Origin of the sequence: Streptomyces sp. NPDC005931 (genome assembly GCF_042871235.1) — a bacterium.
Taxonomy (GTDB): domain Bacteria; phylum Actinomycetota; class Actinomycetes; order Streptomycetales; family Streptomycetaceae; genus Streptomyces.
Genome location: NZ_JBIAIG010000013.1, coordinates 113,930 through 210,416 on the forward strand (window position 1 = coordinate 113,930; position 96,487 = coordinate 210,416).

Annotated in this window: 91 protein-coding genes and 1 pseudogene; 36 read left to right on the plus strand and 56 right to left on the minus strand. The window is 73.3% G+C overall.

Annotated elements, in window-relative coordinates; all coding sequences use genetic code 11:
* Nucleotides 1-33: 33 nt before the first annotated feature.
* A complete protein-coding gene (locus tag ACFYOV_RS26510; protein ID WP_389091482.1) occupies nucleotides 34-1,170 on the minus strand; it encodes an aminoglycoside phosphotransferase family protein in 1,137 nt (378 codons plus the stop codon).
* 231 nt (nucleotides 1,171-1,401) lie between these two features.
* On the opposite strand from ACFYOV_RS26510, the gene ACFYOV_RS26515 reads away from it, so the two are divergent.
* Nucleotides 1,402-2,895 (plus strand): hypothetical protein, encoded by a 1,494-nt coding sequence (locus ACFYOV_RS26515; RefSeq protein ID WP_389091484.1) that lies wholly within the window; start codon nucleotides 1,402-1,404, stop codon nucleotides 2,893-2,895.
* Nucleotides 2,896-2,989: 94 nt separating this feature from the next.
* On the opposite strand, the gene ACFYOV_RS26520 is transcribed toward ACFYOV_RS26515, so the two are convergent.
* Both ACFYOV_RS26520 and ACFYOV_RS26525 read right to left on the minus strand, forming a co-directional pair.
* Complete coding sequence (locus tag ACFYOV_RS26520) at nucleotides 2,990-4,414, minus strand: PP2C family protein-serine/threonine phosphatase (RefSeq protein WP_389091485.1); 1,425 nt, start codon at nucleotides 4,412-4,414, stop codon at nucleotides 2,990-2,992.
* 274 nt (nucleotides 4,415-4,688) lie between these two features.
* Nucleotides 4,689-5,783 (minus strand): chemotaxis protein, encoded by a 1,095-nt coding sequence (locus ACFYOV_RS26525; protein WP_389091488.1) that lies wholly within the window; start codon nucleotides 5,781-5,783, stop codon nucleotides 4,689-4,691.
* A gap of 109 nt (nucleotides 5,784-5,892) precedes the next feature.
* Between ACFYOV_RS26525 and ACFYOV_RS26530 the strand changes: the two genes are divergently transcribed.
* Entirely contained in the window at nucleotides 5,893-6,327 is a 435-nt protein-coding gene (locus ACFYOV_RS26530; RefSeq protein WP_389091490.1) for a hypothetical protein, read from the plus strand.
* Nucleotides 6,328-6,779: 452 nt separating this feature from the next.
* On the opposite strand, the gene ACFYOV_RS26535 is transcribed toward ACFYOV_RS26530, so the two are convergent.
* Both ACFYOV_RS26535 and ACFYOV_RS26540 read right to left on the minus strand, forming a co-directional pair.
* The gene (locus ACFYOV_RS26535) at nucleotides 6,780-8,378 is read right to left on the minus strand and encodes an alpha/beta hydrolase (RefSeq protein WP_389091493.1); all 1,599 of its coding nucleotides are present in this window, start codon (nucleotides 8,376-8,378) and stop codon (nucleotides 6,780-6,782) included.
* Between the two features lie 437 nt (nucleotides 8,379-8,815).
* Nucleotides 8,816-9,226: a nucleoside deaminase gene (locus ACFYOV_RS26540; RefSeq protein ID WP_389091494.1), complete on the minus strand. Its 411-nt coding sequence runs from the start codon at nucleotides 9,224-9,226 to the stop codon at nucleotides 8,816-8,818.
* Nucleotides 9,227-9,405: 179 nt separating this feature from the next.
* Here ACFYOV_RS26540 and ACFYOV_RS26545 point away from each other — a divergent pair, with 179 nt between their 5' ends.
* The gene (locus ACFYOV_RS26545) at nucleotides 9,406-10,185 is read left to right on the plus strand and encodes a GNAT family N-acetyltransferase (protein ID WP_389091495.1); all 780 of its coding nucleotides are present in this window, start codon (nucleotides 9,406-9,408) and stop codon (nucleotides 10,183-10,185) included.
* 702 nt (nucleotides 10,186-10,887) lie between these two features.
* Here the strand turns inward: ACFYOV_RS26545 and ACFYOV_RS26550 are convergent.
* Nucleotides 10,888-11,151: a GlsB/YeaQ/YmgE family stress response membrane protein gene (locus ACFYOV_RS26550; RefSeq protein WP_389091498.1), complete on the minus strand. Its 264-nt coding sequence runs from the start codon at nucleotides 11,149-11,151 to the stop codon at nucleotides 10,888-10,890.
* A 131-nt stretch (nucleotides 11,152-11,282) separates the two neighbouring features.
* The gene (locus tag ACFYOV_RS26555; RefSeq protein ID WP_389091500.1) at nucleotides 11,283-11,723 is read right to left on the minus strand and encodes an SPW repeat protein; all 441 of its coding nucleotides are present in this window, start codon (nucleotides 11,721-11,723) and stop codon (nucleotides 11,283-11,285) included.
* Nucleotides 11,724-12,720: 997 nt separating this feature from the next.
* Between ACFYOV_RS26555 and ACFYOV_RS26560 the strand changes: the two genes are divergently transcribed.
* The 3 genes from ACFYOV_RS26560 to ACFYOV_RS26570 all read left to right on the plus strand — a co-directional run bounded on the left by ACFYOV_RS26560 (nucleotide 12,721) and on the right by ACFYOV_RS26570 (nucleotide 15,502).
* Nucleotides 12,721-12,900 carry a hypothetical protein gene (locus ACFYOV_RS26560; RefSeq protein WP_389091502.1) on the plus strand — a complete coding sequence of 60 codons (180 nt, stop codon included), beginning with the start codon at nucleotides 12,721-12,723 and terminating at the stop codon, nucleotides 12,898-12,900.
* A 224-nt stretch (nucleotides 12,901-13,124) separates the two neighbouring features.
* Nucleotides 13,125-14,015: a glycoside hydrolase family 19 protein gene (locus ACFYOV_RS26565; protein WP_389091504.1), complete on the plus strand. Its 891-nt coding sequence runs from the start codon at nucleotides 13,125-13,127 to the stop codon at nucleotides 14,013-14,015.
* A gap of 110 nt (nucleotides 14,016-14,125) precedes the next feature.
* The gene (locus tag ACFYOV_RS26570; protein ID WP_389091507.1) at nucleotides 14,126-15,502 is read left to right on the plus strand and encodes a phospholipase; all 1,377 of its coding nucleotides are present in this window, start codon (nucleotides 14,126-14,128) and stop codon (nucleotides 15,500-15,502) included.
* A gap of 54 nt (nucleotides 15,503-15,556) precedes the next feature.
* On the opposite strand, the gene sph is transcribed toward ACFYOV_RS26570, so the two are convergent.
* On the minus strand, nucleotides 15,557-16,546 hold the full coding sequence (sph, locus tag ACFYOV_RS26575; RefSeq protein WP_389091509.1) for a sphingomyelin phosphodiesterase: 990 nt from the start codon (nucleotides 16,544-16,546) through the stop codon (nucleotides 15,557-15,559).
* A 267-nt stretch (nucleotides 16,547-16,813) separates the two neighbouring features.
* Between sph and ACFYOV_RS26580 the strand changes: the two genes are divergently transcribed.
* Together ACFYOV_RS26580 and ACFYOV_RS26585 are read left to right on the plus strand one after the other, a co-directional pair.
* Nucleotides 16,814-17,206 carry a VOC family protein gene (locus ACFYOV_RS26580; protein WP_389091512.1) on the plus strand — a complete coding sequence of 131 codons (393 nt, stop codon included), beginning with the start codon at nucleotides 16,814-16,816 and terminating at the stop codon, nucleotides 17,204-17,206.
* Nucleotides 17,207-17,369: 163 nt separating this feature from the next.
* Nucleotides 17,370-18,449: an adenosine deaminase gene (locus ACFYOV_RS26585; protein WP_389091515.1), complete on the plus strand. Its 1,080-nt coding sequence runs from the start codon at nucleotides 17,370-17,372 to the stop codon at nucleotides 18,447-18,449.
* Here ACFYOV_RS26585 and ACFYOV_RS26590 read toward each other — a convergent pair.
* Together ACFYOV_RS26590 and ACFYOV_RS26595 are read right to left on the minus strand one after the other, a co-directional pair.
* A complete protein-coding gene (locus ACFYOV_RS26590) occupies nucleotides 18,431-18,946 on the minus strand; it encodes a DUF664 domain-containing protein (RefSeq protein WP_389091517.1) in 516 nt (171 codons plus the stop codon). The genes ACFYOV_RS26585 and ACFYOV_RS26590 overlap by 19 nt on opposite strands.
* A gap of 25 nt (nucleotides 18,947-18,971) precedes the next feature.
* Complete coding sequence (locus ACFYOV_RS26595) at nucleotides 18,972-19,856, minus strand: LysR family transcriptional regulator (RefSeq protein ID WP_389091520.1); 885 nt, start codon at nucleotides 19,854-19,856, stop codon at nucleotides 18,972-18,974.
* A gap of 133 nt (nucleotides 19,857-19,989) precedes the next feature.
* Between ACFYOV_RS26595 and mgrA the strand changes: the two genes are divergently transcribed.
* The gene (mgrA, locus tag ACFYOV_RS26600) at nucleotides 19,990-20,982 is read left to right on the plus strand and encodes an L-glyceraldehyde 3-phosphate reductase (protein WP_389091521.1); all 993 of its coding nucleotides are present in this window, start codon (nucleotides 19,990-19,992) and stop codon (nucleotides 20,980-20,982) included.
* 50 nt (nucleotides 20,983-21,032) lie between these two features.
* Here the strand turns inward: mgrA and ACFYOV_RS26605 are convergent, their stop codons facing one another.
* Nucleotides 21,033-21,320 carry a DUF1905 domain-containing protein gene (locus ACFYOV_RS26605; protein WP_389091523.1) on the minus strand — a complete coding sequence of 96 codons (288 nt, stop codon included), beginning with the start codon at nucleotides 21,318-21,320 and terminating at the stop codon, nucleotides 21,033-21,035.
* Nucleotides 21,321-21,615: 295 nt separating this feature from the next.
* Here ACFYOV_RS26605 and ACFYOV_RS26610 point away from each other — a divergent pair, with 295 nt between their 5' ends.
* The 4 genes from ACFYOV_RS26610 to ACFYOV_RS26625 all read left to right on the plus strand — a co-directional run bounded on the left by ACFYOV_RS26610 (nucleotide 21,616) and on the right by ACFYOV_RS26625 (nucleotide 26,009).
* Entirely contained in the window at nucleotides 21,616-22,026 is a 411-nt protein-coding gene (locus ACFYOV_RS26610) for a hypothetical protein (RefSeq protein WP_389091525.1), read from the plus strand.
* Nucleotides 22,027-22,093: 67 nt separating this feature from the next.
* The gene (locus ACFYOV_RS26615) at nucleotides 22,094-24,424 is read left to right on the plus strand and encodes an FHA domain-containing protein (protein WP_389091527.1); all 2,331 of its coding nucleotides are present in this window, start codon (nucleotides 22,094-22,096) and stop codon (nucleotides 24,422-24,424) included.
* 8 nt (nucleotides 24,425-24,432) lie between these two features.
* Nucleotides 24,433-25,014 (plus strand): hypothetical protein, encoded by a 582-nt coding sequence (locus ACFYOV_RS26620; protein ID WP_389091529.1) that lies wholly within the window; start codon nucleotides 24,433-24,435, stop codon nucleotides 25,012-25,014.
* Nucleotides 25,011-26,009 carry a serine/threonine-protein kinase gene (locus ACFYOV_RS26625; RefSeq protein ID WP_389091532.1) on the plus strand — a complete coding sequence of 333 codons (999 nt, stop codon included), beginning with the start codon at nucleotides 25,011-25,013 and terminating at the stop codon, nucleotides 26,007-26,009. Before ACFYOV_RS26620 ends, ACFYOV_RS26625 begins: the two co-directional genes overlap by 4 nt.
* Before the next feature lie 46 nt (nucleotides 26,010-26,055).
* Here the strand turns inward: ACFYOV_RS26625 and ACFYOV_RS26630 are convergent, their stop codons facing one another.
* Nucleotides 26,056-27,321 (minus strand): streptophobe family protein, encoded by a 1,266-nt coding sequence (locus ACFYOV_RS26630; protein ID WP_389091534.1) that lies wholly within the window; start codon nucleotides 27,319-27,321, stop codon nucleotides 26,056-26,058.
* A 185-nt stretch (nucleotides 27,322-27,506) separates the two neighbouring features.
* Between ACFYOV_RS26630 and ACFYOV_RS26635 the strand changes: the two genes are divergently transcribed.
* Complete coding sequence (locus ACFYOV_RS26635; protein WP_389091537.1) at nucleotides 27,507-28,739, plus strand: DUF6777 domain-containing protein; 1,233 nt, start codon at nucleotides 27,507-27,509, stop codon at nucleotides 28,737-28,739.
* Here ACFYOV_RS26635 and ACFYOV_RS26640 read toward each other — a convergent pair.
* Both ACFYOV_RS26640 and ACFYOV_RS26645 read right to left on the minus strand, forming a co-directional pair.
* Entirely contained in the window at nucleotides 28,736-29,224 is a 489-nt protein-coding gene (locus ACFYOV_RS26640; protein WP_389091699.1) for a PRC-barrel domain-containing protein, read from the minus strand. The two genes, ACFYOV_RS26635 and ACFYOV_RS26640, sit on opposite strands and share 4 nt — an antisense overlap.
* The gene (locus ACFYOV_RS26645; protein ID WP_389091539.1) at nucleotides 29,224-29,808 is read right to left on the minus strand and encodes a PRC-barrel domain-containing protein; all 585 of its coding nucleotides are present in this window, start codon (nucleotides 29,806-29,808) and stop codon (nucleotides 29,224-29,226) included. Before ACFYOV_RS26645 ends, ACFYOV_RS26640 begins: the two co-directional genes overlap by 1 nt.
* A 143-nt stretch (nucleotides 29,809-29,951) precedes the next feature.
* Here ACFYOV_RS26645 and ACFYOV_RS26650 point away from each other — a divergent pair, with 143 nt between their 5' ends.
* Nucleotides 29,952-30,407, plus strand: coding sequence for an ATP-binding protein (locus tag ACFYOV_RS26650; RefSeq protein ID WP_389091542.1), 456 nt, complete (start codon nucleotides 29,952-29,954; stop codon nucleotides 30,405-30,407).
* A gap of 176 nt (nucleotides 30,408-30,583) precedes the next feature.
* Here the strand turns inward: ACFYOV_RS26650 and ACFYOV_RS26655 are convergent, their stop codons facing one another.
* The gene (locus tag ACFYOV_RS26655) at nucleotides 30,584-31,471 is read right to left on the minus strand and encodes an RNA polymerase sigma factor SigF (RefSeq protein WP_389091544.1); all 888 of its coding nucleotides are present in this window, start codon (nucleotides 31,469-31,471) and stop codon (nucleotides 30,584-30,586) included.
* Between the two features lie 235 nt (nucleotides 31,472-31,706).
* On the opposite strand from ACFYOV_RS26655, the gene ACFYOV_RS26660 reads away from it, so the two are divergent.
* Nucleotides 31,707-32,144 carry a helix-turn-helix domain-containing protein gene (locus tag ACFYOV_RS26660; protein ID WP_389091546.1) on the plus strand — a complete coding sequence of 146 codons (438 nt, stop codon included), beginning with the start codon at nucleotides 31,707-31,709 and terminating at the stop codon, nucleotides 32,142-32,144.
* A gap of 45 nt (nucleotides 32,145-32,189) precedes the next feature.
* Here ACFYOV_RS26660 and ACFYOV_RS26665 read toward each other — a convergent pair whose 3' ends face one another.
* The 3 genes from ACFYOV_RS26665 to ACFYOV_RS26675 form a co-directional block, all read right to left on the minus strand.
* Nucleotides 32,190-32,792, minus strand: a complete 603-nt coding sequence (locus tag ACFYOV_RS26665) for a ClpP family protease (protein ID WP_389091548.1) — start codon at nucleotides 32,790-32,792, stop codon at nucleotides 32,190-32,192.
* A complete protein-coding gene (locus tag ACFYOV_RS26670; RefSeq protein WP_389091550.1) occupies nucleotides 32,792-33,448 on the minus strand; it encodes an ATP-dependent Clp protease proteolytic subunit in 657 nt (218 codons plus the stop codon). Before ACFYOV_RS26670 ends, ACFYOV_RS26665 begins: the two co-directional genes overlap by 1 nt.
* Nucleotides 33,449-33,572: 124 nt before the next feature.
* Entirely contained in the window at nucleotides 33,573-34,778 is a 1,206-nt protein-coding gene (locus ACFYOV_RS26675) for an epoxide hydrolase family protein (protein ID WP_389091553.1), read from the minus strand.
* Between the two features lie 125 nt (nucleotides 34,779-34,903).
* Between ACFYOV_RS26675 and ACFYOV_RS26680 the strand changes: the two genes are divergently transcribed.
* Nucleotides 34,904-35,389 (plus strand): VOC family protein, encoded by a 486-nt coding sequence (locus tag ACFYOV_RS26680; protein WP_389091556.1) that lies wholly within the window; start codon nucleotides 34,904-34,906, stop codon nucleotides 35,387-35,389.
* Between the two features lie 24 nt (nucleotides 35,390-35,413).
* Here ACFYOV_RS26680 and ACFYOV_RS26685 read toward each other — a convergent pair whose 3' ends face one another.
* On the minus strand, nucleotides 35,414-36,328 hold the full coding sequence (locus ACFYOV_RS26685; protein WP_389091558.1) for an SGNH/GDSL hydrolase family protein: 915 nt from the start codon (nucleotides 36,326-36,328) through the stop codon (nucleotides 35,414-35,416).
* Nucleotides 36,329-36,890: 562 nt separating this feature from the next.
* Here ACFYOV_RS26685 and ACFYOV_RS26690 point away from each other — a divergent pair.
* Together ACFYOV_RS26690 and ACFYOV_RS26695 are read left to right on the plus strand one after the other, a co-directional pair.
* On the plus strand, nucleotides 36,891-37,685 hold the full coding sequence (locus ACFYOV_RS26690; protein ID WP_389091560.1) for a VOC family protein: 795 nt from the start codon (nucleotides 36,891-36,893) through the stop codon (nucleotides 37,683-37,685).
* A gap of 37 nt (nucleotides 37,686-37,722) precedes the next feature.
* On the plus strand, nucleotides 37,723-38,430 hold the full coding sequence (locus tag ACFYOV_RS26695; protein WP_389091563.1) for a ribonuclease H: 708 nt from the start codon (nucleotides 37,723-37,725) through the stop codon (nucleotides 38,428-38,430).
* A gap of 15 nt (nucleotides 38,431-38,445) precedes the next feature.
* On the opposite strand, the gene ACFYOV_RS26700 is transcribed toward ACFYOV_RS26695, so the two are convergent.
* Together ACFYOV_RS26700 and ACFYOV_RS26705 are read right to left on the minus strand one after the other, a co-directional pair.
* The gene (locus ACFYOV_RS26700) at nucleotides 38,446-39,267 is read right to left on the minus strand and encodes a tyrosinase family protein (protein ID WP_389091566.1); all 822 of its coding nucleotides are present in this window, start codon (nucleotides 39,265-39,267) and stop codon (nucleotides 38,446-38,448) included.
* A 55-nt stretch (nucleotides 39,268-39,322) separates the two neighbouring features.
* Nucleotides 39,323-39,697: a tyrosinase cofactor gene (locus ACFYOV_RS26705; protein ID WP_389091569.1), complete on the minus strand. Its 375-nt coding sequence runs from the start codon at nucleotides 39,695-39,697 to the stop codon at nucleotides 39,323-39,325.
* Between the two features lie 297 nt (nucleotides 39,698-39,994).
* On the opposite strand from ACFYOV_RS26705, the gene ACFYOV_RS26710 reads away from it, so the two are divergent.
* Complete coding sequence (locus tag ACFYOV_RS26710) at nucleotides 39,995-40,978, plus strand: aldo/keto reductase (protein WP_389091572.1); 984 nt, start codon at nucleotides 39,995-39,997, stop codon at nucleotides 40,976-40,978.
* A gap of 60 nt (nucleotides 40,979-41,038) precedes the next feature.
* Here the strand turns inward: ACFYOV_RS26710 and ACFYOV_RS26715 are convergent, their stop codons facing one another.
* Entirely contained in the window at nucleotides 41,039-41,377 is a 339-nt protein-coding gene (locus ACFYOV_RS26715; RefSeq protein WP_389091574.1) for a hypothetical protein, read from the minus strand.
* 144 nt (nucleotides 41,378-41,521) lie between these two features.
* Between ACFYOV_RS26715 and ACFYOV_RS26720 the strand changes: the two genes are divergently transcribed.
* Nucleotides 41,522-42,019 carry a DUF6328 family protein gene (locus ACFYOV_RS26720; RefSeq protein ID WP_389091577.1) on the plus strand — a complete coding sequence of 166 codons (498 nt, stop codon included), beginning with the start codon at nucleotides 41,522-41,524 and terminating at the stop codon, nucleotides 42,017-42,019.
* Nucleotides 42,020-42,082: 63 nt separating this feature from the next.
* Here the strand turns inward: ACFYOV_RS26720 and ACFYOV_RS26725 are convergent, their stop codons facing one another.
* The 8 genes from ACFYOV_RS26725 to ACFYOV_RS26760 form a co-directional block, all read right to left on the minus strand.
* Nucleotides 42,083-42,508: an SsgA family sporulation/cell division regulator gene (locus tag ACFYOV_RS26725; protein ID WP_389091579.1), complete on the minus strand. Its 426-nt coding sequence runs from the start codon at nucleotides 42,506-42,508 to the stop codon at nucleotides 42,083-42,085.
* 85 nt (nucleotides 42,509-42,593) lie between these two features.
* On the minus strand, nucleotides 42,594-43,565 hold the full coding sequence (locus ACFYOV_RS26730; RefSeq protein WP_389091582.1) for an LLM class F420-dependent oxidoreductase: 972 nt from the start codon (nucleotides 43,563-43,565) through the stop codon (nucleotides 42,594-42,596).
* Nucleotides 43,566-43,682: 117 nt separating this feature from the next.
* Nucleotides 43,683-45,290 carry a serine/threonine-protein kinase gene (locus tag ACFYOV_RS26735; protein ID WP_389091584.1) on the minus strand — a complete coding sequence of 536 codons (1,608 nt, stop codon included), beginning with the start codon at nucleotides 45,288-45,290 and terminating at the stop codon, nucleotides 43,683-43,685.
* 366 nt (nucleotides 45,291-45,656) lie between these two features.
* Nucleotides 45,657-46,616, minus strand: coding sequence for a threonine/serine dehydratase (locus ACFYOV_RS26740; protein WP_389091587.1), 960 nt, complete (start codon nucleotides 46,614-46,616; stop codon nucleotides 45,657-45,659).
* A gap of 124 nt (nucleotides 46,617-46,740) precedes the next feature.
* Nucleotides 46,741-47,766, minus strand: coding sequence for a polyprenyl synthetase family protein (locus ACFYOV_RS26745; protein WP_389091589.1), 1,026 nt, complete (start codon nucleotides 47,764-47,766; stop codon nucleotides 46,741-46,743).
* Entirely contained in the window at nucleotides 47,763-48,815 is a 1,053-nt protein-coding gene (locus tag ACFYOV_RS26750) for a tetratricopeptide repeat protein (RefSeq protein WP_389091592.1), read from the minus strand. Before ACFYOV_RS26750 ends, ACFYOV_RS26745 begins: the two co-directional genes overlap by 4 nt.
* Before the next feature lie 331 nt (nucleotides 48,816-49,146).
* Nucleotides 49,147-50,541, minus strand: a complete 1,395-nt coding sequence (locus tag ACFYOV_RS26755) for a CAP domain-containing protein (RefSeq protein WP_389091595.1) — start codon at nucleotides 50,539-50,541, stop codon at nucleotides 49,147-49,149.
* Between the two features lie 97 nt (nucleotides 50,542-50,638).
* Complete coding sequence (locus ACFYOV_RS26760; RefSeq protein WP_389091597.1) at nucleotides 50,639-51,862, minus strand: serine hydrolase domain-containing protein; 1,224 nt, start codon at nucleotides 51,860-51,862, stop codon at nucleotides 50,639-50,641.
* 577 nt (nucleotides 51,863-52,439) lie between these two features.
* Here ACFYOV_RS26760 and ACFYOV_RS26765 point away from each other — a divergent pair.
* Entirely contained in the window at nucleotides 52,440-53,312 is an 873-nt protein-coding gene (locus ACFYOV_RS26765) for a universal stress protein (RefSeq protein ID WP_389091600.1), read from the plus strand.
* A 1-nt stretch (nucleotide 53,313) separates the two neighbouring features.
* Here the strand turns inward: ACFYOV_RS26765 and ACFYOV_RS26770 are convergent, their stop codons facing one another.
* The 3 genes from ACFYOV_RS26770 to ACFYOV_RS26780 all read right to left on the minus strand — a co-directional run bounded on the left by ACFYOV_RS26770 (nucleotide 53,314) and on the right by ACFYOV_RS26780 (nucleotide 56,064).
* Entirely contained in the window at nucleotides 53,314-54,558 is a 1,245-nt protein-coding gene (locus ACFYOV_RS26770; protein WP_389091602.1) for a DUF4032 domain-containing protein, read from the minus strand.
* 43 nt (nucleotides 54,559-54,601) lie between these two features.
* The gene (locus tag ACFYOV_RS26775) at nucleotides 54,602-55,357 is read right to left on the minus strand and encodes an MBL fold metallo-hydrolase (RefSeq protein WP_389091605.1); all 756 of its coding nucleotides are present in this window, start codon (nucleotides 55,355-55,357) and stop codon (nucleotides 54,602-54,604) included.
* A 68-nt stretch (nucleotides 55,358-55,425) separates the two neighbouring features.
* A complete protein-coding gene (locus tag ACFYOV_RS26780; protein WP_389091607.1) occupies nucleotides 55,426-56,064 on the minus strand; it encodes an alpha-ketoglutarate-dependent dioxygenase AlkB in 639 nt (212 codons plus the stop codon).
* 133 nt (nucleotides 56,065-56,197) lie between these two features.
* On the opposite strand from ACFYOV_RS26780, the gene ACFYOV_RS26785 reads away from it, so the two are divergent.
* Together ACFYOV_RS26785 and ACFYOV_RS26790 are read left to right on the plus strand one after the other, a co-directional pair.
* Nucleotides 56,198-56,839: a TetR/AcrR family transcriptional regulator gene (locus ACFYOV_RS26785; RefSeq protein ID WP_389091610.1), complete on the plus strand. Its 642-nt coding sequence runs from the start codon at nucleotides 56,198-56,200 to the stop codon at nucleotides 56,837-56,839.
* Between the two features lie 16 nt (nucleotides 56,840-56,855).
* The gene (locus ACFYOV_RS26790) at nucleotides 56,856-58,529 is read left to right on the plus strand and encodes an FAD-binding dehydrogenase (RefSeq protein ID WP_389091612.1); all 1,674 of its coding nucleotides are present in this window, start codon (nucleotides 56,856-56,858) and stop codon (nucleotides 58,527-58,529) included.
* Between the two features lie 55 nt (nucleotides 58,530-58,584).
* On the opposite strand, the gene ACFYOV_RS26795 is transcribed toward ACFYOV_RS26790, so the two are convergent.
* Complete coding sequence (locus ACFYOV_RS26795) at nucleotides 58,585-58,935, minus strand: DUF488 domain-containing protein (protein ID WP_389091615.1); 351 nt, start codon at nucleotides 58,933-58,935, stop codon at nucleotides 58,585-58,587.
* A 146-nt stretch (nucleotides 58,936-59,081) separates the two neighbouring features.
* On the opposite strand from ACFYOV_RS26795, the gene ACFYOV_RS26800 reads away from it, so the two are divergent.
* Nucleotides 59,082-59,531, plus strand: a complete 450-nt coding sequence (locus ACFYOV_RS26800; RefSeq protein ID WP_389091617.1) for a DUF6098 family protein — start codon at nucleotides 59,082-59,084, stop codon at nucleotides 59,529-59,531.
* A 36-nt stretch (nucleotides 59,532-59,567) separates the two neighbouring features.
* On the opposite strand, the gene ACFYOV_RS26805 is transcribed toward ACFYOV_RS26800, so the two are convergent.
* Nucleotides 59,568-59,819: a WhiB family transcriptional regulator gene (locus ACFYOV_RS26805; RefSeq protein ID WP_389091620.1), complete on the minus strand. Its 252-nt coding sequence runs from the start codon at nucleotides 59,817-59,819 to the stop codon at nucleotides 59,568-59,570.
* Between the two features lie 103 nt (nucleotides 59,820-59,922).
* Nucleotides 59,923-61,140, minus strand: a complete 1,218-nt coding sequence (locus ACFYOV_RS26810) for a saccharopine dehydrogenase family protein (protein ID WP_389091622.1) — start codon at nucleotides 61,138-61,140, stop codon at nucleotides 59,923-59,925.
* Nucleotides 61,141-61,258: 118 nt separating this feature from the next.
* Here ACFYOV_RS26810 and ACFYOV_RS26815 point away from each other — a divergent pair, with 118 nt between their 5' ends.
* Nucleotides 61,259-61,981, plus strand: a complete 723-nt coding sequence (locus ACFYOV_RS26815) for a TetR/AcrR family transcriptional regulator (protein ID WP_389091625.1) — start codon at nucleotides 61,259-61,261, stop codon at nucleotides 61,979-61,981.
* A 41-nt stretch (nucleotides 61,982-62,022) separates the two neighbouring features.
* Here the strand turns inward: ACFYOV_RS26815 and ACFYOV_RS26820 are convergent, their stop codons facing one another.
* Nucleotides 62,023-62,916 (minus strand): LysR family transcriptional regulator ArgP, encoded by an 894-nt coding sequence (locus ACFYOV_RS26820; protein WP_389091627.1) that lies wholly within the window; start codon nucleotides 62,914-62,916, stop codon nucleotides 62,023-62,025.
* 69 nt (nucleotides 62,917-62,985) lie between these two features.
* On the opposite strand from ACFYOV_RS26820, the gene ACFYOV_RS26825 reads away from it, so the two are divergent.
* A complete protein-coding gene (locus tag ACFYOV_RS26825) occupies nucleotides 62,986-63,603 on the plus strand; it encodes a LysE/ArgO family amino acid transporter (RefSeq protein WP_389091631.1) in 618 nt (205 codons plus the stop codon).
* Between the two features lie 25 nt (nucleotides 63,604-63,628).
* On the opposite strand, the gene ACFYOV_RS26830 is transcribed toward ACFYOV_RS26825, so the two are convergent.
* The 3 genes from ACFYOV_RS26830 to ACFYOV_RS26840 form a co-directional block, all read right to left on the minus strand.
* A complete protein-coding gene (locus ACFYOV_RS26830) occupies nucleotides 63,629-64,084 on the minus strand; it encodes a cyclic nucleotide-binding domain-containing protein (RefSeq protein ID WP_389091633.1) in 456 nt (151 codons plus the stop codon).
* Nucleotides 64,085-64,405: 321 nt separating this feature from the next.
* The gene (locus ACFYOV_RS26835) at nucleotides 64,406-65,884 is read right to left on the minus strand and encodes an aminotransferase class I/II-fold pyridoxal phosphate-dependent enzyme (RefSeq protein ID WP_389091636.1); all 1,479 of its coding nucleotides are present in this window, start codon (nucleotides 65,882-65,884) and stop codon (nucleotides 64,406-64,408) included.
* 104 nt (nucleotides 65,885-65,988) lie between these two features.
* A complete protein-coding gene (locus ACFYOV_RS26840; protein ID WP_389091638.1) occupies nucleotides 65,989-66,210 on the minus strand; it encodes a hypothetical protein in 222 nt (73 codons plus the stop codon).
* Nucleotides 66,211-66,395: 185 nt separating this feature from the next.
* Here ACFYOV_RS26840 and ACFYOV_RS26845 point away from each other — a divergent pair.
* From ACFYOV_RS26845 to ACFYOV_RS26860, 4 genes and pseudogenes are all read left to right on the plus strand, one after another.
* Nucleotides 66,396-66,837: pseudogene (locus tag ACFYOV_RS26845) on the plus strand (ATP-binding protein).
* Between the two features lie 196 nt (nucleotides 66,838-67,033).
* Complete coding sequence (locus tag ACFYOV_RS26850) at nucleotides 67,034-67,897, plus strand: SigB/SigF/SigG family RNA polymerase sigma factor (protein ID WP_389091640.1); 864 nt, start codon at nucleotides 67,034-67,036, stop codon at nucleotides 67,895-67,897.
* A gap of 449 nt (nucleotides 67,898-68,346) precedes the next feature.
* Nucleotides 68,347-69,183, plus strand: a complete 837-nt coding sequence (locus tag ACFYOV_RS26855) for a DUF1206 domain-containing protein (RefSeq protein WP_389091642.1) — start codon at nucleotides 68,347-68,349, stop codon at nucleotides 69,181-69,183.
* A gap of 86 nt (nucleotides 69,184-69,269) precedes the next feature.
* Complete coding sequence (locus ACFYOV_RS26860; protein ID WP_389091644.1) at nucleotides 69,270-69,698, plus strand: hypothetical protein; 429 nt, start codon at nucleotides 69,270-69,272, stop codon at nucleotides 69,696-69,698.
* Nucleotides 69,699-69,768: 70 nt separating this feature from the next.
* On the opposite strand, the gene ACFYOV_RS26865 is transcribed toward ACFYOV_RS26860, so the two are convergent.
* The 10 genes from ACFYOV_RS26865 to ACFYOV_RS26910 all read right to left on the minus strand — a co-directional run bounded on the left by ACFYOV_RS26865 (nucleotide 69,769) and on the right by ACFYOV_RS26910 (nucleotide 86,142).
* Nucleotides 69,769-71,997: an FUSC family protein gene (locus ACFYOV_RS26865; RefSeq protein WP_389091645.1), complete on the minus strand. Its 2,229-nt coding sequence runs from the start codon at nucleotides 71,995-71,997 to the stop codon at nucleotides 69,769-69,771.
* A 184-nt stretch (nucleotides 71,998-72,181) separates the two neighbouring features.
* Nucleotides 72,182-73,555, minus strand: a complete 1,374-nt coding sequence (locus ACFYOV_RS26870; RefSeq protein ID WP_389091647.1) for an NAD(P)/FAD-dependent oxidoreductase — start codon at nucleotides 73,553-73,555, stop codon at nucleotides 72,182-72,184.
* Between the two features lie 241 nt (nucleotides 73,556-73,796).
* Nucleotides 73,797-75,530: a PP2C family protein-serine/threonine phosphatase gene (locus ACFYOV_RS26875; RefSeq protein ID WP_389091649.1), complete on the minus strand. Its 1,734-nt coding sequence runs from the start codon at nucleotides 75,528-75,530 to the stop codon at nucleotides 73,797-73,799.
* On the minus strand, nucleotides 75,527-76,591 hold the full coding sequence (locus ACFYOV_RS26880; protein WP_389091651.1) for a SpoIIE family protein phosphatase: 1,065 nt from the start codon (nucleotides 76,589-76,591) through the stop codon (nucleotides 75,527-75,529). Before ACFYOV_RS26880 ends, ACFYOV_RS26875 begins: the two co-directional genes overlap by 4 nt.
* A complete protein-coding gene (locus ACFYOV_RS26885; RefSeq protein WP_389091702.1) occupies nucleotides 76,591-77,031 on the minus strand; it encodes an anti-sigma regulatory factor in 441 nt (146 codons plus the stop codon). The genes ACFYOV_RS26880 and ACFYOV_RS26885 overlap by 1 nt, the downstream gene beginning before the upstream one ends.
* Nucleotides 77,031-77,450: an STAS domain-containing protein gene (locus ACFYOV_RS26890; RefSeq protein WP_389091653.1), complete on the minus strand. Its 420-nt coding sequence runs from the start codon at nucleotides 77,448-77,450 to the stop codon at nucleotides 77,031-77,033. Before ACFYOV_RS26890 ends, ACFYOV_RS26885 begins: the two co-directional genes overlap by 1 nt.
* Entirely contained in the window at nucleotides 77,447-78,346 is a 900-nt protein-coding gene (locus tag ACFYOV_RS26895) for an STAS domain-containing protein (protein WP_389091655.1), read from the minus strand. Before ACFYOV_RS26895 ends, ACFYOV_RS26890 begins: the two co-directional genes overlap by 4 nt.
* Before the next feature lie 273 nt (nucleotides 78,347-78,619).
* Nucleotides 78,620-79,018: an STAS domain-containing protein gene (locus ACFYOV_RS26900; RefSeq protein ID WP_389091657.1), complete on the minus strand. Its 399-nt coding sequence runs from the start codon at nucleotides 79,016-79,018 to the stop codon at nucleotides 78,620-78,622.
* 274 nt (nucleotides 79,019-79,292) lie between these two features.
* Nucleotides 79,293-81,755: a SpoIIE family protein phosphatase gene (locus ACFYOV_RS26905; protein WP_389091660.1), complete on the minus strand. Its 2,463-nt coding sequence runs from the start codon at nucleotides 81,753-81,755 to the stop codon at nucleotides 79,293-79,295.
* Nucleotides 81,756-81,867: 112 nt separating this feature from the next.
* Nucleotides 81,868-86,142 carry a HAMP domain-containing protein gene (locus ACFYOV_RS26910; protein ID WP_389091663.1) on the minus strand — a complete coding sequence of 1,425 codons (4,275 nt, stop codon included), beginning with the start codon at nucleotides 86,140-86,142 and terminating at the stop codon, nucleotides 81,868-81,870.
* Between the two features lie 462 nt (nucleotides 86,143-86,604).
* Here ACFYOV_RS26910 and ACFYOV_RS26915 point away from each other — a divergent pair, with 462 nt between their 5' ends.
* Nucleotides 86,605-86,976 carry a PRC-barrel domain containing protein gene (locus ACFYOV_RS26915; protein WP_389091664.1) on the plus strand — a complete coding sequence of 124 codons (372 nt, stop codon included), beginning with the start codon at nucleotides 86,605-86,607 and terminating at the stop codon, nucleotides 86,974-86,976.
* 98 nt (nucleotides 86,977-87,074) lie between these two features.
* Nucleotides 87,075-87,566 carry an ATP-binding protein gene (locus ACFYOV_RS26920; protein WP_389091667.1) on the plus strand — a complete coding sequence of 164 codons (492 nt, stop codon included), beginning with the start codon at nucleotides 87,075-87,077 and terminating at the stop codon, nucleotides 87,564-87,566.
* A gap of 28 nt (nucleotides 87,567-87,594) precedes the next feature.
* Here the strand turns inward: ACFYOV_RS26920 and ACFYOV_RS26925 are convergent, their stop codons facing one another.
* On the minus strand, nucleotides 87,595-88,029 hold the full coding sequence (locus tag ACFYOV_RS26925; RefSeq protein WP_389091669.1) for an ATP-binding protein: 435 nt from the start codon (nucleotides 88,027-88,029) through the stop codon (nucleotides 87,595-87,597).
* Nucleotides 88,030-88,275: 246 nt separating this feature from the next.
* Here ACFYOV_RS26925 and ACFYOV_RS26930 point away from each other — a divergent pair, with 246 nt between their 5' ends.
* Both ACFYOV_RS26930 and ACFYOV_RS26935 read left to right on the plus strand, forming a co-directional pair.
* Nucleotides 88,276-88,452, plus strand: a complete 177-nt coding sequence (locus ACFYOV_RS26930) for a hypothetical protein (protein WP_389091672.1) — start codon at nucleotides 88,276-88,278, stop codon at nucleotides 88,450-88,452.
* A 140-nt stretch (nucleotides 88,453-88,592) separates the two neighbouring features.
* Nucleotides 88,593-88,880 (plus strand): DUF4190 domain-containing protein, encoded by a 288-nt coding sequence (locus ACFYOV_RS26935; RefSeq protein ID WP_389091673.1) that lies wholly within the window; start codon nucleotides 88,593-88,595, stop codon nucleotides 88,878-88,880.
* Nucleotides 88,881-89,033: 153 nt separating this feature from the next.
* On the opposite strand, the gene ACFYOV_RS26940 is transcribed toward ACFYOV_RS26935, so the two are convergent.
* Entirely contained in the window at nucleotides 89,034-90,938 is a 1,905-nt protein-coding gene (locus ACFYOV_RS26940) for an AMP-dependent synthetase/ligase (RefSeq protein WP_389091676.1), read from the minus strand.
* Nucleotides 90,939-91,090: 152 nt separating this feature from the next.
* Between ACFYOV_RS26940 and ACFYOV_RS26945 the strand changes: the two genes are divergently transcribed.
* The gene (locus ACFYOV_RS26945) at nucleotides 91,091-91,324 is read left to right on the plus strand and encodes a DUF6480 family protein (protein WP_389091678.1); all 234 of its coding nucleotides are present in this window, start codon (nucleotides 91,091-91,093) and stop codon (nucleotides 91,322-91,324) included.
* A 76-nt stretch (nucleotides 91,325-91,400) separates the two neighbouring features.
* Here the strand turns inward: ACFYOV_RS26945 and ACFYOV_RS26950 are convergent, their stop codons facing one another.
* From ACFYOV_RS26950 to ACFYOV_RS26965, 4 genes are all read right to left on the minus strand, one after another.
* Complete coding sequence (locus ACFYOV_RS26950; protein ID WP_389091681.1) at nucleotides 91,401-92,489, minus strand: glutamate--cysteine ligase; 1,089 nt, start codon at nucleotides 92,487-92,489, stop codon at nucleotides 91,401-91,403.
* A gap of 106 nt (nucleotides 92,490-92,595) precedes the next feature.
* The gene (glgB, locus tag ACFYOV_RS26955; RefSeq protein ID WP_389091684.1) at nucleotides 92,596-94,824 is read right to left on the minus strand and encodes a 1,4-alpha-glucan branching protein GlgB; all 2,229 of its coding nucleotides are present in this window, start codon (nucleotides 94,822-94,824) and stop codon (nucleotides 92,596-92,598) included.
* A gap of 4 nt (nucleotides 94,825-94,828) precedes the next feature.
* Nucleotides 94,829-96,187 (minus strand): maltokinase, encoded by a 1,359-nt coding sequence (locus ACFYOV_RS26960; RefSeq protein WP_389091686.1) that lies wholly within the window; start codon nucleotides 96,185-96,187, stop codon nucleotides 94,829-94,831.
* 28 nt (nucleotides 96,188-96,215) lie between these two features.
* Nucleotides 96,216-96,487: alpha-glucosidase C-terminal domain-containing protein (locus ACFYOV_RS26965; protein ID WP_352165888.1), on the minus strand; the 272-nt coding region annotated here is incomplete at its 5' end.

The window sequence follows — 96,487 nt, forward strand, 5'->3', positions numbered from 1 at the left end:
CCTGTCGAGCGCGCACCGCGGACCTTCGCCCCGTCAGCGCGTGCCGACCGCCGCGCGCACCGCCCGGCGCGCCATCTGGGCGTCGTCGTGCAGCCGCCGCAGCAGCAGCCGCTGCTCCTCGCAGGACGGCACAGCCGCCTGGCCGGCCCCCGGTGCAGCCGGCGGAGCCTCCCGCAGCGAACGCTGCACGGCCGTCTCGTAGGTACGGATCTCCCGGGTCAGCACCAGCATCAGATTGACCAGGAAGGCGTCGCGCGAGGCCGGGCCCGCCGACTGCGCGATCTGACTGATCTGCCGCCGCGCCACCGGGGCGTCCCCGAGCACCGACCACAGCGTCGCCAGGTCGTAGCCCGGCAGGTACCAGCCCGCGTGCTCCCAGTCCACCAGCACGGGACCGGCCGGTGAGATCAGGATGTTGGACAACAGCGCGTCGCCGTGGCAGAACTGGCCCATGCCCTGCCGTCCGGCCGCCTGCGCGATGCCGTGCAGCAACTTCTGCAGATCGCCCAGGTCGCGGTCGGTGAGCAGCCCCAGTTCGTGGTAGCGGGAGATCCGTGCCGCGTAGTCCAGGGGCGCGTCGAACGTGCCCGCGGGCGGGCGCCAGGCGTTCAGCCGGCAGATCGCGCCGAGCGCCGCCCGGATGTCCGCCCGCGCCGGCGCCTCGGCCGGGTGCCGCTGGAGCGCCGCCACCCTGCCCGGCAGCCGCTCGATCACCAGCGTGCAGTTGTCCGGATCCGCCGCGATCAGCCGGGGCGCCCGCACGGGCGGGCGGTGCCGGACGAACGAGCGGTAGGCCGCTATCTCGTGGCGGATCCGCTCGCTCCACGCGGGGGACCGGTCCAGTAAACACTTGGCGACCGCCGTGCTCCGGCCGGTGGTGCCGACCAGCAGAACGGACCGTCCGCTGCGCCGCAGTACCTGTACCGGGGCGAACTCCGGGCAGATGCGGTGCACCGAGGCGATCGCCGTGCGCAGCTGGGCCCCCTGGGGACCGGAGAGGTCGAGTCTCCCGCTGAGCTGCTGCGTGCCGGGTCCCGCGGCGCGCCGTACCTTGTCCGCCCCGAGGACGGGGGCCGCCGGCCGCACGGGGGCGAGGTAGGGGCCGCCGTCCGAGGAGCGCGGACGGAGCGGCCGGGGCGGGGCGGACACGGAGGACGATGCTGCGTACATGGGCGAACAGATCCCTTCGTGTGCCTGCGACGTCATCGCACCACCCGGCCCGGCCGCCCAGGCGCACCCTGGGGAATGTCCTGCGGCGACCGGGTCGAGGTGGCGCTTTCCTACCTGACACCCGCTGTCCCGTGGCACACCATCTGGCGCACCCTGGCGAACCCTGGCGAATAGTCGCCCGGCAACTGGCACCGGGCTACTGTCAACTCAGCCGAGAACCTGGGGGCTTACGTGAGTGGACGACCCAACACCCGGCTCGCGGACCTGTTCGGCCTGGCCGGCTGGTCCAAGGGCGAACTCGCGAGGCTGGTCAACCGGCAGGCGGCGGCCATGGGCCATCCGCAGCTGGCGACCGACACCTCCAGGGTGCGGCGGTGGATCGACATGGGAGAGATCCCGCGCGATCCCGTGCCGCGGGTGCTGGCGGCTCTGTTCACCGAGCGTCTCGGCCGTGTCGTGACCATCGAGGACCTCGGTCTGGTCCGGCACGGGCGTGCGGGGAAACGGCAGGGCGGCGGGAGTGCGGAACATCCCGACGGAGTGCCGTGGGCGCCCGAGCGGACCGCCGCGGTCCTCACCGAATTCACGGGAATGGACCTCATGCTCAACCGACGCGGCTTGGTGGGCGCGGGCGCCGCGCTCGCCGCGGGATCCGCACTCAGCAGCGCCATGCACGACTGGTTGCACACCGATCCGGCCCTGACCGCCGACGCTCCCCGTCTCGACCAACCCCTGCACGCCGACCCCGCCGGGTTCGACCGCTACGAGGCCGCCCCCATCGGGGCGCAGGAGATCGAGGAACTGGAGCGCTCCGTGGAGGTGTTCCGCGCCTGGGACGCCGCCCGGGGCGGCGGCCTCCAGCGCAAGGCGGTCGTGGGCCAGCTCAACGAGGTGGGCGGCATGCTCGCCTACCGCCACCCACCCCATCTCCAGCGGCGCCTGTGGGGGGTCGCCGCCAATCTCGCCGTCCTCGCCGGCTGGATGTCGCACGACGTCGGCCTGGAACCCACGGCGCAGAAGTACTTCGTGATCGCCGCCCACGCGGCCCGGGAGGGCGGTGACCGGCCGCGGGCCGGCGAGGCGCTGTCCCGGGCGGCCCGTCAGATGGTGCACCTCGGCCGGCCCGACGACGCCCTGGACCTGATGAAGCTCGCCCAGTCCGGCTCCGGGGACGAGGTGCTGCCGCGCACCCGGGCGATGTTCCACACCATCGAGGCCTGGGCGCAGGCGTCCATGGGCAAGGGCCAGGCGATGCGCCGCACCCTGGGGCGGGCTGAGGACCTCTTCGTCTCCGACAAGGGCGACGTGCCGCCGCCGAACTGGATGCAGTTGTTCAACGAGGCGGACCTGTACGGCATGCAGGCCCTGGCGTACCGCACGCTCGCGGAGTTCGAGCCGGACGCCGCCGTGCACGCCCAGCACTACGCGGACAAGGCGCTGGCACTGCGGGTCGAGGCACAGCAGAGGTCGAAGATCTTCGACTTCCTGTCCATGGCCTCCGCGTGCTTCATCGCCGACGATCCCGAGCAGGCGGACCGGTTCGCGCGACTTGCCCTGGTCTCCATGGGGCAGAACTCCTCCCGCCGTACCTGGGACCGGCTGCGCCAGATGTACCGGCTCACCGCCGAGTACTCCCAGTACCCGAAGATCCGGGAACTGCGCGAGGAGATCCGGCTGGCGCTGCCCAGGCCGAGGGCGAAGAGCGGCAACGCGGCACCGGCGTAGCCCGGAGGCCGTGTCGCGGCGGCCCGGTGGCGCCGGCCGCTTCGGTACCGGCGTCCTGGAGGTGCCGGCAGTGGTGGCCGCGGGAGGCGTCGGGCTACGGGACCACCCGGGCGACGAGCACGCACGCGTCGTCCGCGCGGTCGGTCGCGCCGAACTCCTCCGTCACCGTCCGTACGCACTCCTGGGCGGTGGCGGCCCCCGCCAGGCGCGGGGCCAGTCCGAGCAGGTCGTGCACGGCCGCGGTGGCGCCGGTCCCGGATACCAGGCCCTCGCTGTGCAGCAGCAGCAGATCGCCGGGCTCGAGGGTCTGCTCGGCCTGCCCGTAGGAGGCGCCCCGGGCGGCACCCAGCAGGACGCCGTCCGGTGGGTCCAGCGCCCATCCCGTCCCGCCGCGGAACAGCAGCGGGGCGGGGTGTCCGGCCTGCGCCCACACCAGCGAACGGGACTCGGGCCGGTAGTGCAGGCTGACCGCGCCGGCCAGGGCGGGCTGAGCGGTGGCGTCCAGCAACCGGTTCAGGGTGGCCAGCAGCGGGCCGGGGCTCGTGCCCGCCATCGCCATGCCACGCACGGCGCCCAGCAGCATGGCCATGCTCGAGGCGACGCCGATGCCCTGCCCGGTGAGGTCACCCATGCTCAGCAGTGTGGTGCCGTCGGACAGATCGAGGGCGTCGCACCAGGTGCCGCCGAGGCGTGTGCCCGCCGAGGAGGACAGGTGCCGGGCGGCGACGTCGAGGGCCGGCGGACCGGTGTGCGGGAGCCGCAGGGGGCCGCGCCACGCCGGCAGCACGGCCTCCTGCAACTCGACCGCGAGCCGGTGCTCGGTCCGCGCCTCGGCATGTCGGCGGCGGCTCAGCGAGTCACGGGTCTCGCTCACCTCCCGTCGGCAGCGGCGCAGTTCGCTGACGTCACGCAGCACGGCCCACATCGAGGTGGTGCTGCCGTCGGCGCCGAGCACCGGTTCGCCCATCATGTGCACGGTCCGCACGCCCCCGTCCGGGCGCACGACGCGGAACTCTCCGTCGATGGGCCGGGCGTCGACCAGGCACTGCGTGACCATCGCCGTCAGCTGCGGCCGGTCCTCGTCGAGCACCAGGGACGGCAGTTCGTCGAGCGTCAGCGGGGGAGCGGCCGGATCGCGGCCCAGGATGCGGTACAGCTCTCCGGACCACTCGGCCTCGTCGGTGAGCAGGTTCCACTCGGCGGTGCCGACCCGGCTGAGCAGGGAGCCGTCCCGTGTCGCGGCCGGCGCGGCGCGGGTCGGCCCGGACGCCGCGGGGGCGGGCAGCGGGCCGTCCCGCAACTGCGCGAAGTGGTCGCCGACGTCGCTCAGCTGGCGCAGCGCCAGGTCGTAGAGCGCACGCTGCCAGCGCCCGTTCGGGTCCGCCGTGTCCGGCGCCGTGCCTCGGCGGACGGCGTCCACCTCGCCCTTGAGCCGCCGGGTCTGCGAGATGAGCGCGTCGACCCGGCCGCATTCCGGCGGCTCGGCGGGTGAGCGGTCCGCGGAGAGGTGGGACGGCATGACGCACTCCGATGCGGGGGACGGTACGGCCTTCAGGCGGACGGAGGGACCGCTACGACTGTCGCACAGCCCGCGACAGCCTGTAAGGCATTTGGCATCACACGACAAGGCGGTGCCGGTGGCATATGTCACCGTCTCCGCGGAGTTACTCCGGGGTATGCCCCAGCCGGTCCTTCGCGAGTCCAACTCCCCCATTATGTATGGAGTTTGACGTACAGTCGGCACGTCGTCCGTCGCTCACTCGCGCGTTCGCCGGACGGGTGTTCGGCGTCTCTCAGTACCGGAGCACGCCCGCGATGCCGTCCGCGTCCGCGAGCATGCCGTCGGGGACGAAGCGGACCTCGGCGCCCGTCTCCAGGCACTGCTCGACGATCTCGTCCACGATGTCCTCGCGCGCCTCGACGTCGCCGCTCTCGGCGAGGACCAGGTGTTCGCCCGTGTCGCGCACCCGTACGCGGTAGTTCTCCTCGACGGCCAGCAGTCGCACCCGGCCCTCCCGGGCGCTCCGCCACAGCTCGTCGACACCGGCCGCGAACTCCTTGCGCCCGCGGGCGGCCACCAGGGCCCCGGCCACCTCGTCCGCGCTCCTGCGGGCCTCGGCCTCCCGTACCGGCTCCATGGCCTGCCGCACCGCTCCGGGCGTGCCGTGCGCCAGTCCGCCGTGCTGGACCTGCACCGCCCCCTTGGCCGTGCTGCCGACCTCGGACATCAGGGACAGGGCGGCGGGTTCGCCGGTGACGTACAGGGGGCGCGGATGGTCGCGCAGCACCGTGCTCATTGCGGTGTCGGCCTCGCGCAGGAACTGGCGGGTGGGCTCGTCCCGGAAGCCGCGCGGCTGATCGCCGCCGCGCTCCAGCCGCTCCGGGTCGAAATTGTGCACGCCCCGGGTCAGCGGGAAGCCGCCGATGTGCTCCTCGGCCACCCGGTCCGCCGTGCCGCTCCACAGGGTGACCCGGTCGGCCGCCACCGAGAGCACCCAGTACGGCCGTTCTGCGGTGTGGGCGGAGACCAGGTTGCGGGTGAGGAAGGTGTCCGAGACAGCCACACGCTCCGGCACGGGGCGGGCGAGCGACCACACCTGGTGCTCACCCGGAGCGGCGAAGATCACCAGGCCGTCCTCGGCGCGGCTCAGGTCGACCTCGGACAGGGCCCGGTCGAGTTGCCGGGCCACCTCGGTACGCCGGTCCCGGGTCACCGCCGGGTCGGCCTCCAGCTGCTTCTTGGCCTGGGCCACCGCGTGGCGCAGGCGGACCTGGTCCTGGGTGTGGAGGGGGTCGCGCCGGTGGGTCGGCGTCAGCACGGACACCGCCGGGTAGGGGCGCGGACGACGGAGTTCGGCAAGGGTCGCGGGGCTGAGGTCGTGCTCCATGACAGCACCATAGAACCGATTCCCGTGTAGGGCATTTGGGGCAATTCACTGCATCGTCGGAGTGGGGCGCGGGGGTCGCGGGTGCAGGCTGGTAGGGGAGGTGACCGCGATGGCACGCCTGGTCGTGGAGGGGCAGACGGGGGCTGCGGAGGACGGCGGGGCACTCGTCGTCCGGCTGTCCTGGCGGGAGGTGCCGGTGGCCCGCCGGCGTGCGGTGCGCGTGCCGCGGGCCGAGATCAAGGCGGTGGGTGTCGAGCCGGACTGGTGGCGCGCCGTGCGCGGCACGCCGGTGACCGGCCGCTGCCGGCCGGGGCGGTACTGCGTGGGGGAGCGGGTCCATCCGTCCGGCCGGGACTTCGTGGCCGTGCGGGCGGGCGTGCCCGTGGTCCTCGTGGACCTCTGGCGCCCGGTGCCGTTCACCCGTCTGGCGGTGTCCGTCCCGGACGCGGCGGAGATCGCCCGCATCCTGAGCCGCCACATCGCCCGCACCGACGGCCTCCGCGAGACGAGCGGCGGCGGGCCACCTCCGCACGGCTCGGCGTGAGGCGGGGGCGCGGCTCACGGTGGGCGTGCTGCAGCTGCCCGTGGCCGGGCCCGGAGCGCCGGCGCTTGGCACAGGTGCGGCCGGCCGAGTGGGGTGGGTGCTCCGGGCGAGCCGCCTGGTGCGCGGCTGCAACGAGCCCCGGCGTCCGGCGCGATCCGGTGCGCGGGCGGTGTGGGCCCCGGTGGAGCCCCGGCGCGTGAGCCGTGGTGGGCCGCCAAGCCCCGGTGCCACCCGGTCCTCCGTGCGTGTGGGCTGCCGGAACGGCGGGGCGGGCGTGCACTGCCTGTCGGTGGGCGCCGGGGCGGGTGAGGCGCCCGTGAGCGGCCGCCCGGGCACCCGTCGGCCGCGCGGCCGTGTGGTCCGCGTCGTCTGCCGGGCCCCGAGTCGAGCGGGCGTGCGGGGCTCCCTCGGGCGTCACGGGGCCCGATGTGGCCTCCGGCCCCCGGCCCGTCTCAGTCTCCCGCCGCCTCCTCGTCGGCGCCGCAGGAGCTGCCGTTGCGGGGCAGGGAGCCGTACAGCAGGAAGTCGTCGACCTTGCGGTGAACGCACTTGGAGGACGAGTAGCCGGTGTGGCCCTCGCCCCGGTTGTCCAGCACCACCGCCGAGGAACCGAGCCGCTCGGCCGTCTCCACCGTCCAGCGGTACGGCGTGGCGGGGTCGCCGCGCGTACCCACCAGCAGCATCTTCGGCGTGTCGACGTCCTTGACCTGCTCGCGGATGTACTCGGTGCCCTTGGGGCGGCCGTGGCACATGAGCACCTGCGCCAGCCGGTAACGGCCGAAGACCGGCGAGGCCTGCTCGTACGCGGTACGCAGCCGGTCCAGATCCCGGGTCACCTGCGCGGCGGCGGGACGGTCGGGATCGTCCGCGCAGTTCACCGCCATCAGCGCCGCCGGCAGGTTGTCCAGGGGCACCTCCTCCTCGTCGACGAGACCGTCGTCGGCGCCGACGCGGGCGCCGCCGGCCGTCCGCCACACCGGGAGGTTCACCCCGCCCGTCGCGAACGCCTCGACCCCGCGCGTGTCGCCGTCCTCGAGGAGCTGCGCGAGGGCGCGCTGGAGCGAGGGCCACAGCTCCCTGCTGTAGAGGCCCTGGCCGAGGGCGCCCGCGAGGTCCTGGCCGGTGAACTCGAAACCGAAGTCGGAGGGCACCGGGTTCTCGTCGAGCGACCGGACCAGGTCCACGACCTGGTCACGGGCGTCGCGCGGATCCTGACCGAAGGGGCAGGCGATGTCGTGCGTGCACCAGGTGAGGAAGTTTCCCAGTGCCTGCTGCTGCCCCCGCGCGGCGGCCAGCCCCTGCTCCGCCAGTGGCTCGGTCAGCGTGTCCACCCCGTCCAGCACCAGCCGGCCGACCTTCTCGGGGAACCGGGCGGCGTACACCGCGCCGAGCCGGGTTCCGTAGGAGAACCCCAGGTAGTTGAGCTTCCTGTCGCCGAGCACCTGGCGCATCACGTCCATGTCGTGGGCCACGTTCACCGTACCGATGTGCGCCAGTACGGGACCGGAGTGCTCGGCGCACTCGGCGGCCACCTCGCGCAGCTGCCCGAGCGTCTGCTGCGGGTCGGACATGTCCTCGCCGTCGGTCGCCTCCAGGGCCCGGCTCGCGGCCTCGGCGCCGCAGCTGACCGGGGCGGAGCGGCCGACGCCGCGCGGGTCGAAGGAGACCACGTCGTAGCCGTCGGTCAGGTCCATGAAGTCCTTGCCGCTACTGGCGAGGCCCATGACGCCGGAGCCGCCCGGGCCGCCGAAGTTCAGCACCACCGACCCCCGCGCGTCGCCCGAGGCCCGGTAGCGGGCCAGGGCCAGTTCCAGGGTGCCCTTGCCGGGGTGGGCGTAGTCCAGCGGGACGGTGATCTTCCCGCACTGGAGATCCTTCGGCATGTCCGTGCCCTCGCAGGCGGACCAGGTGACCTTCTGGCGGTAGAACCGGTCGAGGTCCGGATCCCCGCCGGAGGTGCCGGGCAGCACCGTGCCGAGCAGGGCCAGGCCGACCGCCCCGGTGGCCGCGCACCGCCGGATCGAGGGGCGCGTTGACAGCTTGGCCAGCATCGATGCCTCCAGGGGCGCCCCGCAGCGGACCGGGAATCGGCGCCCTCGCTCACGATATGCGCGCCCCGGCGGCCCCGCCTGTCGGCCGACCGGCCCCCTCGGCGACCGTCCCCACCCGCGTTCGGCACGGACGCGTCCGGGGGTTCCTGCCGGCGGGTACCGGGCGGAGGCACACCCCCACGAGATGAAGGGAGGTGACCTGCCGATGCAGCCATGACGCGGCTCATGCACCCGCGGTGCCGCCGGCTCGGCGAGTGCCCGCGACGATGCCGGGAGGCAGGGACGTCATGAGCCGATGACCCGGAACGAGGTGAGCGCCTCACCCGCCGTGACGTCGGGCGCGACGGCCGTGGCGGTGCCGTGTCCCGGTCATCGGCCCGGGAGCGCCCGTGCCGCCGGACCGGATTCCGCCACCGGCGCGACCCGCCGGTGGAACGTCAGCCGCCTGCGCCGTGGCACCGCCGGTACAACTCCCTCACAGCGTAGGTCAGTTGGGGGACCGGTCCCTCCACGGTGATGCCCGGTGCGATCTCGCCGACGGGCAGGGTCCGCACCGGCGGCGCGGGCACGCCGAGTTCGCCGAGCCAGGTCATCAGCTGCTCGGAGGAGGCGACGCAGACGATGCGGCCCAGGCCCACCCAGGCGTGTGCCGCCGCGCACATCGGGCAGTGCTCGCCGGAGGTGTACACCGTCGCCGCGGCCCGCTCCCCGGGCGTCATGTGTGCCGCCGCCCAGCGTGCCGGCTCGAACTCCGGGTGCCGGGTGCGGTCCCCGGAGGCCACCCGGTTGCGGTCCTCGGCGAGTACCGTGCCGTCCCGGACACGCAGTTCGGCATCCTTCACGACCATGGGGGCCGCCCCTCCTCGCAACGGGTCGATCGAGCGGCTCTGCGCAAGTGAGCCGATCGAGGGCATCGAGCTGATCGAAGTGCCACCCTATGGCGGCACCACCGCGGTCGCGACGACGTCGCGGCGGCGCCTTCCAATTCGGTTGTCCGTGCCGGCCGGCGCATGGTGGGCTGAGCCGTATGGATCACGCCGCGCTGTTCACCCTCTTCGATCGCGACCTGCGCGAGCGGGCCCGTCCCGACGGCCCCGGTGCCCGGGTCGAACGGGCCGGCGCCGTGGTGCGCCAGACCGCACCCGATCACGGCTGGAACGGGGTCCTGTGGTCCGCCCTGGACGACACGCATGCGGACGCGGCGATCCGTGAGCAGATCGCGTACTTCACCGGTCTCGGCCGCGAGTTCGAGTGGACGTTGTACGGACACGACCGGCCGGCCGACCTGGGACAGCGGCTCCTCGCGGCGGGGTTCGGTCCCGGGCCGGAGGAGACGCTGATGATCGGTGACGCCGCGGGACCGGCTGTCCTGGACACCACGCCGCCGGACGGTGTGCGCCTCGTCCCCGTCACCGACCGCGCGGGCGCCGGGCTGGTGGCCGACGTGCACGAGCAGGCGTTCGGCACCGACGCCTCACGGCTGCGCCGGCACCTGCTGGCCCGGCTCACGGCCGCCCCCGGCAGCGTCGTCGCCGTTCTCGCCCTGGCCGGAAAGGAGCCGGTGAGCGCGGCCCGGCTGGAGATCGTGCCCGGCACCCCGTTCGCCGGGCTGTGGGGCGGCGGGACCGTCCCGGCCTGGCGCGGCCGTGGCGTCTACCGCGCGCTGGTGGCCCACCGTGCCCGGGTCGCCGCCGCGCACGGCTGCCGGTACCTCCGGGTCGACGCCTCCGCCCAGAGCCGTCCCGTCCTGGAACGCCTCGGCTTCACCGCGCTCGGCACCACGACGCCGTACCTGTACGTGCCGTGACGACGGGCGCCGGGGTGGTCCCGCCGCGTGGAGCCGGACGCCACCGAGCCCCGGTACGACCAGCGGCTCGCCCGCCTGTGGCCGAGGCTGTTCCGGCTGCGGTGTCACGTTCCGCGGTTCCCGTCGTACGGTCCTGACGACGATCCGACGAGCCGGAGCATCTCGTCACCGGCGCGGACGAAGCCCTCGGCCGGCATGTCACCCGGCCCTGACGGCGTCCGGGCACAGCAGCGGCGCCGGGCCGGGCCGTGGGGCCGGCGCACCCACACCGAGGAGCGCCTCATCGTCGACCGTATGGGACCCGGAAGGCGTCGCGTGCGCCTTCGGCCTGTTCCGCGGTCCCCGCGGCACCGATGAGAGTGGCGCCGGAAACCGGCGCCCACGTCGTGCGCGTGCACCGCGACGTCGGCGTTCCCGCTGGTGGCCACGGTGAGGCGGCCCGGGGGAACCGGTCCGGACCCCGCACCCCCCTCGACCGGGGGCGGCCTGCCCGTCGTGCGGAGCACCAGCCCCGAGGTGCACGGACGGACCACGAGGCGGTGGCATCGAGGCCCGGAGCACGCGGATCCGGACGCACGCCGGTCCGCCTACGAGCCGATCCGCATACCGAGGTCCCGGACGCACGCGGGCCCGGTGGCCGCACCGCGTCGGTGCCTCCCACCGGACCCGTCGCCCGGACGCCGCGTGCTGCCGGGGACGCCGTCAGCCCCGTGCCTTCGCCCGGTCCAGAGCTCCCACTCCCACCGCGGCGAGCGCGATCTGAATCAGCCACTCGACCCAGTCGACGCCCTTGGTGTCGGCCACTCCGAGCGCCCCGGCGATGGCCGAGCCGATCAGTGCGGCGGCGATGCCGACGAGGATCGTCCACAGAATCCCGATACGCTGGCGCCCCGGGACCACCAGACGTCCCAGGATGCCGATGACAATGCCGATGACGATGGCACTGATGATGCCGTCGATCTCCATGGCGCCCCTTCCCTCATGACCTCCGCTCCCAGCGTCTGCCTCCGCCGACCGCGGAAGTCCCGGCCCCGGAGGCGGACGGGCCGGTCCGCGGCGGGCGCGGACCGGTCCTCGGCTCCCTTCTCGGGCCGGGCCTACGGCCTCGGCGCGCTCTTGGCTGCCGTACCGGCACACACCAGGCCCAGGAGCAGGGCGAGGGCACCGATGACGATGTTGTTCCAGATGACGCCGGCGTCCGGGCTGTCGCCGACGATCCACGGCGACACGATCATCCACACGCCCAGGGCGCACATGGCCCAGCTGAGGCCGTACATGCGCGCGGGGGCCGCGGTGAACCCGAGGGCGAGCAGGCCGATCGCTATGCCCACGATCAGGTTGTGGGGCACGAGCGAGGGCTGGCTCGTCGTGTAGTGGAGTATCCAGGGGGACACCGCGCAGTAGAGACCGAGCAGGAAGACCGGTCCGTCCACGAGGGCCACATCACGGCCGCCGAGCACACGGTCGTACCGTGCCCGCATCTCGGAGGCATCGGGGTGGCTGGTGATGTCACCGCGCGGGTGCGAGACGTTGGCCATGGGCGTCTCCTTCGGCTAGCAGGCCTGACCGCTTCTGGGCGGTATGCGGTAAGCGCCGCGTAAGCCTATTTTGCGCTTATACAGCCTTTATGTGTAGAGGTCGGAGGGCGAGTGCCGCACGGGTCGTGTCCGGACAACACGCCTGGAGCCGTCGTGTGGATCACGCCGCGGGCGCGGGGGCCGACCCCCGCCTCCCCGGTGCTGTCGTCGGTTGCCGACGCTCCGCGTCGGCGCCCTCCTCCGCCGTGCGCCGCGCGTACCGGACCCGGCTCATGGTGATGACAAGGCGCCGTCGCCTCCCTGCGTCCTGATGCGAACGAAACAGGCCCCGGCAGGCCGTACGGGTCGACCACCCACAGCGGACGGCGTCGCTGCCAGGGCCGAATCGCAGGCTGGTGGAGTGATCGCTGGCGGCGCGGCCGGTCCGTGCGCCCGGATCCACCGGGGGTTCTCCGGCCCCACGGCCCTGAGCGGGTTCTCGAACCACGAGGAGATGTCGTCGGTCGCCCCCCGGAGGCGAAGGTGGGTGCCGTCATCAGCCCGGCGAGTTTCCCCGGTGCCGGCCGGGTGAAGCCGGAGATCACCAGCTCCGGCGACGGCACGCTCCGGTCGTTGTCCCGGGCCGGTCACCCGCTTGGCGTCGGCGAGAGGGCCCACGGCGCGAACGTCCGCTCCAGAGGTGCGACGTCGGTGCGATCCCGGCCAGGCGGGCAGGACTGCCGGCCCGCCCCGATCCCCGATCGGCTTCCGTCGCCCCGAAGCGCGCGATCCCCCGGCGCCTGACTCCGGGGGCACCTTGTCCCGTTCAGCACCTCATCCCGGACCGCTCGTCGATCGCAACCGACCGCGCTCGTCGATCACAACCGACCGCGCGCCTCGGGCTGCCGGGCGCGGTCCACGCGGGCATCGAGGGCCGGACATGTCCGGTGGGATCCGGGGCAGGCGGAATCTACCGAAAGGAAACCCGAGACCTGGATCGACGGAGGTGTCTGTCCTCATGGCTGCCGTTGCGGGAGCGAAGGTGCTGGAGCGGTTCCCCGCGGGATCCCCGCGCGGATCGTGGCCGGCGGAAGAGTACGCGGCCCGGCGTCGGGCCGAGGGTGAGCCCGCCACGGTGGTCATGGACATGAACTCGGACGCGTTCCTCGTGGTGGTCCCGTCCGGTGAGGACGACTGACCGCCCCGAGCGAACGCCCGCACTCCCCTACGGACCCGGCCGGTGGCCGGACCAGGGTGACTGGTCTACACCCTTGACTGGTACAGACCAAAGCGGTTGAGTGGGATCCACGCCCCCCACCACGGCCGCCCCTGCCGTGACGGGCCTCGCCGGTGCGCGCGGCGAGGTCCGTTCCGGCATGCCCTCGTCCGGCAGCGGCCGTGTCCCGCAGAGGAGTTGATCCCTTGTCGAGACGCCGCGTCTCCGCCGTGATGACCGCCATCGTCCTCGCCGGCAGCGCACCCGTGCTGCTCCCCGCCGCGACCGCCTCCGCCGCCGCGTGCTCCAGCTACCCGAACTGGGTGGCCGGGAAGTCGTACAACGCCGGTGACATCGTCCGCTACACCGACGGCAGGGCGTACATCGCCGAGCACGCCAACCCGGGCTACGACCCGGTCGTCAGCACCTGGTACTGGGAGCCGTACGCCTGCGACAACGGCCCCGGCACGCCCGTCGGGACGTTCGTGGTGACCGAGGCGCAGTTCAACCAGATGTTCCCGAACCGGAATCCCTTCTACACCTACCGCGGGCTCACGGCCGCGCTGAGCGCCTACCCCGGCTTCGCCAACACCGGCAGTGACACGGTGAAGAAGCAGGAGGCCGCCGCCTTCCTGGCCAACGTCAACCACGAGACCGGTGGCCTGGTGCACGTGGTGGAGCAGAACACCGCCAACTACCCGCACTACTGCGACTGGAGCCGGCCCTACGGCTGCCCGGCCGGTCAGGCCGCCTACTACGGGCGCGGACCGATCCAGCTCAGCTGGAACTTCAACTACAAGGCCGCGGGCGACGCGCTGGGCATCGACCTGCTCAACAACCCCTGGCTGGTGCAGAACGACTCCGCCGTGGCCTGGAAGACGGCGCTGTGGTACTGGAACACCCAGACCGGACCCGGCACCATGACGCCGCACAACGCCATGGTCAACCAGGCCGGTTTCGGTCAGACGATCCGCAGCATCAACGGCTCGCTGGAGTGCGACGGCAGGAACCCGGCGCAGGTGCAGAGCCGGGTCGACGCCTACCAGCGGTTCACCCGGATCCTCGGCACCACGCCGGGCGGCAACCTGTACTGCTGAGGGCGTACCGCCGGGCGCGAGGTCGTGGTGTCATGCACCTGACCATCCGGTCGCCGGCCGTGGCGCGCCCCGCGTGCGCCCGGCCGTCCTTCGGACGAAGGGCAACCACCATGCGCACCCCCCACGCCCTGCTCGCCACGACCGCCACGGCCGCCGCACTGGCCGCGGCGGTCGTGGCACCCCCGGCCACCGGCGCCGACGCGGTGCCATCGCCCGGCGCCTACTACGTCCAGAGCGCCGCCACGGGGCTGAACGCCGCCGACAGCGCCGGAGCGATCGAGCAGCACCGGCCGCGCGGCGACGAGGACCACCAGCGGTGGAACCTGCGGGCCTCCGGCGGCTCCCACCTTCTGGAGAGCGCCGAGCGCCCGGGCGTCTGCCTCGGCCGCGAGGGTGCCCGGGCAGCGGCCGTCAGCTGCGCGAGCGGCGACGCCGCCTGGCACATCACGCCCGTCGGCACCGATCGCCACACCCTCACAGCCCCCGGCACCGGGCGGCACCTCACGGTCGCTCCCAAGCCCCCCGGCGCCAACCACCCCGCACGGCTCGACGTCGGCTCCGGCACCGGAGAGCTCGCCACCTGGTACCTCACCCCGGTCGTCCCCGTCACCGCCCCCATGCCGCCGCCGGACCGGCGGACCCTGGACCAGATCACCTTCCTGACCGCGCACAACGCCTACGCCAACGGGGTGGACGGCGGCTTCGCCCCGCCCTTCGTCAACCTCTTCCCCAACCAGAACCGGGGCATCGAACGCCAACTGGCGGACGGTGTACGCGGTTTCATGCTGGACATCCACCGGACCCGGGACGGCGCGATCCTCTGCCACAACAGCTGCACCCTGGTCAGCAGGCCGGTCGCCCTGTGGGTGGACCTCCAGCGGATCGTCGACTTCCTGAAGGCACACCCCGACCAGTTCGTGACCGTCTTCCTCGAGGACTACGTCGACCCGGGCGTCCTGAGGGCCGAACTGGCCCGGGTGAAAGGCCTGTCCGACGTGCTCTACCGGCCCGACCGCACCGGCGTCCGTGAGAACGGCTGGCCGGCCCTGGCCGACCTGACCGCCGCCGGCCACCGGCTGCTGCTGTTCACCGACCGCGGCCGGGCCGCCGACGAGGCCGCGGGGCTGACCCGGGACAGCTTCGGCGTGATGTACCAGCGGGAGTGGACCGTGGAGAACCACTGGTCCATGGGGCCCGGTGTCGGCACCTCCGACTGGTCCTGCTACAGCCGTTGGTACGACGCCGGCACCAACATCCCCCTGACCCGGACCGAGCCGGGTTTCCGCCCGCTGTTCGTCATGAACCACTTCCGGGACGCCGCGGTCGCCTCCACGGTCGCCACGGACAACGGCAAACTCGCCGACCGGGCCACCCGGTTCTGCGGGCCCGCGGCCCGCAAGAAGCCCAACTACCTCGCCGTGGACCGCTACGACCTCGGTGATCCGGCCTCCGCGGTCGCCGCGCTCAACACCTACACATATCCGTAGGGTACGCCGGGGCGGGCGCGCGGCCCGCCTTCCCGCCCCCGGCGTGACGGTACGTCAGCCGGCCTGGCCGGTCACCGGATAGTGGTCCGACAGGTTGGTGTACGTGTACTCGGTCCCCCAGCTCGACACCGTCCAGGGCGGGCTGCTCTCCTTCACGACGTCGTTCCGCCACACCGCCGGCCGGGCGTGGCCCGCTCGGTGCAGCACGTGATCCAGGTCCTCGCGCGGGTCGTCCGGGTAGCGGTCACGCGCGAGTGAGTTCTCCTGCGTGTCGAAGGAGTACGGGTGCCCGGTCCGCGCCCCGGCGTCGGCCAGTCCGGCGTCGGCGAGCATCGAGGCGTACTCGGAGCCGCGCGAGTCCACGTTCAGGTCACCGGCGACCAGGACCTGCTCACCCGCCGGGATGCGCTTGGCGTCCAGGAACGTGTCGATCGCCCGGAACTGGCGGCTGCGCACGGCGGCCGCCTCGCCCGGATCGCACCCCGGGTCCGTGGACTGGACGTGTGTGCCCACCACGTGGACCCTGCTGCCGTCGACGTCCAGCACCACATGGACGAAGCCCTTGTTCGACCACCAGTCGGCCCCACAGGCGTCACGGAAGACGTACTGCTCCTTGCGCAGGATCGGCCACTTGCTGAGCACCACCACGCCGCCGTCCTCCGGTGTCGTCGCCGAGTAGGCCCCGCCGGTCACGTCCCAGCCCTCCCGTCCGCGGCCCATCACCGGGGTCCGGTGCGGATACTCGGCGGCGGCCGACCTCAGCAGTGCCTCCGAGGAGGAGTTGTCGAACGCCTCCTGCAGCACCACGACGTCGTGGCCGCGGAAGAACGGGGCCTCGGCGATCTCCGCGGCGCGATGGTCCTGGCCCCAGTTCGGGTACAGGGACCTGCTCATGAGGAAGGCGTTGTACGTCAGCACGTCGAGCGGCCGCGGCGCCCCCTCGGCGGCGTTCGCCGCGGGGGCCGTGCCGAGCCCACCGGTGGCGGCGAGGGCGAGCGCCACGGCGGCCGCGCCCCGGGTGCGGCGCGGTACGGAGTGCGTCACTGGATCTCCCTGTGCGTGAGGGGTGAGAGGGGTGCCGCACATCGAACCACCCAAAATTACCCTCAGGTAACTCCCGTACGGGAAAAGGTTGTCCGGCTGGGGTACATGACCGGAAATCCGCCGCCACCGGCCGCCGTGCGGCGGTCGGCGGCGGACGGTCGCGGGGCGGATGGGCGGCGTGGGGGACGCCGGCCCCGTCAGGACTGGCGCTTCGGAGAGTTTTACGTATAACCTCTCCGGTCAATCCCCCCGTCCGGAAAGGACACGATGAGACGCGTCGCCCTGGTCACCCTCGTCGTCGACGACTACGACGAGGCGATCCGCTTCTACACCGGTGCCCTCGGATTCCGGCTCGCCGAGGACACCCCGCGGCCCGACGGCTCCCGCTGGGTCGTCGTCGAACCGGACGCCGGGCACACCGGCGCCGCGCTGCTGCTCGCCCGTGCCCGGGGAGAGCAGCAGCGGGCCCGGGTCGGCGACCAGACCGGCGGGCGCGTGGGCTTCTTCCTGCACACCGACGACTTCGCCCGCGACCACGCCCGCATGACGGCCGCGGGCGTGACCTTCCTGGAGGAGCCGCGCCACGAGCCCTACGGCTCGGTCGCCGTGTTCCGGGACCTGTACGGCAACCGCTGGGACCTGCTCCAGTCCGCCGACTGACACCGCAGCACACCGACCGCGAGCCGCCGACGGGCGCCCCCAGCGGCACCGCGCCCTGTCGGCACCGCGCCGCCCTGTCGGCACCGGCCCGCCCCCCCGAACGACCGACACAGAACACCGACACAGAACGACCGACACGGAACCGCCGAGGAACGCACCGCCCATGACCACGCCCCGCATCGACACCGACACCCTCCGCCGCCTGCCCAAGGCCGTGCTGCACGACCACCTCGACGGCGGTCTGCGTCCCGCCACCGTGGTGGAACTGGCGGCCACGGTCGGCCACACCCTGCCGACCACCGACCCCGGCGAGCTGGCCGGCTGGTACTTCGAGGCCGCGAACTCCGGTGATCTGGTGCGCTACATAGCCACCTTCGAGCACACCCTCGCGGTGATGCAGAACCGCGAGGGCCTGCTGCGCACCGCCGAGGAGTACGTGCTCGACCTCGCCGCCGACGGCGTGGTCTACGGCGAGGTCCGCTACGCCCCCGAGCTGATGACCCGGGGTGGGCTGACCCTGCCCGAGGTCGTCGAGACCGTGCAGGAGGGGCTCGCGGCCGGCATGGCCAGGGCGGCCGCGGCGGGCACCCCGGTACGGGTCGGCACGCTGCTGTGCGGGATGCGGATGTTCGACCGGACCCGGGAGATCGCCGACCTGGTCGTGGCGTTCCGGGACGCCGGTGTCGTCGGCTTCGACATCGCGGGCGCCGAGGACGGCTTCCCGGCCGCCGACCACCTGGACGCCTTCGAGTACCTGCGCCGCGAGAGCGTGCCCTTCACCATCCACGCCGGCGAGGCCCACGGCCTGCCCAGCATCCACCAGGCGCTCCAGGTGTGCGGCGCGCAGCGCATCGGGCACGGGGTGCGGATCACCGACGACATCCCCGACCTGGCCTCCGGCAAGCTCGGCCGCCTCGCCGGCTGGGTGCGCGACCGCCGGATCGCGCTGGAGATGTGCCCCACCTCCAACCTCCAGACCGGCGCCGCGACCTCCATCGCCGAGCACCCGATCACCGCGTTGAAGGACCTCGGCTTCCGGGTCACCCTCAACACCGACAATCGGCTGGTGTCCGGCACCACGATGACCCGCGAGATGTCCCTGCTGGTGGAGCAGGCCGGATGGACCGTCGAGGACCTGCGCACGGTCACGGTCAACGCGGTGAAGAGCGCCTTCCTGCCGTTCGACGAGCGCAACGCCCTCCTGCGCGACGTCGTCCTGCCGGGCTACGCCTCCGCGCTCTGAAGCAACCCCCGCACATAGGCGGCCTGTCCGGCGTGCTGGAGATCGTCGGACAGGACGCTGACCAGCCGGACCCCCAGGCTCACCGGGGGGTCCCAGCGTTCGTCCACGACGCGCTCCAGGTCCTTGGTGGCCAGTGGGCGCAGCACGCCCAGGGTCTGCTCGTGCACGGCGTCGTAGTACCCGGTCAGCAGGTCACCGCTGTCCACCCGCACCTTGGCGACCTTGGCCGAGGTGTGGCCGTAGCCGGTGTCGCGGCGCGGCAGGCCGAGGGCGAAGCGCTTGTCCCAGCCCTGGGCGAGCCATACCTGGTCGAGGCCGAAGGCGTCGGCGACGTGGTCGTCCTGCACCCGGGTGAGGTGCCAGACCAGCCAGGCGACGGAGTTGGCGTCGGGGCCCGGCCGGGCGTTCAGCTCGTCGGGGCCGAGGCCCTCGACGGCCGCGTGGACCTCTTCCCGGATGCGCCCGTAGCCCTCGATGAGGATGTCCTTGGCATGCATGGGTCCAGCCTCGCGCATGCCGCCCTCACCCGCCCCCCGTCTCCAGGAGCGCCATCAGCGCCCGGGCTGCTGGGCTGGTCGCCTGCGGCGGCGGAACCAGGGTGACGGTCTCGTACACCGCGTCGCCGGCGTCCTTCAGGGGCAGGGCGGTCAGGGCCTCCCGCTTGTGCCGGAAGTGGCGCGGTACGACCGCGATGCCGAGGTTCTGGTCCACCAGGTCGAGCAGGCTGTGCACGTCGTTCACCTCCAGCGCCACCGTGCGCCGCACGCCCGCGGCGGCGAAGGCGGCGTCCGTGGCGCGGCGCGGCCCCCAGTCAGGGTGGAAGTCCACGAAGACCTCCTCGCCCAGGTCCTGCGGGGTCAGCGGCGCCCCCGCCCGGGCGAGCCGGTGGTCGGGATGGCACAGCACGGTCGGCGGCTCGCCGGCCAGCGGGACCGAGCGCAGGTGCTCGGTGTCGTCCTGCGTCCGGTAGGCGAAGGCCAGGTCCAACCGGCCGGCGGCGACCTCCTCCGCGAGCGTCCCCGAGCCCCACTGCCGCAGTCTGATCTCCACGTCCGGATGCCGGCGCCGGAATGCGGCCAGCAGCCGCGCCACGTGCACCCCGGCGATGCACTGCTCGGTGCCGAGCGCGAGCGTGCCGCGCAGCACCCCCTGGACCGCGGCGACCGCCTCGTGCGCCGCCCGCACCTGTGCCAGGATCCGCTCCGCCTCCGCGAGCAGGGCCCGCCCTGCCTCCGTCAGCGTCACCCGGCGGGTGGTGCGGACGAACAGCGGTGACTGGAGCTCGCGCTCCAGTGCGCGGATCGAGGCCGACAGCCCCGACTGGGAGACCATCAGCCGTTCCGCCGCCCGGGTGAAGTGCTGGTCCTCGGCGACGGCGACGAAGTGCTGAAGGTGGCGCAGTTCCATGATTGAGAAGCGTATCCGCTGAATCCCATCGGATTCTCCTGTTGGACCACTGTCCGCAGGTCGCGACAGAGTGGACGGCGGTTCGGCACCACCCGAGCCGGCCACCGTGTGCCCAACCCCCTCTGGAGTCGCGTTGTACACCGCACACCCCGACCGCTATGCGGACCTGCCCTACCGGCGCACCGGACGCAGCGGCCTGAAACTCCCCGCGCTCTCGCTCGGTCTGTGGCACAACTTCGGTCCCGACCGCCCGGCCGAGACCCAGCGCGCCATCCTGCGCCGCGCCTTCGACCTGGGCGTCACCCACTTCGACCTCGCCAACAACTACGGTCCGCCGCCCGGTGCCGCCGAGTCGGCCCTCGGCGAGGCGCTGAGGGCCGACTTCGCGCCGTACCGCGACGAGCTGGTGATCTCCACCAAGGCCGGCTATCTGATGTGGCCCGGCCCGTACGGCGAGTGGGGCTCGCGCAAGTACCTGCTGTCCTCGCTCGACCAGAGCCTGAAGCGGATGGGCCTGGACCACGTCGACATCTTCTACTCGCACCGCTACGACCCCGGGACTCCGCTGGAGGAGACGATGGGTGCCCTGCACTCGGCGGTGCAGCAGGGCAAGGCGCTGTACGTGGGCGTCTCGAACTACTCCGCGGAGCAGACCCGCGAGGCGGCCCGCATCCTCGGCGAGCTGGGCACCCCACTGCTGATCCACCAGCCGCGCTACTCGATGCTCGACCGCCGCCCGGAGACCGAGGGGCTGCTGGATGCCCTCGACGAGCTCCGGGTCGGCTCCATCGCCTACTCCCCGCTGGAGCAGGGCCTGCTCACCGCCCGCTACCTCGACGGCATCCCCGAGGACTCCCGGGCGGCGAGCGACAGCCCCTTCCTGAACACCGACGCCCTCACCGAGGACCTGGTGGGCCGGCTCCGCACCCTCCACGACATCGCCCGGTCCCGCGGGCAGAGCCTGGCGCAGATGGCGCTGGCCTGGGTGCTGCGCGACGGGCGCGTGACCTCCGCGCTGGTCGGCGCGAGCAGCCCGCGGCAGCTGGAGGACAGCGTCGCGGCCACCCGCAACCTGGGCTTCGACCGGGAGGAGCTGGCCCGCATCGACGCGGTCGTCCAGGGCTAGGCCGACCCGCACCGGAGCGTCCGCCCGCCCCTTCCCGTGGGGCGGACGCCTCACCGCCCCAGCCGTTCCAGCAGCCGGACGGTGACGGTGTCGCCCTCCTCCTTGCCGATCGCCCGGCGGATCTCCGCCTTCACGGGCAGCATGTGGGTGCCGTCCCCCAGAGCCATGAAGGAGCTGCGGAACGGGTGCCCGTCGATCGTCCCGCGCACCTTGACCAGCCCCCGCGTCCCGAAGTACTCGACGGACCCCGGCCACACGAGGTACGTCCAGCCGCCGACGGCGGGGCTCCTGCGCAGTACGGCGGTGAATTCCTCGTCCAGTTCTCCCGTACGGGTCATGACGTCCTCCGCTCTCGACGGTGCCGGCCCTCGTCCTTCAGACGCATGGGCCACCGGGAACTCATCGCCCGCACGCCGACCCGCAGGTCCGGGCCCCCCGACCGGCTTTCGGCCAAACCCCGCCGTGAATATGCCAGGAGACTGGCCGGAAACACATGGTGACAGTGTTTCAGCGGTGAACATACTCGACAGCGGGAGCGCTTCACACCACGCGACAGCACCCTCACGGACAGCACGCGAGCCGCGCGGATCCAGGCCGGTCCGGCCCCACGGGACCGCAACGGGGGAGGGGAACGTGCACGACGAATTCCTGTGCCACGTCACGGCGTACGGGGTCTGCGACGGTCGGCGCATCGGCGTACCCCTGGGCACCTACCGGGCGCCCACCCTCGCCCTCGCCCTGTGGTGGCTGCGCGACCGTGCCTCCTGGATCGCCGAGCGGCTCGACCCCCGGCCCGAGGCCGAGCACTTACCGCAGGGCGCGCTCGTCCCCGTCCCCGACGGCGTGCCCGACGTCCCGGCCGTGCTGCGCGCCTGGTGCGCGGATCCCGGCCGGCAGGAGCAGGTGGCCGAGGCGCTGGCCGCCGGACGGCTGGTGCGCGTCGCCACCGGCGACGACACCACCGAGTACGAACTGCTCGCGGAGTCCGTGGACGCCCTGCGCATGCAGCGTGCCGCCCCGGTGCTCGGCGTCCCGGTCGCCTGAGCGGCGCCACCCGCGTCACCCTCCGTGACACCAGGCACTCGAATGGGGCAATCGGTAGAATCCAGACATGGCGGAGCGGCCGGTCGCGCCGGAGCTCGTCCTGGAGACCGAGACGGGCTCCACGCTGATGCTTCCGGTCCGCGACTACCACGTGGGACGCGACCCGTTGAGCGACATCGTCATCGACGACGCCCGGGTCTCCTGGCACCACGCGGTGCTCCATCCCGTCGACGGCCACTGGACCGTCGAGGACGAGCACAGCACCAACGGCACCTACGCGGACGGCCACCGCGTCCGCGCATGGAACATCGGACCCGGCAGCGTCATCCGCTTCGGCCACCCGCAGGACGGCCCGCGCGCCGTCCTGCTGGACCGGGCCCCGCCCGCCCCGCAGCGCCTGTCCGCCGTGGCCGACCCCGCCCTGACCGGTACCTACCGACAGCCCACCACCGTACGGCCGCTGCCCACCCGCACCGTCCGCATCGGCCGTGCCGCCGACAACGACCTGGTCATCGACGACCTGGTGGTCTCCCGCCGGCACGCCGAACTGCGGGCGCTGCCCGACGGGACGTACGAGATCGTCGACCTCGGCAGCCACAACGGCACCTATCTCAACGGCCGCCCCGTCACCAGTGCCCCGGTCGCCCCCGGCGACGTCGTCGGCATCGGCCACTCCGCGTTCAGCCTGGTCGGCGACCAACTGCAGGAGTACGTCGACACGGGCGAGGTCTCCCTGGACGTGCAGGACCTCACCGTCGCCGTCGACCGCGGCCGCAGGACACTGCTCGACGGAGTGTCCTTCCCGGTGGGGGAGAAGTGCCTGCTCGCGGTGGTCGGTCCGAGCGGCGCCGGCAAGTCCACGCTCCTCAACGCCCTCACCGGGCAGCGCCCCGCCGACCACGGCACGGTCCTCTACGACGGCCGCGACCTCTACCGCGACTACGCCGAGCTGCGCCAGCGCATCGGCCTCGTCCCCCAGGACGACATCCTGCACGCGCAGCTCACCGTCCGCGCCGCCCTGTCCTACGCCGCCGAACTCCGCTTCCCGCAGGACACCGCCAAGGCCGAGCGCCGGGCCCGGGTCGACGAGGTCATCCGCGAACTCGGCCTGGAGCAGCGGGCGGGCCAGCGCGTGGACAGCCTCTCCGGCGGCCAGCGCAAGCGGGTCAGCGTCGCGCTGGAACTGCTCACCAAACCGTCCCTGCTGTTCCTCGACGAGCCGACCTCCGGCCTCGACCCCGGCATGGACCGCTCGGTGATGCTCATGCTGCGCACCCTCGCCGACGACGGCCGGACCGTCATCGTCGTGACCCACAGCGTGCTCAGCCTGGAGGTGTGCGACCGCCTGCTGGTCCTTGCCCCGGGCGGCCGGATCGCCTACTACGGGCCGCCCGAGGAGGCCCTCGCCTACTTCGGGTTCACCCAGTGGCCCGAGGCCTTCGAGGCGTTCGAACACGACCGGGACCGCGACTGGGCGGGGGACTACCGCGCCTCGCCGTTCCACGGGCGGTACGTCGCCGACGCCACCGCCCAGCCCCGCCTGCCGCGCTCCGGCCCCGTCGTCATCACCCCGCCGCCCCGCCCGCGCAGCCGGACCGCCCAGCTCGGCACCCTGATACGCCGGTACGCCGCCGCACTGGGCGCCGACCGCACCTTCCTCATCATCATGATCGCCCTGCCGTTCGTCATGGGGGCCATGGCCCGCGCCCTGGCCGGCGGCACCCTCACCCGGTCCAGCGCGATGAACGCACTGCTCATCCTGTGTGTCGGCGCGGTGCTCACCGGCGCCGCCAACGCCGTGCGCGAACTGGTCAAGGAACGGGTGATCTACCGGCGGGAACGGGCCGTCGGCCTGTCCAGATCGGCGTACCTGATGTCGAAGATCGTCGTGCTGGGCACGATCACCGTGCTCCAGGCCGTGGTGCTCACCCTGGTGGCGCTGCTCGGTGTCGACCTCAACGCGCCGGACGGCGAGGGCGTGCTGCTGCCGCCCCTGGTGGAGATCACGATCGCCGTGGCGCTGCTCGCCTTCACCGCGATGATGCTCGGCCTGCTCGTCTCCGCGCTGGTGCGCAAGGAGGAGGTGACGATGCCGCTGCTGGTGCTGCTCGCCATCGTCCAGGTCGTCTTCTGCGGCGCCCTGCTCAAGCTCGACGGTGTCCCCGGCCTCGAGCAGCTCTCCTGGCTGGTGCCGTCGCGCTGGGCGCTCGGCGCGATGGCCGGCACCATCGCGCTGTCCCGGATCGTGCCCGACGAACTGGCCCGGGACCCGATCATGCGGCACCTGACCGGAGTGTGGCTGCTGAACGTGACCATGCTGGTCGCGCTGTCGCTGCTGTTCGGGTTCCTGGTCTCCCGGCTGCTGCGCCGGCAGGAACCGGCCGTGATGCGGAAGTAGACGAGACCATGACGACCACCCCGGCCGCGGGCTTCCGCCCCACCCACGTCGTACCGCCGGACGGCATGCCCGCCTGGGAGGAACCCGACCCCGGCCGGCCCACGGCCGACCTCGATCCGCTGCTTCCCGTGCTGCTCGCCGAGCGACTCGGCGACTGGGGCCGGGTGGTGTGCTCCAACGGCTGGACGGCCTGGGTCGACGGCCGCCTCCTGGTCGCCGTGCCCGCGGATCCGCCCGCCCCGGACGCCCCGATGGCCCGCACCGCGGACCCGCGCCCCCTCCTGCACCGCACCGAGGAGGCACTGGCACGCTACCGCGCCGCCGTGGACGACCTCGCCCGCGGCGGCCTCGACGGGGAGGCCTTCCGGGCGCGCACCCGCGGCCTGCGCGTCGGCCTCGTCGTCGACGGCGAGGCCCTGTGGCTCTACGACGCCGACCACGGGCGCTGGGTGTACACCGACGGCACCCGGCTGCACACCTACGCCGCCGACGAGGGCCCTCGCGCCGCCCCGGCGGCCGATCACGCCCCCACACGCGTGGTGACCGGCGGCGCGACCCGGTTCACCGCCTCCGGCGGGGACGCCGGATGACCCGGGACACGAGCCTGTTCGCAGGCCGGCCCTCGGAGCTGGTCGGCCGGCAGGTCGCGGGCTACCGCATCGAGCAGGAGATCGGCCGCGGCGGCATGGCCGTCGTCTACCGCGCCCGGGACCTGCGCCTGGACCGCACCGTCGCCCTGAAGCTGCTCGCCCCGGAACTCGCCCGCAACGACACCTTCCGCCGCCGCTTCACCCACGAATCCCGTACCGCGGCCGCGATCGACCACCCGCACATCGTGCCCGTCTTCGAGGCCGGCGAGACGGACGGCATCCTCTACATCGCCATGCGCTACGTCGCCGGCAGCGACCTGCGCCACCTCCTGGACCGGGAGGGCCCGCTGCCGCCGCCCACCGCCGTGCGCATCGCCGCCCAGGTGGCCTCCGCGCTCGACGCCGCCCACGATCACGGCCTGGTCCACCGGGACGTGAAACCCGGCAACGTCCTGGTCTCCCGCGGCACCGACAGCGACCACCCCGAGCACGTCTACCTCACCGATTTCGGCCTCACCAAGAAGTCGCTGTCGCTCACCGGCTTCACCACGGTCGGCCAGTTCGTCGGCACCCTCGACTACGTGGCCCCCGAGCAGATCTCCGGTCGCCCCGTCGACGCCCGCTGCGACGTCTACGGCTTCGCCTGCGTCGTCTACGAGACGCTCGCCGGTCACCCGCCCTTCCGTCGGGACGACGACATGGCCCTGCTGTGGGCCCACCAGTACGACGACCCGCCACCGCTGACCGCCGCCCGCCCCGAGCTCCCCCCGCAGACCGACGCCGTCCTCGCCAAGGCCCTTGCCAAGAGCCCCGACGACCGCTACGCGTCCTGTCTGGACTTCGTCGCGGCCCTGCGCACCGCGATGACCGGCGGGCCCGGGGGCAGCCCGCAGCACACCCCCACCCGCGTGGACCTGCGCGTGCCCCCGCCGGGGGAGGAGCCCCCGAGGCCGCCGCCGCGCTGGGCCCGGCCGGCGTTCGGGCCGCCGGCGTAGGCCCGCAGGGGCGGCGCACCGCCGGCCCGTCGGAGGCCGCCGGGCGTCAGCCGTCCGTCTCCCCCCGGCGTCGGATCCCCCGGGCCGGCAGCGCGCCCGCGAAGCCCATGACCAGTCCCCACAGCAGGGCCGGCCCCAGTGCGCTCCAGAGGCGGGGTTCGAGCAGCACCAGTCCGCCCAGGCCCCCGCCGAGGTCGCCGATGCCGAGGACGGACAGGCCGACGCGGGCGGAGACGCGGCCGAGCAGGCAGACCGCCGCCACGGTCAGCGCGAGGGCCACCGCCATGTGCACGGCGTGCTGCCAGGCACGGATGCGGGCCGGGGACAGGGCCGCCATCACGAACGCGGCGGCGAGCAGCAGCATCGCGGCGGCCACCGGCAGCCACCACACCCTGCCGTCCCGCTCGGCGAGGGTGGCGAGGTTCAGCGCGGAGACCTCCGGAGTGCGCAGCACCTCGTCGAGCACATGCGGCATGGGCAGCCCGAACGGGCCGTCCACCCTGCCGTCCCAGGTGGCGCCCAGTCCGATGGTCAGCGCCAGCCACATGACGTTCGGCAGGCCGAGCAGGATCACGGCGAACGTCTCAGCCGCATGCCCGCGCGTGGCGGCGACCACCAGCGCGACGAGGAGACCGACCGCGACGCAGGAGAGCAGCAGCAGGAGCATCGCGTACGCCGCCGGACGCACCGACGCATGGAAACGCAGCAGCCGGGCGGGCAGCGGGGCACCCCGCGACACGAGCAGGGCCACCACCAGCACGCCTGCCAGCCACACCAGGCCGACGAGAACGGTGAGCGGCACATCGGTGGAGAAGCCGACCTCCGGCGTGATGCCGAACAGGTCACCGAGGTCGCCCAGCGGCCCCTCGCCGAGGGAGATCTCGAAGGTGTGCCGGGCCGCGAGCGCCAGGCCGACCAGCACCGGCACCCACACGGCGGCGATCCTCGCGGCCCATCCCGCCAGCTCCGGGGCCCCGGCGACGGCACGGTGCCGCAGCGGGCGCAGGAAGCCCCAGCCGAGGACGAGCGCACCGGTCAGGGTCACGGTCAGCGGCATGACGGTCAGTCCGCCCTCCGTGCCGGCCAGTTCACCCGCGTCCCCGGAGAGCTCCACGGTGCCGCCCACGGCCGTCACCACCGTCGCCGCGAGCACCTTGGGGAAGGCGCCGTCCGGCAGGTCCGCGGCGCCGGCCGCCCACAGCCCGAGCGCGGCCGGCACGCCCATGGCGAGCAGTGCGCAGAGCACCGTGCCGAGCGCCTGCGCCCAGCCGTGACGGGCGACGGCCTGGCCGGAGGAGGTGCGTGAGCTCACGTTTCCCACGCTAGGCAGGGCCGGCGGAGCCCGCCCGCCGGGAGGTCCGTCCGCGTCGGCTTGCGGACGGCACGGGACCGGCGCACACAATGAGGTAACGGGAACTAGCGCACAAGCGGTGCATGTCGGCCGCCATCGGCGCGATGGGTGACTGCCGTGGACCATCCGCGCGGGAAGAAGGGCTCGTGAGCGTCCAACCGCCGTCCTCCGGCCGCCCCACAGGACCACCCGCCGGGCCGCTCTCGGGCCCCACTCGGCCTCCGACCGGGCCGCCCTCGCAGCCCCCGGGGGGACCGCCGTCCCGGCCGGGAGGCGGTGACGGCGGGCCGCAGGAGCCGGGGCGCCGTCCGTGGTGGAGGTCCCTCTCCGGTCTCGCGATGGTCGCCGTGGCCGTGGCGGCCACCGTGATCCTCGCCGTGGTGTTCACACGGGGCGGCGGCGGTGCCCAGGCGGGCGGCGGCGAGGTCTTCCTCCAGGCCGCGAACGCGACCGGCCCCGACCCGTTCACCGAATCCACGGCGAAGGACAGCTCCGCTCCGGCGGTCACCCCCTCCCCGGCCACCGGGGCGGCCTCCGAGTCGCCCACGGCGAACGCGCTGCGCGGCGTGAACGGCGCGGCGCCGGGCCTCTACGGCGGCACCCGCGACCGCGCCAGCTGCGACGTGGAGAAACAGATCGACTTCCTGGGAAAGGATCCCGCCAAGAACCAGGCGTTCGCGTCGGTGGCCGACGTGGAGGCGTCCGAGGTCCCCTCCCACCTGCGCTCCCTGACACCCCTTCAGCTGCGCATGGACACCCGCGTCACCAATCACGGGTACCGGGACGGTGCCGCCGTCCCGTACCAGGCCGTCCTGCAGGCGGGCACGGCCGTCCTCGTCGACGACCGCGGAGTGCCCCGCGTGCGCTGCGCCTGCGGCAACCCGCTCACCGATCCGGTCGAACAGCCCGAACTCCGGCTCACCGGCAAGCCCTGGCCGGGCTTCAGCCCCGCGAACGTCGTCGTGGTCGACCCGGCGCCGCGGCCGGTCGAGGAGTTCGTCGTGCACGATCCCGACAAGGGCGGCTGGTTCGAGCGGGACCGGGGTGACACGGGGGAGAAGGACCGCACGACGCGGCCGCCGGAGAAGAAGACACCGTCGGCGGGCGTCACGACCACGTCGCCCTCCGAGTCCCTGTCGCCGTGCGCGCCCACGCCCACCGACGCCTCTACGTCGCCGTGCCCCTCCACCTCGACGGCCCCGTCCTCGCCCCACTCCGATCCGGAGACCGGACAGTCGCCCAGGAACGAGTCCCCGAGCAGCGAGCCGCCCAGCAGTGAGCCGCCGGCCTCCGACCCCCCGCCGGACTCCGGCACCGACACCGGCACGGACACCACGACGGAGTCGGCCGACACCCTCGGCCCACCGGAGTCCTCCTAGGACGCGGGGCCCGGAGCCTCTCCTGTCGTGCGCGGCCCGGAGTCCTCATGCGGCGGAGGGCCGCGGCGGACCCCGATCACCAAGGCGTGGTCGCCGAGCCCCAGCAGCCGCCCGGCCGGAAGCTCGCCGAACGTCGTGAGCACCGCCTCGAGCCGGCCGCTGACCGGATCGAACGCCGCGTCCAGCACGGTCCCGCGCTCCTCACCGCACTCGGTGAGGACCCTGCTGCCCACCAGATCGTGACCCGCCGCCCCGGCCGCCGCGCCCGTCGAACGCGCGACCAGAAGGTCCGGGCCGACAGCGTCCAGCGCGTCCCAGGGGAGCACGACGTCCCGCCGCCACCCCGGCCCGCCGCCCCGGACCCGGACGTGGCTGACCGCGCCGCGGGCGGCGTCGACGGCCAGGGACTTCACCACGCCGAGCCGCCGGGCACCGTCGTGGGTCACCACCGGCAGCCCCCGCACCCGGGAGAACAGCAGCGGCATCACGGCAGCGCGCCCCTCCTGCGGTCGTGCAGCGCGCCGACGCGCGACACGAAGGCGGGCAGGTCGTCGGTGACGTAGGCGGTGGCGTGCGAGGGGATGGTCAGCGTGCGGCCGGAGACGGCGAGCGCCTCGCCCCGGGGCACGTAGACCCGGTGCCGCCGGTGCCGGGAGCCGCGGACGAACTCCCGGTCCGCGGCGAGCCGGAACGCGGCCACCCGCCCGCTGGTGCCGCCCTCGACCAGGACGTCGAGCACCGTGCCGACCGGGTCGCCCGTGTCGGTCACGACCTGCGCCCCCAGCATCCGCCCCCGCAGGGCGTCGCGGCGGGCCACGGACAGGGGCAGATCGACCAGCGCCCGCTCGTCGCGGACCATGACCGCGTGATGGCCCAGACAGTGCACCGCGGGCCAGGGCAGCCCCCGGCGCAGCGGACCCGAGAGCAGGGCGGGGCCCGTGAGGGTGAAGCTCTCGATGCGGGTGCCGGTGGCGTCGAAGACGGTGTCCTTCACATGGGCGACGGCGTCACCGCCCAGCGTGACCACGGGCAGCGTGATCATGCTCCGCACCGCCATCAGCTCGTTCATGGCAACACCCCTCCGACCGGCGGAAACCGGGTTCCCCGCCGCGGGCGAAGGCGAACACGAGCGAGGGGGACTGCACCGCCGGACTCGGGGTACGAGGACTGGTGCAGAGCGTCCGGCGAACCCGGCTTCCCAGAGAGAAACGCATGATCCAACACCTGGACGGGGCAGTGATACCCACTGGTTTCGACGTGCCCGTGGAACCGCTTCGGCGGGCGGCACACTTCACCGGCGAGCCGGGCAGCATCGCGGAGGCGCGCGCCTTCGCCGCGCTCTTCCTGGAACAGCTCAGGACCGAGTGGTGCGCCACGATAGGCGAGCGGACCGACGGGGCGGCGCTGCTCGTCGTCAGCGAACTGGTGACCAACGCCGACCGGCACAGCACCGGGCCGTACATCCTGGAGCTCGAGGGCACGGACGCCTCGCTGAGCGTCGCGGTCTACGACAGCAACTCCACATTGCCCCGCGTCTTCCCGAAGGACCCCGAGCGCATCGGCCGGCACGGACTGGAGATCGTCCAGGCGCTGGCGCGGGAGGTCAGCGTGGAGCGGGTGCCGGTCGGCAAGCGGGTGCGGGCCGTACTGAGCCTGGACGAGGACTGAGCCGGAGGACCTAGCCGGAGGACCGAGCCGGCACCAGGACGGAGGGCGGCGATCCCCGTCACCGCAACAGGTCCACACGCGGGTACGGCGCCCGCAGGACCCGAGCACGAGCGCGGGTGCCGTCCCTCCTGACCGGTGGGGGACGGCACCCGCGCTCGTGTGTACGGGGTGTGCGGTCAGGCGCAGCCCAGCTCGCCCAGCATGCCCTCGCGCAGCCGCGTGATGATCCGCTTGATCAGCCGCGACACGTGCATCTGCGAGCAGCCGAGCCGCTCGCCGATCTCCGCCTGGGTGGCCTCCTCGACGAACCGCATGTGCAGGATCTGCCGGTCGCGCTCGCTCAGCTCGGCCATCAGCGGGGCCAGGGCGTGGAAGTCCTCGACGAGCCGCAGGCCCTCCTCCTCCACACCGATGAAGTCGGCGAGGACGGCCTCCCCGTGCTCCGGCCCGTCACCGGTGAGGGCGGCGTCCAGCGACGAGGAGTTGTACCCGTTCGCGGCGATCTGCCCCTCGATCACCTGGTCCTCGCTGATGTTCATCAGCGTGGCCAGCTCCGCGACCGTGGGCTCGCGGTCCAGGCGGCTGGCGAGCTCCTCGCGCGCCTTGGCCAGCTCCACGCGCAGTTCCTGGAGCCGGCGCGGCACGTGCACGGCCCAGGTGGTGTCGCGGAAGAAGCGCTTGATCTCGCCGACAATGTACGGCAGCGCGAAGGAGGTGAACTCGACCTCACGGGACAGCTCGAACCGGTCGATGGCCTTGATCAGGCCGATCATGCCGGTCTGGACGATGTCCTCCATGTCGTCGCCGCGCCCGCGGAACCGGCCGGCCGCGAACCGCACCAGCGACATGTTCATCTCGATGAGCGTGTTGCGGGCGTACTGGTATTCGTGGGTGCCCTCTTCGAGTTCCGCCAGACGGCGGAAGAACTGACGGGAGAGTTCCCTGGCGTCCCGGGGGGCGACCGCTCGCGGGTCCACGACTCCGGCCAGGTCCTGCTCGCCCGTCCCGGTCTGCGTGCTCTCCTCGACGACCTGCGCCTGCGACCGGATCACGGCGGTCTTCATTACCTCTCCCCACGAAAGTCACGGCTGAATGTGGCTGGGTGCCTCCGACTGGCGTGTACCCAGGACTCGCGCACACATTCCCACCCGGTTCTTCACAGTGGAAAACGTCGTGCACCGATGGTACGGCAGCACGGCCGACACGGCCGTCCGCGCGGCCGGGCCGCGGACGTCCCGCTTCACTGAGGGCGGAACGCCGCTCACTTCCCCCGCCGATGCCAGTTCCTAGGCTGAAGGGGTGACCGAACATGCGCCGAACCACGCCCGTGTCCTGCCCCTGCGGCCGACTGCCGCGCCTTCCGCACCCGCGTCCGCGCCCGCACCCGGTCCGAGGGAGCCTCTCTGGCGCGACCTGGTCGGCGACGTGCTGCGGCGGGAGCGGCTCGCCCAGGAGCGGACGCTGAAGGACGTCGCCGAGGCGGCCCGGATCTCGATGCCCTATCTGTCGGAGGTGGAGCGCGGCCGCAAGGAGGCCTCCTCGGAGGTGCTCGCGGCCGCCGCCCGGGCCCTCGGGCTCAGTCTGGGCGACCTGCTGTCGCTGGCCCAGGGCGAGCTGGTCCGGCTCACCGGCCGGCGGTTCGGCGCCCCCCGCCGCCCGGCCGGCTCCGCCTCGCGCTCCGGGACCTCGGTGTCCTCCGCGTCCTCCGCCCACACCGGGCTGTGCCTGGCGGCCTGACCCGACCGCGCACGCCGGCGCCCCGGACCGGATCCAGAACCGGGTTCAGACCCGTACGAGGCGCCGGCTCAGCACCTCGTCGGCCAGTCCGTAGGACACCGCCTCCTCGGCGGTGAACACCTTGTCGCGGTCCATGTCCGCGCGCAGGGTGGCCACGTCGTGGTGCGTGTGCCGGGCCAGGACCTCCTCCACCTGGGAGCGGATCCGCACCATCTCCTTGGCCTGGAGCGACAGGTCCGAGACCGTGCCCCGCTGCCCGCCCGTGGCCGGCTGGCCCAGCAGCACCCGCGCGTGCTCCAGCACGAACCGCCGCCCCGGATCCCCGCCGGCCAGGAGGACGGCCGCCGTGGACGCCGCCTGCCCGACGCAGAAGGTGGAGATCGGCGCCTGCACGAACGTCATGGTGTCGTAGATCGCCATGAGCGAGGTGAACGAGCCGCCGGGGGAGTTCAGGTAGATCGCGATCTCGCTCTCCGGCGCCGCCGACTCGAGGTGCAGGAGCTGCGCGATGACGACGTTGGCGACCCCGTCGTCGATCTCGGTGCCGAGGAAGATGATCCGCTCGGACAGCAGCCTGCTGAAGACGTCGTAGGACCGCTCGCCCTGCGGGGTGCGCTCGACGACGTTCGGAATCGTGTACGTCCCCATCACTGAAGCCCCGTCCTGCGTCGCGTGGCGGTGGGACGGACGTCGGCGAGTGACTCCACCACCCGGTCGACCATCCCGTACTCCCGGGCCTCCTCGGCCGTGAACCAGCGGTCGCGGTCGCCGTCCCGGGAGATGGTCTCCGGGCTCTGGCCCGTGTGCTCGGCGGTGATCCGCTCGACGGTCCGCTTGGTGAACTCCAGGTTCTCCGCCTGGATCTCGATGTCGGCGGTGGTGCCGCCGATCCCGGCCGACGGCTGGTGCATCATGATCCGCGCGTTCGGCAGGGCGTACCGCTTGCCGGCCGCGCCGACGCTCAGCAGGAACTGCCCCATGCTGGCCGCGAACCCCATGGCGAGCGTCGAGACGTCGTTCGGGATCAGGCGCATGGTGTCGTAGATCGCCAGGCCCGCGTGCACCGAGCCGCCGGGGCTGTTGATGTACAGGCTGATGTCGGTGCGGGGGTCCTCCGCGGACAGGAGGAGCAGCTGGGCGCACACCCGGTTGACGGAGACCTCGTCCACCTGGGTGCCGAGCAGCACGATCCGCTGGGCGAGCAGCTGGGCGGCCAGGTGGTCGTCGAACCGGGTCGGCGGGGTGTCGCCCTCCTCGGCCCGGGGCAGCCGGGCCGGCGGCAGGCCGGTGGTGAGTGGAGGCATCGGAGCTCCTCGTCGTCGCATGGAGACACGCGGCCGGGTCCGGCCGCGTGTCTCCACTCTCGACCGGCTACGGGGCCCCACGGGCCGTTCTCTGCCCGCGGCAGATTCGCCACGGGCAGAGGGCTCATCCGGCCCGCCGCTGCCTCAGCTCCCGGAAGAACGCCCGCACATCACCCACAAGGAGGTCGGGCTCCTCCATCGCCGCGAAGTGGCCGCCGCGGTCGAACTCGGTCCAGCGAACGATGTGGTCCGTACGCTCGGCCCGGTGCCGCAGCGGCAGCTGCAACTCGGCCGGGAACAGGGCGAGGGCGGTCGGAGCGGTCGACGGCTCGGTGGGCCGGGCGGCACGGCCGGTGGCGTGGGCGCGCTCGTAGTAGATCCGCGCGGACGAACCCGCCGTGCCGGTCAGCCAGTACAGCATCACGCCGGTCAGCAGCAGGTCCCGGTCGACGGCCTCCTCCGGCCGTTCCGTCGAATCGGTCCACTCGTGGAACTTCTCGACCATCCACGCCAGCTGGCCGACCGGCGAGTCGGTGAGCGCGTACGCCAGGGTCTGCGGCCGGGTCGACTGGAGCACGGCGTACCCCGTGCCCTCCCGCGTCCACTCGCTCCACCGGCGCCAGGACGTGAGGGTGCGCTCGCGCTCCTCGGGGTCGAGCGCCGCCAGTTCCTCGGCGGTCGGCTCGGTGGTCGCCTGAGCACCCGGCAGCAGGTTGAGGTGGACCCCGAGGACGCGGTCGGGATGGGCGCGCCCGAGCTCACGGGAGATCGCGGCGCCCCAGTCGCCTCCTTGCGCTCCGAACCGCTCGTAGCCGAGCCGCCGCATCAGCTCGGCCCAGGCATCCGCGACCCGCCCGGCCTCCCAGCCGGTGTCCGGCGCCGGACCGGACAGGGCAAAGCCCGGGATGCTCGGCAGCACGACGTGGAACGCGTCGGCCGGATCGCCGCCGTGGGCCGCCGGGTCGGTCAGCGGTCCGACCACCTCCAGGAACTCGGCGACGGACCCCGGCCAGCCGTGCGTGACGACGAGCGGCACGGCGTCCGGCTCGGGGGAGCGGACGTGGGCGAAGTGCACGGTGGCGCCGTCGACGGTGGTGGTGAACTGGGGCCACTCGTTCAGCCGCGCCTCGGCGGCCCGCCAGTCGTAGTCGTGCCTCCAGTACCGGACCAGCTCGCGCAGATAGTCCTGCGGAACCCCGTACGCCCACCCCGTGCCGGACAGTCGGTCGGGCCAGCGCGTTCGGTCCAGGCGCTCGCGCAGATCGTCGAGCTCGCTCTGCGGGACGTCGAGCCGGAAGGGCCGGATGCTCTCGGGAGCCGGAGTGGTCATGGCCGAACGATGCCAGGCGCACCACCGGGCACGGCCGGCCGGGTTCCGATCCGGTGCCCGCCGATGAGTTCCGGGGCGTGGGCCGGTCGACACTGATGACCGCGTTCCCCACCCGGGAGGTACTCATGACCACCGACAGATTCACCACGTATCTCTGGTTCGACGGCCGGGCCGAGGAGGCCGCGAACTTCTACGTCTCCGTCTTCGAGAAGAACTCGGGCGTCGGCCGGATCACCCGCTACACCGAGGCCGGTCCCGGCCCCGCTGGCACCGTCGTGACCGTCGAGTTCACCGCCAACGGCCAGCGGTTCGTCGCGCTCAACGGCGGTCCCGAGTTCTCGTTCAGCGAGGCGATCTCGTTCCAGATCGACTGCGCCGACCAGGAGGAGGTGGACCGGTACTGGGAGCGGCTCACCGCGGACGGCGGCAGCCCCGGCCCCTGTGGCTGGTGCAAGGACAAGTTCGGCGTGTCCTGGCAGGTCGTGCCGACCCGGCTGATCGACATGGTGAACGACGCGGATGCGGAGAAGGCCGCCCGTGCCACCAAGGCCATGCTGTCCATGAGCAAGCTCGACCTCGCCGCCCTGGAGAAGGCGTACGCGGGCGAGTGACCCTCGCGGGCCGACCGCGGGCGGTCACCGGGAGCGGGCGTCCTCACCGATCGCCCGCGTGACCGCCCGTGCGATCCGCAGGATCCCCGGCGAGCGGACCGGGCAGGGCTTCGGCGTGGACGTCGTGGGCGCCAGGCAGAAGTGCAGGTAGTCGTCGTCCCGGTGCAGGGCCGTGCGCCCACGGGCCGGCTGGGTGCAGTAGTCGGGGTGGGCGCGCTCGTAGGCGTCGCACGGAAGGTACTGGACCCAGGTGTGGCGCGCCCCGGCCGGGCTCACGGCGCTGCCCGCGTCGGCCACCAGGTCACCGGAGGCGGCGGCCCGCTCCTCGTAGAGCGCGTTGACCCGGCGCACCCGGTCGGGGGTGATCGGGTCGGGGCCCTGGAGCACCCACACGATCCGCGGCCGGTGCGTCCCGCCCGCCGCCGTGATCTGGGCGGTGAGCCGCCGCGCGTCGGCCGCGTACCGCTCGAGGTACCGCTCCCGCGCGGCGTCGTACGTGATTCCGTCCATGCAGGGCGTGTAGCCCCAGGCGTTGCCCCAGAACTGGAGCACCACGTAGTCCGGCCGCAGCGAGCGGACCAGCGCCGCGGCCTTGTCCGAGGCCGGGACCAGGGACCGCTCGCCGGATCCCTCCAGGTAGTCGCACAGGGTGGTGCCCGAATAGGGGGCGCTCCGGAACCGGGCATCCAGGTCTCGGCGCAGCTCCTGCCCGAGGACCTTCTGGTTCTCCATCGCGAGCGAGTCACCCAGGTACAGCACGGTGGGGGGCTCCTCGGGGGCCTCGGCGCGCGGGGAGGCGACCGGCCGCCGGTGGGTGGTGGCCGACGCCTTCGGCTCGGCCGGAGGGGGCGGACCGACCTCCGGCGCGGAGGCCGGATCCCCGCACGCGCCGAGCAGCACGGCGGCCAGCACCACTCCCACGACCCACGGTGTGCGCATACGGCGACTCCCGCCCCGGTCGGCGAAAACGGCTCCCCAGGCAAGCACAGCCGCGGGTACGGGGGAAGACCTGCTTCAGGACAGATCGTCCACCGGCGGGGCCCGTCGATACCGGGCCGCCGCGAGGCCGCGCCGTGCCCGGTCGGCCCCGGGCGAACGGATGCGCGGGCGTGAGGGCCCGTACTCCGCGCCGGACCGTGGGGGCGAGGAACTCCCGGTTGGTGCACGCGCGTTGCGGGACGCTGCGCGCCTCCCCGGCGCGGAACGGATCGCTCCCGTGGCCGGGCGGGATGTCGCCCGGTCCTCCCGCCCGGCGGCGGGATGCAGCCCCGTCCTCTCGGCCGGCGGCGCGATGTCGCCCGGGACCTCCTGCCCGGTGCGTTCCTCACCCGCCCGCCGTTTGCGGCTCCCCCCGGAGGGAACCGCACCGCCGTGCCACGGCCCCGCGGCCCGTGCGCGTGCGCCGCGGGCCGCGCTCCGGTCCGCTCGGCGAGCGGCCCGCGGGGAGGGTGACTAGCGTGAGGAAGTGCACCGAGCACCCGTTCCGGAGAGGGCCGCAGCCATGGCCGCACAACCCGAGGGAGCCCCCTGCTGGGCCGACGCGATGTTCACCGACCTGGAGGGCGCCAAGACCTTCTACGGAGACGTCCTCGGCTGGACCTTCGGCGAGTCGTCGTCGGAGTTCGGCGGTTACACGGAGGCGTACGCGAACGGCAAGGCCGTGGCGGCCGTCGTCCCGCCGATGCCCGGCCAGGAGGGTCCGTCCCAGTGGTGCCTCTACCTCGCGACCGAGAACGCCGCCGCCACCGCCGCCCGGATCCGGGACAACGGCGGCGAGCTGCTGATGGATCCGATGGCGGTCGGTGACCTCGGCACCATGTGCCTGGCCCGTGACCCCGGAGGGGTGGTCTTCGGCCTGTGGCAGGCCGGCACCCACGAGGGCTTCGCGGCGATGGCCGAACCGGGCGCCTACTGCTGGGCGGAGATCTTCACCCGCGAGCCGGAGAAGTCCGACGCGTTCTTCCCCGCCGTGTTTCCGTACACGGCCAAGAACATGGAGGGCGAGCCGGAGTTCCGGCTCTTCGACGTGGGGGAGCGCAGCGTGCTGGGCCGGATGCGGATGACGGAGGAGTTCCCGCCCGAGGTGCCGCCGTACGTCAATGTGTACTTCACCGTCGAGGACTGCGACGAGGCGGTGGCCCGGGCCACGAAGCTGGGCGGCGTGCTGCGGTTCGGACCCATGGACACTCCCTTCGGCCGGCTCGCGACTCTCAGCGACCCGCAGGGCGCCCACTTCTCGGTGATCGACATCACCACGACGGTGGGCGAGCCGCCGAGGACGACCGACGTCACCTGACGGACCGGCCCGGACGGGCACCCCGCCCGGCCGTGGCATGATCGAGCGCATGGGTGAACGTGTGGTGGCCGCGTGCGACGGGGCCTGCAAGGGAAACCCCGGGCCCGCGGGCTGGGCCTGGGTGATCGCCGACGCCGAGGAGACGCCGGTCCGCTGGGCCGCGGGGGCCCTCGGCCGGGCCACCAACAACGTCGCCGAGCTCACCGCGCTCGAGCGCCTGCTGGCGGCGACCGACCCGGACGTGCCGCTCGAGGTGCGGATGGACTCGCAGTACGCCATGAAGGCCGTCACCACCTGGCTGCCCGGCTGGAAGCGCAACGGGTGGCGCACGGCGGCCGACAAACCGGTCGCCAACCAGGAACTCGTCGTCCGCATCGACGCGCTCCTGAAGGACCGTTCGGTGGAGTTCCGTTACGTTCCCGCCCACCAGGTCGACGGCGACCGGCTCAACGACTTCGCCGACCGCGCTGCGAGCCAGGCGGCGACCGCCCAGCAGGACGCCGGCAGCGAGCTGGGCTCGCCCGAGCCGCCGCCCGCCCCCGACACGCCGCCGGCCGGAGCGGCCCGGCGCAGGTCCGGCACGGCGAAGGCGGCCCGCCCGCGCGGCGGGTCGTCGTCCCGCACGATCAAGGCGAAGTTCCCGGGCCGCTGCCCGTGCGGGCGCCCCTACGCCGCGGGCGAGCCCATCGCCAAGAACGGGCAGGGCTGGGGCCACCCGGAGTGCCGGGCGGCCGAGAGCGCCTGACCGGCCCGCCCTCCGTCACGCGTCGAACGTGTAGTGCGGGGTGTGGTCCAGCAGACCGGCGGGCGTCGTGTCGTGCCACGGCCGCATGGTCTCGTTCAGATCGACGACGTCCGGCGTCCCGGCGGCCGGCAGATAGCCCGAGCCGGGATGCCGGCGCTGCCACTCGGCCCACAGTTTGTCGATGTAGGCGTGGTGCAGCCAGAACACCGGGTCGTTCGGGGACACGCCGGTGGCCATCTGCCCGCCGACCCAGACATGGACCCGGTTGTGCAGGTTCACCCCCCGCCAGCCCTCCAGATGGTTGCGGAAACCGTCCGAGCCGCTGTTCCACGGCGGCCTGTCGTACGTGGACATCGCCAGCACGGACTCCACCTCGGCCGGGGTGGGCAGCCGCCGCCCGCCGGCCCCCAGCGAGCGTCTGAGGAACGTGCGGCCGTCCACCCGCACGGTGATCGGCCAGTTGCCGGCCGACGCGGCGAACGGCCCGTCCATCACCCGCCCGTCCCGGGCGCGGCCGCTGCCGCCGAGGAAGTCCGGCGCCCAGAGGGAGGAGCGCACCGAGTCGTCGGTGGTCCAGTCCCAGTACGGCAGTGCCACCGACGCGTCCACCGACTGCAGCGCCCGCTCGAACTCGAGCAGGAATCTGCGGTGCCAGGGCAGGAAGGACGGTGAGCGGTGGCCCGTGCGCTCGCCGTGGTCGGTGTCGGACACGATGAAGGCGTTGTGCGTGGTGACGAACTCGTCGTAGCGGCCGGCGCGCTTGAGTTCGATCAGTGCGGCGACGAAGCGGCGCTTTTCCTCGGCGGTCAGCAGGGCCTGGTTCTTGCGGACGGTCATGTGCGGGGGTGCTCCCAACGTGCGGGCCAGGGCGTGCGGGCGGAGGAAGAGGAGGTCAGCCGGCGGGGAAGGGCAGGAGCGGGGCGCCCTGGAGCTCGTCGACCGCGGCGCGGGCGGCGGCGCGCGGGGTGGGCACCGGGTCGTAGTGGCTGACCACGCTGATCCAGCTGCCGTCGGCGTTGCGCATCACGTGCAGTTCCACGCCGTCGACGAACACGGCGTAACCGGGCCCATGGTGGTGATGACCGCCCCGGGTGACCGGCCGGCCCTGGATCCGGCGGCCCCTGTAGACCTCGTCGAAGCTCCCCGGGGCGTCGTGCGAGTGCTCCGCTGCGGCGGTCGCCGACGGCGCGAGGGCCGACTGCGCTCCGGTCGCCGCGGCGAGGGCGGCAGCGGCGGTGAGCGCACGGCGACGGCTGAGTTCCGGCATGCGGACCTCCTGGGCTGGGATCGGCTGATGACCCCGCATGCCTATCCGCCCCGCCGGTAACGGGAGAAATCTCCGCAGGGCGGTTGGCCGAGATCCGGGCAATTCCTCATATGCCGTGCAAGATTGAACAAAGATGATCTTGCTGTGCGGGGAGGGCGCACGGCTGCGGAAGGGGAAATTCCGTGCCGTGGGGGCGTCGTGCCGAGTGATCTTTCACCCGGCGGCGCGCCGCGGGTGGCGCAGGTCACGCGCGGAGGCTGACGCGATCCGGAGGCCGCCGGATGACAGACTGGCGCCATGGAAGAGCGCACATTCGAACGGTCGGGTCAGCACGCCTCGGTGGTCGGGCTCGGCACCTGGCAACTGGGGGCCGACTGGGGCGACGTCGACGAAAAGCAGGCACTGGCCGTGCTGGAGACCGCGGCCGAGTCGGGGGTGACCTTCTTCGACACCGCCGACGTGTACGGCGACGGGCGCAGCGAGCAGACCATCGCCGCCTTCCTCAGCGGCCGGCCGGATCTGCACGTCATGGTCGCCACCAAGATGGGCCGGCGGGTCGACCAGATCCCCGAGAACTACGTCCTGGACAACTTCCGCACCTGGAACGACCGTTCCCGGCGCAACCTCGGGATCGACCGTATCGACCTGGTGCAGCTGCACTGCCCGCCGACACCGGTGTACTCCTCCGACGAGGTCTTCGACGCCCTCGACACCCTGGTCCAGGAGGAGCGCGTCGCCGCGTACGGGGTCAGCGTGGAGACCTGCGCCGAGGCGCTGACCGCGATCGCCCGGCCCCACGTGGCGAGTGTGCAGATCATCCTCAACCCGTTCCGGATGAAGCCGCTGCTCGAGGTGCTCCCCGCGGCCCGTGCGGCGGGCGTCGGCGTGATCGCCCGGGTGCCCCTGGCCTCCGGGCTGCTGTCGGGCAAGTACACCAAGGACACGGTCTTCCCCGCGAACGACCACCGCACCTTCAACCGGCACGGCGAGTCCTTCGACCAGGGGGAGACCTTCTCCGGGGTCGACTACGCGACCGGTGTGGAGGCCGCCGCCGAGTTCGCCGCCCTCGCCCCGGAGGGATACACACCGGCCCAGCTCGCGCTGCGCTGGATCGTCCAGCAGCCCGGCGTCACCACCGTGATCCCCGGAGCCCGCTCACCCCAACAGGCCCGCGCCAACGCCGACGCCGCGCGGCTGCCCGAACTGTCCTCCGAGACGCTGGAGGCGATCACCGACCTGTACCGGCGGCGGATCAAGGACCAGGTGGAGACGCGCTGGTAAGAGGGGCGGGGCGGCGCTGGTCCGGGCAGCACGGGGATCCAGGACGCCGATGCGGCGTCGTCACGGTTCCAGGAGCAGCTGCCTCTCCTGCTCCTGGTCGCCGGACGCGGTGCCCTGGTCCCGGGCCGTGAACGCCCGCGTGAGTGTGTCGCTCGCCCGCCGCACGGCCTCGGGGGTGCCCTGGACGCCGACCGTCACCGGCGCGGACAGCCGCCCGGCCTCCTGCTGCCCGGCGTCGCCGCGCGCCTCTCCGGTGAAGGTCGCCGTGCGGATCGTCGCGCCCTCGCCGGAAGGAAGCTCGTCCGGGGCGCCGAACGCCCCCTCGAGGACCCGGACGACCCTCCGGGCGTCGTCCAGGCCCCCGCCGCTGAGCGTCACGGTGAGCTGGGTGTCGGACATGCGGCGACCTCCTGCATCGGTGTCAACGCGGTCCGTGTAACCGGCCGCCGCACCCCCAAACCGGGACGCGGCCCCGGAGAGGACGGCTCGAAACGGGGAACCCGCGACAGCAGAGGGCGGATTCGCTGATCGCGGGAGGCACGCGTGTCGGACACGGAGCAGGGGACGATCAGGCGCAGGGGGCGCAACGAGACGGAGGAGGAGAGAGCGGACCGGATGTGGCAGGAGCTCATCCAGGAGGTCCGCGTCGCCCAAATGGGCGTGCAGATCCTCTTCGGCTTCCTGCTGACCGTCGTGTTCACACCGAAGTACGGGGACCTGTCCGACACCGACCAGACGATCTACATCGTCACGGTGGTGCTCGGCGCGTGCGCCACCGGGGCGCTCATCGGGCCGGTGTCGCTGCACCGGCTGGTGTCCGGCCGGCGCGTCAAACCGCAGGCGGTGCAGTGGGCGTCCCGGCTGACACTGCTCGGCCTGGTGCTCCTGCTGGCCACCACCTGCGCCTCGCTGCTGCTGATCCTGCGCGTGGCGACCCACGACGACTCCGTGCCGTGGCTGGTCGCCGGAGTGGTCCTCTGGTACCTGCTGTGCTGGTTCGCGCTCCCGATGTGGACCCGTCATCGCCACACCACGCGGTGAGGGGCGGCGGCCCCGGAGCCGCCCCGGGGACCGGAGCGCGGCGGGCTCCCGGTGGCCCGCCGCTCAGCTCCCGGCGAGCACGTTCGCGAGGAAGTCGTCGATGCGAACCTCCTCCTGCCCCGGGGCGACCAGCTCGTGCGTCTCGCGCAGGAACGCCCCGATGGTGTCGGTCCAGGCGAACACCACCGCGTGGTGGCGTCCGCCGTCGGCGCGGGCCTCGCCGAGGAACTCCATCCGCAGCTCCTCCCACATCCCCCGGGACTCCGGCCGCAGCCGTACGTCCCCGATGCCGACCGGGCGGGTGAGGCCGTCGGCGACCATTTCCCGGTCGAGCTGCCAGCGGGCGAGGACGCGTCCGTCGTGGCTGAAGACGAAGGTGACGGCGAACGGGTCGGCGGGGTCGTAGCTGAGGTGGGCGAGCACCGGAAAGCGCTCCGCGACGCCCGCCTGGAGTTCCACCACCAGGGTCTTGTGCACGAAAGAGTTCACGAGAGGGCCTCCGGGAAGTACCGACGTAGAGCCCTCTAGTACCCCGCATCCGCGCAAGATGCTCAGCTCTTCGGGTGAATCGTGGTCAGTCCAGGGCCTCGCGCAGGGCGGGCAGCAGGGTCTTCTCCGACCAGTCCAGGTACTCCGCCTGCGACTCCCCGCCGATCTGGACCAGGGCGATCTCGGTGAACCCGGCCTCCGCGTAGGTCCGGACGGCCTCGACGAAGGCGTCCGGGTCGTCGCCGCACGGGATGGACGCGGCGACGTCGTCGGGGGTGACGAACTGCGTCGCCGACTCGAAGGAATCGGGGTGCGGCAGCTCCGAGTTGACCTTCCAGCCGTTCCCGAACCAGCGGAACTGCGCGTGGGCGCGCTTGACGGCCGTGTCGCGGTCCGGGTCGTAGCAGACCGGCAGCTGGCCGACGCGCGGCTTGCCCGCACCGCCGTGCCGGTCGAACGCGTCCAGCAGCCCGGCCTCGGGTTCGGTGGCGATCACCAGGTCGGCGAGCCGTCCCGCGAGCGCGCAGGACCGCTCCCCGGAGACCGCGATGCCGATCGGCGGCGGCTCGTCCGGCAGGTCCCACAGGCGGGCCGACTCCACGTCGAAGTGCGTGCCCCGGTGGGTGACGTGGCCGCCCTCGAAGAGGGCGCGGATGATTCCCACCGCCTCCTCGAGCATCTCGTGCCGCACGTCCACCGAGGGCCAGCCGCCGCCCACCACGTGCTCGTTGAGGTTCTCGCCGGAGCCGAGCCCCAGTCGGAACCGGCCCTGCGACAGCAGTTGCATCGTGGCGGCCTTCTGCGCGACCACCGCCGGGTGGTAGCGGAACGTCGGGCACGTCACGTAGGTCATCAGCGGTATGCGGGAGGTGGCCTGGGCGGCGGCGCCCAGCACGCTCCACGCGTACGGCGAGTGGCCCTGCGAGCGCAGCCACGGGAAGTAGTGGTCGGAGGTCACCGAGAAGTCGAAGCCCGCCTGCTCGGCCCGCACCGCATGGGCGACGAGCTCACGGGGCCCGGCCTGCTCGGTCATCATCGTGTATCCGATGTGCACCATGGCGACCGGGTCCCCGCCCCGCCGGCCGCGAAAACGGGGATCGCCGCGGGGCGGCCGGGTGGGATCCCGCAGCACGGCCGGCAGCACGGCACGCGATCCCGCACGCGCCGCGCGCGGTCAGCCCGCCGGGCCGGGCCGGAAGGTCCGCAGGAGCGTGCGCAGTGCCTCGGCGTTGCGCGGGTCGTCCCAGTCGGCGGCCGGGGTCGTCCAGCGCAGCGAGAAGCCGCGCCCGCCGCCCAGCAGGAATCCGCGGCCCAAGGTGCGCACGCGGGTTCCGCGGTCCTTGGCGTACCACTCCATGTCGGCGGCCGGGCGGCCCTGATACGTCGTCGCGCGGATCCCGCCGATCCGGTCGTACCCGCCGGACCGCTTCAGGCCCGGCTCCACGGTGTCCCGCCACACGGCCACGGGGTCCGGGCCGACCCGTTCGCTGTAGGTGACCGCGAGCGTGCGCGGATCCCCCTGCGTGCCGAAGGTGACCCGGTAGGCCAGGTCGGACACGCGGTCGGTGTCCAACGGCTCCCAGTCCCCGGGCAGCGCCACCGAGAAGCCCTCCGGCGCCCGGTACAGACGGAAGCCGGCCGGGAGGTCTCCCGTGCCGGAGGGGGACGGCGTGGGCGTCGCGGCGGGGGGCCGGCCGGTGCCGGTGTCCTCCGGCTCGCCGGGCCGTTCCACCGGCCCGGTCCCGTCCGGCGCGGGCGTGGAGGTTGACGGGGTCGGCGCCGCATCGGCGGCGGAGCGGGCGCCGCCGGGCAGCCCCTGCGTCGCGGCGAGCACGGCGACGGCCACGGTGACGACGGCCAGTGTGGTCCCGAGGACCATGCTCCGCCTGCTCCACTCCCGGCCCGCGTACCGGACGGCCGAGTACGCCCCGCGCAGTCGGGGACGCCGCGCCGGGTCCGGGGGTGTCCCGGGATCCTCGTTCACGACCCGGGTGAGCGCCTCGCGGACCACCGGCCGGGTCAGGCGCTCCCGCGCGTCCTTGCGCAGCAGCCCCTGGACGACCTGGGTGAGCGGCCCGGCCCGCACCGGCGTGCGCAGGGGAAGCCGGTCCACCCCGCGCAGCGTGCACTCGCGCCGGCCCCGGTCCCGGAAGGGCGGGCGGCCCTCCACCATCGTGTACAGGACGGCGCCCAGCGCCCACAGGTCGGCCGCGGGCCCGACATGCTCGTCGCGGGCCTGCTCCGGGGAGGCGTACGACGGCGCCGTGAGCCGGGGCGCCAGGGTCGCGCCCGCCAGACCGAATCCGGTGACGACGGCCGGGCCCGCCTGGCGCACGAACACCTGGCCGGGGCTGAGTTCGCCGTGCGTGATGCCGTCGGCGTGCGCCGCGTCCAGCACGTCGAGCAGTTCCAGGCCGAGCCGCGCGGCCCGCACGTGGTTGACCGTGCCCTGTTCGGCGAGGAGCTGCCCGAGCGGCATACCGTCGATCCAGGGCGTCGCGGTCCACAGCGAGCCGCCCTCGTCGACGGCGTCCACCACCGTGGCGATCCGGCCGGGGCACAGGCGCGCCACCCGCTCGGTCGTCCGCAGGACGCGGGAGGCGGCCCGGCGTTCGGCGTCGCGCGTGCCCTCCGGCAGCCCGATCTGCGTCACCAGGCACGGGCGGCCGGTGCGCAGGTCGTCGGCGTACCAGCAGACGCGGTTGGTCTCGCGGTGGATGATCTCGACCAGCCGGTACCGGTCGGCGACCGACCGGTCTGTGGAGACGTGCGCCCTGCCCATGGCCATCCCTCGTCGAAACGCTGCTGCCCGCCTTTCTCACAGGTACGGCGGATCGGGCGGGGTGCGTTCAACGGGATCCCGCTTCGATCCCGGCTTCCGGGCATTTTCCGTCCGTCATCGCCAACGGGTGCGCACGTGTCCGGGGCAAAGCGGTCCTGAGGACTGGTACCGCTCTTCACCTCGGGTGGTTCGCCACGGTCGGCGACCGGTAGGCGGACGGCGATTCCCTGCCGGGCCCGTCACGGAAAGAAATGTCCGGGGCGCCACCTGTGGGTAACCGGCGGTAAAAGGATGTGCGGCGGTGAAGGGCCGAACACCTCCCTCGCGGCCGGAATTCGGCGGTGGGTTCCCGGACGGTCCGGACGCTCAGCGCAGACCGAAGCGGGCCGCCCAGGCGATCACGTCGCCCGTCGTCGCGTTGCCCCCGCACACCACCAGCCCCAGACGGGCGTTCGCACCGACCCGCTCCACCACCCGCCGCGCCGCGGGCAGCAGACAGCCGGCGGCCGGTTCGGCCCACACCTTCGCGTGGTCGGCGAGGTCCAGAGAGCCCCGCACCGCCTCCCGGTCCGCAACCACCAGCACCTCGGTGACCAGCGCCGAGACATGCTCGTACGTCAGCCGCGACACCGCCGGAGCGCTGAGCGTGGAGACGATCGACGACAGCTCGACCGGCACCGGGCCGCCCGCCGCCAGCGCCCTCGACATCGCCTCGGCGCCCTCCGTCTCCACGCCCCAGACCCGCACCCCGGGGCGCCGCGCCCGCAGGGCCGCCGCCACCCCGGAGATCAGCGCGCCGCCCCCGATGCTCACGAGCACGTCGGTCAGCTCGCCGGCGTCGTCGGCGAACTCCAGCCCCACCGTGCCCTGACCGGCGATCACCACCGGATCGTCGAAGGGGTGGACCAGGGTCAGCCCCTCCTGCTGGAGCCGCGTCGTCAGCGCGAACGCCTCGTCCATGGTGCCGGTCAGCCGCACCGACGCGCCGGCCGACTCGGCGATCTCCACGGCCCGCCGCGGCGCCGACCGCGGCATCACCACCGTCGCCTTGACGTCGAGGGCGGCGGCCATGACCGCGAGGGCGATTCCGTGATTGCCGCCGCTCACCGCCACCACCCCGGCGGCCCGCTCGGCGTCGCCGAGCGACAGCAGCTTCGCCGCCGCCCCGCGCGCCTTGAACGAACCGGTGCGCTGGAGCAGCTCCAGCTTCGCCGTCACCGGGACACCGAGCAGCTCCGACAGGCCCGGACTCGGCACGGTCGGGGTGCGCACCACGTGCCCGGCGATCCGCCCGGCCACGGCCTCGATCTGCGAGATCCCGATCACGACAGCCACCTTTCCGGCACGGGAGGTGTGAACCGTGCCGTGACGACCCTGGCCCGCCGGGACGGCCAAGGTCAACACCGGCCGCCCCGGATCCGCGGCGCCCGCCCGTTCGCGCGCCGCGCGCTCACAGGTCCCGCCGGACCAGGAAGTCCAGCAGCGACCGCAGTTCGCCCGCGGCCGTGGTCTCCAGCGGTGCGCCGGAGAGGGCGTCCTCGACGGCGGTGAGGTGACGGTGCGCCTCCGCCAGGGCCGCCCGTCGGCCGCCCGCCTCCTCGATCAGCGCCGCAGCCCGCCCCGGCTCCGCGCCCGTCTCGAGCAGCGCCGTGAGACGGCCGGCCGCCGGGGAGTCCAGGGCGGCCAGGACCGGGAAGGTCCGCTTGCGCTCCCGCAGATCACCGTGCACCGGCTTGCCGGTGACCGACGGGTCGCCCCAGATGCCGAGCACGTCGTCCACGATCTGGAAGGCGACCCCGAGGTGGCGCCCCGCCCGGTCGAGCACGGCGGCGGTCCCGGGCGCCGCACCGCCGAGCACGGCACCCAGCGCGGCCGCGCAGCCCAGCAGCGCGCCCGTCTTGTGCTCGGCCATGACCCGGTACTCCTCCGGCCGTACCCGACGCGGCCCGGTCCAGGGCCGGGCGGCGAACAGCAGGTCGTCCGCCTGCCCGCGCACCAGGTCGTCCAGCGCCGCCGACAGCGCGCGCACCCCGGCCGGGCCGCCCGGCTCGCCCGCGAGCGTCCGCACCGCCAGCGCGAACAGCGCGTCACCGGCGAGCACCGCGGGCCCGGTGCCGTACGCCTTCCACACGGCCGGGCGGCGGCGCCGGGACGCGTCACCGTCCATGATGTCGTCGTGCAGCAGGGAGAAGGTGTGCACCAGTTCCACTGCGACGGCCGCGGCCACCCCGGCCCGCTCGGGAGCGCCGGCTGCCCGCGCGCCGAGCACCGCCAGCGCCTGCCGCACGCCCTTCCCACCGGGCGCCGCGGCCGGGGCGCCGCCCACCTCGCACCAGCCGAGCGCGTACGCCGCCATCTCGCCGACCCAGGGATGCAGCCGCCCGACGGCCTCGGCCAGCGCGGGCCGCACCAGCGCCCGGCAGCGATCGAGCACCTGGGGAACGAGCACCGGGGCCGTGGAGCCGGGGGCGGTCACGGGGTGGCCTCCGCCGTACCGCCGGACGTCAGCCCGAACTCCTCCTGTGCCCGGGCGACCATCTTTCGCGCGTGCCGCAGTCCGATCCGCTCCAGCGTCCGCGCCAGCTCGGCCAGTTCGGCCGCCGTCTCGGTGCGATCGCGCCCCAGCCGGGCCAGCGACTTGGCCAGCCCCAGCCGGGACAGCGCCTCCCCGCGTGGTTCGCCCATGGCCCGGAACTCCCCGAGGGCCTGCTCGTACATCGCGCGGGCCTCCTCATACCGCCCGGCGCGGTACAGGACGTTGCCCCGCATCTTGTGGTTGTAGGCCAGGGCGCTGGACAGCCGCATCGCGCGACACATGGCCTCCGCCTCGGACAGCAGCTCCAGTGCCCGCCCGGTGTTCCCGTCGCGCACGGACACCACGTCGGCGAGTCCGCGCAGCGCCCAGGCGTGCCCGCGCCGGTCGTCGGCCCGCGCGGCGATCTCGGCGGCCTCCTGGAACAGGGCGTACGCGGTGTCGTAGGAACCGGTGTTGCGGTGCATCTGCGCGATGCCCTCCAACGCCCACACCGTGTGCCGTGCCTCCCCGCGCCGCCGGGCCTCGTCCAGCAGTTGCTCGTGCAGTCGGCCGACGGCCTCGTAGTCGCCCTGGATGCGCCCCGTCTCGGCCAGCCCGGCCAAGGAGTAGCCCCGGACGACGACGTCCCCGCCGCGCTCGCCGAGGTCCGCCGCGAGTCCGAGCAGCCGCCGGGCGAGGGGGAACGCGCCGCGCTGCCGGGCGAGGGTGCCGCCGCTCCACAGCGCCCAGGCCATCGCCGCGAGGTCCCCGGCCTCACGGGCCGCGCGGTAACTCGCCTTCCACGCCCGGTCCGCGTCCTCGACCCGGCCCAGCCGGCGCTGTGCCTCGGCCACCGCGAGACCGGAGCGCGCCACCTCCGCGGGCCTGCCGGCCCGTTCGGCGGCTCTCAACTGCTCGGTGCCGGCCGCCAGTACGTCGGTCAGTGAGGAGTTCACCGACAGGGTGGTGAGGGCGCCCTGGTACTCCGGGGCGAATGCCTTGCCGTACATCGATGCCTTTCGGTCCGCGGAGGGACGGTCTCTACGCGCGATGTCCGCATTGCATGTATACGCTGCGTGTATACACGTAACGTATACATGGCGTGTATAGAACGTCCGGGATGCGCCCCGGGCCCGACGGGGGCCGGGGCACCGTCTGTTGCCGATCAAGACGTGGCAGAGGCCGAGGGGGTTGCCCGTGAGGCGCACGTCACGTCACGCCGGATCGGTGCCACTGCGCCCGTCGGGGGGCCTGACCTCGCCGCGGCCGCACGACGCCGTACCCCTCGCCCTGGCGCATCGACCGCACGGCCTCACCGGAACCGTTGTGCCGACGCCGCTTTCAACCGCCGAACAACTGCGTCCAGTACGTGCCTGCCCGGCCCCCTCCGGCGAACCCGACCCCGATGTGGGTGAACTCGGGTCTGAGGATGTTGGCGCGGTGCCCGGGGCTGTTCATCCACCCCTGCACCACCTCGGCGGCCGAGCGCTGACCGCAGGCGATGTTCTCGCCGACCGTGCGTCGCGTGGAACCCGCGGCGGTGGCCCGGTCCCGGGGCCTGCTGCCGTCCGGTGCGGTGTGCGCGTAGAAGTCGCGGGCCACCATGTCGGCGCTGTGCGCCTGGGCGGCGGCGGTGAGCAGCGGATCGGCCCCCAGCGCGGGCAGCCCCGCCCGAGCCCGCTCCCGGTTGGTGAGGCCGATGACGTCGTCGGCCGTACGGGCCAGTCCGTCCGGGCTGAGCGGGCGCGCCCATATCGCCGCCCAGTGGACGTCGCCGTGGGGGCCGCCGGCCGCTCGCGCCAGACCGGCGTGGAGGAAGGCCGGGTCGTGCAGGGTGCGCCGGGACGGCTCGTTGCGCAGGCAGTGGGCGACCAACTCGGCCGGCGTGCGCGGACCGGAGACCAGGTGCTCACCGATCGTCAGATACGCGTATCCGGCGGCGACGACGCGCTGGTAGACGGACACCCCGTCCCGGGTCTCCACCCCGAGGCGTCCCGCCGCCGCCATGGTCGCCGCGTGGGCCCGTGCGGCGGACACCAGCCGGGAATCGAGGACGACCGGCGGTGAACCCCCCTCGGCGCGGGACGAGTTGACCGCCCCGAGGACTCCCTCTGCGTCGGGGGCGCCGTGCCTGCGGGGAGCACCGCCCGCGGGGGGAGCGGGCGATGCCGCGGCAGCACGGGGACGGGCCGTGGTGGGGCGCGTGATCAGCGGAGCGTGGGACGCGGTGCCCGCCGGGCCGGTGTCGGCGGGCTCCCCGTCCACCACGTCCACCCCGAAGTCCCGCGCCAGACCGGCCAGTCCGTCGGCATACCCATGGCCGAGGGCGCGCACCTTCCATCCCTCCCCGCGCCGGTAGATCTCCGCGAGCAGCAGTACGGCCTCCTCCCCCGGGCGCGGCGGACGGAAGCGGGCGAGCGGACGCCCGCCGACGCCGGTCACCTCGAGCACGGGGGAGGGCAGGCCGCTCAGCGGGGTGCCGGGATCGGCGGGGCTGACCGCCACCGTGACCCGGGTGGCCCCGGGGCGCAGCGCCCCGGCATCGACGACGAGGGTGGCGCCGTCCAGGCGGGTGCCGGGGGCCGACGGCTGGTTGTAGAACACGAAGTCGCCGTCGTCGCGGACCGTGCCGCTGTCGTCCGTGATCAGGGCCGACACGTCGAACGGGCCGGGCACCCGCACGGTCACGGTGCCGCCGGGGAGGGGCAGATTGCCGCCGGGGACCAACTCGCTCATCACACCGCCCTGATGTCGTCGTGCCGGACCATGGGGTGATTCGTCCGGACAACGGCCACCGGCCCGCACAGGTTCCCGTGCGCCCGCCCGGCGGTACTCAGCCCCGGGTCGTCCCGCCGGAGACGTCCTCGGACGGCTCCCCGCCGACCGTGGCGCCCCGCCGCGGCGCCGCCCGCCCGCCGCAGAACGCGGCGTCCAGGGTGCCGAGCATCGTGTTCATCACCGCGGCGTTGTTGGAGGTGTTGGCGAGCGCGGTGAGGCTGCGGCGCCCGTCCTTCGAGGCGAACGCGTACGTGTAGTAGCCCTGCACGGCCCCCGTGTGCCCGTACACCGACACCCCGCAGGACAGATCGCGGCGCCGCAGCCCCAGCCCGTACGCCTGGCCGCTGCCGGCCGGCACCCATCGCCGCATCTCCGCCAGGCTCGCGGCGGAGATCAGCCGGCCGCCGAGCAGCGCCGAGAGGAAGGTGTTGAGGTCCCGCGCGCTGGAGATGACGGCGCCCGCGCTCTGCGCCCAGGACGCCGTCTGCTCGGTGGCGTCGACCTGCGCCGCCCCAGGGGGGTCCGGAGTGAGGTAACCCCGCGCGTGGCGGCCGGGGAGCGCGGTGCGGGGATGCACGTAGAAGGTGTCGCGCAGGCCCAGGGGCGTGATGATCCGGGCCCGGTACTCGGTGGCGAGGGAGCGTCCGGTCAACTTCCTGATGAGCATCCCGGCGACGACGAAGTTGGTGTTGGAGTAGCGGTGGGCACCACCGGGTGCGCCGGTCCGGGGATGCCGCAGCGACATCCTCACCAGCTCCCGCAGGGTGAAGACCCGCGTGCGGACCGCCTCGAAGCCGGGTACGGTCCGGGCGAACAGGTCGTCGGTGTAGTCGTACAGCCCACTACGGTGGCTCAGCAGGTGGCGCACGGTGACGCGGTCGTCGGACAGCAGCCCCGGCAGATGGCGCTCGACCGGGGTGTCCGGCGTCAGCTTCCCCTCGTCGACGAGCTGAAGCAGCACCACGGCGGTCATGATCTTGGTGACGCTGCCGATGCGGAAGCGGTCCGTGGTGGCGATGGCCCGTCCGGTGCGCCGGTCGGCGACACCGGTGGCCGCCGTCCCGGAGACGGCGCCGCCGTCGTCGATCCGAGCCAGGGCACCGGGCGCACCCTGCGTCCTGGCCGTGCGCAGCACACGCTCCAGGCTGGCCCGGTCGGGCGCGGGCAGCGCCGTGTCGTCCCGCGCCGCCAGGGGCGCGGCCTCGGCCGGGACCGTCAGGAGGGACAGGGCGGCCACCGCCGCCACGGCTCCCTTGCGCCAGGCAACCGCTGACATCATCGCGCTGTTCTCCCGCCTTCGCCGGCATACCGTCCCATGCGCCCGGGCGGCGCCCGACACCCGTCGATCACCGGGCGCCGCCGATCGGTTCGCCAGCGTATTGCCGCGACACGAGGCCGAATCGGCTCATCGGTGGGAGTGGCGTGGGTGTCCCCGATTCGGAGCACACGGGACTGACGGCACGTCAGGGGAATGGCGTCAAGGGGCGGGATCGGCCCGAGGCCGCCGACTCCGTGGCCAGGCCCCCGTGACAGGTGATCACCACCGCCCTCGTGCGGTCGCCCGCACCACGCCGCAGGCAGCGCCCGGCCATCACGGTGCCTCCCCGGCGGACCGCGAACGCAACCTCGTCCGGCAGCCACGTCCTGCTCACCCGGGCGTGCCCGCCGCGGCGGCGGACACGGCCCGGGCGCCTCAGCGCCTCGGCGTTCGAGTGCCCGAACGTCCCCGCGGAGCGCGCCGACGGGTGGGCACGGTGGGGCGTCGGCCGCCCGGGGCCCGGCACCGGCGCCGGGCCCCGGGCGGCGGTAGGGAAGACTGGATCTCCCAGAGTGGGCACGACACAGGGAGGAACCGCATGACGCGCCCGATCACGGCAGGGATCGACGGAACCGAGGAGAGCCTCGCCGCGCTGTCCTGGGCGGCGAGGGAGGCGGTCCGCCGGGGGCTGCCGTTGCGGGTGGTGCACGCCTGGCGGTTCCAGGCGCACGACGCCGTGGACACGGGGGACGCCGCCGTCCAGGAGCGGTGGGTGCGCGAGTCGGTGGCCGAGGCGGTCCGCGGCATCGGCGAACGCCACCCGGACCTCGACGTCACCACCGACGTCCTGTCGGGAGACGCCGTCGAGACGCTGGTCGGCGCCGCGGCGGACGCGGAGATGCTGGTGCTGGGCTCACGCGGGCACGGGCGGATCGTGGGCTTCCTGGTCGGCTCGGTGGGCCAGCAGGTGATCGTCGAGGCCACCTCGCCCGTCGTGTTCGTCCGGGCCGGGGACAAGCCGGCCGACGAGGTCGCCGGCCACGAGATCGTCGTCGGCCAGCAGGGCGACCCGCGGGACAGCGCCGCCGCGCTCGGCTTCGCCTTCGCGACCGCCGCCGCCCGCGGGGCCACCGTCCGCGCGGTGCGCGCCTGGACCCTGCCGCCCGTGTTCGCCTACAGCCCCGGCTCACTGAGGCTCATGGACGAGGCCGGTGGCCTGGAGCCGTACGAGCAGAAGGCCCTCGCGGCCGCGCTCGCGCCGTGGCGGGAGCGCTACCCGGACGTGCACGTGATCGAGCACGTCGAGATGGGCAGCGCGGGCCAGGTGCTGCTGTCGGTGTCCGGCACGGCCCAGCTGATGGTCGTCGGCCGGCGCGCCCACCGCACCGCCGTGGGGGCCCGGATCGGCTCGGTGGCGCACGGTGTCCTGCACCACGCGGACTGCCCGGTGGCCGTGGTGCCGCACGCCTGAGTCAGTCCACCGGCCCGGCCGTCGTGGGCTGGAGCGTCTCCCGGGCCCTGGGGAGGATGTTCCTGATGTAGTCCTCGACGGCCGTGTCGAGACCGATGTCGTGCTGCGCCCGCTCGGACAGGTACCAGCGGTGTTCCAGGAGTTCGTGGTAGATCTCCGCCGGGTCCATCGCGCCGCGCAGCTCCGGCGGGACGGCCCGCACGGTGGGGCGGAACACCTCGCGCACCCACCGGTGGGCGAGCACCTCGGGGCGGGCGCCGAGGGGGTCGCCGGGGGCGTAGTCGTCCTGGGTGGCCATCCAGCTCTCCAGGTCGTTGAGCAGCCGCCTGGCCTGGTTCTCCTCCGCGTCGAGGCCGGTCAGGCGCAGCAGCTGGCGCTGGTGGTGACCGGCGTCGACGACCTTGGGCACGAAGGTGACCGTGTCGCCGTTGGAGGCGTGCTCGATCTGCATCTCGGCCACGTCGAAGCCCAGGTTGTTCAGCCGCCGGATCCGGCGCTCGATGTGGTGGTACTGGCCCGCCGGGTACACGGAGGTGCGGGTCAGCTCGTCCCACAGTCCGCCATAGCGGGCGCAGATCTCGGTGCCGAAGTCGATCGGGTCGACGGACGGGTGCAGGGCCCCGGACGCCTCCAGGTCCAGCAGCTCGCCGCTGATGTTGACGCGGGCGAGGTCGAGGTCGTACTCGCGCTGGCCCCGGCTCAGCTCCGGGTGCAGGTCGCCGGTCTCGGCGTCCACCAGATAGGCCGCGTAGGCGCCCGCGTCCCGCCGGAACAGCGTGTTGGACAGAGAGCAGTCGCCCCAGGCGAAGCCCGCGAGATGCAACCGCACCAGGAGCACGGCGAGCGCGTCCATCAGCCGGTGCATGGTCGCCGGGCGCAGCGTCGTCTCGAACATCGACCGGTACGGCATCGAGCCGCCGAGGTGCCGGGTGATCAGGACGCTCTCCAGCGGCTCGCCGGAGGTGTCGGTGCGGCCGGTGACCACGGCCAGTGGGTCCACCGCCGGGATGCCGATCCGGTCCAGGCCGCGCAGCAGTTCGTACTCGCGCAGCGCGGGCCGCTCGGCGAGCTCCTTGACGGCGACGATCTCGTCACCGGCGCGCGCGTAGCGCACCACGTGCCGGGAGATGCCGCGCGGCAGCGGCACCAGGTACTTGTCCGGCCACTCCTCCAGCGGCAGGTGCCACGGCAGTTCCAACAGGAGCGCGGGGTGCTCCGGGTTGGTCGCGTTGATCTGCAGTGCCATGGCTCCGAGTGTCCTCGTCTCGCGCGGTGATCGTCACTTCACCCTAGTGCGCCCGCTCGCGCGCCAGAAGGGCCGCCTCCCGCACGGAGCCCCGGTGCAGCGGGCCGTGCCCGGGCAGGAGGAGGTCGCCGTCCAGGCCGGCCAGGACGTCCAGCGAGGCGACCGCGTCCGGGCGGTCGTGGTGGAACATGCCGGGCAGCAGCTGGGGTCCCCGGGTGCGCGAGGTGGGGTGACCGCTCACCAGGGCGTCGCCGGCGACCAGCACGCCGAGGTGGGGGAGGTGGAAGGCACAGTGCCCGTCGGTGTGGCCGGGGGTGGGCACAGGGACCGGGCGGCCCGGCAGATCGAGGGGGGCCGCCGCCCGGTGCTCCGGGAACGGCTCGGGCACCGTGACGGCGACGTCGGCCGTGCCGCCGGAGCGCAGGGCGTGCAGCCCCCAGGGCAGGACGCCCGGGCGCCAGCTGTTGCGCAGCACCTGCCCCACCCCCACCTGGTGCAGGAAGTCCCGTCTGGCGTGGGGGACCTCCGCCTCGTGGGCGTACACCGGGACGCCGTGGGCCGACCGCAGGTGCTCGGCGGATCCCAGGTGGTCGCTGTGGGCGTGGGTGATCAGCACGGCCGTGACCGCCTCCGGTGAACTCCCGACCGCGTCGAGTGAGGCGAGGAGCAGCCCGCGGTCGCCGGGGTAGCCGGTGTCGATCAGCGTGACGGCGTCGCCCTCCGAGAGGATCACCCAGTTGGTGTTCGAGCCGTGCACCAGGTGGGTGCCGTCCGCCACGTGCCGCACATCTGGCCGCATGACCGTCCCGTGTTCCGTCGTCGCCGAGCCCAGGGCATCAGGAAAGCAGAAGATCGGCCGGGGGGTGGTCAGTTCACGCCGCGCGGGCGGAACTGGATGCTGATGCGCGGACCGGTGGCCCGGGTGCTCTTGGGAACGGCGTGCTCCCAGGTGCGCTGGCACGATCCGCCCATCACGATCAGGTCTCCGTGCCCCAGGGCGTGGCGCACGGTGTCACCGCCGCCCGCGGGACGCAGCAGGAGGTCGCGGGGCGCGCCGACGGACAGGATCGCCACCATGGTGTCCTCGCGTGCGCCCCGTCCGATCCGGTCGCCGTGCCAGGCCACGCTGTCCCGGCCGTCGCGGTAGTAGCACAGCCCGGCCGTGGCGAAGGGCTCGCCCAGTTCGTCGGCGTAGTGGGCGCCCAGCGCGTCGCGGGCCTCGGTCAGCACCGGGTGGGGCAGCGGGTCGCCGGCGCGGTAGTACGACAACAGCCGGGGGACGTCCACGACGTGGTCGTACATCTGGCGCCGCTCCGCCCGCCAGGGCACCTCGGCGACGAGGTGCTCGAAGAGCGCGTCGGACCCGGTGAGCCAGCCCGGCAGCACGTCGATCCAGGCGCCCCGGCCCAGCTCGGTGCGGCGCAGCCCGTCGAGCGGGCCGAGCCGCAGCTCGTCGGCCTGGTCGAAGAGCGACCCCTGGAGTGCCGGGGGACGGTGCGTGGTCATGGCTCCAGCGTACCCCTGCTCGAAAATGTGTTCTAGTTCGCTCCCGGCGGTTCCGGACGCCGGGAATTCCGCTCGGGCCCTTTGGATACATCGCCGTATCGGATACATTCGCGTATCGGCCCGGAGGTGGAGCATGGCGGTGGGCGGCACGACCGGGAGGGTCACCAGGCGCCGCGCGCGGACGCGCGCGAACCTTCTCCGGGCTGCGTTCTCCGTGTTCGCGGCCAAGGGCTTCGGGCGGGTCTCGATCGAGGAGGTCTGCGCGGCCGCCGGGTACAGCAGGGGCGCCTTCTACTCCAACTTCACCGGCCTCGACGAGCTGTTCTTCGCCCTCTACACCGAGCGCGCCGAACTGATCGCCGACCAGGTCGCCGGGGCCCTCGCCACGGACGGGTCCGGCCTCGACGTGCCCGCCGCCGTGGACCGGGTCACCGAGGCGCTGCTGCTCGACCGGGACTGGCTGCTGGTGAAGACCGACTTCCTGGTGCACGCCGCCCGCGACCCGGCCGTGGCGGCGAGCCTGCTGGAGCACCGGGCGCGGCTGCGGCGTGCCGTCGCCGACCGGCTGGCCCGGGCCGGCGGACACACCGCGCTGCCCGCCGTCCTGGGCGGCGCCGAGGGTGCCGCGCACGCCGTAATCGCCGCGTACGACGGGGTCACCACCCAACTGCTGCTGGACCGGGACGTCGGACATGCCCGTGCCTGGCTGAAACAACTGCTGACCGCGCTGCTGACGGACGGCAGCGCCGAGCCGCCCCCGCGCGGGCGCGGATGAGGAAGGGACGGTCGCCATGGACGCCGACGTCATCGTCGTCGGAGCGGGTCTCGCGGGCCTGGTCGCGGCCCACGAACTGACCAGCAGGGGCCGCAGGGTCGCCCTGGTCGACCAGGAGAACGCCGCGAACCTCGGCGGGCAGGCCTTCTGGTCCTTCGGCGGGCTGTTCCTCGTCGACTCGCCGGAACAGCGCCGCCTCGGCGTCAAGGACTCCTTCGACCTCGCCTGGAGCGACTGGCAGGGCAGCGCCGGGTTCGACCGGCTCGACGACGAGGACACCTGGTCGGTGCGCTGGGCGCGGGCGTACGTGGAGTGGGCGGCGGGGGAGAAGCGGTCCTGGCTCGCCGGGCACGGCATCAGCTTCCTGCCCACCGTCGGCTGGGCCGAGCGCGGCGACCTGCGTGCCGGCGGGCACGGCAACAGCGTTCCCCGCTTCCACGTCGCCTGGGGCACCGGGACCGGGGTCGTCGAGCCCTTCGTCCGCTACGCGCGGCAGGCCGCCCGCGACGGGCTGCTCACCTTCCACCACCGCCACCGCGTCGACGAGCTGGTCGTCGGCGACGGCGCCGCGCGCGGGGTGCGCGGCACGGTGCTGGCCGAGGACGACGCACCGCGCGGTGTCGCCTCCCACCGCGAGGCGATCGGCTCCTTCGAACTCACCGCGCCGGCCGTGATCCTCACCACCGGGGGCATCGGCGCCGACCACGACACGGTCCGCCGGTACTGGCCCGAGCGGCTGGGCACCCCGCCGCGCGAGATGGTCACCGGGGTGCCCGCGTACGTCGACGGGCGGATGCTCGACATCAGCGCCCGCGCGGGAGTGCGGCTGGTCAACCGGGACCGCATGTGGCACTACACCGAGGGCCTGCACAACTGGGACCCGATCTGGCCCGGGCACGGCATCCGCATCCTGCCCGGACCGTCCTCCATGTGGTTCGACGCCCTCGGCCGCCGCCTGCCCGAGCCCTGCCTGCCCGGCTACGACACCCTCGGCACGCTGAGGCACCTGCGCACCACCGAGGACATCGCCGAGTACGACCACTCCTGGTTCGTCCTCACGCAGCGCATCGTCGAGAAGGAGTTCGCGCTGTCCGGCTCCGAGCAGAACCCCGACATCACCGCCAAGGACCGGGCCGGGTTCCTGCGTGAACGCCTGCTGGGCAAGGGTGCGCCGGGGCCGGTGGACGCGTTCCTGCGCAAGGGTGCGGACTTCGTCACCGCGCCCACCCTCGAGCAGCTCGTCGAGAAGATGAACGCCCTCACCGACAAACCGCTGCTCGACGCCGCGGTGGTCCGCCGCCAGATCGAGGCCCGCGACCGGCAGCTGGCCAACGCGTACAGCAAGGACGCCCAGGTACAGGGCATCCGCAACGCCCGCCGCTACATCGGCGACCGTCTCGGCCGGGTCGCCACGCCGCACCGCCTCCTCGACCCGGCCGCCGGCCCCCTGATCGGCGTCAAACTGCACGTCCTCACCCGCAAGACGCTGGGCGGCATCCAGACCGACCTGGACTCCCGAGCGCTCGGCGCGGACGGCAAGCCCGTCGAGGGCCTGTACGCGGCGGGCGAGGTGGCCGGCTTCGGCGGCGGCGGCGTCCACGGCTACAACGCCCTGGAGGGCACGTTCCTCGGCGGCTGCCTCTTCTCCGGCCGGGCGGCAGGACGAGCGGCGGCACGGCAGACGGGCTGAGCCGGGCGGGGCGCCCGTGCCGCGTGCGCGGTGCGCCCCGCCGCCGTCCCCGCCCCTACCCGTCCAGGAGCCGGGCCAGCACCGCGGCGTGGCTGCGCTCCGGAGTCCTGGAGGCCGTCAGCAGGGTCACGGGGCCCCGGGCCGCCCGTTCCCGCACACGGTCGAGGAGCCCGGCGGGACCGGGCGCGGCCAGCTCCGCCTCGTAACGCCGGCGGAACTCCTCGTAGGACCCCTCGTCCGAGTGGTACCAACGGCGCAGCCCGGTCGACGGGGTGAGCTCCTTCGGCCACTCGTCCACCCGGGCGGCATCCTTCGCCAAACCGCGTGGCCACAGCCGGTCCACCAGGACGCGGACCCCGTCGTCCGGTTCGGGTGGTTCGTACACGCGGCGCACGCGCACGCTCATGTTCGGCCCCTTCCGGTGGTGCACCGCGAGCGTACTTCGGTGGGCCGGGACGGGCACCGTGGGGCGATCCCACTGGAAGGGCCGATTCCGTTCGCTCGGGGCGGGTACTTCGTCCTCCGCCTGACGTCGTGGAGGGAGGCCGCCCCATGAGCCCAGCGGACGAGCTGCCGGTCGTACGCACCCTCGCCGAGCTCACCGACCTGGTCCGGCGCCGACGCGGCCTCTACGTCCGATGGTCGCGGGGTCCGGAGACCGATCTGCGGCACGTGTCCAGCACGGACGACCTCACGGGCGTCCAGATGCCGGGACTGTCCGCCAACCCCCTCGACGTGGAGGACTGGTGGCAGGGCCGGTCGCTGGAGCTGTGGGTGGCCCGCAGACTGCACGACTACGCGCACCTGCCGCACGAGAAGGGCCCCGGCGTACGGCCCTGGGTGCTGGGGGGCAGCGAGGCCGGGCGCGGCCCGGACAACGAGCCGCTGGTCCGTGACGTCCACCCGCTGTGCTGGATCGACACCCGCGTGATCGACGAGGCACAGACGGAAGTGGCCCGCCAGGAGAACCCCTGGGGGCCACTGCGTCGCTCCGGCCGCTGACCTCACGGCCGGCCCGGCCGTGAGGTCAGCGGCCGCCTAACCGGAGGCGCGCCGGGCGCCGACGCGCCTCTTGAGCGCCCGCCGTTCCGTCTCGCTCGTGCCGCCCCACACACCGATGGACTGCCCGGTGTCCAGCGCCCACTTCAGGCACGGCTCCCGGACGGGGCAGCGTCGGCACACCGCCTTGGCCTGCTCCGTCTGGAGCAGGGCCGGGCCGGAGGTACCGATCGGGAAGAACAGGTCGGGGTCCTCGTTCCGGCAGGCCGCGTGGTTGCGCCAGTTGTCCATCGAAGTCACCTGCGATCGGAGTAGATGCGCACCCTTTGGATGCCTTACTCCATTTCGGGTCACCTGTCGATTCCGGGTGAAACAGCGAACCGGGTGGATCGGGTCACTGCTCGCGCATCCCCCAGGGCGAGCCGTAGGCGGTCAGCAGGTCCAGGAAGGGCCGGGCGGGGAAGGCCTCGGGACCGAGGACACCCGCGCCCGACCAGGCGCCGGAGGCGAGCAGTTCCAGGGCGAGGACCGGGTTGACCGCGGTCTGCCACACCACGGCCTGGCAGCCGTACTCCGCCATGGACCACTCGTTGTCGACCACGTGGTACAGGTACACCTCGCGCGGTGCCCCGTCCCGGTCGCCCCGCACCCAGGTGCCCGCGCAGGTCCTGCCGCGCATCCGCCCGCCGAGGGTGGCCGGATCGGGCAGGCAGGCGGCGACGACGTCGCGCGGGGAGACCGCGACCGGCCCGTGCGGACCGGGCACGGTCACCGGGTCGGTGCGGTCCAGGCCCAGCCGGTGCAGCGTCTTCAGCGTCTCGACGAACTCCGTGCCCAGGCCGTACTTGAAGGTGACCCGGCGGGCGTCGATCCAGCGGGGCACCAGTAGCACCTCCTCGTGCTCGACGTTCACGCACTCGACCGGGCCGATGCCCTCCGGGAAGTCGAACACCTCCGGTTCGCTGAAGGGTTCGGTGGTGAACCAGCCGCGACCGGCCTCGTAGACCACGGGCGGGTTGAGGCACTCCTCGATGGTGGTCCAGATGCTGAAGGACGGCGCGAAATCGTGCCCGTCCACCGTGAGGTTCGCGCCGTCGCGGACGCCGATCTCCTCGATCCGGTCGAAGAGCTCGTCGGCGGCGTGGCGGGCGAAGACGTCCGACAGGCCGGGCTCCACGCCCATGCCGACCAGCGCGAGCCGTCCCGCCCCCGCCCAGTCGGCAGCATGCGCGAACTGCTCGTCGCCGAGCTTGACGCCGCACTCCTGGTACGGACGCCCCGGGTGCGGCCGGGACAGCGACATCGCCATGTCGACGTAGTCGGCACCGGCGGCGAACGCGGCCCGGAACAGCGGCATCACGAACCGCGGGTCGGTGGCGTTGAGCAGCACGTCGCAGCCGTGCCGTGCCAGCAGCGACGCCACCCGGGCCTCGTCCGAGGCGTCCACGCGCTCGGCCCGGAACCGGGCGTCGCCGCCGAGCGCCGCGACCGCCGCCTCGGCCCGCACCGGGTCGTGGTCGGCCACCACCATCAGGTCGAGGAACTCCCGCCGGGCCGCGATCCGGGTGACGGCGGTGCCCACCCCACCCGCTCCCACCAGCAGTACACGCATGACCAGCACTCCCTTTTTCTCGCTCGGGAATCGAAAGATGTGCGGGGCCCCGGACGGATACAACGCCGCCAGCCGACATAAGGTCAATGGCGTTGGCATAAGGAGCAGAGGTGAGTGGATGGCGAAGCGTGTGGTGCCCGAGGACGAGCGGCGGCGACGCCGGCCCACCAGGGGCGGGCGGGTGCTGTCCGAGACGCTGATCGTCGAGACCGCGCTGCGCCTGCTGCGCGAACACGGCGGCGCGGGCCTGACCGCCCGCCGGCTCGGCCTTGCCCTGGACTGCGACCCGAGCACGCTCTACCGCTACTTCCGCGGCATGGACGACCTGACTCTGGCCATCGGCGACGCGCTCATCGGCACGGCCCTGCGCGGCTGGGAGCCGTCCGGCCGGTGGCGCGCGGACCTGCGGGACATCGGTCTGCGCATCCACGCGGCCTACCTGGCGCACCCGCAGGCGGCGGTGCTGACCGCGAGCCGCGTCTCGGGGCGGACGAACGAACTGGCCGCCGACGAGGCGGTCCTGGACGTCCTGCGCACGGCCGGTTTCCCCCTGCCCGACACCGTCCGCCTGTACCACGCGTTCATCGACACCACCCTGGCCTTCGCCGCCCTCGACGCCGCGTCCCTGGCGCTGCCCGACGCGGCGCGCCGTGCCGACGAGGACATGTGGCGCTCGACCTACGCCCGGCTGCCCGCCGCCACCCATCCCCGCATCGCCGAAGCGGCCCCCCTCCTGGCCCGCCGCATGGTGACCAGCGCCTACCCGACCGCCCTTGACATGCTCCTGGACAGCGCCGCCGCCCGTCTGGAGCCGAGCGACCGACGGGGGCGGGCCGTGTGACCGGCCCCGCCCCGGACGACCGTCCTCGGGGCGACGCGGCCTCAGGCCCGCAGGGTCTGTGCCGCCGCCGTCACCGCCTCTGCCAGCGCCGCCAGCGCCGGGGAGTCCAGCTTCCACTGCTGCCAGTACAGCGGTGCGTCGACCGCGCGGTCCGGAGCGAAGACGGTGAGGCGGCCCGTACGCAGCAAGGGGTCCGCCTGGGCCTCGGGGACCATCCCCCACCCCAGACCGGCGGCCACGGCCTCGACGAACCCCTCCGACGTCGGCACGTAGTGCCGCCGCGCGCTCGCCTCGGCGCGCCCGCCCGTGAGACGCCGCACGAACCCGTCCTGGAAGTCGTCGCGCCGGTCGAACACCACCACGGGCGCCTGCGGCAGCACCTCCTCCAGCGGCCCGGTCAGATACCGTGCGGCGAACTCCGGCCGGGCCGCGGGCAGATAGCGCATCCGGCCCAGCAGCCGCACCGAGCAGCCCGGCACGGCGTCCGGCGACGAGGTCACCGCCGCCATGACCGTGCCCTCCCGCAGCAGGGCCGCCGTGTGGTACTCGTCCTCGCGGCGCAGCTCGAAGCAGAGCCGTGCCTCGGGCGGAACCCGGGTGAGGCCGGGGAGGAACCACGTCGCCAGCGAGTCCGCGTTCACCGCCACCGACACCCGGGTCGGCTCACCGGCCCCGCTCAGTCCCAGGTCGGCGTACGCGTCCCGTTCCAGCCGGGCCACCTGGCGGGCTAGCCGCACCAGCACCTCGCCCGACTCGGTCGGCCGCACCGGCTTGGTCCGCAGCAGCAGCACCCGTCCCGTGCGCTGCTCCAGCGCCTTGATCCGCTGGCTCACCGCGGACGGCGTCACGTGCAGGGCGGCCGCCGCCGCGTCGAACGTGCCCTCGTCGACCACCGCGAGCAGGGTCCGCACCTGCTCCAGTGGAAGGTCTGCCATCACATCGGCTAATGCTACGTAAGAATCCTTAGCTGTACTGCACAAGGGCCGCTGATTAGCGTCGGGGCCATGACCAGCGCACTCACGACGGCCGCCGCCGGATTCGGCACCGGCCTCTCCCTCATCGTCGCCATCGGCACCCAGAACGCCTTCGTCCTGCGACAGGGCGTCCGCCGCGACGCCGTGCTCGCCGTCGTCGGCATCTGCGCCCTGTCGGACGCGGCGCTCATCACGCTGGGTGTCGCCGGGGTGGGTGCGGTGGTGGTGGCGTGGCCGGGGGCGCTGACGGTGGTCGGCTGGATCGGCGGCGCCTTCCTGCTGGGGTACGGGGCGCTGGCCGCCCGCCGGGTGTTCCGGCCGGGCACGGCGGGGCTGCGGACGGAGGGGGACGCGGCGGGCTCACGGCGCCGGGCCGTACTCACCTGTCTGGCGATGACCTGGCTCAACCCGCACGTGTACCTCGACACCGTGTTCCTGCTCGGCTCGGTCGCCGCCGACCACGGCCCGCTGCGCTGGACCTTCGGCCTCGGTGCCGCGCTGGCCAGCGTCTGCTGGTTCGCCGCGCTCGGCTTCGGCGCCCGGCTGCTGAGCCGCCACCTCGCGCGCCCGGCCGCCTGGCGGGTGCTGGACGCCCTGGTGGCAGCCACCATGATCGTCCTCGGTCTCTCGCTCGTCGCCGGCGCCTGAGGCGGGGCCGCCCCACCGGGGCCGTCTACAGCGCGCTGCGCCGGTGCATCGCGTACTGCTCCATCAGCTTGCCCCGGGTCATCTCGAGCCGGTGCGCGAGGATCTCGGCGACGCAGCGCACCAGGGTCAGGCCGAGCCCGGGATCCTCCTCGCAGAGCCGGAGCACGGCCGCGGCGTCGAACTCGTAGGCGCGCACCGGGCTGAAGGCCACGGCGCCGAAGTCCCACTGGTGCGGCGGGAACAGCCACGACCAGCCCAGCAGGTCGCCGGAGCCGAGACTGGCGACGGTCACCCGGTGCAGGGTGTTGACCTGCTGGTCCAGGGAGACGGCACCGGAACGGATGACCCAGAAGCGGTCGGCCGTGCCCCCCGCCTCGAAGATCCGGGCGTCCTCGGGGAAGGACACCTCCCGGGCGAGCGTCATCAGGCGCTGCCGCTGGGGTGGGGGGAGTGCGGTCAGGAGTTTGATCGCTTTGGTCATGACGCGGGGCTCCTCGCCGGGCATGCGGGTCGGTGTTCCGGTGCTGTCCCTACGCCCATTTCAGCCGTTTCCGGGGCCCGGGGCACCTCGGCGTCCGGCACTTCCTCCGGGCGGCGCCCCGCCGGGCGCCGGGTGACTCGCGTGCAGGCATGAAAAAGCCCTGGCTGGACGGGGGAAACCAGCCAGGGCGGCAAGCGGTGGTGTACGGAGGACCGTGTGTCGACCCCGTCACCACGTATGCATGAACGATAAACCATCTCCGCGGGTTCCACGCAATCGGAGGCCCGGCACGTGGCACGTCTCACGTCACCTGGCCGGATGTCACTGCGCGTGCCTCGCGACCACCCGGACGGTCTCCAGGTCGGGGTCCGTCGGATCCGGCAGGTTCATCCCCCCGGCCAGGCCCGTCCGCAGGTAGCGCAGCACGGGTTCGGTCAGCCGCTCGCCCGGCAGGACGGCGGGGATGCCGGGCGGATACGGCGTGATCATCTCCGCCGCCACCCGTCCGGCGGCCTCGCCCACCGGCACGTCCTCGGCCGGGCCGAAGAACGCGTCCCGCGGCAGCAGGGCCTGCTCCAGCCGCAGCTCGCCCGGCGACGGCACCTCCACGCGCGGTGCCTCGGGCAGGTTGGGCGCCACCCGCGCCAGTTCCCGCAGCGCCGAGAGCAGTTCGCCGGTCGTCTCCCGGTCGTCGCCGTGGGTGATCTGGGCGCCGATGCGGCGGTGGTCGACCAGATGGGCGTCGATGCTGCGGTGCTCGCGCAGCCAGTCCGCCGCCTGGTAACCCGTGATCCCGAGTGCCGAGAGGTCGATGATGCCGGGCAGCGGGTCGAAGTCGTCCGCCAGTTCCGGGCCGCAGAAGTCCTCGTGGCCGTGGACGTGCAGGCCGTCGATCTCCTCGACGGCGGACCGGACCTCGGCCGCGAGGTCGAGCGTGGCGCCGAGAAGATCCTTGCCGTGCAGCGCCATCTGCCGCCGCCAGCCGTCCAGCCCCGCGAGGATCAGCACCGACGGGCTGGTGGTGCCCAGCAGGTCCGCGCGCATCCCCAGCACGGCCGGCGGCACCAGGTCGCCCTGCAGATGGAAGACGCTGCCCTGCTCGAGACCGCTGCCCATCTTGTGGATGCTCGTCACGCAGATGTCGGCGCCCGCGTCCATGGCCCAGGACGGTAGGTCGGGGTGGAAGGGCAGGTGCGCGCCCCACGCCTCGTCCACGATCAGCGGCAGCGAACGCCGGTGGCACACGTCGGCGATCGCCCGCAGGTCCGCGCACGCGCCGTAGGGCGTCGGACTGGTGACCAGCGCACCCCGCGCCTCGGGGTGCGCCTCGAAGGCCGCGTCGAACTCGGCGGCCGACGGGGGATGGGCGAGGTGCAGTCCGGCGTCCCAGCGGGGCTCCACCCAGACCGGCTCGATCCCGGACAGGATCAGCCCGGCCACCACCGACTTGTGGGCGTCCCGCCCGATCAGCAGCTTCTCGTGCGGGCCCGCGACCGACAGCATCGCCGCCTTGACGGACAGGGAGCTGCCGCACGTGCTGAAGAAGGTGTGGTCGGCGTGCACCGCGTCGGCCATGAGCTCCTGGGCCCGCTCCAGCACCCGCCCCCGGGTGAGCCGGTCGTCCAGCCCGCCCGAGGCCAGCACGTCGCCCAGGAACACCGCGTCCCCGAGCACCTCCCGCACCGCGGGATCGGCGCCGCGGGCCTGCTTGTGCCCGGGAGGAGTGAAGCCCAGTCGCTGCGCGCGGTGATGCTCCACCAGCGCTTCCAGAATCGGTGCCCGGCTGTGATCGGCTGTCATGCACCTCGGGTGCCCGGCACCCGCGTACGCCAATCCGGCCGCGTCCGAATGCCGCGCTCGCGGGGCGATGGTGCCGCGTCCACGGGCGCGGCACCATCGCCCGTTCAGCTCCGGGTGATGTGCTTGCCCGGGGTGAGGATCTCGTCCAGCACCCGCAGGACGACCTCGTAGGCCACCCGCCGCGTCTCGGCGTCGCGCGTCGCCTCGGAATCCGCCCGGCCGAGCTCGTCGCGCTTGGCCCGCCAGACCCGTTCCTCCTGAGCCGCGCAGGCCCGTGCCCGCTGCATGCGGCGCAGCAGTTCGTCGGAATCCACCACATCTGCCATGCACTGCGCGTACCCCCCTGCGCCGTTCGGATGACACGTCGGGCGCCATGCGGCCGGAAAGGTGCCGGGAGGTTTGCCGGTACTCGGAGAGGTGAGCCGGAAAGAGGGTTCGGGGCGCAAATCGGAGCAAAAGGCCCCACCGTCGTCCGTCGCCCACCCTCTCTCATCGACCAGGGAGCAAAAGCATGTGCGAGGAGCACACCACCCGACTTGTCTTCGAGCCGCCGGGCGCGTCCCGGCCCCGGACGTCGACACCGCGCCGGCCCGCCGAAGTGCGCGAGGCCGTGCAGCGGGCGGTGTCCGAACGCTGCCGCGCCGGCCACACCCCGTGTGACGCCGACGCCCTCGCGGACGTCCTGCTCGTCGCCTCGGAGCTGACCACCAACGCGATCCTGCACGGCGGTGGGGTCACGGACTTCCAGGTCGACGTCACCGGCCCCGGCGTGCGCGTCTCCGTGAGCGACCGCAGCGACGAACTGCCCGTCGCCACCCCCCGGACCGACCGGCAGACGCCGCGGCCCGGGCGGCCACGGCTGGCCGATCGTGTGCCGGCTCGCCCGCGATGTAAGGGTGTCGGGACTGCCCACGGGCGGCAAGCGCATCACCGCCGTCGTGCCCCTGTCCTGAGGCCGCGGCGCACTTCCGGCGAATCGGGCGACGAAGCGGAGTTTGTTCCACCGGCGCCAGGGCAGTCGGAGTTTCGTGCTTCGGACCGGAGGCGCGCCAGCGGGAGCGGTAATGCTGCTCCGGGCCCTCCGTGCGGTCCCGGCGGCGACCGTCCCGCGGTAGATCCCCTGAAACCACCGTTCGGGAGCGAAACCGCATGCTCACAGACTCGTCCACCCACCGTCCCGGCACGCCCGACACGACGACCGCCGCCATCCGGCGGCGGCACGACGACGCCCCCGACACCGCGGCCCTGTTCGCCCGCCTCGCGTCCCTGGAGGACGGGCCCGAGCGGGACGCCGTCCGCGACGAACTCGTCACCGCCTGGCTGCCCATGGCCCACCGCATCGCCGGCCGGTTCCGCGACCGCGGTGAGTCCATCGAGGACCTGCGCCAGGTCGCCGCCCTGGGCCTGGTCAAGGCCATCGACCGGTTCGACCCGAGCCGCGGGGCCTTCGAGAGCTACGCGGTGCCCACCATCACCGGCGAGGTCAAGCGGCACTTCCGTGACCGGATGTGGGCCCTGCGGGTGCCCCGCCGGGTGCAGGAACTGCGCAACAAGGTGCGGGTGGCGCGGCGCGAACTCACCCAGAACCCAGGCAGCCCCGAGCCGTCCATGGCGGACATCGCCGCGCACACCGGGCTGACCGAGGAGGAGGTCTCCGCCGGGATGGAAGCGCTGGAGAGCTTCAGCACCCTGTCCCTGGACGCCGAACTCTCCACCGACGACGACGGCTACAGCCTCGCCGACACCCTCGGCGCCTCGGACACGTCCTACGACGTGGTGGTGGACCGCGAGTCCGCCAAGGAGGGCCTGCGGCGGCTGCCGGAACGCGAGCGCGCCATCCTCTACATGCGTTTCTTCGAGGACATGACCCAGAGCCGTATCGCCGACCGGCTGGGCATCTCCCAGATGCACGTCTCCCGCCTCATCAGCCGCAGCTGCGCACGCGTGCGCGCCGAGGTGATGGGGCAGCGGCCGGGCCGGCGCGGCACCGGCGGCCACTCGGCGACGGCGTAGCCGCCCGCCCGGACCGGAGAGCGGGAAGCCCGGGGACGCCGAAGTCCGGGGATGCCGAAGCCCTACCCACCGTGCTGCCGCCGGCTCGTCGACGAGTACGAGACCCTGGGGCCGACGGCGCCGGCCGGCACCGCCTCCGGTCCCCGGGGCCCCGCACCATCGGCTGCGCGGCCCGGCCCGCACCCAATGCGCCGCGACCGGCATGCGCGACGGGGGCCGGGCCCTGGGGAGCGCCCGCCGGTGGCCGGCGACGGCGCCCGCGGCCGTGTGCCGCCCGGCGTCCCTGATCGACTGAGCCCCGCCGTCCCGTCGAGGGCCCCGCCCGTGGAGGGCGGGGCCCTCGACGTGCCCGTACGCCCCCCAGGTGCCGTGTCGCGCTCCTCCCCCCGCTCCGTGCGCCGGGTGTGCCGGGGGGAAGCCGGGGCATGCGGAGTCCGGGAGGTTGACATATGAACACACGTGCGATGGCGTTGCGGGGCCGGGCAGGTGCCCGGAGAGCGGCCAACGGGTCGGTGACCGAGGGGGCCGCCAGGGCGGGACTGGCCGCCCGGGGTGTGATCTACCTACTGGTCGGCGTGCTCGCGCTGCAGATCGCCTTCGGCGACGGCGAGCGCCAGGCGGACCGCGGCGGAGCCCTGGCGGAACTGGCGGACAAGCCGTTCGGCGCGATCCTGCTGTGGGCACTGGGCATCGGGCTCGCCGGGATGGCCCTGTGGCGGCTGTCCCAGGCGCTGTTCGGGGCCGACGGCAAGGACGGCCGCTCCGCGCGCAAACGGCTTCTGTCGCTCGCGCGGTGCGTCTTCTACACCTTCGTCGCCTACTCCGTGCTGGCCTTCGCCGTGGGCCGTGACAACAGCGGCGGTTCCAGCGATCAGCAGTCCCGGGACGTCACGGCCAGGGCCATGGAGGTGCCCGCGGGGCAGTGGCTGGTGGGCCTGGCCGGAGCCGTCGTGATCGTCGTCGGTGTCTGGATCGCGGTCCAATCGATCCGCCGCTCCTACCACGACAAGCTCAAACTCGGTGAGCTGAGCCGCCGGACCCGCCGGCTGGTCGACGTGACCGGTGTCGGCGGCGGTACGGCCCGCGGTCTGGTGTTCGTCGCGGCGGGAGCCTTCGCGGTACGCGCCGCGGTCGACTACCGGCCCGACGAGGCGAAGGGTCTCGACGACACCCTCCGCAGCTTCGCCGACACCCCGCTCGGACCGTGGCTGCTGGTCTGCGTGGCCACGGGCCTGGTGCTCTTCGGCGTCTTCTCGTTCGCCATGGCACGCTGGCGCCGCGTCTGACCCGCGGCCCGGCCGACCCGCCCGCGCATGGACGGCGCGCATCGACGGTTCGCATTGACGGCCCGCATCCGGGGAACACGGGGCCAATGAGCGAATCCGAGATCCCGCCGGACGGCCGGCCCGTGGACGTCTACCTCGACCTCCTGCGCATCCGGATGGACACCGAGGACTACCGGCTCCTGCTCCGCGTGGTGGAGCCGGTCCTCCAGGCGATCGAAGAGCATCGTCTGTCCGGTCTCGACCTCGCCCTGGACGGCGGGGACGACGAGCTGCCCCAGGAGATCCGTGACGAGGCAGCCCTCGTCATCGCCACGGCCGTCACCGGCCGCATGGACAACGAAGTGGTCGAGCTGGAGGTCGACGACACCGGACCCGTCCGTGTCGTCACCGACGCGGCCACCGCCTCCGATCCCTCCCGCCTCGGCGAGATCGCCGACTTCATCAGGGAACGGCACCGCCAGAACGAGGAACTGCGCGGCATCGCCGAGGCCAGCGGACTGCCCACCGACTTCTGACCGACGCCCGCCCCCACTGCGGGGCGGGCGTCCGACCGCCGGCGAGCGGTTCCGTCAGCGGGACGGGCGCTCACCCCTCCGGCGCCGCCACCGGCACGCCCAGGGGGCGGGCGAGGCCCACGACCGCTTCGTCCAGGCGCTCCAGATGCCGCAGCACGCGGTCGGTGATCCTGCCGTACCGGGGCGTTCCGTCGGTCCGGAAGTCCAGCAGCGACGAGATGCTCGGCCCCGTCTCCACCTCCCCGGCGGCCTCCTCGCCGGCGACCCGCGCGGCGATCGCCCGGATGTTGCGCACCGTGCGTGCCGCCGCACCGCGCAGCCGCGGGTCCGCCGCGATCGAGGGGTGCGTCGGCAGCAGCTCGGCCGTCGCCGCCAGCGACCGCGCGTGATACGCACAGGTCTCCAGCAGGGCGACGACGTACCGCGCGGTGGCACGCCGGGCCCGCAGCGGGGTGACCGGGTGGGTGAGCGGCTGGGTGGCGGACCGCAGATCACCCAGGGCCTGGTCCAGTTCGCGAGCCCGGTCCAGCAGGTCGCCCGCCGATCCGCCGCTGAGCTGACCGGCGGCGGCCTCGGTGACCGCGGCAAGCCGCTCCAGCACGGTGCCCAGCAGTTCGTTGGTCCGCCGGTCGGTGTCCACCGGCAGCACCAGGGCCGCCGCCACCACCCCGCAGGCCGCACCCAGCGCCGTCTCCTCCACCCGCAGCACCAGTACCTCCCAGCTGTAGGTGTGCAGCAGGGTGTACAGCAGGCCCAGCATCGCGGTCACGAAGAACGACATCAGTGTGTACGACAGCGGCGCGGTGTAGAACATCGCGAAGATCAGCACCAGGACCAGCGCGAACGCCGTCCAGGTGTGCCGGCCCACGAGCGCGGCCAGCACGATCCCGGCGACGACGCCGAACACCGTGCCCAGCAGCCGCCGGTAGCCCTTGACCAGGATCTCTCCGGTGGAGGCCGTGTTGAGGAAGACGATCCAGCAGGTCAGCACCGCCCAGTACCAGCGGTTCGTGGACAGCAGCTCGCCTCCCACGACGGCCAGCGACGAACCGACGGCCACCTGGACGGCCGCGCGCGTGGTGGGCCGCTGCAGGCCCTTCGCCCGGTCGGCCGGCTCGGTCTCCTCACCGGCGTCGATGGCGGCGTCCTCGGCGTCCAGTTCCTCACGGGACCGGGCGGTGGACGGCGTGTCGTCCGACTCGTCCTGCGGGCCGTCCAGCGCGATCCGCAGCCCCATCACCGCGCGGGCCGCCTCACCGACGGCCCGGAACACGTCCCTGACGGCCGGTGACCCCGGCGGCAGGTTCTCGTCGTCCCGGTAGGCGAGCAGCCGGTTGCGCACATGGGCCAGCGCGGTCCCCGACACCTCGCTCCCCGCCCGCAGCACGAGCACGCGCAGGGCCAGCAGATCGCGGCGCAGCGCGGTCGCGGACTCCGGCGGACCGGGCAGCCGGCCGACCGACGGGGCGGGAGCGCCCGGCAGGTGCAGCGTCAGCGTGTCCGCCCGCTCGGCGCTTCGCGCGGACAGCAGCAGCAGGCCCAGCCGCTCCGCGGTGATCTCGGCATCCGCGATCCGGCGCTGCACCAGCCGGGCCGCCGACTCACCGGGGGTCCCCTCCTCCAGCCGCCCCTGGATCATCAGCGCCGTCTCGTGCAGCCGGGCGGTACCCGCGCGGACCTCCTCCAGCGCCCTGTCGACCTCCTCCGGGCCGGCGTCCAGCAGGGCCAGCTGCGCCGACACCAGTTGGGCGAGCCGAGCCCGGAAGGCCTCCCGCAACCGACCGAGCACACCCGCGGGCGTCACCGGCACGACGGCGAACCGCACCAGGGCACTGCATCCGAACGCCACGGCGACGGCCGCGCACAGCCGGGGCAGCTCGGCGGCGGAGACGCCCACGAACAGGGACAGGAAGTAGGTCTGGAAGCCGATCAGCCCGAGGGCGGTCCCGCGGTCGCCGAACCGGCGACCATAGACCGCGCAGAAGATCAGCACGACGAAGAAGGCGTCACCGACGACGACACGGGTGCTGAGCACCGCGCCCAGCGCCACCGAGGCGAGCGCCACCGGCAGGCCCAGGGCCAGCGTGACCGCCTGGGCACCGCGCTGCTTCTCGCGGATGGCGAAGGTGGCGACCATCGCGGCCATCGCGCCGGCCACCAGATCGGTGACGGCGAACCCCGCGAGGGCGAGCACCGCCAGCGTGAGGGCGATGGCGCCGACCGTGCGCAGGCCGGCGGTCAGCCGCAGCAGCCCCGGGTCGGACGCCGCGAGACGGTCCCGCAGCCGTGTCCCGGCCAAAAACTCCGCCGACCGGACCGGAGCCGAGGATCCCGCCGCCTTCACGCCGGCGCGCTCTCTCCCGCCATGCCGCTGTCCCGCCGCGCCCCGCAACGTGCCGCGGCCGGCCCGGTGCACAGGATCACGCGGCCGGCCGGGTGCCCGCACGGCGGACCGGCGCCCGCTCCTGCCGCCCGGACCCCGGTCACCCCGGCAACCGGCCCGTCTGCGCCACGTGCGCCCGGACCTGCTCCGGCGTCATGTAGAGGCCCGTGTGCTCCAGGTCCTTCAGCCTGACCGACTTGCGGGCCTGCAGGCCGGTGCGGACGAAGTCGTCGCCGGCGACCGCGTTCAGCAGCCAGTTGGTCATCACCCGGGTCTTGGCGACATTGGTGCGCAGCGCCGACCAGTGGTATCCGCGGGCCACCACCTGGGCGGGCAGGCCCCGCAGCTCCACTCCGAGCGGCTTGGAGACCGCGTCCCGGCCGCCCAGGTCGACGACGAGTCCGAGGTCCTTGTGGGTGTAGGGCCGCATCGGCTGGTTGCGCAGGGTGGCGATGACGTTGTCGGCGACCCGCTTGGCCTGCCGTGTCGCATGCTGGGCGGTCGGCGGGCACACGGAGCCCTCGCCCTTGACCGGGTCGGGCACCGCGGCGGCGTCACCGAGGGCGAACACCCCGTCATGACCGGGCAGGCACATGTTCTCGGTGACCGCGAGCCGGCCCCGGACGGTCTCCGCGCCGAGCGTGGCGATCAGCGGGCTCGCGACCACACCCGCGGTCCAGATCAGGGTGTGCGTCGGGATCACCCGGCCGTCGGTGAACGTGACCTCCTCGGGAGCCACCTTCTCCACGGAGACACCCAGGGAGATGTCGATGCCGCGCCTGGTCAGGATCTCCTGGGCACTGCGCCCGAGCTTCTCGCCCAGCTCGGGCATGAGCTTGGGCGCGATGTCGATCAGGTGCCACTTGATGAGCGCCGGGTCGAGGCGCGGGTAGCGCTTGACGGCCGCGTGCGTCAGCCGTTGCAGGCAGGCTGCGGTCTCGGTGCCCGCGTAGCCGCCGCCGACGACCACGAACTGGAGGCGCGAGGCACGCTCGGCGGGGTCCTGGCTGGCGTCGGCGAGGTCGAGCTGGGAGATGACGTGGTCACGGACGTAGGCGGCCTCGGCCAGCGTCTTCATCCCGAACGCGTGGTCGGTCAGCCCGGGGATGTCGAAGGTGCGGGTGATGCTCCCGGGCGCCAGCACGATGTAGTCGTACGGCTGGTCCACGATCCGGCCGGTGATGGTGCGGATGACGCAGACCTTGGCCCTCAGGTCCACCCCGATGGCCCCGCCGGGGATGATCCGGGTGCGGTACTTCCGGCTGCGGCGCAGCGAGAGGGCGATCGACTGAGGCGTCAGCACGCCGGAGGCGACCTGGGGGAGCAGCGGCAGATAGAGCTGGTAGGCGGACGGCGTCACCAGGGTGACGTCGGCTTCGTTCGGGGAGAGCTTGCGCTCCAGGCGGCGGACGCACTCCACACCGGCGAAGCCTGCACCGACCACCAGGATCCTGGGTCGTGTCACGGTGTTCATCCCTTTCCTGTGGCTCCAGGCGGGGACCGCCTCGAACGCCAACGCCTTCCGCGTGCCCCTGGATCGCCGCTTCGCACCCCCCTTGATCCCTCGCGGCTCGATCTCCCGCCGGCGGCCCGGTGAACGTGCCGGGCCCGGCGGGCGGGCGGACACCTTCAGCACCACGATGCCCGCACCGGTGCCGCAGCGCATCGGGAACCCGGTGGTCACCGCCCGGCAACGGGGGAGGGCCCCGATGTGGTCACCGTTTCCCGCGGAAGTGGCACAGCAGCAGGCAGACGTCGTCGTCCCGCTCGGAATCGCTCAGCAGCGGCTTCAGGATGCCGTCCGCCGAGCCCGCCAGGTCCGTGTCCAGCTCCGCCGAACCGAACGAGCCGAGCGCCGCGGCCAGCCGCCCGATGCCCGGGTCTATGCCCTGGGCCCGGCGCTCCACCAGCCCGTCCGTGTACAGGGCCAGCGTCGCCCCGGGCGCCAGCCGCTCCGTGTGGTCGGCGATCCGCTGCTTCAGGGGGATGCCCAGCATCGCACCCGGCTTCGCGTCCAGGATGCGCACCCGCCCGTCGGGCAGCCGCAGCACCGGCGGCGGATGGCCCGCGGCGGCCCAGGTCAGGGTGGGCTCGTCCGGGTGGAAGCGGGCGATGACGGCCGTGGCGTACAGGTCCGGCTGGAGGTGGTGCAGGAAGTTGTGCAGCCGCGTCAGCAGCAGGCCCGGGCTGCCGCCGTCGACGGCGTAGGCGCGCAGCGCGGTGCGCAACTGGCTCATCATCACGGCCGCGTGCAGTCCGTGCCCGGTCACGTCACCGACGACCGTGATCAGGCCGCCGTCCGGCTGGCGGAAGGCGTCGTACCAGTCACCGCCGATGTTCAGTCCGTGCGTGGCCGGCAGGTAGCGCGCGGCCAGACTCAGACCGCCGATGGCAGGGAGGTCCGTCAGCAGGGCGCGCTGGAGGGTCTCGGCGATGTCCCGGTTGTGCTCGAAGCGACGGGCGTTGTCGATGGCGATGCCCGCCCGTCGGGCCAGCTCGATCAACATCACGGCGTCGTCCGGGTCCCAGCGGTCGCCGGGCGGCGACAGGGTCAGCACACCCAGCGGCGCCCGGCGCGTCAGCAGCGGGATGCACAGCAGCGGCCGGGCGGGATCCAGCGCGGACGGCGGCTGGTCGTCGACCCCGGGCAGACCGCCGGGACGGTCGGCCGCGTACTGCGGGCGCCCGGTGCGGGCGGCGCGGACGGCCGCCGCCGGACGCGACGCGCGCCGTTGGGCGTCCAGGTGCGCTTCCCCGTCGTTGTCGAACAGCCACACGTCGACGCTGAAGGCGTACCGCGGCACCAGCAGTTCCGCCAGCCGGCGCACGATCTCGTCGTGGTTCAGCGACGCGTTCAGCACGGCGCTCGCGTCCGCCAGGAACGTCAGCCGGCGACGGGCGTTCTCCGCCTCGTTGCGCGCCCTGCGCTCGGCGGCGAACGCCTCCCGCTGGGCCCGTCCCGCCGCGTCCAGCTCGGCGTGCAGAGCCAGGACGCCCTGGTTGGTCTGGTGCAGCTCCTCCCGGTGGAAGGCGACCAGTTCCTCCTGCTCGGCGAGCTTGTCCAGCACCACGGCCGTGTCCTCGTCGGCGCCCAGCAGCCCCTCGGACAGATCGGCCGGATCTTCCGTCACCGGGTCGCCGTCGGGCGACCGGCCCGGCTCCGGGCAGACGACCGTCACCTCCCACGGCGTCTCCCCGTCGGCGCCCGAACCCGGCGACGGCGTCACCACGGCGTACAACCGCCCGTCCGCGCCGCGGGAACGCGGCACCTCCAGGGTCAGCAGCCAGGTGCCGCCCTTGGTGAGGCACTGTCGCAGCCGGCCGCTGAGCGCGGCGGCCAGTCGGGCGCGGTCCACGGTCGGCACGCCGTACTCAGCGGCCAGCCGCGCCACGGCGATCCGGGCGCGTGCCGCGTCGGAGACGGTGGTGATCTGCCAGGTTCTGGTCATCGGCGGTCCGGCGGGGTGGGGGACAGTACGGCGACGGCGGTGTCGTCCCGCACGGGGCTCGCGGAACTGCTCGCGTCGCGTATCGTCACGGCGGCCGTCACCGCCGGGTCGACCGCCGACAGATCCACCCCCGACGGCGGGGTCCAGCGGCTGGGCAGACCGTCGGTGTGCAGGATCAGCAGGCTCTCCGCCGACCAGGCGACGTCGTCCTCCCGGATCCTGGCCGGCCGGTGGGCGCCGACGATGCCGGGCCTGGACAGCAGCGCACGCCACGTGTCACCCACCCGCAGCCGGGCGCCCACGTTGCCTATGCCGGCGAACCTCAGTCGGCCCGCCCGGGTGTCGACCTGGGCCACCGCCACGGCCGCGCCCCGGGTGCCGGACAGCGCCTCGTGCAGCCGCGGCAGCGACTCCGCGGGCGCGAGATGCGCCCAGCGGCGCACCGCCTCGACGGCCGCGCCCGAGGCGCGTGCCGCCTCGGGACCGTGGCCGAGACCGTCGGCCAGCAGCAGCGTCAGCCGGTCGCCGGCCCGCACCCAGCCCCAGGCGTCGCCCGAGTGGTCCGCCCTGCAGTAGGGGACGTTGACCCCACCGGCGCGTACCGGGAGCAGCCCCGCCGCACCCCTCTCCGGGCCGTCCGCCTCACCCGTGACCACCCGGGCCACCGCCACCGTCCCCCGGCCGGGCACGCTGTGCAGGCCGAAGTCGTCGGCGAGGCGCCGGCACGTGCCGAGGCCGGCGCCCAGCGAGCCGGTCGTGGTGAACCCGTCCCGCAGCGCGGCCGGGAGATCGGTGATCCCCGGCCCGTGGTCGAGCGCCGCGATCTGCACGGCACGCGCCACGCGGCCCTCTGGCAGGGCGGGCGGGTCCACGACCTCGATGAGCACCTGGCCGCCCTGCGCGTGCTTGAGGAGATTGGTGGCGAGCTCGGTCGCCACCAGCGCGGCGGCCGCGGTGCGCCGCTCGTCGAACCCGGCCAGCGCGGCCGCGTCCTCCGCCGCCACCCGGACGTCCCGCACGCGGGTCGAGTCCCGGACCGGCACGTCCCAGACGCGCGGCATCACACCTCCTCGCGCGGTCGCGGCGGCCTGCCCACCCACGAGGTGACCCGCACCGTGGTGCCCGCCCCCGGAGCGCTCTCGACCCGGAAGTCGTGCACCAGGCGCCGGGCCCCGCCCAGCCCCATCCCCAGCCCGTCGCCGGAGGTGTAGCCGTCGCTCAGCGCCCGCTCGAGATCGGCGATGCCCGGCCCGTCGTCGCTGAAGGTCAGCCGCAGCCCGCTGACGCCGCCGCTGGTGACGTGCGCCGCCTCCATCCGGCCGCCCCCGCCGTGCACCAGGGTGTTACGGGCCAGCTCGCTGGCGGCGGTGACCAGCTTCGTCTGGTCCACCAGGCCGAAACCGAGCCGGGCGGCGGCCTGCCGCACATGCTGACGCACCCACACCAGATCCATGTCCGACCGGATGGGCAGGCAGGCGTCCACGCCCGCGGCAGTGTGCATCACGGACTCTCCCGGCGCATGCCGCCGGAGCGGGAGGACACGATCGGCTGCGCGAGGAGCTCCATGGCCGCCTCGGTGGTCAGCGCCGTACGCAGCCCGGGCAGCGTCAGCCCCAGCTCCACCAGGGTGATGGCGACCGCCGGGCGCATGCCGGCCACGACGGTCCGCGCGGCCAGCAGCTCGGCCTGCGCCGCGATCTCTGCCAGAACCCGCCCGAGGAACGAGTCGACGATCTCCACGCCGGAGATGTCGATGACCACCCCGGTCACCCGGCTCGCGGTGATGCTCTCGGCGATGTCCTGCTGAAGCTGCTGCGCCGTGCTGTCGTGCAGGTCCCCCTGGAGCGTGACCAGCAACAGGTCGCCGAGCCGGAGCACCGGAACGTGTCCCGCGACGGGGCGGGAGTACCCCTCGCTCACCGCAGACCCGCACCCGTGGGCGTGGCGTTGACGATGTCGGCCCCCAGTTCGTGCAGGCAGTATCCGAGCGCGTCGGCCAGGCTCGCCCGGGTGAGTACCGAGCCGAGGTCCAGGCCGAGGTGGACGATGGTCTGCGCGATCGCCGGACGGATGCCGGAGACGACGCACTCCGCGCCCATCAGCCGTGCCGCCGCGACCGTCTTCATCAGGTGCTGGGCGACCAGCGAGTCCACGGTCGGAACCCCGGTGATGTCGAGGATGGCGAACCGGGCGTGCTGCTCGACCACGGCGTTCAGGAGCGTCTCCATCACCACTTGGCTGCGCGCGCTGTCCAGCGTCCCGATCAGCGGGACCGCCACGATGCCGTCCCACAGCTTGATCACCGGGGTCGCCACCTCCAGCAGCTGCAGGCGCTGCCGGTCGATGAGCGCCTGCCCCTCGCTCAGCGCCGTCTGCATCGCCACCAGGCGCAGCGTGCCCATCAGCACGCTCAGCGTGGTCGAGCACTCCCGCAGCCATTCCGGTCGCGCCCCGTCCATGTCGGAGACCAGGAGGTTCTCCACCGGCGGCCACAGGGCCGCCAGCTCGCTCGACACCTGCGTGGTGGACAGCCCCGCCCGCGAACGGGCCGCGCCCATGCGCGCCAGCTGCTCGCGCACCGTGGTGAACCCGGCGGCGTCCGGGTCCTCGACCCGCTGCGCGTCGGCGACCTGGGCCAGCGCGTCGACGACCGCCTTGCCCGCCTCCACCGCCTCGTCCCGCGAGACGGTGAACACCGTCCGGAACATCGGCTCGTCGGCCCATCGCTGGGCGATCTGCTCACGGCGGCGCCGCAGGAAGTCGCTGATCTCGCGCGTCGGCGTGTCGAGCGCCCCGCCCGCTTCGTGCTCCGGCACCTGCTTACTCCTCATCATCGTTGCGTCGCACCGAGCCCGCTTCAGGCAACGAGACGGTGATGTGACCCTTGCCGGGCGACCACTCTAACGACGCGTCGACCTCGTGCGACACCGTGTCCCGCACCGGTGGCGACACGGGCCGTGACAGCCCGCGCGGACACCGCGGCGGCCGGGCGAACAGCGCGACGGCCGGTGGCGGGCGGCCCGTGAAGGCCGCGCTGCGCCCACCGGCCCGGCACTGGGACGTGGTGGCTCTCCGCGTGCTCGGCCCTTTCAGCTCTCCTCCGGGGACCCCTCCCGACCCGCCGCCGATCCGTCGACGCGCGCCAGGGCCTCCTCGACGCTCTCCGAGATCGGAACGGTGATGCTCACCCCCGTCAGGTCCAGGATGCGGCGCACGGCGGACGTGGGGGAGATGATGTGGACGCTCCCGGGCAGTTCCCGGGCCTCCTGGTAGACGCGCAGGATGATGTTCATGCCGGAGGAGTCCATGAACGGGACCTCCGACAGGTCGAGCAGGAAGTGCTGCCGGCCGTGGTGGAGCTGGTTCGCCAGGTGATGCTGGAACTCGGTCGCGGTGTCGACGTCCAAGTACCCCTCCACCTTGAGCAGGGCGACGTCCTCACGGGGCAGGGTCACCTCGACGGACAGAGGGTTCTGGGCTATGGGCACGAGTACCTCCAACAGGTGCTGACGGCCGGGGCTGGTCACCCCAGGGGCGGGTTCGGCGCACGCCGCTCCGGGCGCGGGAAGGATCACGCTCTCATGGGCTCCGGCCTGCGCCGACGCTTCCGTGGCGCCGGGCCGCGCAGCCCGTCGTCGTGTTCCATGCCGCGCTCCTCACGTGTCGGCCGAGTCTCACCGCGCAGCCGCGCGTACCCCCGAATCCCCGTGTCATGCCTCGCCCCAGCTCCGGCGCCTCCCGCCACGTCCGCGCACCGCCGCCTCAGCCGACCCGGATGCCGATGATGCAGGTGTCGTCGTCCGTGTCCGACCGGCTGTAGGTGAGCAGCCGGTCCAACTGCTGGTCGAGCGTGCTCGGTGCCGTGGAGGCGGTGGACAGCAGATGTGTCAGGGACTCCTCCACGGAGCGGTCGCGCCGCTCGATCAGGCCGTCCGTGTACATCAGCAGCGTGTCCCCGTCGGCCAGTTGCAGCTCGGCCTCCTCGTACGACGCCTCCGGCACCGCCCCGAGCAGCATGCCGCCGACCAGCGGCAGGGGGGCGGCTTTGCTGTCCCGCACCAGCACCGGCGGCAGATGGCCGGCCCGGGCCCACCTGAGGGTGTTGCGGTCGGGGTCGTACAGGCCGCACACGGCGGTGGCGGTGACCGCGCCCGTCAGGTGGTGGGCGACGATGTTCAGCCAGGACAGCAGCTGACCGGGTCCGGCGCCGGTGACGGCCAGGCCGCGCAGCGCGTTGCGCAGGACCACCATGCTGGTCGCCGCCTCGATGCCGTGGCCCGCGACGTCCCCGACGCACAGCAGCACCCGCCCCGTCGGCAGCACCACGGCGTCGTACCAGTCGCCGCCCACCAGCTGCTCGGCCTCGGCCGGACGGTAACGGACGGCCACGGAGAGGTCGGGCACCTGGAGCGGGGCATGGGTGGGCGGCATGATGGCGTGCTGCAACTGAAGGGCCAGCCGGTCGCGTTCGCTGGCGTGCTGTTCGGTGTGCGCGAGCTGGTCGCGGGTGGCGGCCAGGGCCACCTCGGTCCAGTGCTGGGCCGAGATGTCCTGGTAGGCGCCGCGCACGGTGAGCAGCCGGTCGTCGCTGTCCAGGACCGGCTCGGCGACCAGCCGGATGTGCCGGGTGACCCCGTCCGGCCGCTGGAGCCGGAACGCCGCCGAGGCCGGCCGGCGATGGTGCAGCAGGGTCCGCAGGAACCGGCGGATGGTGACGCCGTCGTCCGGGTGGGCGTGCGCGGGCAGCTCCTCCAGCCGTACCGGAGCGGCCGACGTGGGGCGCCCGTACAGGTCGAAAAGCTGCTCGTTCCAGGTGATGTCGCCGGTGAGCAGGTTCTCCTCGAAGCCGCCGATCCGGCCCAGCCGCTGGGCGTGCTGGAGCAGGCTCGCCAGGCGGGCCGCCTCGTCCTCGATGCGCCAGATGAACAGCACGCTCGAGCCGTGCCGGCTCACGCTGATGTCCGCGACCGCCGACAGCGGAACCTGGTCGACCAGCGCGGTCAGGTTCATGCGCCGGGCCCGGAAGGGCTCGCCGGTGGCGTACACCCGCTCGATCCGCTGGAAGAGCTCGCTCTGCCCGGCGGCCATCGGGTAGGCCTCCAGCAGCAGGGAGCCGTTGACCATCGCGCGCGGCCGGCCGGCCGGGTCGAGGAACCGGCCGTTGACGTGCTGGATGCGGAAGTCGACCAGGTTGCCGGAGCCGTCCAGGTGCGGCACCAGGACCAGCGCCGGGTCGTGCAGGCCGTCGGCGAGGTCCATCAGCTCCGCGGCGTCCGGCAGTACCCGCGGCTCGCGGGCCGCGCCGCCGGGCATCGTGTACGTCTCCAGCGTGTGGGCGCACAGCTCGGCCAGGGCCTCCACCTGACGCACGATCTGCGGCGGCTGCTCGGGCAGCGGTGCGGGCCACGCGATCTCCAGCACGCCGTGCACCCGCCCCCCGGTGCCCGCGGGCACGGCCGCCCGGCCGCCCTCGGGGTGGTGGTGGCGGCCCACACTGGGCAGGCCCGTCTCGGCGAGCGACGTGATCCACAGGCCGTCGCGTTCGGTGAGACCGCACCGGGCCACCGTCGCCACGTCCGGCGGGACGTAGTGCCAGCGTGCCGCCTCGGCCGGGGAGAAGCCGGCGCTGCCCGCCAGGGTGAGCGAACCGTCGGCGCCCGCCGCCCAGATGGCCACCGCCGTCGCGCCGAGCGGACGCAGCGCCTGCTCCAGCAGGGACGCGGCGACGGCCTGCGTGTCGTCCGCCGCGAGCGCCCCGCTCTCGGCCGCGCGCAGCCGCACCGCGGCGGACTCGGACTCCGCCTCGGCGCGGGCCTCGGCGACCGCCCGGGTGGCGGCCAGGAAGGCGTCCGTCACCTCCGACATCCGGTCCCGGGCCGCCTGATTGATGACTTCGACCGCGAACTCCAGCTGGGTCGTCCCGGCCTGCTCGGCCAGTTCAGCGAGCTGGCGGGCGGCCTGCGAGGGACCGCACTGGAGACGCTCGACGAGGATGCCCTTGGCGAGTTCGATCAGGGCACGCCCCTCGGCCTCCGCCTGCGCCGCCCGCACCTCGCGGCTGAGCCGGTCCACGGTGGCCGCGAGCCTGCCCACCGGGGAGGCGGCGGCCACGCCGGCGGGCCCCGCCGGGGCGGAGGGGACCGGCGCGGACGGCGGCGACGGGACGGAGGGGTCGAGCCGCGGCTCACCGCGGTGCGGCTCGCCCGGATGCTCGGTGATGCTCACGGTGCGAATGCTCCTCGGCGGCGGTGGTGCCCTGGGGCGCGGAAGGGGAGGGGCGGCCGGTGCCCCGTCCCGCCGGTGGGCGGGACCGGGCGCGCCGTCGTTCTCGCACGGTTCATGCCGGCATCCAGCGTCGCACGCAGGCGATCAGGTCCTGCGCGTCGACGGGCTTGGTGACGTAGTCGGTGGCGCCCGAGGCGATGCTCTTCTCCCGGTCCCCGGGCATGGCCTTGGCGGTCACGGCGATGATGGGCAGCTCGGCGTACTGGGGCATCGTGCGGATCTCGGCGGTGGCGGCGTAGCCGTCCATCTCCGGCATCATCACGTCCATCAGCACCAGTGCCACGTCCGTGTTGTTCACCAGCGTCTCGATGCCCTTGCGGCCGTTCTCCGCGTGCAGGACCCGGAACCCGTGCAGCTCCAGGATCCCGCTCAGGGCGAAGAGATTGCGCGCGTCGTCGTCGACGACGAGCACCGTGCGGCCGGACAGCGAGTCGTCCACCACCGGGTGCGGGGCGGGCCGCTGCGTCTCCTCCGGGCGCACCAGGGACAGCACGTCCCCGGGCTCCTCCGCGGACAGGTGCAGGGTGATGCGCTCGCGCAGCTCGTCCAGACTGGAGAGGAACTCCAGCGCCGTGCCCGCTGAGCGCTCCCGCAGCGACGCCTCCGCGTCCGCGTCCGCGCGGTGACCGCTGTGCACCAGCACCGGCACGCTCGCCAGCGCCGAGTCGCCCTGCATCGCCTCCAGGAACCGGCTGGCCTCGCCCTCCGCCACGCTCAGGTCCAGTACGACGCAGTGGCACGGCTCGGCCGCCAGGGCGCCGGCCGCCTCCTGGCCGCCGACCGCGGTGATGATGTCGACCGAGGGCCGCGAGGCGCTGCCGGCCCGGCCCTGCGTGACGTCCTGGACCACGCTCTCCGCGACCAGGGTCAGCAGCCCACGGGGCCGCTCCTCGACCACGAGCAACCGCCGCGCACGCCCGCCGCCTCCGGCCGGGGCCTCGATCGCCGGGGCGGTGCGGGCCGGCGCGTCCGGGATCGTCGAGGCGGTCTCCCGGCCGGGGAGGCGGCCGCGTCCCAACTCCTCGAAGTCCGGCCGGGCCACCGGCAGGTACAGCGTGAAGGTGCTGCCCGTCCCCGGGGTGCTGTCCACGGTGACCGCGCCGCCGAGCAGCTGCGCGATCTCCCGGGTGATCGACAGACCGAGGCCGGTGCCCCCGTACTTGCGGCTCGTGGTGCCGTCGGCCTGCTGGAAGGCGCCGAAGATCGTCTCCAGGTGCTGCTCCGGGATGCCGATGCCGGTGTCCTTCACGCGGAAGGCCACCACCGCGCCGCCGCGCACGACGCTCTCGGGCACCTCCTCGTCCGCCGCGGGCTCGATGTGCAGCTCCACACCGCCGCGCTCGGTGAACTTCACCGCGTTGGACAGCAGGTTGCGCAGCACCTGGCGCAGCCGGGAGTCGTCGGTGAGCAGGTCCGCGGGAGCGCCGGGGGCCGTGGTCACCGTGAAGTCCAGGCTCTTCTGCATCGTCATCGGCCGGAAGGTGGCCTCGACGTACTCGATGAGCTGGCGCAGCGCGACCCGCTCCGGGCTGACGTCCATCTTTCCGGCCTCGACCTTGGACAGGTCGAGGATGTCGTTGATCAGCTGGAGCAGGTCCGAGCCCGCCGAGTGGATGATCTGCGCGTACTCCACCTGCTTGGGGGTGAGGTTGCGCGAGGGGTTCTGGGCGAGCAGCTGGGCCAGGATCAGCAGGCTGTTCAGCGGGGTGCGCAGTTCGTGGCTCATGTTGGCCAGGAACTCCGACTTGTACTTCGAGGCCAGCGACAACTGCTGGGCCCGCGCCTCCAGTTCCTGCCGGGCCTGCTCGATCTGGAGGTTCTTCGCCTCGATGTCGCGGTTCTGCGCGGCCAGCAGCGAGGCCTTCTCCTCCAGCTCCGTGTTGGAGCGCTGGAGTTCCTCCTGCTGCACCTGCAGCTCGGCGGAGCGCTCCTGGAGTTCGGCCGTCAGGCGCTGCGACTCGGTCAGCAGCTCGTCGGTGCGGGCGTTGGCCACGATGGTGTTGACGTTGACCCCGATGGTCTCCATCACCTGCTCCAGGAAGTCCCGGTGGATGTGCGTGAACCGGGTCACCGACGCCAGCTCGATCACACCCAGGACCTGGCCCTCGACCACGATCGGCAGGAGCACCAGCGCGGTCGGCACGACCTCCCCGAGCCCGGAGGAGATGGTCACGTAGTCCGGCGGCAGCTCGTCCACCGTGATGGCGCGCCGGCTGCGCGCCGCCTGGCCGACCAGGGTGCGGCCGAAGGGGATGCGGACCGGCCGGTCGCCGTCCGGATAGCCGTAGGAGCCGACGAGACGCAGCTCGGGCCCGTCCATGCCCTCCTCGGCCAGGTAGAACGCCCCGTACTGGGCCGACACCAGCGGCACCAGCTCGTCCATGATGAGCTCGGCCACCACGGGCAGGTCCCGGTGGCCCTGCATCAGGCCCGAGACACGGGCGAGGTTGGACTTCAGCCAGTCCTGCTCCTGGTTGGCCCGGGTGGTCTCGCGCAGGGACTCCACCATCGAGTTGATGTTGTCCTTGAGCTCGGCGACCTCACCGGAGGCCTCCACGTTGATCGAGCGCGTCAGGTCGCCCTCGGCGACGGCGCTGGTGACCTCCGCGATGGCCCGGACCTGCCGGGTGAGGTTGCCGGCCAGCTCGTTGACGTTCTCCGTCAGCCGCTTCCAGGTACCGGACACGCCCTCCACCTCGGCCTGGCCGCCGAGGCGTCCCTCCGTGCCGACCTCGCGGGCGACGCGGGTGACCTCGTCGGCGAAGGCGGAGAGCTGGTCGACCATCGTGTTGATGGTCGTCTTCAGCTCCAGGATCTCGCCGCGCGCGTCGACGTCGATCTTCTTCGACAGGTCGCCCCGGGCCACGGCGGTCGTCACCAGCGCGATGTTGCGCACCTGGCCGGTGAGGTTGTTGGCCATGGAGTTGACGTTGTCGGTGAGGTCCTTCCAGGTGCCCGCCACGTGCGGTACGTGCGCCTGGCCGCCGAGCCGTCCCTCGGTGCCGACCTCGCGGGCGACGCGGGTGACCTCGTCGGCGAAGGCCGACAGCGTGTCGACCATCGTGTTGATGACCTCGGCCAGCGCGGCGACCTCACCCGCCGCCTCGACCGTGATCCTCTGCGACAGGTCGCCCCGGGCCACGGCGGTGGCCACCTGGGCGATGGAGCGGACCTGACCGGTCAGGTTCGACGCCATCACGTTGACGTTGTCGGTGAGGTCCTTCCAGGTGCCGGACACGCCCCGCACCTGCGCCTGGCCGCCGAGGCGTCCCTCGGTGCCGACCTCGCGGGCGACGCGGGTGACCTCGTCGGCGAAGGCGGAGAGCTGGTCGACCATCGTGTTGATGGTGTTCTTCAGCTCCAGGATCTCGCCGCGGGCGTCGACCGTGATCTTCTGTGAGAGGTCGCCCTTGGCGACGGCGGTCGCCACCAGGGCGATGTTGCGGACCTGGCCGGTGAGATTGCCCGCCATGAAGTTCACCGAGTCGGTGAGGTCGCGCCATGTGCCCTTGACGCCCTTCACGTCCGCCTGGCCGCCGAGGCGTCCCTCGGTGCCGACCTCGCGGGCGACGCGGGTGACCTCGTCGGCGAAGGCGGAGAGCTGGTCGACCATCGTGTTGATGGTGTTCTTCAGCTCCAGGATCTCGCCGCGGGCGTCGACCGTGATCTTCTGTGAGAGGTCGCCCTCGGCCACCGCGGTCGTCACCTGGGCGATGGAGCGGACCTGGCCGGTCAGGTTGCCCGCCATGTGGTTCACCGAGTCGGTGAGGTCGCGCCAGACCCCGGCCACCCCCGGAACCTGCGCCTGGCCGCCGAGGCGTCCCTCGCTGCCGACCTCGCGGGCGACGCGGGTGACCTCGTCGGCGAAGGCGGACAGCTGGTCGACCATCGTGTTGACGGTCTCCTTCAGCTGGAGGATCTCGCCGCGGGCCGGCACGTCGATCTTCTGCGACAGGTCGCCCTTGGCCACCGCCGTCGCCACCTGCGCGATGTCGCGCACCTGCGAGGTGAGATTGCCCGCCATGGCGTTCACGGAGTCCGTCAGGTCGGCCCAGGTGCCCGAGACCCCCGGGACCTCGGCCTGACCGCCCAGCGTGCCCTCGGTGCCGACCTCCCGGGCCACGCGCGTGACCTCGGAGGTGAACACGGACAACTGGTCCACCATGCCGTTGAAGACCTTCGCGATGTCCCCCAGGAGACCGTCCCCGTCGTCCGGGAGCCGGGTGCCGAAGTCACCGTCCCGGACCGCGGTCAGTCCCGCCAAGAGCTGCAGCAGCTCCTGGTCGCCCCGCACCGCGTCCACCTCGTCGGTGCCGTCGCTGGCCATGCGCACCCTCGTTCCGATCCCCAGGAGTTCTCGGGTACCCGAGAACTCGACAATTCCCCACCGGGCCGTCCCCCGGCCCGGCAAATACATGTGCATTTCCGCACTTCACGGACCTGCCCGATGAGAAATACGCTGAAGGCTAACCCAGGTCCCGAGCGCGGAACAAAGCGCTGGACTGTGTGGAAATCGCAGGTGGCAAAACCGCGAGGTCGGTGCATACCCCGGCCGAAGGGGGGTACCCGGCACCATTTTCGGCCGGGGCGCGACGGCGGCCCGCCGGTGCCCGGGAAGCGGACGGTGGCGTAAAGGCGCCGTCGGCCCGGTTCGGGGCCGCGCCCGCCGAATGCGCCTGCGGGAGCCGGGTATTTGCTGCTGTGGAGCGGGGTGGGCCGTACCGCTCGATCCGTACGGGGCCCGCCCGCCCACGGGGATCCGTCACTCATCGGGGAGGCAAGGAACAGCGTGCCCATCGACAGCATCTGGTCGTACGCGCCGGACCTGGACCATGTCCGGACGCAGGACCTGACGGGCTACACCGTCGTCGCGAGTGACGGCACCATCGGCCACGTGGACCGGCAGGCCGAGCACCACGGCATGCGGCACCTGGTCGTCGACACCGGTGTCTGGGTGTTCGGCCGGAGCGTGCTCGTGCCGGTCGGGGTGGTCGCGGGCATGCACCACGGGGAGCGGCGGATCACGGTGGCCTGCACCCGGGCGGAGGTGAAGGCCGCGCCCCGGTTCCGGACCGACAGCGAGACCATGGACCCCGAGTACCTCGCGAGCGTCGGCGACTACTATCACCGACTGCCGCCGCGTGAGACCGCCACCGGGTGAGCGCCGCGTCGCGCCGACCGGGTCCGGCCGCGCAGGCGGCGGCCGGGCGCCGTGCCGCGCGGCGGACCTCGCTCGCGACATCCAGGGATACCAACGACATGCATGTGACCGACGGAACGGGCCCCGCGCGGCTCGGTGGCGCGTCCGGCGACCCGCAGGGACAGCGGGAGCCGCTCCTTCCGGTGGGCAGCGCCGCGAGCGCGAGGGCGCACGCCGAGTCGACGGTGCGCACGCAGTGGGCGGCCGCGGGCCGCGTCCCGCGCGACGAGGACATGATCGACCTGTCGCTGGTCGTCTCGGAACTGGTCACCAACGCGATCCGGCACGGCGACGGGCTGGCCGGCTTCGACGCCCTGACGACCCCGGAGGGCGTGCGGATCGCCGTGCACGACAACAGCGACGTGATTCCCGAGGCCGCCCGCGGCTCCGTGTCCTTGCCGGCCGGGCACCGGGTCAGCGGGTACGGCTGGCCCCTGGTGATCAGGCTGGCGAAGGACGTCGACATTCGGCGTCGCCCGGGGGGCGGCAAGACCATCAGTGTGCTGGTCCCGCTGCGCGAGGCGCCCGAGATGCCCTCCGGCGGGCGCTGAGCCCGGGGCGCGTGCGGCCCCCGGAGGTTCACCAGGGCAGGAAGACGTGAATGTCCTTGCCGTGGTCGTCGGTCACGACGCTGACCTGGTCGCACAGCGTGTGGATCAGATGCCAGCCGATGCCGCCCCCGCCGCGGCTCGGATGGAAGGGGCGCGGGGCGGGTTCGGTGGTGCTGGTGTCGTGCACCATCACGTGCACACCGTCGAAGGTGCGGCGCAGCTTCAACGTGAACGGGCCCGGCGCGTACTGCACCGCGTTGGCCGCCAGTTCCGTCACCACCAGGAGTATGTCGTCCCAGTGCTCCGGCGCGGACGGCGCCGACACACGGGCCAGGTCGAAGAGGAACTCCTCCGCGACCAGGCGTGCGTCGGTGACGTCGTGCAGCTCCCCTGGGAAGCTGGCGACGCGGCTCGTGATCTCCTCGGCAGCCAGTGTCTTGTCCCTACGCGGCTCGGTTGCCATCTCGCCTTCCCGGCCCCGGCTCTCACGGGGCTGTCGTCCTTCCCCCTGCGTCTCCTCCGTCTGTGGGTTCCCGTGCCGGCGGAGCCTACGCGCCCGCATGCCCGAGAGCGGTGAACGACAAACACGCCGCTCACCGGCGGGCCGGGACCGGGGTGCGGGGGCTGCGGCTCGGGAACGGGGGCAGACGCGTTGTCAGCGGTTCGGTTTCCGTGAACATGACCGATCACTTCGTGGAATGGAGGACCCATGCTCGCCATGGCGTCGGCGGTTCTGTTTTTCATCGCGTTTCTGATCAATGCAGCGGACATCTCGACGAACGACGTTTTCTCCTCGACCAACGTCATGCTGCTCGGGTTGCTCGCCCTGGCCCTGCACGTCGCGGGAGTGGGCGGCGGCTGGACCGCCCGGGGACGGCGCCGCTGATCCCACCGGAATGCCCTGCATTTCCGTCAATGAGCCGGAATGTGCAGGGATGTGACGGGCACTCGGAGAAGCAGAGAAACACCGGCGCGTTCCACGGTGGAACGCGCCGTGATCCCACCACCCGAGAGCGGGAGATCCTGATGACGAGTTACGGCAGTTCCCCTGCCGCCTCTTCCGGTTCGCGCACCAACGGTCTGGCCATCGCGAGCCTGTGCTGCGGAATCATCGGCTTGCTCTTCGCGAGCGTGATCCTCGGGCCCGTCGCGATCGTGCTGGGCTTCGTCGGCCTGCGTCAGGCACCGGCCAAGGGCGGGGCGGGGATGGCGAAGGCCGGTATCGTCCTCGGTATCGTCGACCTGGTCCTCTTCGCCGTCATGCTCGCCGTGTCCGCCGCCAACGGCGGCTTCGGCTGGTACCTGGGCGGCTGACCGCGACCGGTCCGGGACCGCGTCGGGCGCGACCTCGTCGTCCGGCAGTGCTGCCGTCCGGCAGAGCATCGTCCGGCAGTGCGCCGTCCGGCGCACATGGAAGGGGCGCACACCCGTGGGAGTGGGTGTGCGCCCCTTCCGCGCGCCGGGCGCTCAGCGGAACACGTTGTCGGAGTCGTCCCAGTCCGGCGACTGCGGTGGCGCCGGTGCCCGCCCGCGGCGCGCACGCGATTGGTACATGGCGTCGATCTCCAGCGCGTAGTGCCGCACTATTTCGTCGCGGCGCAGCTTCATCGACGGGGTCAGCAGCCCGTTGCTCACGTCGAACGGCTCCGGCAGCACCCGGAACACCCGGATCGACTCCGAGGGCGAGACACTGCTGTTGGCCGCGGCCACCGCCCGCGCCACCTCCTCGCGCAGCGCGTTCTCCTCCCGCGCCTCCCGCAGCGGCGCGTCGCCCGGCAGGGACAGGGCCGCCCGCCAGTGCGTCAGGAAGTCCGGGTCCAGCGTGATCAGGGCACCCACGCAGGGGCGGTTGTCGCCCACGACCACGGCCTGGTGGATGAGCGGGTGCATCCGCAGCCTCTGCTCCAGCGCGGCCGGCGCCACGCTCTTGCCGCTGCTGGTGACGATGATGTCCTTCTTGCGGCCGGTGATCGTCAGATACCCGTCGGAGTCGAGCCGGCCGAGATCGCCCGTGGCCAGCCAGCCGTCGTTCAGCGCCGCCCGGGTCGCGGCCGGGTCGCCCACGTAGCCCTGGAAGACCGACGGACCGCGCACCAGGATCTCCCCGTCCTCGGCCACCCGGATCTCCGTGCCCGGCAGGGCCCTGCCGACCGTGCCGGACTTCTCCCGGCCGAACGGCTGCATGGTGACCCCGCCACTGGTCTCGGTCAGCCCGTACCCGTCGTGGACGTAGATGCCGATGCCCTCGTAGAAGAGCGACAGGTCCCGGCTCAGCGGCGACCCGCCGGAAGTGGCCCGGCGCACCCTGCCGCCCAGCGCGGCCCGCAGCCGGCGGTACACCGTCCGCTCGTACAGCGCGTGCTGCAACCGCAGGTCGAAGCCGGGTCCGGGGCCGCGGCCCAGCCGGTGCCGTTCCACCGCCGCGGCGAAGTCCCGGGCCGTGTCGGCCGCCCGCTCGAACAGCGTGCCGCGTCCCGACTGCTGGGCGGTGCGCAGGAAGTTCTTGTAGATCTTCTCGAGCAGCGACGGCACGGCGTGGAGATACGTGGGCCTCAGCGTGCGCAGCGCCGAGGACAGCGAATCCCCGCCGAGGTCGGGCTCGTGCCCCATCAGCAGACCGCCGCGCACGCACAGCCCCTGGATCATCAGCCCGTACACGTGGGAGAACGGCAGGAAGGCGAGGACGGTGCCCTGTTCACCCGGGGGTGCCGCGGTGTGGCCCCAGCCCGCCAGGAGGGTGTCGCACGGGGCGGCCAGACCGCGGTGGCTCAGCGCGCAGCCCATGGCGCGGCCCGAGGTGCCCGACGTGTAGGCGACGACGGCCGACGCGTCCGGGAGCACGATCCGGCGCATCGAGTCCACCGTGGCCGGTGGAATGAACCGCCCGCGCGCGACCAGCTCGTCCAGCGCGCCCGCGTCCAGCTGCCAGACGTGCCGCAGCAGCGGCAGCGAGGCGCAGACCGATCCGACGGTCATCACGCCCTGCTCGTCCTCGACCACCACGGCGACGCAGCCCGCGTCCCGCAGGATCCACTCCACCTGGTCGCGCGAGGCCGTCGGGTACACGGGGACGACCTCGGCGCCGACGGTCCACAGCGCGTAGCACAGGACCGTCCACTCGTACCGGGTGCGCGCCATGACGGCCACCCGCCGGCCCGGCGCGATCCCCGACGCGATCAGGCCCTTGGCCAGGTCCACGACCTCGTCGCGGAACTCGGCCGCGGTGATCCGTTCCCAGGCCGTCGACGACGCCGTGGGGCGCCGGGCCAGCATCGGCAGGGTGGGGCTCTCGGCCGCCGTCTCGAAGAGACTGTCGGCGAGGCCGCCGGTCAGGGGCGAGGCGGATGGGGGAGCGAGAGCGAGGTCGCGCATGCACTGCTCCTGACGTGTACGGGCGGTGACTCGGCCGACGAACACCGTCATCGGCGGTGCCTGAATGTAGTCGAGCCGGAGCGCTGCGGGGCCGGGATCGCGCAAGTGTGCCCGCACTGATGATCTCGGCCGGTTCGGGGGACCCGGGGACCATGAGCCACGTCAATCCTGATCCCGAACCCGAACGCAGCACCGGCCTCGAACCGGGCGGCGGCGTACCCCCGGGCGAGACCCCGCCCGCGGAGAGCAGCATGCCCGAGGCGGGCCCCCGGGAGACCCACAATCCCCCCAAGGGCTGGGCCAAGGGGCCGATGACCGTGATCCTGCTCCTGGTGGTGCTGATCGCGGCCTTCTTCCTGGCCTACGCCATCGTCCTCATCGTCTGAGAGTCCTCATCGTCCGAGAGTCCTCATCGTCCGAGAGTCCTCACTGTCCGAGAGACCGACGTGCCGACGGGACGCGTCACCCCTGGGTGTGCCGGACGCACTCGGTGACGACGTCCCGGAGGCTGCCCGTGCGCTCCATCAGCTCGCGCTGCACCTGTGCCCCGTTGCCCTCGCGCAGCAGCGCGGCGCAGTCCTCCCGAGCCCGCTCGAGGTCGCCGTGGTCCTCCAGCGCCTCTGCGGCGTGGTCCAGCAGGGTCCGCACGACCGTCTCCGCGGGCATGCGGCGCATGGTACGGGGGTGCAGCAACTCGCCGGTGAGCCCGGAGCGGGCCGCCTGCCAGGCCGCGAGCCGCAGCAGGCTCACGCTGTGGTCGACCGGCTCCCGGCCGGCCCGCCACTCACGGGCGGCGGTCTCCACCAGGCCGCGGGCCAGGGTGGCGATCAGTCCCGCCGTCCGCGCGTGCAGGCAGACGTCGGAGACCCGGATCTCCACCGTCGGGTAGGTCTGGGACAGCCGCGCGTCGAAGTAGATCATCGCCTCGTCGAGGATGACGCCGGTGGACACCATGTCCGCGACCCGCCGGTGGTACCGCTCGGCCGAGCCGAAGATCTCGGTGGGCCCGGCGGACGGCCAGCGCTGCCACACCCGGCTGCGGTAACTCGCGTACCCCGACTCCTTGCCCTGCCAGAACGGCGAGTTCGCGCTGAGCGCCGCCAGCACCGGCAACCAGGGCCGCAGCCGGTCGACGACCGCCACGCCCTCCTCGTCGGACTCCACCGAGACGTGCACGTGACAGCCCATGACGAGCTGCTCGCGGGTGGCGATGCCGTACTGCCTCTCCATCCACTGGTAGCGCCGGTTGACGCCGATGGCCGGACTGACCGGCAGCGGGGAGGTGGCCAGCGCGGCGACCGTGCAGCCGATCTCCTCCGCGTGCCCGGCGGCCTCCTTGCGGCAGCGGACGATCTCGGCGTGCAGGCTCTCCATGGACGACTGCGGATGTGTGGCGAACTCCAGCATCTGCTCATGGAGTTCCTTCTCGAAGACGTCCTGGTCCGCGTCCTGCCGGACGGCGCGGGCGAGCACCGCCGCGGACATCGCCCGTGGTTCGCCGGTCTCCGGATCGACCAGGAGGAGTTCCTCCTCCACTCCGACGGTGCGCACGTGATGCCGCCTTTCTGTGACCTGCCGCGACGCCGTACCGGTCTCGGCCGTACGACGTCGAATGCCCCGCCGGGGGCGTCGGACACCTGGCGGCGCCGCGGCGTTCTCACAGAGCGGACGGCGCCAGCCACACGGTCGCGAGCGGCGGCAGGGTGATCGTCGCGCAGCCGTCCTCGGGCTTGACCGGGTCCGGGTTGGTGACGTCCCCGCCGCCGTAGCGAGCCGCGTCGGTGTTGAGGATCTCCTCCCAGGCGACCACGTCGTCGCCGACGGCGAGCCGGTAGCCGTGCCGGACGACGGGGGAGAAGTTCGACACCGCGAGCAGCGGCCGGCCCTCGGCGTCGTAGCGAAGGAAGGCGAACACGTTGTCCTCGGCCGCGTCCACCGCGACCCAGCGGAAGCCCGACGGGTCGGTGTCCCGCTGCCACAGCGCAGGGGTCGCCCGGTAGCGCGCGTTGAGATCGCGCACCAGGTCCCGCACCCCGTGGTGGTCGCCGGCAGAGTGGTAGTCGTCCTCCAGCAGCCACCACTCCGGGCCGTGCTTCTCCGACCACTCCGCGCCCTGGGCGAACTCCTGTCCCATGAACAGGAGTTGCTTTCCGGGGTGGGCCCACATGAAGCCCAGGTAGGCGCGCAGGTTGGCCCGCCGCTGCCACCAGTCGCCCGGCATCTTGGACACCAGCGCCTGCTTGCCGTGCACCACCTCGTCGTGCGAGATGGGCAGCACGTAGTTCTCGCTGTAGGCGTACACCATCGAGAAGGTCATCTCGTGGTGGTGGTATTTGCGGTGCACCGGCTCGTGGGAGACGTACTCCAGTGAGTCGTGCATCCACCCCATGTTCCACTTCAGGCCGAAGCCCAGGCCGCCGGTGTCGGTGGGCCGGGTCACCCCGCCCCAGGCGGTCGACTCCTCCGCGATGGTCACCACACCGGGGCAGCGCCGGTACACGGTGGCGTTCATCTCCTGGAGGAACGCCACCGCCGCCAGGTCCTCCCGGCCACCGTGCGCGTTGGGCTCCCACTGACCGTCCTCGCGGGAGTAGTCCAGGTAGAGCATGGAGGCGACCGCGTCCACCCGCAGCCCGTCGATGTGGAACTCCTCGCACCAGTAGACGGCGTTGGCCACCAGGAAGTTCCGCACCTCCGTGCGGGCGAAGTCGAAGGTGTACGTGCCCCAGTCCGGGTGCTCCGCGCGCCGGGAGTCCCCGGGCTCGTACAGCGGATCCCCGTCGAACCGGGCCAGTGCCCAGTCGTCCTTGGGGAAGTGCGCCGGGACCCAGTCCATGATCACGCCGATCCCGGCCCGGTGCAGCGCGTCCACCAGGTACCGGAAGTCGTCGGGCGAGCCGAGCCGCGCGGTGGGCGCGTAGAAGCCGGTGACCTGGTAGCCCCAGGACGGGCCGAACGGGTGCTCGGCGACCGGCATCAGCTCGACGTGCGTGAAGCCCAGGTCCTTCACGTAGGCGGGCAGTTCCTCGGCCAGCCGGCGGTACGTCAGTCCGGGGCGCCAGGACGGCAGATGCACCTCGTACACCGAGAACGGCGCCTCGTGCACCGGCGTGGCGGCGCGCCGGGCGAGCCAGTCGGCGTCGCCCCACTCGTAGTGGGAGGCGGTCACCACGGACGCCGTGTTCGGCGGCTCCTCGGTACGGCGCGCCATCGGGTCGGCCTTGAGGAACCGGTGGCCGTAGCGGGAATGGATCTCGAACTTGTACCGGGTGCCCTCGCCGATGCCGGGCAGGAACAGCTCCCACACGCCGGACGAGCCCAGGGAACGCATGGGGAAGGCGGTGCCGTCCCAGTGGGTGAAGTCGCCGGCCACCCGCACGCCCTGCGCGTTCGGCGCCCACACGGTGAAACGGGTGCCGGGCACGCCCTCGTGCGTCATGGGGTGCGCGCCGAGGGCCCGCCACAGCTCCTCGTGCCGGCCCTCGCGGATCAGGTGCAGGTCCAACTCCCCTAGCGCCGGCAGGAACCGGTACGGATCGTGCACCTCCACGGCCTCGTCGTCCCCGTAGGCCACCGCAAGCGTGTACGCGGGGACCGTGTCCAGGGGCAGCACGACGGAGAACAGGCCGTCGCCCTCCGACACGAGCGGGGTGCGCTCGCCGTCGACGACCACGCTCACCTCGCGGGCGAAGGGGCGCAGCGCCCGGAAGGCGACCCCGCCGGGCACCGGGTGGGCACCGAGCAGGGCGTGCGGATCGTGGTGGGCGCCCGCCAGCAGGCGCCCGCGGTCGGTGGGATCCGGCGCGGGCGCGGTCCCGTGCGCCGCGGGGGCGGACGGGGCGGCCCCGGCCGGTTCGGGAAGCGGGGTGGTGTCACGCAGGGCCACGGCTTCAGTCTCCTCTCACGGCGAGGCGCTCGATCGCCGCCATGGGTACGGGCAGCCAGTCGGGTCGGTGCCGGGCCTCGTACAGCACCTCGTACACGGCCCGGTCCGTCTCGTAGGCGCGGAGCAGGCCGTGCTTCTTGCGCGGGTCCCAGCCGGCCCGGGCCGCGTAGCCCGCGCAGTAGGCCTCGCGGCAACGACGCGCCCACTCCGGGCGCCAGGGACGGCGCTGGCGGGCGGCGTAGTCGAAGGAGCGCAGCATCCCCGCGATGTCCCGCACGGGGGAGTGGGCGCTGCGCCGCTCCGACAGCGGCCGGGACGGCTCGCCCTCGAAGTCGATGACGAACCACTCGCGGCCCGCGCGGAGCACCTGACCCAGGTGCAGGTCGCCGTGGATGCGTTGGGCGGGCGGTCCGGCGTCACAGGTGGTGAGCGCGGCGAAGGCGGCCCGCAGCCCCGGCACGAAAGGCTGGAGCGCCGGCACGCAGTGCGCCGCCGCCGTCAGCCGCTCGGTCATCGCGGCCGCCGTGCGCCCGTTCTCGCCGGGCGTGCCGACGGGGAAGGCCGAGGCCAGCGCCAGGTGCACGTCGGCGGTGGCCCGGCCGAGGGCGTGGGCCTGCGCGGTGAAGTCGTCCCCGGCGGCCAGGGCGTTCAGGGCCAGCGTCCAGCCGTCGGACGCGTCGCGCAGATACGGCTGGAGCACGCCGAGGGTGGCCTTGAAGGGGTGCGTGGTGCGGAACCAGGCCACCGGGGCGGGCACCCGGTGGCAGCCCTGGCGGGCCAGCGCGCCGGGGACCTCGAGGTCCGGGTTGACTCCGGGCTGGATGCGCCGGAAGACCTTGAGGATGTACTCGTCGCCGTACACCAGCGAGGAGTTGGACTGCTCGGCGTCCAGCAGCCGGGGCACCAGGGCGGCGGGCACGGGCTGGGAGGCGTCGCTCTCGAAGCGCAGCGGGCCCGCCGAGCCGGGCAGCCGCAGCCGCTCCAGCAGCAGCTGTGCCGCCCGCGGGTCGTAGAGGGCGTCGTAGACCGTGAGCCCGGCCAGCGGGCCGTCCTGCACCCGGCCGATGAGGGCCCGGCCCAGGCGCGGTGACGGGTGCTCGCGCACACCGAGCAGGAGCTGGTAGCAGTCACCGGCGGGGGACGTGCCTCCGGGTGCGGGGACACCGCCGTTCCCGGCGTGGACCAGCACGTGCAGACAGCCCGGGAACAGCTCCGTCATCGACAGCACACCGAGTTCGGTGACGGGTCGGTCCTTGCCGGCGAACCAGCGCTGCCGCGGCAGCCACTCGCGCAGCAGCCCGGCGAGCGACTCCATGGGCTCGGCGGGCGCGCTTCGCGGGCGCAGGAATGCGGTCTTCGTCATGGTGACGCCTCCTCTCGTCGGCGCACGCTCACAGTCGTCGGCCGATGCGGGATGCGACTCGGGTGAGCCGGAACCAGTAGAAGCCGTGGCCCCCGAGGGTCAGCAGGTACGGCAATTCGCCGATGGCCGGGAAGCGGACACCGCCGAACAGCTCGACCGGATGGCGTCCGTCGAACTCGCGCAGGTCGAGCTCGGTGGGCTGGGAGAAGCGGGAGAAGTTGTTCACGCAGAGCACCAGGTCGTCCTCGTACTCGCGCAGGAAGGCGAGGACCGCGGGGTTGGAGGAGGGCAGCTCGGTGT

Excerpts from the sequence above, each read along its gene's own strand:
- ACFYOV_RS26550 (WP_389091498.1), bottom strand. The coding sequence starts at position 11,151 with ATGGAGATCGACGGCATCATCAGTGCCATCGTCATCGGCATTGTCATC.
- ACFYOV_RS26665 (WP_389091548.1), bottom strand. The coding sequence starts at position 32,792 with ATGGGGACGTACACGATTCCGAACGTCGTCGAGCGCACCCCGCAGGGC.
- ACFYOV_RS26700 (WP_389091566.1), bottom strand. The coding sequence starts at position 39,267 with ATGACCGTCCGCAAGAACCAGGCCCTGCTGACCGCCGAGGAAAAGCGC.
- ACFYOV_RS26795 (WP_389091615.1), bottom strand. The coding sequence starts at position 58,935 with ATGAGCGTGCGCGTGCGCCGCGTGTACGAACCACCCGAACCGGACGAC.
- ACFYOV_RS26535 (WP_389091493.1), bottom strand. The coding sequence starts at position 8,378 with ATGCTGGCCAAGCTGTCAACGCGCCCCTCGATCCGGCGGTGCGCGGCC.
- ACFYOV_RS26710 (WP_389091572.1), top strand. The coding sequence starts at position 39,995 with ATGGAAGAGCGCACATTCGAACGGTCGGGTCAGCACGCCTCGGTGGTC.
- ACFYOV_RS26785 (WP_389091610.1), top strand. The coding sequence starts at position 56,198 with ATGGCGGTGGGCGGCACGACCGGGAGGGTCACCAGGCGCCGCGCGCGG.
- ACFYOV_RS26805 (WP_389091620.1), bottom strand. The coding sequence starts at position 59,819 with ATGGACAACTGGCGCAACCACGCGGCCTGCCGGAACGAGGACCCCGAC.
- ACFYOV_RS26615 (WP_389091527.1), top strand. The coding sequence starts at position 22,094 with ATGGCGGAGCGGCCGGTCGCGCCGGAGCTCGTCCTGGAGACCGAGACG.
- ACFYOV_RS26645 (WP_389091539.1), bottom strand. The coding sequence starts at position 29,808 with ATGAACGAGCTGATGGCGGTGCGGAGCATGATCACGCTGCCCGTGGTC.
- ACFYOV_RS26625 (WP_389091532.1), top strand. The coding sequence starts at position 25,011 with ATGACCCGGGACACGAGCCTGTTCGCAGGCCGGCCCTCGGAGCTGGTC.
- ACFYOV_RS26860 (WP_389091644.1), top strand. The coding sequence starts at position 69,270 with ATGAGCGAATCCGAGATCCCGCCGGACGGCCGGCCCGTGGACGTCTAC.
- ACFYOV_RS26940 (WP_389091676.1), bottom strand. The coding sequence starts at position 90,938 with ATGCGCGACCTCGCTCTCGCTCCCCCATCCGCCTCGCCCCTGACCGGC.
- ACFYOV_RS26935 (WP_389091673.1), top strand. The coding sequence starts at position 88,593 with ATGACGAGTTACGGCAGTTCCCCTGCCGCCTCTTCCGGTTCGCGCACC.
- ACFYOV_RS26960 (WP_389091686.1), bottom strand. The coding sequence starts at position 96,187 with ATGACGAAGACCGCATTCCTGCGCCCGCGAAGCGCGCCCGCCGAGCCC.
- ACFYOV_RS26875 (WP_389091649.1), bottom strand. The coding sequence starts at position 75,530 with ATGACCAGAACCTGGCAGATCACCACCGTCTCCGACGCGGCACGCGCC.
- ACFYOV_RS26555 (WP_389091500.1), bottom strand. The coding sequence starts at position 11,723 with ATGGCCAACGTCTCGCACCCGCGCGGTGACATCACCAGCCACCCCGAT.
- ACFYOV_RS26755 (WP_389091595.1), bottom strand. The coding sequence starts at position 50,541 with ATGAGCGAGTTGGTCCCCGGCGGCAATCTGCCCCTCCCCGGCGGCACC.
- ACFYOV_RS26695 (WP_389091563.1), top strand. The coding sequence starts at position 37,723 with ATGATCGAGCGCATGGGTGAACGTGTGGTGGCCGCGTGCGACGGGGCC.
- ACFYOV_RS26925 (WP_389091669.1), bottom strand. The coding sequence starts at position 88,029 with ATGGCAACCGAGCCGCGTAGGGACAAGACACTGGCTGCCGAGGAGATC.
- ACFYOV_RS26545 (WP_389091495.1), top strand. The coding sequence starts at position 9,406 with ATGGATCACGCCGCGCTGTTCACCCTCTTCGATCGCGACCTGCGCGAG.
- ACFYOV_RS26585 (WP_389091515.1), top strand. The coding sequence starts at position 17,370 with ATGACCACGCCCCGCATCGACACCGACACCCTCCGCCGCCTGCCCAAG.
- ACFYOV_RS26800 (WP_389091617.1), top strand. The coding sequence starts at position 59,082 with ATGAGCCCAGCGGACGAGCTGCCGGTCGTACGCACCCTCGCCGAGCTC.
- ACFYOV_RS26770 (WP_389091602.1), bottom strand. The coding sequence starts at position 54,558 with ATGGCACTGCAGATCAACGCGACCAACCCGGAGCACCCCGCGCTCCTG.
- ACFYOV_RS26945 (WP_389091678.1), top strand. The coding sequence starts at position 91,091 with ATGAGCCACGTCAATCCTGATCCCGAACCCGAACGCAGCACCGGCCTC.
- ACFYOV_RS26690 (WP_389091560.1), top strand. The coding sequence starts at position 36,891 with ATGGCCGCACAACCCGAGGGAGCCCCCTGCTGGGCCGACGCGATGTTC.
- ACFYOV_RS26790 (WP_389091612.1), top strand. The coding sequence starts at position 56,856 with ATGGACGCCGACGTCATCGTCGTCGGAGCGGGTCTCGCGGGCCTGGTC.
- ACFYOV_RS26920 (WP_389091667.1), top strand. The coding sequence starts at position 87,075 with ATGCATGTGACCGACGGAACGGGCCCCGCGCGGCTCGGTGGCGCGTCC.
- ACFYOV_RS26840 (WP_389091638.1), bottom strand. The coding sequence starts at position 66,210 with ATGGCAGATGTGGTGGATTCCGACGAACTGCTGCGCCGCATGCAGCGG.
- ACFYOV_RS26670 (WP_389091550.1), bottom strand. The coding sequence starts at position 33,448 with ATGCCTCCACTCACCACCGGCCTGCCGCCGGCCCGGCTGCCCCGGGCC.
- ACFYOV_RS26570 (WP_389091507.1), top strand. The coding sequence starts at position 14,126 with ATGCGCACCCCCCACGCCCTGCTCGCCACGACCGCCACGGCCGCCGCA.
- ACFYOV_RS26595 (WP_389091520.1), bottom strand. The coding sequence starts at position 19,856 with ATGGAACTGCGCCACCTTCAGCACTTCGTCGCCGTCGCCGAGGACCAG.
- ACFYOV_RS26850 (WP_389091640.1), top strand. The coding sequence starts at position 67,034 with ATGCTCACAGACTCGTCCACCCACCGTCCCGGCACGCCCGACACGACG.
- ACFYOV_RS26590 (WP_389091517.1), bottom strand. The coding sequence starts at position 18,946 with ATGCATGCCAAGGACATCCTCATCGAGGGCTACGGGCGCATCCGGGAA.
- ACFYOV_RS26525 (WP_389091488.1), bottom strand. The coding sequence starts at position 5,783 with ATGGAGCACGACCTCAGCCCCGCGACCCTTGCCGAACTCCGTCGTCCG.
- ACFYOV_RS26870 (WP_389091647.1), bottom strand. The coding sequence starts at position 73,555 with ATGAACACCGTGACACGACCCAGGATCCTGGTGGTCGGTGCAGGCTTC.
- ACFYOV_RS26675 (WP_389091553.1), bottom strand. The coding sequence starts at position 34,778 with ATGACCACTCCGGCTCCCGAGAGCATCCGGCCCTTCCGGCTCGACGTC.
- ACFYOV_RS26620 (WP_389091529.1), top strand. The coding sequence starts at position 24,433 with ATGACGACCACCCCGGCCGCGGGCTTCCGCCCCACCCACGTCGTACCG.
- ACFYOV_RS26520 (WP_389091485.1), bottom strand. The coding sequence starts at position 4,414 with ATGCCGTCCCACCTCTCCGCGGACCGCTCACCCGCCGAGCCGCCGGAA.
- ACFYOV_RS26650 (WP_389091542.1), top strand. The coding sequence starts at position 29,952 with ATGATCCAACACCTGGACGGGGCAGTGATACCCACTGGTTTCGACGTG.
- ACFYOV_RS26810 (WP_389091622.1), bottom strand. The coding sequence starts at position 61,140 with ATGCGTGTACTGCTGGTGGGAGCGGGTGGGGTGGGCACCGCCGTCACC.
- ACFYOV_RS26855 (WP_389091642.1), top strand. The coding sequence starts at position 68,347 with ATGAACACACGTGCGATGGCGTTGCGGGGCCGGGCAGGTGCCCGGAGA.
- ACFYOV_RS26750 (WP_389091592.1), bottom strand. The coding sequence starts at position 48,815 with ATGTACGGCAAGGCATTCGCCCCGGAGTACCAGGGCGCCCTCACCACC.
- ACFYOV_RS26760 (WP_389091597.1), bottom strand. The coding sequence starts at position 51,862 with ATGATGTCAGCGGTTGCCTGGCGCAAGGGAGCCGTGGCGGCGGTGGCC.
- ACFYOV_RS26705 (WP_389091569.1), bottom strand. The coding sequence starts at position 39,697 with ATGCCGGAACTCAGCCGTCGCCGTGCGCTCACCGCCGCTGCCGCCCTC.
- ACFYOV_RS26540 (WP_389091494.1), bottom strand. The coding sequence starts at position 9,226 with ATGGTCGTGAAGGATGCCGAACTGCGTGTCCGGGACGGCACGGTACTC.
- ACFYOV_RS26685 (WP_389091558.1), bottom strand. The coding sequence starts at position 36,328 with ATGCGCACACCGTGGGTCGTGGGAGTGGTGCTGGCCGCCGTGCTGCTC.
- ACFYOV_RS26560 (WP_389091502.1), top strand. The coding sequence starts at position 12,721 with ATGGCTGCCGTTGCGGGAGCGAAGGTGCTGGAGCGGTTCCCCGCGGGA.
- ACFYOV_RS26730 (WP_389091582.1), bottom strand. The coding sequence starts at position 43,565 with ATGGTGCACATCGGATACACGATGATGACCGAGCAGGCCGGGCCCCGT.
- ACFYOV_RS26780 (WP_389091607.1), bottom strand. The coding sequence starts at position 56,064 with ATGACCACGCACCGTCCCCCGGCACTCCAGGGGTCGCTCTTCGACCAG.
- ACFYOV_RS26910 (WP_389091663.1), bottom strand. The coding sequence starts at position 86,142 with ATGGCCAGCGACGGCACCGACGAGGTGGACGCGGTGCGGGGCGACCAG.
- ACFYOV_RS26640 (WP_389091699.1), bottom strand. The coding sequence starts at position 29,224 with ATGCCGCTGCTGTTCTCCCGGGTGCGGGGGCTGCCGGTGGTGACCCAC.
- ACFYOV_RS26605 (WP_389091523.1), bottom strand. The coding sequence starts at position 21,320 with ATGACCCGTACGGGAGAACTGGACGAGGAATTCACCGCCGTACTGCGC.
- ACFYOV_RS26825 (WP_389091631.1), top strand. The coding sequence starts at position 62,986 with ATGACCAGCGCACTCACGACGGCCGCCGCCGGATTCGGCACCGGCCTC.
- ACFYOV_RS26580 (WP_389091512.1), top strand. The coding sequence starts at position 16,814 with ATGAGACGCGTCGCCCTGGTCACCCTCGTCGTCGACGACTACGACGAG.
- ACFYOV_RS26815 (WP_389091625.1), top strand. The coding sequence starts at position 61,259 with ATGGCGAAGCGTGTGGTGCCCGAGGACGAGCGGCGGCGACGCCGGCCC.
- ACFYOV_RS26885 (WP_389091702.1), bottom strand. The coding sequence starts at position 77,031 with ATGCACACTGCCGCGGGCGTGGACGCCTGCCTGCCCATCCGGTCGGAC.
- ACFYOV_RS26530 (WP_389091490.1), top strand. The coding sequence starts at position 5,893 with ATGGCACGCCTGGTCGTGGAGGGGCAGACGGGGGCTGCGGAGGACGGC.
- ACFYOV_RS26765 (WP_389091600.1), top strand. The coding sequence starts at position 52,440 with ATGACGCGCCCGATCACGGCAGGGATCGACGGAACCGAGGAGAGCCTC.
- ACFYOV_RS26835 (WP_389091636.1), bottom strand. The coding sequence starts at position 65,884 with ATGACAGCCGATCACAGCCGGGCACCGATTCTGGAAGCGCTGGTGGAG.
- ACFYOV_RS26715 (WP_389091574.1), bottom strand. The coding sequence starts at position 41,377 with ATGTCCGACACCCAGCTCACCGTGACGCTCAGCGGCGGGGGCCTGGAC.
- ACFYOV_RS26735 (WP_389091584.1), bottom strand. The coding sequence starts at position 45,290 with ATGGGCAGGGCGCACGTCTCCACAGACCGGTCGGTCGCCGACCGGTAC.
- ACFYOV_RS26930 (WP_389091672.1), top strand. The coding sequence starts at position 88,276 with ATGCTCGCCATGGCGTCGGCGGTTCTGTTTTTCATCGCGTTTCTGATC.
- ACFYOV_RS26775 (WP_389091605.1), bottom strand. The coding sequence starts at position 55,357 with ATGCGGCCAGATGTGCGGCACGTGGCGGACGGCACCCACCTGGTGCAC.
- ACFYOV_RS26680 (WP_389091556.1), top strand. The coding sequence starts at position 34,904 with ATGACCACCGACAGATTCACCACGTATCTCTGGTTCGACGGCCGGGCC.
- ACFYOV_RS26510 (WP_389091482.1), bottom strand. The coding sequence starts at position 1,170 with ATGTACGCAGCATCGTCCTCCGTGTCCGCCCCGCCCCGGCCGCTCCGT.
- ACFYOV_RS26830 (WP_389091633.1), bottom strand. The coding sequence starts at position 64,084 with ATGACCAAAGCGATCAAACTCCTGACCGCACTCCCCCCACCCCAGCGG.
- ACFYOV_RS26880 (WP_389091651.1), bottom strand. The coding sequence starts at position 76,591 with ATGCCGCGCGTCTGGGACGTGCCGGTCCGGGACTCGACCCGCGTGCGG.
- ACFYOV_RS26655 (WP_389091544.1), bottom strand. The coding sequence starts at position 31,471 with ATGAAGACCGCCGTGATCCGGTCGCAGGCGCAGGTCGTCGAGGAGAGC.
- ACFYOV_RS26820 (WP_389091627.1), bottom strand. The coding sequence starts at position 62,916 with ATGGCAGACCTTCCACTGGAGCAGGTGCGGACCCTGCTCGCGGTGGTC.